98 protein-coding genes and 2 pseudogenes (1 of these 100 running past the window's edge) are annotated in these 114,149 nt (G+C 72.6%); 47 read left to right on the top strand and 53 right to left on the bottom strand.

All coding sequences use genetic code 11. The features are described from left to right. Nucleotides 1-1,741, top strand: partial view of a dihydroxy-acid dehydratase gene (ilvD, locus tag AWQ70_RS22035; protein WP_067179066.1) — the 3' portion only. Its footprint begins 98 nt before the window's first position; 1,741 of the gene's 1,839 nt are visible here — the last part of the coding sequence; its start codon lies beyond the left edge, outside the window; the stop codon is at nt 1,739-1,741. Nucleotides 1,742-1,897: 156 nt separating this feature from the next. Continuing rightward, a complete protein-coding gene (locus tag AWQ70_RS22030; RefSeq protein ID WP_067179064.1) occupies nt 1,898-2,374 on the top strand; it encodes a helix-turn-helix transcriptional regulator in 477 nt (158 codons plus the stop codon). 7 nt (nt 2,375-2,381) lie between these two features. Here AWQ70_RS22030 and AWQ70_RS37865 read toward each other — a convergent pair whose 3' ends face one another. The 3 genes from AWQ70_RS37865 to AWQ70_RS22020 all read right to left on the bottom strand — a co-directional run bounded on the left by AWQ70_RS37865 (nt 2,382) and on the right by AWQ70_RS22020 (nt 4,068). Next, entirely contained in the window at nt 2,382-2,591 is a 210-nt protein-coding gene (locus AWQ70_RS37865; RefSeq protein WP_084517610.1) for an FmdB family zinc ribbon protein, read from the bottom strand. Nucleotides 2,592-2,718: 127 nt separating this feature from the next. Beyond that, the gene (locus tag AWQ70_RS22025) at nt 2,719-3,546 is read right to left on the bottom strand and encodes a GNAT family N-acetyltransferase (RefSeq protein ID WP_157530227.1); all 828 of its coding nucleotides are present in this window, start codon (nt 3,544-3,546) and stop codon (nt 2,719-2,721) included. 12 nt (nt 3,547-3,558) lie between these two features. After that, nucleotides 3,559-4,068 (bottom strand): HNH endonuclease, encoded by a 510-nt coding sequence (locus AWQ70_RS22020; protein ID WP_067179062.1) that lies wholly within the window; start codon nt 4,066-4,068, stop codon nt 3,559-3,561. Between the two features lie 316 nt (nt 4,069-4,384). Here AWQ70_RS22020 and AWQ70_RS22015 point away from each other — a divergent pair, with 316 nt between their 5' ends. After that, the gene (locus AWQ70_RS22015) at nt 4,385-6,442 is read left to right on the top strand and encodes a prolyl oligopeptidase family serine peptidase (protein ID WP_067179060.1); all 2,058 of its coding nucleotides are present in this window, start codon (nt 4,385-4,387) and stop codon (nt 6,440-6,442) included. Nucleotides 6,443-6,481: 39 nt separating this feature from the next. Here the strand turns inward: AWQ70_RS22015 and purU are convergent, their stop codons facing one another. From purU to AWQ70_RS21995, 4 genes are all read right to left on the bottom strand, one after another. After that, nucleotides 6,482-7,330 carry a formyltetrahydrofolate deformylase gene (gene purU / locus AWQ70_RS22010; RefSeq protein ID WP_067179058.1) on the bottom strand — a complete coding sequence of 283 codons (849 nt, stop codon included), beginning with the start codon at nt 7,328-7,330 and terminating at the stop codon, nt 6,482-6,484. Between the two features lie 70 nt (nt 7,331-7,400). Beyond that, the gene (locus AWQ70_RS22005; RefSeq protein ID WP_245647090.1) at nt 7,401-9,302 is read right to left on the bottom strand and encodes a tetratricopeptide repeat protein; all 1,902 of its coding nucleotides are present in this window, start codon (nt 9,300-9,302) and stop codon (nt 7,401-7,403) included. A gap of 308 nt (nt 9,303-9,610) precedes the next feature. Next, nucleotides 9,611-10,117, bottom strand: coding sequence for a GNAT family N-acetyltransferase (locus AWQ70_RS22000; protein ID WP_067179056.1), 507 nt, complete (start codon nt 10,115-10,117; stop codon nt 9,611-9,613). Then, nucleotides 10,114-11,739 carry an NsdA family TPR-like regulatory protein gene (locus tag AWQ70_RS21995; RefSeq protein WP_245647089.1) on the bottom strand — a complete coding sequence of 542 codons (1,626 nt, stop codon included), beginning with the start codon at nt 11,737-11,739 and terminating at the stop codon, nt 10,114-10,116. Before AWQ70_RS21995 ends, AWQ70_RS22000 begins: the two co-directional genes overlap by 4 nt. Before the next feature lie 338 nt (nt 11,740-12,077). Between AWQ70_RS21995 and AWQ70_RS21990 the strand changes: the two genes are divergently transcribed. From AWQ70_RS21990 to AWQ70_RS21975, 4 genes are all read left to right on the top strand, one after another. After that, nucleotides 12,078-12,338, top strand: a complete 261-nt coding sequence (locus AWQ70_RS21990) for a hypothetical protein (protein ID WP_067179054.1) — start codon at nt 12,078-12,080, stop codon at nt 12,336-12,338. Between the two features lie 403 nt (nt 12,339-12,741). Then, the gene (locus AWQ70_RS21985; protein WP_084517586.1) at nt 12,742-13,752 is read left to right on the top strand and encodes a mechanosensitive ion channel family protein; all 1,011 of its coding nucleotides are present in this window, start codon (nt 12,742-12,744) and stop codon (nt 13,750-13,752) included. Nucleotides 13,753-13,786: 34 nt separating this feature from the next. Continuing rightward, nucleotides 13,787-14,155, top strand: a complete 369-nt coding sequence (locus AWQ70_RS21980; RefSeq protein WP_067179052.1) for a globin — start codon at nt 13,787-13,789, stop codon at nt 14,153-14,155. A gap of 29 nt (nt 14,156-14,184) precedes the next feature. After that, complete coding sequence (locus AWQ70_RS21975) at nt 14,185-15,726, top strand: glycoside hydrolase family 13 protein (protein ID WP_067179050.1); 1,542 nt, start codon at nt 14,185-14,187, stop codon at nt 15,724-15,726. Between the two features lie 20 nt (nt 15,727-15,746). On the opposite strand, the gene AWQ70_RS21970 is transcribed toward AWQ70_RS21975, so the two are convergent. From AWQ70_RS21970 to AWQ70_RS37860, 10 genes are all read right to left on the bottom strand, one after another. Continuing rightward, nucleotides 15,747-16,229 carry an acyl-CoA thioesterase gene (locus AWQ70_RS21970; protein ID WP_067179049.1) on the bottom strand — a complete coding sequence of 161 codons (483 nt, stop codon included), beginning with the start codon at nt 16,227-16,229 and terminating at the stop codon, nt 15,747-15,749. Between the two features lie 107 nt (nt 16,230-16,336). After that, nucleotides 16,337-18,001 carry an energy-dependent translational throttle protein EttA gene (gene ettA / locus AWQ70_RS21965; RefSeq protein ID WP_067179047.1) on the bottom strand — a complete coding sequence of 555 codons (1,665 nt, stop codon included), beginning with the start codon at nt 17,999-18,001 and terminating at the stop codon, nt 16,337-16,339. A 31-nt stretch (nt 18,002-18,032) separates the two neighbouring features. Then, the gene (locus AWQ70_RS21960) at nt 18,033-19,328 is read right to left on the bottom strand and encodes a GGDEF domain-containing protein (protein ID WP_067179045.1); all 1,296 of its coding nucleotides are present in this window, start codon (nt 19,326-19,328) and stop codon (nt 18,033-18,035) included. A 435-nt stretch (nt 19,329-19,763) separates the two neighbouring features. Next, nucleotides 19,764-20,672, bottom strand: coding sequence for a single-stranded DNA-binding protein (locus tag AWQ70_RS21955; protein ID WP_067179043.1), 909 nt, complete (start codon nt 20,670-20,672; stop codon nt 19,764-19,766). A 447-nt stretch (nt 20,673-21,119) separates the two neighbouring features. Further along, the gene (locus AWQ70_RS21950) at nt 21,120-22,751 is read right to left on the bottom strand and encodes a P-loop NTPase family protein (RefSeq protein ID WP_067179041.1); all 1,632 of its coding nucleotides are present in this window, start codon (nt 22,749-22,751) and stop codon (nt 21,120-21,122) included. After that, nucleotides 22,748-26,911 (bottom strand): GTPase, encoded by a 4,164-nt coding sequence (locus tag AWQ70_RS41410; protein WP_245647088.1) that lies wholly within the window; start codon nt 26,909-26,911, stop codon nt 22,748-22,750. The genes AWQ70_RS21950 and AWQ70_RS41410 overlap by 4 nt, the downstream gene beginning before the upstream one ends. Then, entirely contained in the window at nt 26,908-28,140 is a 1,233-nt protein-coding gene (gene cobA, locus AWQ70_RS21940; RefSeq protein ID WP_067179039.1) for a uroporphyrinogen-III C-methyltransferase, read from the bottom strand. The genes AWQ70_RS41410 and cobA overlap by 4 nt, the downstream gene beginning before the upstream one ends. A gap of 318 nt (nt 28,141-28,458) precedes the next feature. Next, nucleotides 28,459-29,547: a nicotinate-nucleotide--dimethylbenzimidazole phosphoribosyltransferase gene (gene cobT, locus AWQ70_RS21935; protein ID WP_084517584.1), complete on the bottom strand. Its 1,089-nt coding sequence runs from the start codon at nt 29,545-29,547 to the stop codon at nt 28,459-28,461. A 16-nt stretch (nt 29,548-29,563) separates the two neighbouring features. Continuing rightward, nucleotides 29,564-30,463 (bottom strand): sirohydrochlorin chelatase, encoded by a 900-nt coding sequence (locus AWQ70_RS21930; RefSeq protein WP_084517582.1) that lies wholly within the window; start codon nt 30,461-30,463, stop codon nt 29,564-29,566. 156 nt (nt 30,464-30,619) lie between these two features. After that, nucleotides 30,620-31,693: a GNAT family N-acetyltransferase gene (locus AWQ70_RS37860; protein WP_169808716.1), complete on the bottom strand. Its 1,074-nt coding sequence runs from the start codon at nt 31,691-31,693 to the stop codon at nt 30,620-30,622. A gap of 79 nt (nt 31,694-31,772) precedes the next feature. On the opposite strand from AWQ70_RS37860, the gene AWQ70_RS21920 reads away from it, so the two are divergent. Together AWQ70_RS21920 and AWQ70_RS21915 are read left to right on the top strand one after the other, a co-directional pair. Beyond that, nucleotides 31,773-32,189 carry a DUF2795 domain-containing protein gene (locus tag AWQ70_RS21920; protein WP_067179037.1) on the top strand — a complete coding sequence of 139 codons (417 nt, stop codon included), beginning with the start codon at nt 31,773-31,775 and terminating at the stop codon, nt 32,187-32,189. Nucleotides 32,190-32,200: 11 nt separating this feature from the next. Next, complete coding sequence (locus AWQ70_RS21915; protein ID WP_067179035.1) at nt 32,201-33,271, top strand: baeRF2 domain-containing protein; 1,071 nt, start codon at nt 32,201-32,203, stop codon at nt 33,269-33,271. A 35-nt stretch (nt 33,272-33,306) separates the two neighbouring features. Here AWQ70_RS21915 and AWQ70_RS21910 read toward each other — a convergent pair whose 3' ends face one another. The 3 genes and pseudogenes from AWQ70_RS21910 to AWQ70_RS21900 all read right to left on the bottom strand — a co-directional run. Continuing rightward, the gene (locus AWQ70_RS21910) at nt 33,307-34,020 is read right to left on the bottom strand and encodes a LutC/YkgG family protein (RefSeq protein WP_067179033.1); all 714 of its coding nucleotides are present in this window, start codon (nt 34,018-34,020) and stop codon (nt 33,307-33,309) included. Next, nucleotides 34,017-35,441, bottom strand: a complete 1,425-nt coding sequence (locus tag AWQ70_RS21905; RefSeq protein ID WP_067179031.1) for a lactate utilization protein B — start codon at nt 35,439-35,441, stop codon at nt 34,017-34,019. The genes AWQ70_RS21910 and AWQ70_RS21905 overlap by 4 nt, the downstream gene beginning before the upstream one ends. 155 nt (nt 35,442-35,596) lie before the next feature. Next, a pseudogene (locus AWQ70_RS21900) lies at nt 35,597-36,304 on the bottom strand ((Fe-S)-binding protein); the annotation flags it as partial. An 87-nt stretch (nt 36,305-36,391) separates the two neighbouring features. Here AWQ70_RS21900 and AWQ70_RS21895 point away from each other — a divergent pair. The 3 genes and pseudogenes from AWQ70_RS21895 to AWQ70_RS42065 form a co-directional block, all read left to right on the top strand. Next, a complete protein-coding gene (locus AWQ70_RS21895; protein WP_067179028.1) occupies nt 36,392-37,105 on the top strand; it encodes a FadR/GntR family transcriptional regulator in 714 nt (237 codons plus the stop codon). A gap of 51 nt (nt 37,106-37,156) precedes the next feature. After that, nucleotides 37,157-38,170, top strand: a complete 1,014-nt coding sequence (locus tag AWQ70_RS21890; RefSeq protein WP_067179027.1) for an LLM class F420-dependent oxidoreductase — start codon at nt 37,157-37,159, stop codon at nt 38,168-38,170. 240 nt (nt 38,171-38,410) lie between these two features. Beyond that, nucleotides 38,411-38,974 (top strand): annotated as a pseudogene (locus AWQ70_RS42065) (DUF4328 domain-containing protein); the annotation flags it as partial. A 59-nt stretch (nt 38,975-39,033) separates the two neighbouring features. On the opposite strand, the gene AWQ70_RS21875 reads toward AWQ70_RS42065, so the two are convergent. Continuing rightward, nucleotides 39,034-42,957 (bottom strand): DNA polymerase III subunit alpha, encoded by a 3,924-nt coding sequence (locus AWQ70_RS21875; RefSeq protein WP_157530235.1) that lies wholly within the window; start codon nt 42,955-42,957, stop codon nt 39,034-39,036. Then, on the bottom strand, nt 42,957-43,223 hold the full coding sequence (locus AWQ70_RS21870) for a DUF6504 family protein (RefSeq protein ID WP_084517576.1): 267 nt from the start codon (nt 43,221-43,223) through the stop codon (nt 42,957-42,959). The genes AWQ70_RS21875 and AWQ70_RS21870 overlap by 1 nt, the downstream gene beginning before the upstream one ends. A 260-nt stretch (nt 43,224-43,483) precedes the next feature. Between AWQ70_RS21870 and AWQ70_RS41400 the strand changes: the two genes are divergently transcribed. The 3 genes from AWQ70_RS41400 (at nt 43,484) to AWQ70_RS21860 (ending at nt 45,095) form a co-directional block, all read left to right on the top strand. Next, nucleotides 43,484-43,720, top strand: a complete 237-nt coding sequence (locus tag AWQ70_RS41400; RefSeq protein WP_245647087.1) for an ATP-binding cassette domain-containing protein — start codon at nt 43,484-43,486, stop codon at nt 43,718-43,720. 12 nt (nt 43,721-43,732) lie between these two features. Then, nucleotides 43,733-44,062 carry a TOBE domain-containing protein gene (locus AWQ70_RS41395; protein WP_245647086.1) on the top strand — a complete coding sequence of 110 codons (330 nt, stop codon included), beginning with the start codon at nt 43,733-43,735 and terminating at the stop codon, nt 44,060-44,062. Nucleotides 44,063-44,135: 73 nt separating this feature from the next. After that, nucleotides 44,136-45,095 (top strand): quinone oxidoreductase family protein, encoded by a 960-nt coding sequence (locus AWQ70_RS21860; protein WP_067179019.1) that lies wholly within the window; start codon nt 44,136-44,138, stop codon nt 45,093-45,095. 68 nt (nt 45,096-45,163) lie between these two features. Here AWQ70_RS21860 and AWQ70_RS21855 read toward each other — a convergent pair whose 3' ends face one another. Further along, nucleotides 45,164-46,138, bottom strand: coding sequence for a cobalamin biosynthesis protein (locus AWQ70_RS21855; RefSeq protein ID WP_281197088.1), 975 nt, complete (start codon nt 46,136-46,138; stop codon nt 45,164-45,166). Nucleotides 46,139-46,252: 114 nt separating this feature from the next. On the opposite strand from AWQ70_RS21855, the gene AWQ70_RS21850 reads away from it, so the two are divergent. From AWQ70_RS21850 to AWQ70_RS21825, 6 genes are all read left to right on the top strand, one after another. Further along, a complete protein-coding gene (locus AWQ70_RS21850) occupies nt 46,253-47,077 on the top strand; it encodes a Mut7-C RNAse domain-containing protein (protein ID WP_084517602.1) in 825 nt (274 codons plus the stop codon). 95 nt (nt 47,078-47,172) lie between these two features. Continuing rightward, on the top strand, nt 47,173-47,706 hold the full coding sequence (locus AWQ70_RS21845; protein ID WP_067179137.1) for a 2,4'-dihydroxyacetophenone dioxygenase family protein: 534 nt from the start codon (nt 47,173-47,175) through the stop codon (nt 47,704-47,706). Between the two features lie 28 nt (nt 47,707-47,734). Further along, nucleotides 47,735-49,015: an MFS transporter gene (locus tag AWQ70_RS21840; protein WP_067179017.1), complete on the top strand. Its 1,281-nt coding sequence runs from the start codon at nt 47,735-47,737 to the stop codon at nt 49,013-49,015. Then, a complete protein-coding gene (locus AWQ70_RS21835) occupies nt 49,012-50,085 on the top strand; it encodes a 2,3-butanediol dehydrogenase (protein ID WP_067179015.1) in 1,074 nt (357 codons plus the stop codon). Before AWQ70_RS21840 ends, AWQ70_RS21835 begins: the two co-directional genes overlap by 4 nt. Next, complete coding sequence (locus AWQ70_RS21830; RefSeq protein WP_067179013.1) at nt 50,082-50,822, top strand: SDR family NAD(P)-dependent oxidoreductase; 741 nt, start codon at nt 50,082-50,084, stop codon at nt 50,820-50,822. Before AWQ70_RS21835 ends, AWQ70_RS21830 begins: the two co-directional genes overlap by 4 nt. 48 nt (nt 50,823-50,870) lie before the next feature. Continuing rightward, a complete protein-coding gene (locus tag AWQ70_RS21825) occupies nt 50,871-51,860 on the top strand; it encodes a helix-turn-helix domain-containing protein (RefSeq protein WP_067179011.1) in 990 nt (329 codons plus the stop codon). Here AWQ70_RS21825 and AWQ70_RS21820 read toward each other — a convergent pair. The 10 genes from AWQ70_RS21820 to AWQ70_RS21775 all read right to left on the bottom strand — a co-directional run bounded on the left by AWQ70_RS21820 (nt 51,819) and on the right by AWQ70_RS21775 (nt 62,713). Next, nucleotides 51,819-52,808: a cytochrome d ubiquinol oxidase subunit II gene (locus AWQ70_RS21820; protein WP_067179009.1), complete on the bottom strand. Its 990-nt coding sequence runs from the start codon at nt 52,806-52,808 to the stop codon at nt 51,819-51,821. The two genes, AWQ70_RS21825 and AWQ70_RS21820, sit on opposite strands and share 42 nt — an antisense overlap. Continuing rightward, a complete protein-coding gene (locus AWQ70_RS21815) occupies nt 52,808-54,163 on the bottom strand; it encodes a cytochrome ubiquinol oxidase subunit I (protein ID WP_245647085.1) in 1,356 nt (451 codons plus the stop codon). The genes AWQ70_RS21820 and AWQ70_RS21815 overlap by 1 nt, the downstream gene beginning before the upstream one ends. Before the next feature lie 206 nt (nt 54,164-54,369). Then, nucleotides 54,370-55,326 (bottom strand): UDP-glucuronic acid decarboxylase family protein, encoded by a 957-nt coding sequence (locus AWQ70_RS21810; RefSeq protein WP_067179007.1) that lies wholly within the window; start codon nt 55,324-55,326, stop codon nt 54,370-54,372. Then, nucleotides 55,326-56,591, bottom strand: a complete 1,266-nt coding sequence (locus AWQ70_RS21805) for a glycosyltransferase family 9 protein (RefSeq protein WP_373282357.1) — start codon at nt 56,589-56,591, stop codon at nt 55,326-55,328. Before AWQ70_RS21805 ends, AWQ70_RS21810 begins: the two co-directional genes overlap by 1 nt. Further along, on the bottom strand, nt 56,582-57,259 hold the full coding sequence (locus AWQ70_RS21800) for an SDR family oxidoreductase (RefSeq protein ID WP_067179005.1): 678 nt from the start codon (nt 57,257-57,259) through the stop codon (nt 56,582-56,584). The genes AWQ70_RS21805 and AWQ70_RS21800 overlap by 10 nt, the downstream gene beginning before the upstream one ends. A gap of 103 nt (nt 57,260-57,362) precedes the next feature. Beyond that, a complete protein-coding gene (locus AWQ70_RS21795) occupies nt 57,363-57,914 on the bottom strand; it encodes a D-sedoheptulose-7-phosphate isomerase (protein ID WP_067179004.1) in 552 nt (183 codons plus the stop codon). Next, the gene (locus tag AWQ70_RS21790) at nt 57,890-59,068 is read right to left on the bottom strand and encodes a glycosyltransferase (protein ID WP_067179002.1); all 1,179 of its coding nucleotides are present in this window, start codon (nt 59,066-59,068) and stop codon (nt 57,890-57,892) included. The genes AWQ70_RS21795 and AWQ70_RS21790 overlap by 25 nt, the downstream gene beginning before the upstream one ends. After that, nucleotides 59,065-60,072, bottom strand: coding sequence for a glycosyltransferase family 9 protein (locus AWQ70_RS21785; protein ID WP_084517572.1), 1,008 nt, complete (start codon nt 60,070-60,072; stop codon nt 59,065-59,067). The genes AWQ70_RS21790 and AWQ70_RS21785 overlap by 4 nt, the downstream gene beginning before the upstream one ends. Continuing rightward, a complete protein-coding gene (locus AWQ70_RS21780) occupies nt 60,069-61,073 on the bottom strand; it encodes a glycosyltransferase family 2 protein (RefSeq protein ID WP_067179000.1) in 1,005 nt (334 codons plus the stop codon). Before AWQ70_RS21780 ends, AWQ70_RS21785 begins: the two co-directional genes overlap by 4 nt. Continuing rightward, nucleotides 61,070-62,713, bottom strand: coding sequence for a carbamoyltransferase family protein (locus AWQ70_RS21775; RefSeq protein ID WP_067178998.1), 1,644 nt, complete (start codon nt 62,711-62,713; stop codon nt 61,070-61,072). Before AWQ70_RS21775 ends, AWQ70_RS21780 begins: the two co-directional genes overlap by 4 nt. A gap of 145 nt (nt 62,714-62,858) precedes the next feature. Here AWQ70_RS21775 and AWQ70_RS21770 point away from each other — a divergent pair, with 145 nt between their 5' ends. Beyond that, the gene (locus AWQ70_RS21770; protein WP_067178996.1) at nt 62,859-63,419 is read left to right on the top strand and encodes a D-glycero-alpha-D-manno-heptose-1,7-bisphosphate 7-phosphatase; all 561 of its coding nucleotides are present in this window, start codon (nt 62,859-62,861) and stop codon (nt 63,417-63,419) included. Next, nucleotides 63,416-64,345, top strand: a complete 930-nt coding sequence (locus AWQ70_RS21765; protein WP_067178994.1) for a glycosyltransferase — start codon at nt 63,416-63,418, stop codon at nt 64,343-64,345. Before AWQ70_RS21770 ends, AWQ70_RS21765 begins: the two co-directional genes overlap by 4 nt. Before the next feature lie 42 nt (nt 64,346-64,387). Here the strand turns inward: AWQ70_RS21765 and egtD are convergent, their stop codons facing one another. From egtD to AWQ70_RS21740, 5 genes are all read right to left on the bottom strand, one after another. Further along, the gene (gene egtD / locus AWQ70_RS21760; protein WP_067178992.1) at nt 64,388-65,317 is read right to left on the bottom strand and encodes an L-histidine N(alpha)-methyltransferase; all 930 of its coding nucleotides are present in this window, start codon (nt 65,315-65,317) and stop codon (nt 64,388-64,390) included. A 51-nt stretch (nt 65,318-65,368) separates the two neighbouring features. Then, complete coding sequence (gene egtC / locus AWQ70_RS21755) at nt 65,369-66,085, bottom strand: ergothioneine biosynthesis protein EgtC (protein ID WP_067178990.1); 717 nt, start codon at nt 66,083-66,085, stop codon at nt 65,369-65,371. Nucleotides 66,086-66,092: 7 nt separating this feature from the next. Further along, nucleotides 66,093-67,403, bottom strand: a complete 1,311-nt coding sequence (gene egtB, locus AWQ70_RS21750) for an ergothioneine biosynthesis protein EgtB (protein ID WP_067178988.1) — start codon at nt 67,401-67,403, stop codon at nt 66,093-66,095. A gap of 95 nt (nt 67,404-67,498) precedes the next feature. Beyond that, on the bottom strand, nt 67,499-68,683 hold the full coding sequence (locus AWQ70_RS21745; RefSeq protein ID WP_067178986.1) for a glutamate-cysteine ligase family protein: 1,185 nt from the start codon (nt 68,681-68,683) through the stop codon (nt 67,499-67,501). Between the two features lie 90 nt (nt 68,684-68,773). Then, nucleotides 68,774-69,445, bottom strand: coding sequence for a hypothetical protein (locus AWQ70_RS21740; protein WP_067178985.1), 672 nt, complete (start codon nt 69,443-69,445; stop codon nt 68,774-68,776). A 95-nt stretch (nt 69,446-69,540) separates the two neighbouring features. On the opposite strand from AWQ70_RS21740, the gene AWQ70_RS21735 reads away from it, so the two are divergent. The 5 genes from AWQ70_RS21735 to AWQ70_RS39110 all read left to right on the top strand — a co-directional run bounded on the left by AWQ70_RS21735 (nt 69,541) and on the right by AWQ70_RS39110 (nt 73,408). After that, complete coding sequence (locus AWQ70_RS21735) at nt 69,541-70,701, top strand: sensor histidine kinase (RefSeq protein ID WP_067178983.1); 1,161 nt, start codon at nt 69,541-69,543, stop codon at nt 70,699-70,701. After that, nucleotides 70,698-71,369, top strand: coding sequence for a response regulator (locus AWQ70_RS21730; protein WP_281197085.1), 672 nt, complete (start codon nt 70,698-70,700; stop codon nt 71,367-71,369). The genes AWQ70_RS21735 and AWQ70_RS21730 overlap by 4 nt, the downstream gene beginning before the upstream one ends. Before the next feature lies 1 nt (nt 71,370). Next, nucleotides 71,371-72,336, top strand: coding sequence for a 2,3,4,5-tetrahydropyridine-2,6-dicarboxylate N-succinyltransferase (gene dapD / locus AWQ70_RS21725; protein ID WP_067178981.1), 966 nt, complete (start codon nt 71,371-71,373; stop codon nt 72,334-72,336). 131 nt (nt 72,337-72,467) lie between these two features. Continuing rightward, on the top strand, nt 72,468-73,157 hold the full coding sequence (locus AWQ70_RS21720) for a class I SAM-dependent methyltransferase (RefSeq protein ID WP_084517568.1): 690 nt from the start codon (nt 72,468-72,470) through the stop codon (nt 73,155-73,157). Between the two features lie 86 nt (nt 73,158-73,243). Next, nucleotides 73,244-73,408, top strand: coding sequence for a hypothetical protein (locus AWQ70_RS39110; protein WP_157530226.1), 165 nt, complete (start codon nt 73,244-73,246; stop codon nt 73,406-73,408). A gap of 119 nt (nt 73,409-73,527) precedes the next feature. Here the strand turns inward: AWQ70_RS39110 and AWQ70_RS21715 are convergent, their stop codons facing one another. The 6 genes from AWQ70_RS21715 to AWQ70_RS21690 all read right to left on the bottom strand — a co-directional run bounded on the left by AWQ70_RS21715 (nt 73,528) and on the right by AWQ70_RS21690 (nt 78,560). Next, a complete protein-coding gene (locus AWQ70_RS21715) occupies nt 73,528-73,800 on the bottom strand; it encodes a ribbon-helix-helix protein, CopG family (protein ID WP_084517566.1) in 273 nt (90 codons plus the stop codon). A gap of 11 nt (nt 73,801-73,811) precedes the next feature. Continuing rightward, a complete protein-coding gene (locus tag AWQ70_RS21710; RefSeq protein WP_218004612.1) occupies nt 73,812-74,012 on the bottom strand; it encodes a hypothetical protein in 201 nt (66 codons plus the stop codon). A 180-nt stretch (nt 74,013-74,192) separates the two neighbouring features. Further along, entirely contained in the window at nt 74,193-76,031 is a 1,839-nt protein-coding gene (locus AWQ70_RS21705) for a glycoside hydrolase family 6 protein (protein WP_067178978.1), read from the bottom strand. 245 nt (nt 76,032-76,276) lie between these two features. Beyond that, nucleotides 76,277-76,654 carry a hypothetical protein gene (locus AWQ70_RS21700; RefSeq protein WP_157530225.1) on the bottom strand — a complete coding sequence of 126 codons (378 nt, stop codon included), beginning with the start codon at nt 76,652-76,654 and terminating at the stop codon, nt 76,277-76,279. 38 nt (nt 76,655-76,692) lie between these two features. After that, nucleotides 76,693-77,328 carry a response regulator gene (locus AWQ70_RS21695; RefSeq protein ID WP_067178974.1) on the bottom strand — a complete coding sequence of 212 codons (636 nt, stop codon included), beginning with the start codon at nt 77,326-77,328 and terminating at the stop codon, nt 76,693-76,695. Next, complete coding sequence (locus AWQ70_RS21690) at nt 77,325-78,560, bottom strand: sensor histidine kinase (RefSeq protein ID WP_067179125.1); 1,236 nt, start codon at nt 78,558-78,560, stop codon at nt 77,325-77,327. Before AWQ70_RS21690 ends, AWQ70_RS21695 begins: the two co-directional genes overlap by 4 nt. A gap of 201 nt (nt 78,561-78,761) precedes the next feature. On the opposite strand from AWQ70_RS21690, the gene AWQ70_RS21685 reads away from it, so the two are divergent. Beyond that, nucleotides 78,762-79,739: a malate dehydrogenase gene (locus AWQ70_RS21685; protein ID WP_067179123.1), complete on the top strand. Its 978-nt coding sequence runs from the start codon at nt 78,762-78,764 to the stop codon at nt 79,737-79,739. Between the two features lie 380 nt (nt 79,740-80,119). Here AWQ70_RS21685 and AWQ70_RS21680 read toward each other — a convergent pair whose 3' ends face one another. The 3 genes from AWQ70_RS21680 to AWQ70_RS21670 form a co-directional block, all read right to left on the bottom strand. After that, nucleotides 80,120-80,791 (bottom strand): DUF998 domain-containing protein, encoded by a 672-nt coding sequence (locus AWQ70_RS21680; RefSeq protein ID WP_169808715.1) that lies wholly within the window; start codon nt 80,789-80,791, stop codon nt 80,120-80,122. 122 nt (nt 80,792-80,913) lie between these two features. After that, entirely contained in the window at nt 80,914-81,888 is a 975-nt protein-coding gene (locus tag AWQ70_RS21675) for a phosphotransferase enzyme family protein (RefSeq protein ID WP_245647084.1), read from the bottom strand. Continuing rightward, nucleotides 81,885-83,315 (bottom strand): helix-turn-helix domain-containing protein, encoded by a 1,431-nt coding sequence (locus AWQ70_RS21670; protein WP_067178968.1) that lies wholly within the window; start codon nt 83,313-83,315, stop codon nt 81,885-81,887. Before AWQ70_RS21670 ends, AWQ70_RS21675 begins: the two co-directional genes overlap by 4 nt. 245 nt (nt 83,316-83,560) lie before the next feature. Between AWQ70_RS21670 and AWQ70_RS21665 the strand changes: the two genes are divergently transcribed. Together AWQ70_RS21665 and cysS are read left to right on the top strand one after the other, a co-directional pair. After that, nucleotides 83,561-83,845 carry a hypothetical protein gene (locus AWQ70_RS21665; RefSeq protein ID WP_067178966.1) on the top strand — a complete coding sequence of 95 codons (285 nt, stop codon included), beginning with the start codon at nt 83,561-83,563 and terminating at the stop codon, nt 83,843-83,845. A 114-nt stretch (nt 83,846-83,959) separates the two neighbouring features. Then, entirely contained in the window at nt 83,960-85,306 is a 1,347-nt protein-coding gene (gene cysS / locus AWQ70_RS21660) for a cysteine--tRNA ligase (RefSeq protein ID WP_067178964.1), read from the top strand. A 119-nt stretch (nt 85,307-85,425) separates the two neighbouring features. Here cysS and AWQ70_RS21655 read toward each other — a convergent pair whose 3' ends face one another. Together AWQ70_RS21655 and AWQ70_RS21650 are read right to left on the bottom strand one after the other, a co-directional pair. Next, nucleotides 85,426-86,094, bottom strand: coding sequence for a response regulator (locus AWQ70_RS21655; protein ID WP_067178962.1), 669 nt, complete (start codon nt 86,092-86,094; stop codon nt 85,426-85,428). Further along, on the bottom strand, nt 86,091-87,272 hold the full coding sequence (locus AWQ70_RS21650; RefSeq protein WP_067178960.1) for a sensor histidine kinase: 1,182 nt from the start codon (nt 87,270-87,272) through the stop codon (nt 86,091-86,093). The genes AWQ70_RS21655 and AWQ70_RS21650 overlap by 4 nt, the downstream gene beginning before the upstream one ends. A 154-nt stretch (nt 87,273-87,426) precedes the next feature. Here AWQ70_RS21650 and AWQ70_RS21645 point away from each other — a divergent pair, with 154 nt between their 5' ends. Continuing rightward, nucleotides 87,427-87,849 (top strand): hypothetical protein, encoded by a 423-nt coding sequence (locus tag AWQ70_RS21645; protein ID WP_067179121.1) that lies wholly within the window; start codon nt 87,427-87,429, stop codon nt 87,847-87,849. Nucleotides 87,850-87,887: 38 nt separating this feature from the next. Beyond that, nucleotides 87,888-88,118, top strand: coding sequence for a hypothetical protein (locus tag AWQ70_RS21640; protein WP_157530224.1), 231 nt, complete (start codon nt 87,888-87,890; stop codon nt 88,116-88,118). A 401-nt stretch (nt 88,119-88,519) separates the two neighbouring features. Here AWQ70_RS21640 and AWQ70_RS21635 read toward each other — a convergent pair whose 3' ends face one another. Next, nucleotides 88,520-89,635 (bottom strand): glycosyltransferase family 4 protein, encoded by a 1,116-nt coding sequence (locus tag AWQ70_RS21635; protein WP_067178956.1) that lies wholly within the window; start codon nt 89,633-89,635, stop codon nt 88,520-88,522. A 68-nt stretch (nt 89,636-89,703) separates the two neighbouring features. Here AWQ70_RS21635 and AWQ70_RS21630 point away from each other — a divergent pair, with 68 nt between their 5' ends. The 5 genes from AWQ70_RS21630 (at nt 89,704) to AWQ70_RS21610 (ending at nt 96,527) form a co-directional block, all read left to right on the top strand. Further along, entirely contained in the window at nt 89,704-90,498 is a 795-nt protein-coding gene (locus tag AWQ70_RS21630; protein WP_067178954.1) for a PIG-L deacetylase family protein, read from the top strand. Nucleotides 90,499-90,599: 101 nt separating this feature from the next. Then, complete coding sequence (locus AWQ70_RS21625; protein WP_067178952.1) at nt 90,600-91,646, top strand: lysylphosphatidylglycerol synthase domain-containing protein; 1,047 nt, start codon at nt 90,600-90,602, stop codon at nt 91,644-91,646. A 133-nt stretch (nt 91,647-91,779) separates the two neighbouring features. Next, nucleotides 91,780-95,091, top strand: coding sequence for an ATP-binding protein (locus AWQ70_RS21620; RefSeq protein ID WP_373282356.1), 3,312 nt, complete (start codon nt 91,780-91,782; stop codon nt 95,089-95,091). A 41-nt stretch (nt 95,092-95,132) separates the two neighbouring features. Continuing rightward, nucleotides 95,133-95,627, top strand: a complete 495-nt coding sequence (locus tag AWQ70_RS21615; RefSeq protein WP_067178948.1) for a DedA family protein — start codon at nt 95,133-95,135, stop codon at nt 95,625-95,627. 18 nt (nt 95,628-95,645) lie between these two features. Further along, entirely contained in the window at nt 95,646-96,527 is an 882-nt protein-coding gene (locus tag AWQ70_RS21610) for a D-alanyl-D-alanine carboxypeptidase family protein (RefSeq protein WP_084517562.1), read from the top strand. A 9-nt stretch (nt 96,528-96,536) separates the two neighbouring features. Here AWQ70_RS21610 and AWQ70_RS21605 read toward each other — a convergent pair whose 3' ends face one another. Further along, nucleotides 96,537-97,343: a TrmH family RNA methyltransferase gene (locus tag AWQ70_RS21605; protein WP_067179117.1), complete on the bottom strand. Its 807-nt coding sequence runs from the start codon at nt 97,341-97,343 to the stop codon at nt 96,537-96,539. A 149-nt stretch (nt 97,344-97,492) separates the two neighbouring features. Here AWQ70_RS21605 and AWQ70_RS21600 point away from each other — a divergent pair, with 149 nt between their 5' ends. Further along, entirely contained in the window at nt 97,493-99,283 is a 1,791-nt protein-coding gene (locus AWQ70_RS21600) for a substrate-binding and VWA domain-containing protein (protein WP_084517560.1), read from the top strand. Nucleotides 99,284-99,367: 84 nt separating this feature from the next. Here the strand turns inward: AWQ70_RS21600 and AWQ70_RS21595 are convergent, their stop codons facing one another. Then, complete coding sequence (locus tag AWQ70_RS21595; RefSeq protein WP_174552408.1) at nt 99,368-102,193, bottom strand: glycosyl hydrolase family 95 catalytic domain-containing protein; 2,826 nt, start codon at nt 102,191-102,193, stop codon at nt 99,368-99,370. A gap of 41 nt (nt 102,194-102,234) precedes the next feature. Next, nucleotides 102,235-105,510 carry a glycosyl hydrolase family 95 catalytic domain-containing protein gene (locus AWQ70_RS37850; protein ID WP_084517558.1) on the bottom strand — a complete coding sequence of 1,092 codons (3,276 nt, stop codon included), beginning with the start codon at nt 105,508-105,510 and terminating at the stop codon, nt 102,235-102,237. Between the two features lie 396 nt (nt 105,511-105,906). Between AWQ70_RS37850 and AWQ70_RS21585 the strand changes: the two genes are divergently transcribed. From AWQ70_RS21585 to AWQ70_RS21550, 8 genes are all read left to right on the top strand, one after another. After that, nucleotides 105,907-106,704 (top strand): fumarylacetoacetate hydrolase family protein, encoded by a 798-nt coding sequence (locus AWQ70_RS21585; RefSeq protein WP_281197103.1) that lies wholly within the window; start codon nt 105,907-105,909, stop codon nt 106,702-106,704. Next, nucleotides 106,701-107,987, top strand: coding sequence for an L-fuconate dehydratase (locus AWQ70_RS21580; protein ID WP_067178945.1), 1,287 nt, complete (start codon nt 106,701-106,703; stop codon nt 107,985-107,987). Before AWQ70_RS21585 ends, AWQ70_RS21580 begins: the two co-directional genes overlap by 4 nt. Continuing rightward, a complete protein-coding gene (locus AWQ70_RS21575) occupies nt 107,984-108,718 on the top strand; it encodes an SDR family NAD(P)-dependent oxidoreductase (protein ID WP_067178943.1) in 735 nt (244 codons plus the stop codon). The genes AWQ70_RS21580 and AWQ70_RS21575 overlap by 4 nt, the downstream gene beginning before the upstream one ends. A 72-nt stretch (nt 108,719-108,790) precedes the next feature. After that, the gene (locus AWQ70_RS21570; protein WP_245647083.1) at nt 108,791-109,798 is read left to right on the top strand and encodes a sugar ABC transporter substrate-binding protein; all 1,008 of its coding nucleotides are present in this window, start codon (nt 108,791-108,793) and stop codon (nt 109,796-109,798) included. Beyond that, a complete protein-coding gene (locus tag AWQ70_RS21565; RefSeq protein WP_067178939.1) occupies nt 109,795-111,276 on the top strand; it encodes a sugar ABC transporter ATP-binding protein in 1,482 nt (493 codons plus the stop codon). The genes AWQ70_RS21570 and AWQ70_RS21565 overlap by 4 nt, the downstream gene beginning before the upstream one ends. Beyond that, a complete protein-coding gene (locus tag AWQ70_RS21560; RefSeq protein WP_067178937.1) occupies nt 111,273-112,295 on the top strand; it encodes an ABC transporter permease in 1,023 nt (340 codons plus the stop codon). Before AWQ70_RS21565 ends, AWQ70_RS21560 begins: the two co-directional genes overlap by 4 nt. Beyond that, a complete protein-coding gene (locus AWQ70_RS21555; RefSeq protein WP_067178935.1) occupies nt 112,295-113,275 on the top strand; it encodes an aldo/keto reductase in 981 nt (326 codons plus the stop codon). Before AWQ70_RS21560 ends, AWQ70_RS21555 begins: the two co-directional genes overlap by 1 nt. A 565-nt stretch (nt 113,276-113,840) precedes the next feature. Continuing rightward, nucleotides 113,841-114,149, top strand: a 309-nt coding sequence (locus AWQ70_RS21550; RefSeq protein WP_281197083.1) for an RNA polymerase sigma factor, incomplete at its 3' end; no start/stop codon positions are given.

The following is a 114,149-nucleotide window of genomic DNA, read 5'->3' as shown; positions in this document are numbered from 1 at the left end:
GAAGCCCATCGTGGCGGTGGCCAACAGCTTCACCCAGTTCGTCCCCGGTCACGTCCACCTCCGCGAGGTCGGCGACGTCGTCGCCGCCGCGGTGCGCGAGGCCGGGGCCATCCCCCGCGAGTTCAACACGATCGCGGTGGACGACGGCATCGCCATGGGTCACGGCGGCATGCTGTACTCGCTGCCGTCCCGCGAGCTCATCGCCGACGCGGTCGAGTACATGGTCAACGCCCACTGCGCGGACGCGCTGATCTGCGTCTCCAACTGCGACAAGATCACCCCGGGCATGCTGCTCGCCGCGTTCCGGCTGAACATCCCGACGGTGTTCGTCTCCGGCGGCCCCATGGAGGCGGGCAAGACCCCCGGCCGCAAGCTCGACCTGATCGACCCGATGATCGCGGCGGCCGACGAGAGCGTGAGCGACCAGGCCCTCCTCGAGATGGAGGAGAACGCCTGCCCGACCTGCGGCTCCTGCAGCGGCATGTTCACCGCCAACTCGATGAACTGCCTCACCGAGGCGATCGGCCTGGCCCTGCCCGGCAACGGCACCACCCTGGCCACCCACAAGGCGCGCAAGGCCCTGTTCGAGGAGGCCGGCCGCACGGTCGTCGAGATCGCCCGCCGTTACTACGAGCAGGACGACGAGTCGGTGCTGCCGAGGAGCATCGCCACCCGCGACGCGTTCGAGAACGCGATGGCGCTCGACGTCGCCATGGGCGGCTCCACGAACACGATCCTCCACCTGCTCGCCGCCGCCCGCGAGGCCGGCGTGGACTTCGGGCTCAAGGAGATCAACGAGCTGTCGCTGCGGGTGCCCTGCCTGTGCAAGGTCGCGCCGGCGACCGCGAAGTACCACGTCGAGGACGTGCACCGCGCCGGCGGCATCCCCGGCATCCTCGGCGAGCTCGACCGCGCCGGGCTGCTGCACCGGGACACGCACAGCATCCACGCGTCCTCGCTCGGCGACTACCTCTCCGCCTGGGATCCCAAGTCCCCGCAGGTGCGGGACGAGGCGGTCGAGCTCTGGCACGCGGCCCCCGGCAACGTCCGCACCGTCAAGGCGTACTCGCAGGACGCCCGGTGGGACTCGCTCGACCTCGACCGGTCCGAGGGCTGCATCCGCGACGCCGAGCACGCGTACACCAAGGACGGCGGCCTCGCCGTGCTGTACGGCAACATCGCCCCGGACGGGTGCATCGTCAAGACGGCGGGCGTGGACGAGTCGATCTGGAAGTTCTCGGGTCCGGCCGTCGTGTTCGAGTCGCAGGAGGAGGCGGTCGACGGCATCCTCGCCGGCAAGGTCGTGGCCGGCGACGTGGTCGTGATCCGCTACGAGGGCCCCAAGGGCGGCCCGGGCATGCAGGAGATGCTCTACCCCACGAGCTTCCTCAAGGGCAAGGGCCTCGGCAAGGCGTGCGCGCTGGTCACCGACGGCCGCTTCTCCGGCGGCACGTCCGGCCTGTCCATCGGCCACGCCTCCCCCGAGGCGGCCGAGGGCGGGATCATCGCCCTGGTCGAGAACGGCGACCTCGTCGAGATCGACATTCCGGGCCGCTCGATCGAGCTGAAGGTGGCCGAGAGCGAGCTGGCCGCCCGCCGGGAGAGGCTGCTCGCCGAGCTGGGCGGCTACCGTCCGCGGGACCGCCACCGCCCGGTCTCGGCGGCCCTCCAGGCGTACGCGGCGCTGACGACCTCCGCCTCGACCGGGGCGTCGCGCGACCTGTCGCAGCTCTCGCGCTAGCCGTCACCCACGTTCAGGAGGGGATCGGGGCCACCGCCCCGGTCCCCTCCGGCGTTTTCCGGAGGCTTCGCGTACGGCCTGCCCAGGAGGGCACAATCACCTCTCCGCCGACAACGCGTTCGAAAAAATGTCGGTGTCGCGATCTAAAATTATGGTATGGCCAACGTCATTAGGAACACCCTGACGACCGCTGAGCTCGCCGCACTGGCCCTGTCCCTGGCCCACCTCGGGGCCGGTCCGCAGTCCGTCACCGCCCGCCGCGGGCTGCGCCACGCCTTCCAGCACCTCGACCCGAACGATGACGTCATCGCCACCACGCTGACCACCCTGACCACGCCGCTCCCCACCGACGTCGCCCGGCGCGCCCGGGTGATCGCCAACGCGGTCACCGCCCGGCTGGTGCTCCGCGTCCAGTACCGCGACGCCGCCGGCCACCCGACGACGCGCGACATCGAGCCGGTCACCTGCCTGGTGCACCGCGATCACTGGTACCTCGTGGGCTGGTGCCGGATGCGGGGCGGGATCAGGGCCTTCCGGCTGGACCGCATCGTCGCGGTCGAGCCCACGGACCTGCCGGCCCGCCCCCACCTTCCCGAGCGTTACCTGCCGTTCCAGCGCCGCAGGGCGGCCTGACGCCAGGTCAGCCGCAACAACCGCCGCCGCAGCAACCGCCGCCGCCACCGCCGGAACGCGGGGCGGCGGCGCCGCCCGTGACGGCCACGGTCGAGAGCAGCTTCACCGTGTCGTCGTGTCCGGAGGGGCAGGTCGCCGGCGCGTTGGCCTCGGCCATGGATCTGTTCAGTTCGAAGGTCGATCCGCAGGAGCGGCAACGGTAGTCATAACGAGGCATGCCCGTAGCGTACGGCCTCGGTCGGGCGGTGGCGTCGAGCCGGGTCAGCACGTGGAGCGACGGTCGCGCCTCGCGTAGGGCCTCGTCACGGGTGGAGCCGAGGTCCGGCCGGTGTGCGCGCGAGCCCTCAACGGAAGCCGATCGAGACGTAGTCGGCGACGGGTTCGTACCCCAGGGCCTGATAGATGGAGTTCGAGCGCGGGTTGGCCAGGTCGGTGAACAGCAGCACCTCGCCTGCCCCCTCCTCCAGCGCCTTCCGGGTGACGGCGTACGTCACGGCCGAGCCGTACCCTCTGCCGCGGAACTCCGGCGGGGTGTAGACCGGTCCCACACGCGACATCCCGGCGATGGGCGCCGAGACGCCGGCGAGCGCGACGGGACGGCCGCCGTCCTCCCACCACATGAGCTCGTTCCTGTTGATCCGGGCGGAGACCACGGGAGTCGGGTCGGCGCTCGTCTCGACGGCCGCCTCCACCTCGAACTCGCGGATCCATCGGACGGCCCTCGGCACGTCTGCGGCGACGGCCGTACGGGCCGCACCCCGGACGGAGGGCCGGATGAGCGTCCCGAGCCGGTAGAGACGCTCGGAGCGGCGGCCCCGCTCCGGCTCCCACCAGGCGCGGGCGAACGCCTCCGCCTGCTCCGCGGGGCCTCTGACGCCGGACAGCGACCTGCCGAGGGCGATCAGCTCACTCACCAGGGACGGGATGGCCTCCAAGGGGACGACGGCGAGCAGCAGCGGATAGGGGGCGGTGTGGATCACCGCCCCCTCCACCGAGCCGCCCTCGGTGAGCCAGCCCATGAGCGGGTCCTCCGAGAACTGACCGCCTCGTACGCTCCGGAGCACGGTGAGCGCGGCCGTGTTGCGCACCGGGTCGCGCAGCAGCCAGCCCTCCGCCGCCGCGGCGAACGTCTCCGCGTCGGCGGTGAACGTCCACGTCAGCTCATCGGTCATCCGGATCCGTGCTCAGGCCGCCGACTCCGCCAGGTACGGCGCCCACTGGGGATCACCGTCGAGCTGCGCGCCGATGAGCCGCCAGTGGGCGCCTCGTGGCACCACCGGGGTGACGCGCAGCGTCCACCCCAGCTCCTCCAGCAGTCTGTCCGCCTTGCGATGGTTGCAGGGCATGCAGGAGGCGACGCAGTTCTCCCACGTGTGGGGACCGCCCTTGGAGCGCGGGATGACGTGGTCGATGGTCTCCGCCCGCTGCCCGCAGTACGCGCAGCGGAAGTCGTCCCGCCGCATGAGCGCGGCCCGGGTCAGCGGGATGCGGGACCGGTAGGGGATGCGGACATACCGCCGCAGCCGGATCACGGAGGGGACGTCGAGCGTGCGGGTGGCCGAGCGGAGCACGGCGCCCCGGCCGTCCTGGTGCACGACCTCCGCCTTGTCCCGCAGGACCAGGATGACCGCCCGGTGCAGGGACAACGTGGTCAGCGGCTCGTAGGTGGCGTTGAGAAGGAGTACTTGGCGCATCAGCCGACCTCCGTCGCCATCTCGGGAGCCGGGATGAGATGGCGCGGGAGCACGACTGTGCGCCCTGGTTGTGGTCCCGTCGGTTGGGACCCGGGTGCTTCCGTCACAGGGACCTCCGCCGGACGGTCCAGCGGATGGTCACCACGGTCCCGCCCTCCACCAAAGTGTGGCCTTTGCCGCGTCCCATCCGCCACCCCATAAACCGCGAGCGAGGTTCACGATTGGGACGCCTGTTGCCGTTTATCCCCTTTCGAGGCTCTTTTTACTCCTGTCGAGCGGCGCGCTCCTGTCGTCCACCTGCTTTAAAGTGCGAGGCATGACCCGACTGCCGTACCCACCCGCCCGCCGCGACGACATCGTCGACGACCTGCACGGAACGCCCGTCCCCGACCCCTACCGATGGCTGGAGGACGCGGACGACCCCGCAGCCAAGGAGTGGCTGGACGCGCAGGACGTCCTCTTCAAGGGCGCCGAGCTCTCCGGTCGCGAGCGCTTCCGGGAGCGCGTCGCCGCGCTGCTGCGGTCCGGCTCCGTCGGGCCGCCGGCGTGGCGGGGGGAGCGGCGGTTCTTCATGCGCCGCACACCCGACCAGGAGCACGCCGTCCTGTACGTCGCGGACGAGCGGGGCGAGCGGGCGCTGCTCGACCCGATGGCGCTCGACCCGTCCGGCCTGACCACGCTGGACACCTACCAGCCGGACAAGGAGGGCGCCCGGCTCGCCTGCCAGATCTCGGTCGGCGGCGACGAGGAGTCCCGGCTCCACGTGCTCGACGTCGAGACGGGAGAGGTCGTCGAGGGGCCGATCGACCGGTGCCGCTACTCCCCGATCGCCTGGCTGCCCGGCGGCGAGGCGTTCTACTACGTGCGCAAGCTGCCGCCGTCCGAGGTCCCCGAGGGCGAGGAGCAGTTCCACCGCCGCGTCTACCTGCACCGGGTGGGCACCTCGCCCGACGACGACGTGCTGATCTTCGGCGCGGGGCTGGAGAAGACGAACTACTACGGCGTCTCGGTCTCCCGCGACGGCCGCTGGCTGACCGTCTCCGCCTCCCAGGGCACGGCGCCGCGCAACGACCTGTGGGTGGCCGACCTGACCGCCTCGCCGCTCGACGCGCCGGCGCTGGTCACCGTTCAGGAGGGCGTCGACGCGCAGACGGGCCTGCACTTCGGCCGCGACGGCCGGCTGTACGTGTTCACCGACCGGGACGCGCCGCGGGCCCGGATCTGCGTCACCTCCCCGGAGACGCCGACGCACGAGCACTGGCGCGACCTCATCCCGGAGGACGCCGAGGCGGTCCTGTCCGACTTCGCGATCCTCGACGACCTGGACGAGCCGGTCATGCTCGTCGGCTGGACCCGGCACGCCGTCTCCGAGATCTCGATCCACTCGCTGGAGACGGGCGCCCGCGTCGGCGAGGTGCCGATCCCCGGCCTCGGCTCCATCGGCGGCATCACCGAGCGTCCCGAGGGCGGCCACGAGGCGTGGTTCTCCTACACGGACAACACCACGCCGCCGAGCGTCCACCGCTTCGACGCGCGCACGGGCGAGACCTCGCTCTGGGCCGCCTCGCCGGGCGCGGTCGAGGTGCCCTCGGTGAACACCGAGCAGGTGGTCTACCGCTCCAAGGACGGCACCGAGGTCCACATGCTGGTGATCTCCCGCGAGGGCTCCGGCCCCCGGCCGACCATCCTGTACGGTTACGGCGGCTTCGGCATCTCCATGACCCCGGGCTACTCGGGGTCGATCCTGGCCTGGGTGGAGGCGGGCGGGGTCTACGCCATCGCCCAGCTTCGCGGCGGCGGCGAGCAGGGCGAGCAGTGGCACCGCGACGGCATGCTGGGCAAGAAGCAGAACGTCTTCGACGACCTGCACTCGGCGGCCGAGCACCTGATCGCGACCGGCGTCACGACGCCTGACCGGCTCGGCATCTCCGGCGGTTCCAACGGCGGCCTGCTGGTCGGCGCGGCGCTCACCCAGCGGCCCGACCTGTACGCCGCCGTGGTCTGCTCGGCGCCGCTGCTGGACATGATCCGGTACGAGAAGTTCGGTCTCGGCGAGACCTGGAACGTCGAGTACGGCTCCGCGGACGTCCCGGAGGAGTTCGGCTGGCTCTGGAGCTACTCGCCGTACCATCACGTCCGCGAGGGCGTCTCCTATCCGGCGACGCTGTTCACCGTCTTCGCGTCCGACACCCGGGTCCATCCGCTGCACGCGTGGAAGATGGCCGCGGCTCTGCAGCACGCCCAGGCGTCCGACCGCCCGATCCTGCTGCGCAACGAGGCCGAGGTCGGGCACGGCGCGCGCGCCGTCAGCCGGACCGTGGACCTCGCGGCCGACCAGCTCGCCTTCCTGGCCCGGCACACCGGGCTCGCCTGACCGCCGGTACGGCCGGGCCCGCGCGGGCCCGGCCGCGCCCTATCGGGGGAAGACCACGGTCTTGTGGCCGTCGAGCAGCACCCGGCGCTCGGCGTGCCACCGTACTGCCCGGGCCAGGGCCTGCCGCTCGACGTCGCGGCCGATCGCGGCGAGGTCCTCGGGCGAGTGGGTGTGGTTGACCCGCGCGACCTCCTGCTCGATGATCGGCCCCTCGTCCAGGTCGTGGGTCACATAGTGGGCGGTCGCGCCGATCAGCTTGACCCCGCGCGCGTACGCCTGGTGGTACGGCTTGGCGCCCTTGAACGACGGCAGGAACGAGTGGTGGATGTTGATCACTCGGCCCGCCAGCTTGGCGCACAGGTCCTCGGAGAGCACCTGCATGTACCGGGCGAGCACCACCAGGTCGGCCTGGTAGTGCGCGACCAGCGCGAGGATCTCGGCCTCCTGCTGCGGCTTGGTCTCCGGCGTGATCGGCAGGTGGTGATAGTCGATGCCGTACGACTGGGTGAGCGGCCGCAGGTCGGGGTGGTTGGAGGCGACGGCGACGATCTCGATGTCCAGCAGCCCGGACCGCACCCGGTAGAGCAGGTCGTTGAGGCAGTGGTCGAACTTGCTGACCAGCACCAGCACCCGCGGCTTGACCGCCTGGTCGAAGAGCTGGACGTCCATGCCGTACTCGGGGGCCAGCGCGGCGAAGGCCGCGCGCAGATCGTCGAGCGGCAGACCGCCGGTGAACTGGACCCGCATGAAGAAGCGCTTGGCCACCGGGTCGCCGAACTGCTGGCTCTCGGTGATGTTGCAACCGTGTCCGGCCAGCAGTCCCGAGACGGCGGCGACGACGCCGGGACGATCCGGACAGGAGAGGGTCAGCACATAGTCAGCAGTCATGCCTTGATCCTTGGGTTCCTTGGCGCTCTCGCCTCGAACAGTGCATGATACCGCCCCCATCGGCCTGAGCTCAGTTCCCCGCGTCGACGCCGGGATCGAGTTCCCGCGCCCGGGCCAGATCGGCGGCCGCCTCGTCCACCCGGCCGAGGTCGCGCAACGCGACCGCGCGGTTCGCGTACAGCGCGGCGTCCTCGCCGAGTTCGATGGCCCGGGTCAGGTCCGCGACGGCGCCCTCGAGGTCGCCGGTCCGATGGCGCAGGATCGCCCGGTTCGCCCAGGCTCCGGCCAGGGCGGGATCCCGCGCCAGCGCCGTGTCGAACGCCGTCCGGGCCTCGGCGTACCGGCCGGCCGCGGTTTCGAGCTGCCCGAGCACCCCGTGCAGGTGCGGGTTGCCGGGATCGATCTCCAGCCCGGCCTCGACGTCGCGCCGGGCCGCCTCGTGCTCGTCGAGCATCTCCAGGACGCCCGCGCGGTTCACGTAGGCGTCGAGGAAGGCCGGGTCCAGTTCCAGAACGTGGTCCAGGTCGGCCAGGGCGCGTTCCAGGTCTCCCACCGACAGGCGCAGCTCGGCCCGGTTGTAGTACGCCTCGGGAAGGGGCGGGCCGAGACTGATCGCGGTCTCGTAGTCGGCGAGCGCGTCATCCGGCCGTCCCATGGCGAGGAGCAGGTTGCCCCGGTCCAGGTAGTGGTCCGGGAACGCGGGATCGATGGCGATGGCCCGGTCGAAGTCCGTCAGGGCCTCGGCGGGCCGGCCCGACCGGGCCAGGAGCTGCGCCCGGTTGGCGAACAGCACCATCCGGTGCAGGGGGTGGGCATCGGGGGCGAGGTCCCGCTCGGCCAGCTCGATCGCGGACTCGACCAGGCGCAGCGCCTCGTCGGTCCGCCCCTGCCGCAGCTCGATCAGCGCGCGCCCGTTGCGGTCGAAGCCGAGCTTGAAGGCCCGTTCCCGGCGGTCGGGCAGCAGAGTGGAGACGGCGATCGCCTCGTTGATCCACCCCATGGCACGGCCGAGGTCGCGCCTGGCCGGATCGGGGTCGCGCGCGTCGAGCATCGCCGTGCCGTACGCGGCGGCGGCGTGGACGGCCGGGTCGATGCTGGCGCGCCGGGCGCTCTCGTAGAGCTCGAACGCCTCCGCGCGGCGGCCGATCCCGGCCAGCGCGGTGGCCGTCCGGTGGATGAACCTCCACCAGAGGTCGGATCCGGGCGTGGCCAGGCGCAGCCCGCGCGGGCCCAGCTCGGTCACCGCGTGCAGGAACCCCTCGCCCACGCAGTGGTCCACCGCCGCCCACAGCGCGGACAGCGCGGCCTCCCGGTCGCCGCCCAGCTCCCGGTGGTACGGCACCGCACCGAGCAGGTGCTCGCCGGACAGCTCGCCGGCCCTCCGGTCGTGCGCGCGGGCCCGCTCGGCGGGCGGCAGCGCCAGATAGGCCGCGTACGCCCGGGGGTCGTCCGTGGTGCCGTCCGAGGCGACGTAGTCCTCGACCGGGCCCTCGGCGGGAGGCGCCGTGACCAGGACGACGTCCTCGCCGCTCCAGCTATCGGGCGGTGTGGGCGCCGCGGCGGCCACGGTCAGGCCGGGCACCCGGCGCATGAGGACGGCCAGGAGCTCGCGGTCGGTGGCGTCGGCCTCGTGGACGTTCTCGACCCGCAGCGCGCGCGGCCCGTCGAGGCGGTCCCGGACGAACTCGGCGATGCCGTTGGCGACGCGCAACGTCCGCCGGGGGGCCGGCACCAGGATGCGCTCGTCCTCGTGCAGGCCCGGGCCGAGGGGCTCCTCTCGGTGCGGCAGGAGCGGCCGGAGGTCGGGGGCGGCCGCCCGGATCGCGACGGCGTGCGCGGCGACCAGGTCGGGGGCGTGTTCCAACGCGGCCGGGACGAGCACGCGCAGCAGTGCGCCGCCGATGGTGTAGGGGCCGCGCAGCCGCCGATGCCCGTTGATCAGCGGCGCCGCGGGCGGAGGAAGCTCCAGCACGTGGAGCGCGGCCAGGCGATCACGGGAATGCCTTCCCTGGACCCAGACATGGCGTACGTTCCGCCGAGGGCTCCAGGTCACCCTTTGTGAATCACGCTCGACGTTCCGGTGAGCCGCACCGTGCCGGGCTTGCGGATAATGATCTTTTTCATCGTGCCTCTTTTCCGTGACACGGTCGCGCTCGGGTCCTCGTTCGCTTCACGGGAGGCTTTCCTCGCCTACCGCTCCGCTCACCGCGGCCCTCGCCGCTCATGACAAGGAATAAGTATTGGCACAAACCGGTAATCCGCAAGGCCCGGCAGGGTGGTTTATCTGATTAATTGCGGCGAAACAACGGGAGTAAGGTATTTCTCCCCGTACAGCACTACGCTTCCGCCGCGGGTCTCGCGCCGCACCTCGTGCCAGCCGTACCTGCGGTACAGCTCGATCGCGGCTCCCTGTTGCAGGGTGGTGTCCCCGCGCAGGACGTGGTAGCCGAGCTCGCGGGCGCGGTCCTCCAGCCGTTCGAGGACCATCCGGCCATAACCCCGGCGCTGGAACTCCGGGTGGACCCGGAGCCGGCACATCTCCGCGGTCTCGTCGTCGATCCTGCGCAGGCCGCCCATCGCGACGATCCGGCCGCCGCCCGGCTCCTCGCCGACCAGGAACTCGCCCCGGTCGGCGAGGTACACCGCCTGGATCCGCGGGAAGTCGTCGTCGTAGTAGACGCCGTCACCCGGCATGAGTCCGACCTGGGCGAGGCCGATCTGGTGCAACGCCAGGACCTCGTCCAGATCAGACCAGCGGTAGCGGCGGATCCGGATGTCTTCCGTCACGTCTGCTGCCTGTCCCGCTCGATGGCGGCGATCGCGGCCGCTGCCGCCGCGGCGGCGGCAGCGGCGCTCTCGGTGTCCACGGGTGCGGACTGCAGGCACTCGCGGTACGCGGTCAGCGCGGGCGTCTCGCCGTACTTCGCCTGGACCGCCTTGAGCAGGTTGTGCGCGGGGCGCATGAGCAGCTCGGTGCGGTATTCGGGTTCGATCAGCTCGATGGCCTTGCGGCCCATGTCGAGCGCCTCCTCGACCTCGCCCTCGATCAGGCGGCACTGGGCGCGGTCGAACCGGATCAGGGTCTGGTCGAGCAGGTCCTCGTTCGAGTACTTGCCGAGCGCCTGCTCGAGGATGACGTCCGCCTCCAGCGTCTGCCCCAGCTTGACCAGGACGTCGCCCTGGTAGAAGTAGAGCTGCCGCTCGGTGTATCCGAAGGCCGGGTCCTCCTGGTCACTGGTGCTCATCTGCGCGAAGGCCGCCCGAGCCCGGGACAGCGCCCGCTTGGCCTGGTCGACGACCTCCTTCTTGGCTCCGGCGTTGCCGGCCAGCATGGCGAGCGCCCTGGCCTCGACGACCGGCGCCATGGTCTTGGCCGCGCAGGGCGTGTGCCCCGCCATGTCACGGCTCTTCTTGGCCAGCGCGAGCGCCTCGCGCGGGTCGCCGTAGTAGAGCGGGACCAGCGCCTCGCGGGCGCTCACCCAGGCCCGCAGGGCGCGGTCGCCGGTCTCGTCGGCGGCGGTGCGCCCGGTGCGGAAGAACGACCGGGCCATCCGGTGGTCGCCCAGGTCGATCATGATCATGCCGCAGAGCCCGGAGAGCTGGGCCGTCATGCGGCAGAGCCGTTCCTGGATGTCGACCGGCTGGCGCCGCTCCATCGCCTTGCGCACCGTGGAGAATTCCAGCAGTACGTCGCAGAGCAGACGCAGCGGCGGGGCGTTCATGTACTGCCTGCCGAAGCCGGTGGTCGTCTCCTCCCACTGGTCCAGCATGGCGGGCGAGACGGTGGCCGAGGCCATCGTCTCGTCCATGTGGCGCCGTATGTTCTCCACCGCACCGAGCATCGGCCCGTCCAGCGCCACAGCGCCGGTTCCGACGGTGAGGATCTTCAGCAGCGTCCTCCGTAGCACGTTCTCGTCCTCCTCGCCCCCGTCCGCGGAAGGGCCGCCATCCGGCTGTATCCACAGCTCACGCACATTGGGGGAAGTGTCAGGTATTCCCTCTTCGAAATCGCAGCTGCGGACATTGCCGGGCATACCGTGGCCATGACCACAGATGCACGGCCCTTCGTAGCCGAGAGCGGCCGGTTCGACCCGGTAGACGGAACACAGGTAGTGGAGGTATTCGGGGCCGGGCTTCTTCAGCCCGGACTCGTAGGCGGACAGAAGCGTCTCGCCGATCCCGGGGACGGACTTGCCGTCCCGCTCGAATAGCGCCCGTACCTGCTCGATCACATCCGCGAGTGCGATGCCGTTCGACAGGCGGTGCGCTTTGATCTTCGTGGTGCCGAACTTCGGTCCACACGCAAGATGGATCTCGTCGGCGATCAGAGCGAGGCTTCGCCCCGCGGCCAGGCCACGTGCCCGGATCTGCCGCGCGATCTCCGTCTCTCTGTGTTGCCTGCCGGACATTCCGGCCCCTCTCTCGCGATCGGGTGATGGTGCCGACCGCGCATCTCGAAGGGTCCTCATCTGCTGACGCAGCGTAACGTCTCTGTCGCGCTGCGACTACACATGAATGATGGACCAGATTTTGCGCGGCCAGGGCGGGCGCTTGAACGTGCTGACTAAGGATCGTCCCTCAGCAGGTGGTTTTCTTCAACCTGCTTGGGGGTTTGCCTAACCGCTGAGCCGGCGGACCTCGTTGACCCGTTCATGCTTGGTGAGTCATCTTCAGCCCACCAGGACCGAATGCGCGGGGAAAAGGATCTCCGCGCGTCGGCTCAGTCGAAACCAAGGAGGACACCGAAGTGGAGGAGGACGATTTCCGGCGCCTGGAACTCCTGGTATCCGAACTCGACTCCCGCGGCCTTCTCGCGCGGGTCGTGCGCACCCAGTCCGGCCGCCCCTTCGTACGGGTGATCAATCCGAACGCCACGAGCCTCGCGGAGAACGTCGTGTGCAGAGCCGCGGACTACTGGTGGTCCTGGGGAGAGAGGATGCACCGGGCGGACGACCCGGCCGGTGCGGCGCGCAAGGTCGCCCGAGTGCTCGCCGCGGTGAGCGAGTAGCCCACCCCGGCTCCGGGGCCGGCGGAGCGCACGGTGCGGAGCGCCCCGGGACGTGGACGCGGAGACGCGGCCCACCCGGGACGCTGTGCGCCCCCGGCCCCCAACACGCTCGTGTACGGCGGAACGCCCGCCGGGCACGGTTGACCGCCGCCCGATCCGGCCGTGACAGGCCGGCCCGGACGGCCATCGAGGAGGATCCCCTCCCGGAGAACGACACGGCGCGCGCGTCCGGGTGCGCACGCCGGTCCTGCCGTTCGTCGCAGCGAGAGCCCCGTCCGTCGTCCCGACGGCGGCGGGGGCGATCCGCCTTCCCCGGCGATGTGACGACGGCCGGTTCAGTCTGCACAATGAGTTAGGTTTACCTGCCCGTTGCCGACCGAACCGATCCGGGGGGATCCGCCTCGTGTTCCCGTACGCTCCCACGCCGACACCGTCCCCTGAAGGGGACATCGCCGACACGGTGGGTGAGGCGGTCACCGCGGTGACTGAGACGTGCAAGAGCGGCAAGGGCCTGACCTGCGCGATCCTCAACGCGTCCTTCCCCGACGGCGTGTATCCCTGGGTCCCGCTCGTGGCCGGGATCGTCGACGCCCTGCTCACCCTGTGCATGATCCTCGCCATCGCTCTGGTGGTGCGGGGCATCGCGCACCGGCTCATCACCCGGGTGACGTTGCGGGCCAGCGAGGGCGTGCTGCCGGAGCGGCTCAGGAACAGGACGCCCAACCCGAGCGAGGCGACCACCGCGATCCTCACCGAGCGCCGCAGGCAGCGCGCCGAGACCATGGGATCGGTGCTGCGGAGCCTGTCCTCGGTCGTGATCCTCGGCACCGCCGCCCTGATGATCCTCTCCAATCTGGGCATCGAGCTCGCCCCCCTGCTCACCAGCGTCGGCATCATCGGCGTCGCGGTCGGCTTCGGCGCCCAGGAGCTGGTCAAGGACTTCATCGCCGGCATGTTCATGCTGCTCGAGGACCAGTACGGCGTCGGCGACGTGATCGACACCGGCGTCGCGATCGGCACGGTCGAGGCCGTCACCCTGCGGATCACGCGCATCCGCGACGCCGACGGCAAGGTGTGGTACGTCCGCAACGGCACGATCAGCCGGGTGGGCAACGAGTCCCAGGGCTGGTCGCGGGCGGTCGTCGACGTGCCCGCGCCGTACGACGCGGACATCCCCACGGTGCGCGAGCTGCTCGTGAGCGTCTCCGCCGCGATGTGGGAGCACCCGGAGTTCCGCGACGTCCTCCTGGTCGAGGAGCCGCAGGTGTTCGGCCTGGAGCAGATCTCCGGCACGGCGGTCGTCTTCCGGGTCAGCGCGAAGACCACCCCGGCCCAGCAGGCCGAGGTGGCCCGCGAGCTGCGGATCCGGATCAAGCACGCGTTCGACGAGAAGAGCCTGGCCTTCGCCGGCTGAACCTACTCGCCGGTAACTGGCCTAGGCTGAAGCGGTGACAACCTTCTATGAGGCCGTCGGAGGCGAGGAGACGTTCCGGCGGCTCGTCCACCGGTTCTACGAAGGCGTCGCCGAGGATCCGGTGCTGCGCCCGATGTACCCCGAAGACGACCTCACGGGGGCCGAGGACCGGCTGCGCATGTTCCTCATCCAATACTGGGGCGGCCCCAACACCTACAGCCAGGAGCGCGGCCACCCCCGGCTCCGCATGCGGCACGTGCCGTTCACGATCGGCGAGGTGGAGCGGGACGCCTGGCTGAAGCACATGGACGACGCCGTCCGCTCCCTGGAGCTCGCCCCCGAGCACGAGGAGCAACTGCTGCGCTACCTCGTCTACGCCGCGCACAGCATGATCAACGCATAAGACGCTCGGCCGCGGGGCAGCCATGGGGCATGCGTGAAACCCCCTGGTGGCATGACGCCGTCGTCTACGAGATCTACGTACGGAGCTTCGCCGACTCCACGGGCGACGGAGTCGGCGACCTCGCCGGCGTGCGGTCGCGCCTCCCCTACCTCGCGGAACTGGGCGTCGACGCGATCTGGCTGACGCCGTTCTACCGCTCCCCGATGGCCGACGGCGGCTACGACGTCGCGGACTACCGCGACGTCGATCCGCTCTTCGGCACCCTCGACGACTTCGACGACCTGGTGGCCGACGCGCACGATTACGGGCTGCGGCTGATAGTGGACATCGTCCCCAACCACAGCTCCGCCGCCCACCCGTGGTTCCAGAAGGCCCTGAACGCGCCTGAGGGGTCGCCTGAGCGCGACCGGTACATCTTCCGGTCCTCCCCACCCGGACGGCCCGACGCGGAGCCGAACAACTGGCTCTCGGTCTTCGGCGGGCCCGCGTGGACCCGGCTGCCGGACGGCCAGTGGTACCTCCACCTCTTCGCGCCCCAGCAGCCGGACTTCAACTGGAACAACTCCGAAGTCCGCGAGGACTTCCTCGCCACGCTGCGGTTCTGGCTCGATCGAGGCGTGGACGGTTTCCGCATCGACGTCGCGATGGGCCTGCACAAGGCCGAGGGGCTGCCCGACACCACCGTCGGCTTCGGTGCCCGGTCGCCGATCTGGAGCCGCCCCGAGGTCCACCAGGTCTACCGCGAGTGGCGGGCGGTGCTCGACTCCTATCCCGGCGATCGCGCCGCCGTGGGCGAGGTCTGGACGGATTCGGCCGATGACCTCGCCCTCTACGTACGCCCGGACGAGCTGCACCAGAGCTTCAACTTCGCCTGGCTGGAGGCGCCCTGGTCGGCTGCCGCGTTCCGGGAGGTCATCGGCGCCACGCTGGCCGCGATGCGCGCCCCCACGTGGGTGTTGTCCAACCATGACGTCGTACGGCACGCCACCCGATATGGCGTGGGGGCGGCCGACCCCGCCGCCGGTTCGGCCCGTGCCCGCGCCGCCCTGCTGGCGATGCTCGCCCTCCCCGGGTCGGCATATCTCTACCAAGGGGAGGAATTAGGGCTAACCGAGGTAGAGGACCTTCCACCGGAAGTCCGCCGAGATCCCGTCTATTTCCGGACAAAAGGGGCGAAGCCTGGCCGGGACGGCTGCCGGGTGCCGATCCCCTGGTCCGGGGCGGCTCCGCCGTTCGGCTTCGGTCCGGGCGGGTCGTGGCTGCCGCAACCGCCCGGATGGGCGGAGCTGACCGTGGAGCGGCAGATGGCGGACCCCGGCTCCACCCTGTCGTTCTATCGCCGTACGCTGGCCGCGCGCCGCTCGCTGCACGGTACGCTGCCGGACGCGGTCGCCTGGCCCGACTCCCCCGCCGACGCCCTGTTCCTGTCCCGGGGACCGCTGACGTGCGTGGTCAACTGCGGCACCGATCCTGTACGGCTGCCGCCCCACGACCGGGTCCTGATCTCCAGCGGCCCCCTCGACGGCGGCGCGTTGCCACCGGACACGGGCGCGTGGCTGCTGCGGGACTGATCTCCGTCCCCTCAGTCCCCTCAGTCCTCGATGGAGAAGCGCTTCAGGTAGGCCAGCTCGTCCTCGGTGAGCCTGCGCGGGCGGGCGCTCTCGACGTCGTAGGCCACCATCACGGAACGTGCCTCGACGAAGACCTGCTCGTCGTCCTTGATCTCGTACGCGAGGGTGAAGCGCACCGGCTTGATCTCGGTCACCCAGGTCTCGACGCGTACCGGGTCGGGGCGGAACATCAGCGGGCGGCGGTAGTCGATCTCGTGCCGGGCGACCACGAGGCCCTGGTGCGGACGGCCGCCCTCGCGGACCGGGTCCACGAACAACATGCCGAGGCGCGCGTCCTCGAGGAAGTCGAAGAACCGCACGTTGTTGACGTGGCCGAGGCTGTCGATGTCCGCGAAGCGGACCTGCCGGTGAAAGACGTGCCGCCGGTCGGCGGGGGCGGCGGCACTCGTGACACCGGGGTCGGCGGCACGGCCGGCGCCGTCGGGAAGAGGTTGTCCGGACACACCGGAAACCGTATTCCACCCGCGTTTTCCGCACACGGGCGGGGTCGCGACGAGCGCCGGCCGGGCCGAGGGCCCGTCCTCCCGGCGGACTCCGCCGGGAGGGGTGATCAGTCCCGGGTCAGCTTGCGGTACGTGACGCGGTGCGGACGGGCCGCCTCCGCGCCGAGCCGCTCGACCTTGTTCTTCTCGTAGTCGGCGAAGTTGCCCTCGAACCAGAACCAGTTCGAGCCGCCCTCCCACGCCAGGATGTGCGTGGCGATGCGGTCGAGGAACCACCGGTCGTGCGAGGTGATCACCGCGCAGCCCGGGAAGTCGAGCAGCGCGTTCTCCAGGCTGGAGAGGGTCTCGGTGTCGAGGTCGTTGGTGGGCTCGTCGAGCAGCAGCACGTTGCCGCCCTGCTTGAGGGTCAGGGCGAGGTTGAGCCGGTTGCGCTCGCCGCCGGACAGGATGCCCGAGGGCTTCTGCTGGTCGGGGCCCTTGAAGCCGAACGCCGCGACGTACGCCCGGGACGGCATCTCGACGTTGCCGACCTTGATGTGGTCGAGCCCGTCGGAGACGACCTCCCAGACGTTCTTCTTCGGGTCGATGCCCGCCCGGCTCTGGTCCGCGTACGAGATCTTGACGGTCTCGCCGACGACGATGGAGCCGTCGTCCGCCGTCTCACCACCGGTGATCATGCGGAACAGCGTGGTCTTGCCGACGCCGTTCGGGCCGATGACGCCGACGATGCCGTTGCGCGGCAGGTCGAAGGACAGGTTGTCGATGAGGACGCGGTCGTCGAAGCCCTTGGAGAGCTTCTCGGCCCGGATCACCGTCGTGCCTAGGCGCGGGCCCGGCGGGATCTGGATCTCCTCGAAGTCGAGCTTGCGGTACTTGTCCGCCTCGGCGGCCATCTCCTCGTAGCGCTGGAGACGGGCGCGGCTCTTGGTCTGGCGGGCCTTGGCGTTGGAGCGCACCCACTGGAGCTCCTCCTCCAGGCGCTTCTTGCGCTTGACGTCCTTCTGCCCCTCGACCTTCAGGCGGGCGGCCTTGGCCTCCAGGTAGGTGGAGTAGTTGCCCTCGTAGGCGTAGCACCGGCCGCGGTCGAGCTCCAGGATCCAGCCGGCCACGTTGTCGAGGAAGTAGCGGTCGTGGGTGACGGCCAGGACGGTGCCGGGGTACTTCTCCAGGTGCTGCTCCAGCCACTGCACGCTCTCGGCGTCCAGGTGGTTGGTGGGCTCGTCGAGCAGCAGCAGGTCGGGCTGCTCCAGCAGGAGCTTGCACAGCGCGACGCGGCGGCGCTCACCACCGGAGAGCTGGCTGACGTCGGCGTCGCCGGGCGGGCAACGCAGCGCGTCCATGGCCTGCTCGAGCTGGCTCTCCAGGTCCCAGGCGTTGCGATGGTCCAGCGCGTCCTGGAGCTTGCCCATCTCCTCCAGCAGCTCGTCGCTGTAGTCGGTGGCCATCTGCTCGGCGATCGCGTTGAACCGGTCGAGCATCGCCTTCGTCTCGGCGACGCCCTCCTCGACGTTGCCCAGGACGGTCTTGGTCTCGTTGAGCGGGGGTTCCTGCTGCAGCATGCCGACCGTGAAGCCGGGCATCAGGCGCGCGTCTCCGTTGGACGGCTGCTCCAACCCCGCCATCATCCTGAGCAGCGTCGACTTGCCCGTGCCGTTCGGGCCCAGGACGCCGATCTTGGCTCCGGGCAGGAAGGACAGCGTGACATCGTCGAGGATCACCTTGTCACCGTGCGCCTTGCGCACGCGCTGCATCGTGTAGATGTACTCCGGCATGTCTCCAAGGGTAGTGGCACCCACGGCAGCTTCAGCCGGTCATTTCCTCACCTGTGCGGGGTGGAGGAGCGGACGGACGGGCGGGGAGGCAGATGCGGTCGCGCCCGAGCTCCTTGGCGCGGTAGAGCGCGAGATCAGCGGCGGCGAGCAGCTCGATCAGGTCGTGGCCGTGCATGTTCATGATGGCCACCCCGGCCGAGATCGTCACCGTGACCATCGCGTGGTCGGCCGGGACCGCCATGCGCCCCACCCGAGAACGCAGCCGCTCGGCCACCCGCCGGGCCTCGGTGACGTCGGCGCGCGGCAGAAGGATCACGAACTCCTCGCCGCCGAACCGGCCGACGACGTCGTAGTCGCGAAGCTGGCTCCGCAGCGTGGCGGCCACTCCGATCAGCACCTGGTCGCCGACGAGATGGCCGTAGGTGTCGTTGACCCGCTTGAAGTGGTCGATGTCGACGATGAGCAGCGCGAGCGACTCGCCGGTGCGCCGGGCGCGGACGATCTCGGTGTCGGCCTCGCGTTGCCAGGCGGCGGCGTTGAGCAGCCCCGTCTTGGGGTCGGTGCGCGCGGCCGCCTGCAACTGCGCGTGGAGCAGGCTGCGTTGCAGCAGCACCACCGGCGGCAGCGCGAGCACCAGCAGGGCCAGGTTGAGCCCGCAGGCGATGGCGACCGTCACGCCGAGGCAGAGTTCCACGGCGTCGAGCAGCGCGCTCTCGCGGTTCCACAGGAACTCCCGCCACCGAGTGTCGGGGTCCGCGGTGCGCACGGCGATCGCGATGAGAGCGGTGTTGAGCACGGTGAACATGGCCGCGCAGGCCACCGCCGCGACGATGGGCGACGCGCGGCCGCTGGACAGCTCGGCCGGCACCGGTATCCACGCGTGGAACGCCACGGAGGCGGCGCAGGCGGCCACGCCGATCGCGGCCGCGCTGAAGACCCTCCGGTAGACGACCGTGGCCCGCACTCGCACCTGCAGGAGGATCTGCAGCGGGATGGGGGCGAGCAGGGCGTACAACGGCGGGAGCAGCAGCACGACCGGAAGCCACCAGGCCGACAGCAGGTCGCGGGACACCCCGGCAGGCATTCCGAGCCGGCGCGTGGCCTCGATGCACACCGCGCCGCACGCCGTCAGAGCGGCGAACGCGGCGACATGGGAGAGGCGGAAGTCCGTCGAGGTCAGCAGGTACGCGATCGCGGCCAGATCCAGCGCGACGATGCCGCAGAAGTAGACCACCAGAGGACGACGCTGGGCCAGCAGAGGCCACCGACCGCGCCGCGAGGGCGATCCGTCCCGCGGTGTGGCCGAGGTCTGGCTGGGTGCCGTCATCCAGTCTCCCCACGCGTCCGTGCGCTGCTTCCAGCGTCTCACGATGTGTAACACAATAATTGCGGAGTGTGCGTCGCGCGACGGGAACCGCTACCTTTGGCAGTCTGGCCATCCGGGCGACCGGGCGGCTGACGGTAATCGCTCCTTCACAGGGGGCCCGTGTGGGAAAGGAGCAGCCATGGTGCGGGGTGTGACCTGGACCTAGCAAGGGTGCTCTCGCAGCGACGTGGAAGTCGCCATCGGCCGATCCCCGGACGTTCCATCGTGGGGCACCGGCCGCGCACGGCCGATGCCCTCCCCTAGCTCACCTCTCCCACCCCCAGCAGCCTCCACGCTCCACCTCCCAAGTCCCCACCTCCCGGCGCTCCACCTCCCGAGTCCCCACCTCCCGAGTCCCCACCTCCCGACTCAGCGCCTTCGCACTCCGGCATCGCGTCAGGCCGCGAGCTTCTCCGGTACGGTCTCCACCGGCCATGGCGCGAGATCATCCCGGTCCTTCCCCTCGTCTCCCGACAACGGACGCTCGTCCCCTCGCCTGGGCGTCCGGGCTGCCCGCCTCACGGCCTCGCCCGCTTGCCCGGTCGCCTCGCCGTGCTCCATCGCCACGCCTTGCCCCGCGCCTTGCCCCATCGCCGCGCCTTGCCCCGCGCCTTGCCCTGTCGCCTCGCGTCGCCCGGTCGCCACGCCTTGCCTGGTCGCCTCGCCCGACGGCGGCGCCAGCTCGGCCCCCCGCTCCATGACCTTGTCCGACTGCCCCACTACCTCGGCAACCTCTTCCGCAGCCTGATCTGCTCGCCTCGCCACCTCAGCATCGCGCTCCACAGCCTCGCTCGGCCGCGTGCTCTCATCGCCCGAGGACGACGGCGCCTCCACCGGATGGGCGGGCCGCCCCTCCGCGTACGACACGGCCCGCAACTCCCACTCGCGAGTAGCGTCCTCCATGCCCCGTCGCTGGTCGGCACCAGGCGCTCCCGCGTAGGACCGGATGGGCTTCTCGAAACTGGCGATGCCCCATTTGAGGTCATGGCCGACCGAGCTGGCCTCGACCTCGGCCGAGAATCTCCGCTCGCCCTGCCGGTCTTCGAACTGCCTGATCCGGAGTCTGCCGTACACGACGAGTGGATGGCCCTTGCGGACCGACTGGGCGACGTTGTCGGCGAGCGCCCGGTAACACCGGACCAGGTAGTACGTCGTGTCCTCCGTGGTCCATGTCTGGGACTGCCGGTCGAGCACCCTCCGGTTGACCGCGAGACGCAGGCTCGTCGCGCGCGAGCCGTCGGGGAACTGGTACTGCCGGGGGTCGGCGGTGACGTTGCCGCTCAGCGTGACGTAGACGTCGCTCATGGAGTCCTCCCCAGGTCCGGGCCCTCGCCGGACTTCGGGCACAACTCTGGCCCTGCCCCGCCCGGCGCCACGGTGCCGAATTTGGTTCTGTGGACAACCGCGGGCCTGGGGACGGCTGGGCCGCCGACTTCGAGCCACGACGACTCCCGAGGCCCGCCTAATCGGCGCCCGCCATCGTCCGGATCAGGTCACTCTCCGACGCCGGCTGCTCCCGAAACGCCGCCGCCCCACCCAGCCACCTTTCGGGCCAGGTAGCTGCCGCATACCGACTGCTCACGAGACTTCGCCGCATCACGTACTCGGCTGGCTTTCGGGCCAGGCGGGTCTGTGCCCCTGCCCCTTCCTGAGCCGGCTGCTTTTCCGCGCCCGGAGACGCCGCCGCATCACGTACGCGGCTGCGTTCCGGCCCAGGCCGCTCCGTAAGACGCCGCCTGTTCCGGTATGCGGCTACTTCCGGGAAGCGGCGGCCACCGCTCCGAAGTAGTCGTTGTAGCGCCGCAGTTCGCTCTCGACCGGCGCGATCACCATCCGCTCCGCCACACCGGCCACTCGGCGCCGCATGTCCTTCTCCAGGCGCTCCCGCTCGTTCGCGGCGGCGAGGACGACGAAGTTCCGGCTCGCCATGCCCGACAGGGCGCCCAGCCCCAATACGCCGACGATCATCAACGCGAGCCACGGAAGCACTCCGACGTCGCCGAGGATCTCCACCGGCGCCTTGCCCAGCTCCAGCACGCCGTACGCGAGGATCGCTCCGGCCCAGGCGACTCCCACCACGAACAGCACGACGAGGAGGTACTGCCAGATCTTGAGCAGCCACCACCAGCCGGGGACCCGGTCCAGCGGTGGAGCGACCTGCGACAGTTCGTCGGAAAGGGTCGCGGGCAGCTCGGCGGAACTCGACCGCGCTGCGTCGCGCACGCCCGCCTGCCAGACCTCCGGCATTCCGGGGGTGATGCCGTCGGCCAGCGCCTGCACCGCGTTGTCCACCTCGGCGGGCTGCGCGCTGACGGCGCTGCCCACCAGGCTGCGGATCTCCTCCTTCACGTCGCCGAGCCGAAGGCTGCTCAGCGGGTCGGGTCGCAGCTTGGCCGCCCATCGCGCGTACGGCCAGCCGACCCAGTCGGCAGAGCGGACCCCGTACACGTTCTCCATGGCCTCGCCGACGGCGGAGACGCCGACCGCGTCGCAGAGGGCGTCGGCCAGCCCTTCGCGGCGTGCGCCGTCCACGACGGGCTCGACGCTCGGGACGTCGGTGATGTCCTTGGCGAGGGGGGTCATCAGCCGGTCGAGATCCGCCTCCAACCTCTGGAACGCGGCGCGACGCCGGACCACCGACTCGGCGAGCACCGCCTTGAGATCGTCGACGCCCTCGCCCGTGAGCGCGGAGGTCACGACCACCTGCGGGGTGTCCACCCCCTCGGTGGAGAGCAGCTCTCTCAGGTCGGCCACGCAGATCTCGCGGTCCTCCTGCGACAGCCGGTCGGCCTGGTTCAGGACGAAGACCGTCACGGCGTCGTGCCCCGCCAGTTCGGTGACGTACCGGCGATGTACGGAGGCGTCCGCGTACTTCTGGGGGTCGAGCACCCATACCACGAGGTCGGAGACCTTGATCAGCCGATCGGCCTCGGTGTCGGTGAGCGCCCGGATCGAGTCGTGGTCGGGCAGGTCGAGCAGGATGAGCCCGTGAAGCTGACTCTCCCCCTTGTCCAGGGCGCTGGCCCGGGCGAAGCGGTGCCGCCACTGGATCTGCAGCCAGTCGAGGAGCGGACCGGCTCCGTCCAGACCCCATACGCAGGCGTGGGTGCGGGCGGTGGTCGGCCTGCGCACCCCGGTCGGTGAGAGTTCGAGGCCGGACACGGAGTTGAACAGGGACGACTTGCCACTGCCCGTGCCTCCCGCCAGCGCGACCACCGTGTGATCCGGGGACAGCCTGAGCCGATCGCCGGCGCGTGCGAGCAACTGGGCGGCCTCGGCGAGCGCCGCCTGGTCGGCGCGCCCCTGGCCCAGCTCGACGAGCCGCGTGAGGGCGGCGAACCTGGCCCCGAGGCCGTACTGGACGTCGGTGGTGCTGGCAGTCATCGTGCGACCTCGAGGTTGTACGTCGCCTGGTACAGGCGGGTGGCTGCTGCCTCGTCCGGAATGCCGGCGCCGTCGAGCGTGTCGACGTAGCGCAGGGTCTCCTCGTCGAAGACCATGCCGATGCGGGCGCGCAGATCGCTGCGGGCCTTGGCGCTGATGTTGCGGAGGGACTCTGCGCCGAGGAGCGCGCGCAGCAGGCGTTGCGGCAGCGCGCCGGCGCCCGGCCCGGACGAGACGTCCGTGGCGCCGTAGCCGAGCAGGCCCACCGTGAAGATCAGCGCGAGCGACTCCACGTCGAACGAGACGAGCCGCGCCACCGACCGCTTGGTCACGCCCTCGGTCCTGATCAACTCGGTGACGTGGTCCTGCCAGGCGCCGATGGCCCGGGAGGTGCGCTGCACGGCCTCGTCGGAGGAACGGCCGAGGCCCGGGGTGGTGGCGAGCCGGTCGCCCGCGCCCGCGCGCTGCTTCCACCGGGCGACGACTTCCTCCGCCGCTCGCTGAGCCGCAGAGTTGATCATACTTTCGAGCGCGTTCCTGATCGCCGTCCTGAGCGCGCGGAGGCGCTGCGGCCCCCGCTGGCCGCCCTTGCCGCCGCGGCGGAGCTGAAGGGTGCGGATCAGGTCGCCGGACCCGGCGAAGTCCTGCCAGCGGGCCAGCACCTCGCCGCGCAGCAGCGAGCCGTTCCTGGTGGCCTCGTCGATGTCGGCCAGCGCACCCATGTAGGCGGCGTCCACGTCGGACCGCAGATCCGCGCGCAGCGCCACCTGTGTCTCCAGATGCCGGGCCAGCGCGGGAAGCCGGTGCCGGAAGCTGTCCAGGACGCCGTTCAGGGTCGTCCGGATGGCGGCGGCGCGACGCTCGTCGTCCACGGAGAGGTGGGCCAGCCACATCCGCAGGTCGGTGACCTCCTTGTCGGGAAGCCGTCCGTCGGCGACCGTCGTCTCCTTGATCACGAAGCGCTCGGCGTCGGCCAGGCCGTACTCGTCGAGCATGCGGCCGAAATGCTTGACGATGACGTCGCGCGACTTCTCCGGCACCCGCGACAACACGATGACCAGGCGCGCGCCGCGTTCCTTGGCCAGCCGCAGCAGGTTCCACGAGGGCGCGTCCGCGTACCGGGAGGCGGTGGTCACGAACACCCACAAATCGGCGGCGTCGAGCATCCGGTGCGCGATCTCGTGGTGCTCCTCCACCACCGAGTCGATGTCCGGGGTGTCGAGGAGCGCCACACCCGGGGGAAGTCGTTCGGTGGTGGAGAGCACGATGCTGTCCACACCCGCCCCCTTGGCCGGACGCTCCAGCCGGGTCAGCCCGCCGAGCAGGTCGCCCTCGGCGAACCACTCGTGGTCGTCGGGGTGGCAGACCAGCACCGGCGTCCCCGTGGTCGGCCGGCGCACCCCCGTCGCGCTCACGCGCTGGGCGGCCAGCGTGTTGACCAGTGTGGACTTCCCCGCACCGGTGGAGCCCGCGACGACGATCAACGCGGGGGCGGTGCTCATGTGCACACGCGGGATGACGTAGTCCTCAAGCTGCGCCAGCACCGAGGCCTGCGCCTTGCGCGCCTCCTCCGCTCCTGGCACGTCCAGGCCGAAGTGCAGGTCCTCGACGGCCAGCCGGAGCTGGGCGAGCGACTCGGTCAGCGCCGCGGAGACGGGATCCGGAATCGGGACCGCGCGCACCCGCGCCACCGGGTCCTCTTCGACCTCATCCGCCACGTCGCCATTCGAACCGCCGGTCGCATCGCTGGCATCGTCGGTCGCATCGCCGACGCCCGTCGCACGCCCGCCGTCGCCGTTCTCACCGTCGACGCCGGTCCCGGACACGCCATCGTCGGCCACATCATCGGCGTGAGGCTCATCCTCCGCGACCTCGGCTCCAGACCCTGTCGCGCCGGGCAGGCCATCGGCGCTCGTCACGGACTCGCCATCCCCGATCACATCATCGGAGTAGAGCCTGCTTTCCGCGCCCTCGGTTCCGTATTCGCCATCGCCGGTCACGCCATCGGCGCTCGTCACGGACTGAACGTCGCCGGCCACATCATCGGCGGCCTCCGCCGACGGCCCCTGTGCGGCGTCCGCGTCGTTCTCGGTCTCTCCGGCGTACGCGGACCGCTGCCCCCACTCTGTGAGCCCGCCGTCCTCGATCTCCCCGGCGTGCGGGGATTGCTCCGTGTGGGTTGTCCGACCGGTGCCGGGAAGGGGCCCCGGGATCGCGGCGGGCTCCTCGGCCGCTTCGGTCGCCTCAGGCGACTCCGTGTCCCGCGCTGCGATGCCGCTTTCCGCCTCCAGGCGGTCCTCGGTCAGCCAGGGATGCTCGTCGTCCTGGCCCCCGTCGATGCCACGGGATCCGTCAATCTCGTGCGGATCGGCGACATCTTCGGTGCCTTCGGGAGCCCGAGGGCTCGCGGACTCGCCGCTCAGCCCGCCGTCATCGAACGGCGCGTCGTCAGAGGCGCTCTCGTCGTGGCCGGTGTCAGCGGGGACGTCGAGAACGTCGTCCGGCCCGCGTTGCGCGCCTTCCGGCATCTCGCCAGGGGCCGGACCGGCCACCGTCTCGCCGTCGACCGACCAAGCCGCCGTCTCGTCATGAGCCGGCGCGGAGCCCCCCTCGTGGGCAAGTTCCGCCGCCTCATCCTGGACGAACGCACCACCGTGACCGGGCTCCACCACCTCACCATGGGCAGGCTCCGCCACCTCGCCATCAGCCGGCGCGAAACCCGTCTCGGAGGCAGGTCCCGCCGCCTCATCCTGGACGAACGCGCCACCGTGGCCAGGCTCCGCCGCCTCATCCTGGGCGAGCGCGCCATCGTGGCCGGGTTCCGCGGCGTCGTCGGGGGCAGGTGTGGTGGCGACCTCTGGGCGGGCGGGCGCGGCGTCGTCGGTGGTCTCTCCCGATGTCCGGGGCTCGTCCGAGTCGCCGGGCGCCTCGTCAGCACCGCGGTCGCCGGCCGTCCTGGGCGGCGTGGGCGCGCTGAAGGCGTCCCAGCCGGGGACGTCCTTGGCGACGGCGGCGAAGCCGGCGATCACCACATCAGCCGGATCCGGTGACGCGGCGGCTCCGGAAGTCCCGGCGCCGTCAGGTAAGGAACCGGACGTGGAGCGCGGCGTGAACGCATCCCATTGCGCCGGCTCCTCGGGTCGTTCCCGGAGTGAGGGAGCGTCCCAGACGGAAGCCTTCCGCTCCGGCGCCTCCCCTGCCGGGGCGGCCCGCTCGGGCCTCTCCCAGACGGAGGTCTCGGCTTCCTCGGCAGCACGCCCCAGGCCGTCACGAGCGGGGCCCTCAACACGCTGCGCGGAGCCCTTCGCCGGGACGTCCCACAGGGAGGTCTCTTCGGGCGCACTCTCGTCGCCGGAGCCGTCGTGAACCGGCCGATCCCAGAGGGACGTCCCCTCCGCCGGAGCCCGCCGCCCCGCGTCGGCGTGCTCGGACGCCTCCGAAGCGGGCGTGTCGCGGGCGATCGCGTCCCACAGGGACGGCTCCGCCCGCTCCCCCGGCTCTCCCCGGGTGTTCTCGCGCTCGGGCGCGTCGGCCGGCGTCCGCTCCGCCGGGAGCCTGCGGGCCGAGGCATCCCGTACGAAGGGATCCTGGGCGGGGGAATCGTGGGTGGGGACGCCGGGCCGCGGGGCGCGCGGCCGCTCCCCCGCACCCGATGCCGCGTCGCCGCCCAGCGGCGGCGTCCGCCTCGGCTGCCGGTTGGCGAAGGCGTCCCATTCCGGGGTCGCCCATGCCGTACGGTCGCCGATGCGCGGCCGTGACGCGCGATCGGACATGCGGTCGGGCATACGCTCGGGCGCGCCGCCTCCCGGCGTGTCGGACGCGTGTGCGTCCTTAGGGGCGAAGGCGTCCCAACGGTCGTCGTCGTCCCGCCCGGGAGAGACGGCCGAACCGGCGGGGGCGGAGGGGCGCACGGTGAAACCGTCCCAGGTGTCGCCGCTGTCCCAGCCGGCACGGGCGGGACCGCTCACGGCCGGCTGGTCGTCGCCCCCGGAACCGGTGCCGGAGAGATCGGCGTCCCGGATGGGCCGGAAGGCGACGGTCTGCTCCCCCGGGGTCTCCCTGTGCTCATCGGCGTGATCGATGGCCTGCTCCTCGTTCTCCGCGTGGCCGAACCGGTCGACGGGCCCGTCGTCGGGCGTCTTCCTGGCAGGCGGCTTCACGGGATCCGCTCCGCTCGCACCATCTCGATCTCCTGGCCGACTCTGACGACGTCGCCGACGATCACGATCGCCGGTGGCCGCACCCCGGTCGCGGTCACGCGCTCGGCCACCGTGGAGAGCGTGGCGGCGAGAGCTCGTTGGGTGGGAAGAGTACCGTCCTGCACCACCATCACGGGAGTTTCCGGCGAACGTCCGTCTCGGACGAGCGCGTCGGCGATCTCCTCGATCCGTTCGACGCCCATCAGCAGGATGAGGGTTCCCTTGGATCGTGCGAGCCCCTGCCAGTCGACGGTCGACTTCGGGTCACCCGGAGGCACGTGTACGGAGATCACATGGAACTCCTGGCTGACCCCTCGATGGGTGACGGGCACCCCTGCGGCGGCGGGCACGGCGACCGCGCTGGTCACGCCGGGAACGACCGTGACGGGGATGCCGGCGCGGGCGCAGGCGAGCATCTCCTCGCCGCCGCGGCCGAAGACGAACGGGTCGCCGCCCTTGAGCCGGACGACGAACTTGCCCTGCCGGGCGTGCTCGACCAGCAGCTCGTTGATGCGCTCCTGCGCCAGGTAGCGCCCGTACGGGATCTTGGCGGCGTCGATGAGCTCGACGTCGGGCGGCAGCTCGTCGAGGAGGCCGCGCGGGGCGAGCCGGTCGGCCACGACGACGTCCGCCTGCGCGAGGAGCTGCCGGCCCCGGACGGTGATCAGCCCGGGGTCTCCCGGCCCGCCGCCCACGAGCGCGACGCCGACGGGCTTGCCGCGATGCCGTCGCGCGTCCACGGTGCCGTCGCGGAGCGCGTTGACGACCTCGTCGCGGATGCCCGCGGCCCGGCGCGGGTCGCCCCCGGCCGTGACGGCGACGCCGATCTCCCCGACGCGGCCGCTCGCGGGCGTCCACGCGGCGGACGCCTCCTTGTCGTCCGCGCGTACGCACCAGATGCGCTTGGCCTCGGCCTCCGCGGCGACCGCCGCGTTCACCTCGCGCCGGTCGGTGCAGGCGTGCACGAGCCACGCCCCGTCGCAGTCGCCCACCTGGTACGGCCTGCGCTCCCACGTGACACGGCCGTCGGCGATCAGATCGTCGAGGGCGGGGGTGGCGCTGGGCGAGACGAGGACGACGGACGCCCCGGCGTCGAGCAGTGCGGGGATCCTCCGCTGGGCGACGCGGCCGCCGCCCACGACCAGGACCCGCCGCCCGTCGAGGCGAAGGCCGAGCAGGTAGGGCGCCATGACCCCAATCTCCCTAATGCGTCAAGCGTGCTGTGTTAGGAGGCAAATTTACCGGTTGGCCGGTGACCGGCGGCTCAGCGGATCAGGCTTCGGCGGACGGGCGTCCCCATGACGCCCGTCCTAGGTCGTGTCTGACGAATCATGCCCTGCTGCGCGCGGCCCAGATGGCGCCTCGCCGCGTTGTCGTCGTCGGCCGTAGCTGGCGCTACGGCCTCCTCCTCCGCCTTGCGATGCATCCATCGGGATCCGCGCCTGCGACGGACAACATTTGTCAGACACTCCCTCGTGGAGCCCGCGGTAGATCCTATGGCAGCGGGGTCAGCTCTCCTTGTCGGTCACACCGGCGGAGTCGAAGGTGGCGACCTCGTGCATCACGCGTACGGCGGCGCTGACGAGCGGGTGGGCGAGCAGGCCGCCGGTGCCCTCGCCGAGGCGGAGTTCGAGGTCCACGAGCGGCCGCAGGCCGAGGTGGTCGAGCGTGGCGGCGTGGCCGGGCTCGGCCGAGCGGTGCCCGGCGACGCAGTACGCGGCGGCGGCGGGGGCGAGGGCCACGGCGGCGAGCGCGGCGGACCCGGCGATCACGCCGTCGAGGATGACCGGCACGCGCGCCGCGGCCGCGGCGAGGATGAACCCGGCGATCGCGGCGTGCTCCAGCCCTCCGACGGCGGCGAGGGCGCGCAGCGCGTCGTCGCGGCGTTCCGGCGCGAAGCCGTCGGTCTCGCGCAGCCGGTTGACCTCCAGCGCCCGGCGCACGATCCCGATCTTGTGCTGGTGGGTGGCGTCGTCGATGCCGGTGCCGCGCCCGGTCACCTCCGCCGCGTCGCGCCCCGTGTACGCGCAGATCAGCGCGGCGGAGGCGGTGGTGTTGGCGATGCCCATGTCCCCGGTGATCAGGCAGCGGGCGCCGGCCTCGATCAGGTCGCGGGCCGTCTCGACGCCGGTATGGAGCGCAGCGGCGGCCTGGTCGGCGGTCATGGCGGGGCCGAGGGACAGGTCGGCCGTGCCGTACGCGACCTTGCGGGCGCGCAGGCCGGGCGCTCCGGGCAGGTCGGCGGCGACGCCCACGTCGACCACGGTCACGGAGGCGCCGGCGGAGGCGGCGAACGCGTTGGCCACGGCCCCTCCTGCCAGGAAGTTGGCCACCATCTGGGTGGTGACCTCCTGCGGCCAGGGGGAGACGCCCTGCGCGTGGACACCGTGGTCGGCGGCGAAGATCGCGAGCGCGGCGGGCACCGGCATCGGCGGCGGGCAGGCGCCCGCCGCCCCGGCGAGCCGTACGGCGACGTCCTCGAGCGCGCCGAGCGCGCCGCGCGGCTTGGTGAGCCGGTCCTGGTGCTCTCTGGCCCGTGCCATCGCGTCCTGGTCGGCCGGGCGGATCGCCGAGATCGTCTCATCAAGCGGTGTCAACGCGTGCTCTCCAATGTCAGACGGGGGTGGGGATCTCCGACTCGGGCTCGTCCCTGGCGATCCGCTCGACGGCCAGCGCCTCGGTGAAGCGGCGGCGGGCGGTCCACACGCCGGTGTCGGCCGCGCCGGAGAGCGCCTCCTCGTATCGGTCGATGACGACGTCGGCGAGGCCCTCGCAGTCGCCGATGACCTCGGCGCAGCGGATGTCCAGGCCCTCGTGGTTCGCCCCGTAGGCGAGGGCCTGGGCCCAGATGCGCTCGAGGACGCCGCCGGCGAACAGGATGTACGGCAGGACGATCACACGCTTGGCCCCGAGCCTGCGGCAGCGCTCCAGGCCGCCGGGGACGCCGGGCCGGTTGTGCGAGACGTACGCGGTCTCGACGGTGAGCATGTCGGAGGCGTGGGTCTCCCAGAACAGCCGGGAGACCCGGTGGACCTCGGCGTTGACGGCGGGGTCGGCGGCGCCGTGGCCGACGAGGACGACGGCGGTCTCGGCGGGGTCGACGTCCTCGGGCATCTCCTCGGTGACGAGGCGGGGCATGTCCGCCTGGGCGTCCGCGAGGCGCTCGGCGAGCAGTTCGAGGATGCGGGGGTCGGGGCCGAGCGGCCGGGCGAGGTCGAACTCCAGGGTCGGGTGGCGTTCCTGCTCCAGCGCCATGGTGCCGGGGATGTCGCCGAGGGCCTCCCGGTCGCCGGTGAGGCTGAGCGGCAGCGCGATGACGTGGTGGTGGCCGTGCGCGATCAGTGAGGAGACGGAGTCGCTGAGCTGCGGCCTCGCCTTGGTGATGAAGCCTCCGGTCACCTCGGCGACGCGCCGGTCGAGCCGGCAGCGGAGCCGATGGACGAACCTGCCGAACTCGGCGACGCCCGTCTCATCGTGGGTCCCGTGCCCGACGAGCAGCAGCGGCGGTTTCATCTGCCTGATCTCCCATGCCTTGACCTGCGGATTTGTAATCCGGCTCGCGAGGATAGCCGACCGTGCCGACGACGGGCACTGCTCGCGCCGTCGGCGAGGGTCAGGAGGGCGAGACGATCATCCGGCCGGTGGCCGCTCCACGCATAGGAAATTTCATTACATTTCCCCTCTGAGCACACTGAACATTACGGCATCGGAGCGCCCGCCGGGCACCGGAACCGCCTGCCTGAGTATGCCTTCCTGGACGAATCCGGCCCGCTTCGCCACCGCCCGGCTCGCGTGGTTTCCGGTGGCGATGACGAGCTGGACGCGGTCGAAGCCGAGGCCGAACAGGTGGGCGGTGACGATCCGCGTCGCCTCCGCCGCGTAGCCCCGCCTGCGGGCCCACGGCGAGATCCAGTAGCCCACCTCCACGTCGCGGCGCTCCCGGTCCGCCCGGTGCACGCCCACGGCTCCGGCCAGCCGTCCCCCTTCACGCGGCTCGATCGCGAAGTTGGCGCCGGAGAGGCCGGGCATGTGGGCGTGGCGGGTGCACCACTCGACCGCCCGCTCCAGGGTGTATCCGGCGGCCCACGGCATCCAGCGGGCGATCTCGGGGTCGTCCCGCACCGCGGCGAGCACGTCGAAGGCGTCCCGCCGGTCGAACGGCCGCAGCACGACGTGGTCGCCGCTCAGCCTGCGCTCGACGAGGGTGCGGCCGTCGCCGCGCAGCAGGCCGAAGACGACCAGGTCGTGCGGGCCGTCGTCCTCGAACCCGGCGCCGCGCAGCACGCCTTCCCGGACGAACCCGGCCTTCTCGGCGACCCGGATGGAGGCGGTGTTGTCCAGGTTCGCGCGCAGCTCGACCCGGCGCAGCGTCCCGCCGCCGAGCACCCGCTCGGTCAGCCCCCTGACGGCCTCGGGCGCGTACCCGCGGCCCCGGTGGGCGGGGCGGACGCCGTAGCCGACCTCGGTCGTGCCCGCCTCCCACTGCGTCTTGAAGAGGCTGATGGCCCCGACGATCACGCCTCCGGCGTCCATCGCGAGGTGGATGCCCTGTCCGGAGCGCCACAGGTCGTGTACGCCCTGGGAGAGCCAGGGGCCGATGCCGGCGGCGTGCCCGGGCGCGCCCGGAGGCAGGCCGGTCTCTCCTCCCTCCTTGAGGATCTCCCGTACCTGGGCGGAGTCACCGGGGCCGAAGGGCCGCAGGACGAGCCTCTCGGTGGCGATCGTGAGGCGCTCGTCGAACATGGATTCCCTCCGGGTGCGATGTTTGGGGGGGACGGGGCGGGTACGGGCCTCCACATGACCCGATTCGGGAGGTGAGGTCATGAGTATCCAACGCGGCAGCGACAAGCACAGCCCCCGGGTGGATGACGAGCAGAAGCACGAGACGGAGGGTCTCACACGGGGTGGAGGCACCTCGCACGCGGAGGAGTGGAAGGAGCCCGAGCCGACGCAGCGGGCGGAGGACGACCTGGCGCCGCCCCGCCGGCCGCCGGGGCACGAGCCGGGGACGCCCGCCGGCATCACCCCCGCCGACGTCGAGCGCCGCAGCAACCTGGCGAAGTGGCTGAGCGACGCCGAATATCCCGCCAACCGCGAGAACCTGCTGGCCCACGCCGAGGGCAAGAGCGCTCCCGACGCCGTGGTCGATGCCGTGCGCCAGCTTCCCGAGCTCATGTTCCACAACGTCGGTGAGGTGGCCGAGGCTCTCGGGCTCGGCGTGGAACGCCACCGCTGGTGAGGGGAGACCACGTGAGACTGGCCTCAGTCCGTCATCTGTACGAGCGCCGTGGACCTTTCGTCTCGGTCTATCTGGACACCGCCCGCGTGACCGAGGACGCCGCGACCGCGGTCGAGCTGCGCTGGCGGCGGATCGACGAGGAGCTGGCGGCGCGGGGCGCCCCGCCCGATGTCCGCGCGCCCATCGGAGAACTGGTCACCGAGCCCGCGCAGGCCGCCCCCGGGCGCGCGGTGTTCGCCGAGGGCGGGTCCGTCGTGCTGACCGAGCCTCTGGCCGCGCCGCCCCGGCGCGAGATCGCCCGCTGGTCGCCGCTGCCCCATGTGGTGCCCATGCTGGCCCAGCGCGGGGAGACGGTGCCGCACCTGGAGGTCCTGGCCGACCACGCGGGCGCGGAGGTGATCGTGTCCTGCGGCGGGCCGAAGCGCGAGCTGACAGTGGAGGCCGCCGCCGACTGGCCCATCCAGAAGACCGGCCAGGGAGGGTGGTCGCAGACCCGGTACGAGCGGGACGCCGAGGAGACCTGGCGGCGCAACGCCGTCGCGGCCGCCGAGGTGATCGACAAGGAGGCGCACGGCATCGGCGCCGAGCTCGTCGTGCTGGCGGGCGAGCCGCAGACCCGCCGCATGATCATGGATGCCCTCGGCAAGGAGACGGCCGGGCGTGTCGTGGTGGCCGAGCGCGGCAGCCGCGCTCCGGGGTCCGCCGACGAGCCGTTCCAGGCGGAGGTGGACCACGCCATCGAGGTCTGGCAGAGGAAACGCCACGCCGCGCTGCTCGACGCCTACCATTCCGGGCCGTACGCGACGGGGCTGGCGGAGACCGCGCGGGCGCTGCGCGACGGGCGGGTGGCGACGCTGCTCCTGCGCGACGACCCGTCCTCCGACGCCACGCTGTGGATCGGCCCGGAGGGCACCCAGCTCGCCGCCGAGCCCGGCGAGCTGAACGACCTGGGCGTGGAGCTGCCGGTCGAGGAGCGCGCCGACGCCGCCCTGGCCCGCGCCGTCGCCGTGACCGACGCCGAGCTCTGGTTCGTGCCGGACCTCGACGCTCCCGACGGGGTCGGCGCGGTGCTCAGATACTGATCGTCCGTCTGCCGATCACTCGCCGGAGCCGCGCCTCACGTGGCGATCACGACTTCGAGTGTGCGCGGGCCGTGCACGCCCTCGACCCGGTCGAGCTCGATGTCGCTGGTCGCCGACGGGCCGCTGATCCAGGTCAGCGGCCGTTCGGGAGACAGCCGCGCCACGGCGTCCGGCACGCCCGCCACGATCCGGTCGGCGGACACGACGCACAGGTGGTAGTCCGGCAGCAGCGTCAGCGCCCGCCGTCCCTGGCCGGGCCCGGCGTCCAGGACGATCGTCCCGGTCTCCGCGATCGCCACCGCGCATCCGGTGATCACGCCGTCCACGCGGTCGAGGTCTGCCGGGCTCAGCTCGGGGTCGTCCCCCACGGTCTCGTACGGCACGCCGGCCTTGCGGGGGTGGAGCCAGGAAGGCGGGAGACCGTCCGGGACGACGAGGCGGGCGGCCTTCCGGCGGGCGAGCGCCTCCTCGACGACGGAGGCGGCCTCGGCCTCGGCGACCACGTGGACGATCGCCCGGTAGTCGCGGAGCCGCTCGGCGAGCAGGTCGATCAGCCGCTCGCCGGCCGCCCGGCCGCCGTCCCCGGTGGCGACCCCGCCGGCCACCGCGCTCTCCGCCCCGGCGTTCCCGGGCACGGTGCTCCCCGCCACGGCACCGGTCGCGCCGCGGTAGGCGCGGGGCACCTCGGCGTCGGGCGCGCCCGCGACGGCGCGGCGGACGCGGGCGAGGATCAGGTCGCGCGAGTTCATCGGCCGCCTCCGTCGGTACGGTCCCACCAGTCGCGGAACGATTCACGGGGAATGTCAGGGATGTCGCGGGTGTCGGTCCAGGCGGACATCGGGCCGGGCAGCCGCTTCGGCACGAACCGGCGCAGCCGGCCGCCGGCCCGCTGCGCGCGCGCCAGCCGTTCCGGCCGGTTGAAGATCCAGCCCGCGGCCGCCATGCCGAGACGCTCCGCGCGCGGGTGCCTGGCCTTGGCCCGCAGATCCACCAGCACCTGCGGGATGTCGATGGCCACCGGGCACACCTCGTAGCAGGCCCCGCACAACGACGACGCGTACGGCAGCGAGCGGTCCAGCTCGGAGCCCATGCCCCGGAGCTGGGGAGTGAGGATCGCCCCGATCGGCCCGGGATAGACGGACCCGTACGCGTGGCCGCCGGCGCGCTCGTAGACCGGGCAGACGTTGAGGCAGGCGGAGCAGCGGATGCAGCGCAGCGCCTGGCGGCCGACCTCGTCGGCGAGGACGTCGGTGCGGCCGTTGTCGAGCAGGACGAGGTGGAACTCCTGCCCCTCGGTCGCGCCGGTCCAGGTGGAGGTGTAGGGGTTCATCCGCTCACCGGTCGAGCTTCTCGGCAGGAGTTGGAGGAAGACCTCCAGATCGCGCCAGGTCGGCAGGATCTTCTCGATGCCGACGACGCTGATCAGCGTGCGGGGCAGGGTGAGGCACATGCGGCCGTTGCCCTCGGACTCCAGCACGACCAGGGTTCCCGTCTCGGCGATCATGAAGTTCGCCCCGGAGATCGCGACCTTGGTGGAGAGGAAGCGCTCGCGCAGGTGCAGCCGGGCGGCCTCGGCGAGCGCGCGCGGGTCGTCGGTGAGGTCCTCCGGCGCGGGTCTGCCCCACTCGCCCATCCGCTCCTGGAAGATCTCGCGGATCTCGGCCCGGTTGCGGTGGATGGCCGGGACCAGGATGTGCGAGGGCCAGTCGTCTCCGAGCTGGACGATCAGCTCGGCCAGGTCGGTCTCGTACGCGGTGACGCCCTCGGCGGCGAGGGCCTCGTTCAGTCCGATCTCCTGGGTGGCCATCGACTTGACCTTGACCACCTCGGTCTCGCCGGTGGCCCTGACCAGGACGGCGACGATGCGGTTGGCCTCGTCCGCGTCCGCGGCCCAGTGGACGTGCCCGCCCGCGGCGGTGACCGCGGCTTCGAGCTGCTCCAGGTAGCGGTCGAGGTTGCGCAGCGTGTGATCCTTGATCGCCTTGCCGGCCTGGCGCAGCCCCTCCCAGTCGGGGAGCTCGGATACGACCGCCGCCCGCTTGCCGCGGATCGTACGGGTCGCCTTGCGCAGGTTGAACCGCAGTTGCGAGTCGCCTACGGCGATGGCCGCGTTGGAGGGGAAGCCGCGTTCGAGCGCGCGGGCCGGCATGCCGAGGAAGGTGCGGCTCACGGCTCGCCCCCCTCGGTCCCGCGGCCGGCCGTCCCGGTCGTCGGCCCGGTCGTCGGCCCCGTCGTCGGCCCGGTCGTCGCCTCGGTGTCCTGAGGCGTCCCGGTCGCCTCGATCACCTGGGTGGCCCTCGTCGGCGCGAACGCCCTCGCCGCTTCGGTGGCCTCGGTCGCGGTGAGGATCTCGGCCAGATGCATGATCTTGACTCCGGTCTTCTGGCGGGTGAGCGTTCCCCCGATGTGCATCAGGCAGGAGTTGTCGGCCGCGCACAGGACTTCCGCCCCCGTGGTCATGACATTTCCTACTTTGTCGGAACACATCGCGGCGGAGATGGCGGGATTCTTCACGGCGAAGGTGCCTCCGAAGCCGCAACATTCGTCGGCTCCGGGAAGGGGGACGAGCTCCAGCCCCCGGACGTCGCGCAGCAGCCGCAGCGGCCGGTCCCCGAGGTGGAGGCCGCGCAGCGAGTGGCAGGTGGGGTGGTAGGTCACCCGATGCGGGAAGTACGCCCCCACGTCGGTCACGCCGAGCACGTCGACCAGGAACTCGGAGAGCTCGTAGACCTTCGGCACCACGTCGTCCGTCACGCCGGGCGCCAGCCGCGGATATTGCTCGCGCACCATGGCCCCGCACGAGCCCGAGGGCACGACCACCGCGTCGTACCCGCCGAAGACGTCCGCGAAGTGGCGCGCCAGCCGTACGCCCTCCTCGGGGTAGCCCGTGTTGACGTGCATCTGCCCGCAGCAGGTCTGGGCGCGGGGGAAGTCGACGTCGACGCCGAGGCGGCGCAGCAGCGTCACGGTCGCCTTCCCCGTCCCGGGGAAGAGCGTGTCGTTGACGCAGGTGATGAACAAGGCGACCCGCACGTACGGCTCCCGCATGTATGGTCGGACCAAATATGGTCTGACCATACACCCGGCGTGGGGCCGGGACAGCGCGGAGGAGGACGGACGTTGAACGGCGGCGATGGTTCCCGGGAGCCGCGGCGCGCCCCGGCGGGCGCCCGTACGCGGGCCTTCGAGGAGGTCCTCGACCGGATCGAGGAGCGGATCGCCGCCGACGGGCTCACCGTCGGCGACCGGCTGCCCGGTGAGCGGCAGCTCGCCGAGCAGCTCCAGGTGAGCCGCTCGTCGGTCCGCGAGGCCCTGCGCGCGCTCGCGACCCTCGGCGTGGTGTCGTCGCAGGTCGGCCGGGGCCCGGACGCCGGAGCGGTGCTGACCTCGCGGCCGGACACCGCGCTCACCGACCTGCTCCGCCTCAACCTGGGCCTGTCCACGCTCTCCATGCGCGAGGTGGTCGACACCCGCCTGATGATCGAGCAGTGGGCGGCCGGCCGGGCGGCGCGCGACGGCGGCGCCGCGCTCGGCGAGATGGCCCGGGCCGTCGACGCCATGGACGCGGCGGCCACGCCCGAGGAGTTCGTCGCGCACGACATCGCGTTCCACATGGCGCTCGCCGCCGCGTCGGGCAACCGGCTCACCTCCGCGATCATGCGCGCGCTCCGCGACGCCGTACGGCGCTACGCCATCGACGCCGTGCTCCGCCTCGGCGACACCGCCGGTCTCCAGGCCGACCACCGGCGCATTCACGCCGCGGTGCGGGACGGTGACGCCGACGCCGCGATCGCCGCCGTCGCCGACCATCTGGCCCGTGCCTATCCGGGCTAGAACGTGTTCTAATCAGGTTCCACGCGCACGACGCGACCTGAGGAGGACCGGGTGGCCGAGGACCTGAGGCTGGGACTGAATCTGGGCTACTGGCAGCGGACCGCCGACGACGCGACCGCGCTCGTCCAAGCCGCCGAGCGCCTCGGATACGACTCGGTGTGGACGGCCGAGGCGTACGGAAGCGACGCGTTCACCCCGCTCGCCTGGTACGGCGCGCGGACCAGCAGGATCAAGCTCGGCACGAGTGTGGCGCAGCTCTCCGCGCGCACCCCGGCGGCAACCGCGATGACCGCGATGACGCTGGACCACCTCACCGGCGGCCGGCTGATTCTCGGCGTCGGCGCGTCCGGCCCGCAGGTCGTCGAGGGCTGGTACGGCCGGCCGTTCGCCCGGCCGCTGGCCAGGACCCGCGAGTACGTCGAGATCATGCGCAAGATCTGGCGCCGCGAGGAACCCGTGACGAACGACGGGCCGCACTATCCGCTGCCGCTTCCCGGCGGCCTCGGAAAACCGTTGAAGCTCATCACCCACCCGCTCCGCGACGACATCCCCGTCTATCTCGGCGCTGAGGGTCCGAAGAACGTCGCCCTCGCCGCCGAGATCGCCCAGGGCTGGCTGCCGCTGTTCACCTTCCCGGAGAAGATCGGCCCGATGTACGGCTCCTCGCTCGCCGGGGCGCGGCCGGGCTTCGACGTCGCGGCCATGGTCATGGTGCTGGTCACCGACGACGTCAGGGCCGCCCTGGACGGCGTCAAGATGATGCTCACGCTCTACATCGGGGGCATGGGCGCGAAGACGCGCAACTTCCACGCCGACATCATCGGCCGCATGGGGTACGCCGAGGCGGCGGAGCACATCCAGGCGCTCTACCTCTCCGGGCGCAAGGAGGAGGCGTTCGCCGCGATCCCGGACGAACTGGCCGACGGCATCTCCCTGGTCGGCCCGCCCGGCCGGATCCGCGAGCGGCTGGCGCCGTGGCGGGCGAGCCCGGTGACGAACCTCCTCGTCATGGGACCGCGCGACGAGGAGACGCTGCGCACGGTGCGCGACCTCGTCCTCGGCTAGGGAGCGTCCGGCACGCCCCAGGACGGCGCCTCGGTCCCCGCCCCCCGGTCGCGGGCCGTACGGGCGCCGGGTCTTTGACCGGCTCTTTCACCAGCGGGGATCGATCGACCGGCCAAGCGGGGGGAAGCGCGTGCCAAACCTTTCTATGGCCTGCGACGAGCACCGAATCGGCCCCGATTAGCCCAGGTACCAATGGGATACGAGAGGGGCAAGTGACACGGAGGCCGGGGGGAGAAACACATGCGGTCCGCCTCGTCGGAAGTGAGCCGGTCGGCCGTGGCTGTCTACGCGAGCCTCGGCGCGCAGGTCGCCTCGATGGCCGCGCTCGTCGTCTTCGAGCACGTGCGCGGGCGGCGGCTGATCCGGGAGATCGCCGCGTTCGGCGGCGATCCGCACGATCCGGCCGCGCGCGAGGTGGTCGGGGCCGTGACCGTGTTCGCGCTTCTGATGCTGCTGCTCGCCGCGGCCACCCTCACCTGCGCCGTGGCCTATCTGAGCTGGCTGCGGCGGGTGCGGCCCGCCTCCTCCGGCGTCTACGCGCTCGGCGCCTGGCTGGTGCCGGGCGTGAACCTCGTGGCGCCCCCGATCATCGCCGACCGGGCCTGGCGGGAGGCGGCGCACGGCCGGGGAGACCGGTCCCGCTGGCTGCCGCTGCTCATCGGTTGGTGGCTGAGCTGGCTGGCCCTGATCTGGCTCGTCCTGGTGCGGCTGCCGCGCACGCGCGGCCCGGCCGACCTGACCGGCGTGGGGCTGCTCGAAGTGGTGACGGCGGCGGTGGCGGCCGCGCTGTGCGCCGCCACCGTCCACCGGATCACCGGGTTCCGCCGCCTGCGGACGTCCGCGGGGCGGGCCGAGGCGGAGCGTCACCGCCTGCGGGCGCGGGTGGCCCCCGAGCTGCCGGAGCTCGCGTGCCAGAGCCGGCGCTGGGGCTCGCCGGGGTGGGCCAGGAAGGCGGCGGCGTCCCGCACCCCCGGCGTCGGCCCGATGTCGGAGTAGGGCGAGAGCCGGTAGCCGTTTCCGTACTCGATGCGGCGGCCGCCCACGCCGCCGCCGGGCTCCGGCTTCTCGTCCAGCAGGGCGCGTACGGCGTCGATGCCTCCGCGGGGCGCCGGGGCGCGCCACAGCTCGTCGAGGTCGACGAGGTCCCAGCAGTGCAGGGCGCGCAGCGAGACGGCCCGCGCGCCGGTCCGCCGGACCACCCCCTTCGCGACCAGCAGCCACGACCCGAACACGGTCGCCGCCGTGTGCGCCTGCACCGACTCGAAGAACGTCAGGTCGATCGGGCCGGTGGAGTCGTCGAGGGTCAGGAAGATGACCCGCTGGCCCGACCGCACCGCGGGCGTCTGGGTGGCCACCTTGACTCCGGCGACCAGGATCTCGGCTCCGTTGCGCTGCCTCAGCAGGTCTTTCGCCCGGACCACGCCGATCGCGTCGAGCAGCTCGTCGTGGAAGCCGATCACGTGCCGGCTGACGTCCATGCCGAGGACGGCGAGCTCCGCCTCGACCACCTCGGCCTCGGTCATCTCCGGCAGCTCGCCGGGGGCGACCCGCTCGGTGAACCCCATCGGGAGCTGCACCGCCACCGCGTCGCCCTTGGCAGCCACCCCGGCCGCCGACGAACGGTCGAGCGCTCCCACCTGGGCGATCAGGTCCCTTCTGGTCAGCCGGCCCGGCCGCCACCGGGGGCCGCCGGGGTGCAGGCCGTACATGGCGTCGAGGCCGCCGACCTCGACGATCCGCTCCGCGACCGGCCGGGACGGGCGGGCCCGCTCCCAGAAGTCGGCCACCGAGGTGTACGGCTGGCCGGCGACCATCCGGTCGATCTCGGCCTCGCTGGCCCCGCGCACCGCGGAGAACGGCACGCGCAGGCCGTAGCCCCGGCCGAACTCCCCGGTCTCCCTGATCTCCCCGGTCTCCCTGATCTCCTCGGTCTCCCCGGCGTCCCCGTCGAGACCGCCGTCCGTTCCGCCGTCCTTTTCGCCAGCCTTTCCGCCGTTCTCCCGGCGGGGACCCCGGCCGTCCTCGCCCGCGGGCTCCAGATCGCCGGGCCGGACGCGGAGGGTCAGCGGCTCTCCCGCCTTTCCGCCGTCTTCCCCGGCCGCCTCCCCCGCCGCCGGGCCGGCCTGCGATCCGGTCGCCTCCGGGCCCGCCCCGTCGCCCGCGCCGTCACCGGTCCTCTCGATCCGCCAGTCCCTGCCGGAGCGGTTGACGTCCAGGGCCAGGATCTCGACGCCGCAGCGGCGGGCCTCGTCGAGGATCACCCGGCCCGGGTACATGCCCGGCTCGTGGGTGAGCACGCCCGCGAAGAAGGCGGCCGCGTGGTGCCGCTTGAGCCACGCCGACTGGTAGGTCGGCAGCGCGAACGCCGCCGCGTGCGCCTTGCAGAACCCGAACGCGCCGAACGCGTCGAGGACCTTCCACGCCTTCTCCACCGTGCCGGGGTCGAACCCCCGCTCCCCGGCCAGCGGCACGAACCAGTCGTGGACCGCCTCCCTGCCCTCCGGCGTGTCGAGGGCGCGGCGGGCCTTCTCCGCCTCCGACAGCCCGCATCCGGTCATGACGTCGATGACCTTCAGCACCTGCTCGTGGAAGACGACCACGCCGTGGGTCTCCCGCAGCGGCCCGCGCAGCTCCTCGTGCGCGTACGACGGCCGCCGGAAGCCGTGCCTGGCCTCCAGGTACGGCGTGACCATGTCGGAGTTGACCGGGCCGGGCCGGAACAGCGAGATGTCCACGATCAGGTCGTGCATCGTGCGCGGCTCCAGCTTGGCGACCAGCTCCCGCTGACCGGGCGACTCGATCTGGAAGCAGCCGATCGTGCGGCCGGAGCAGATCATGTCGTAGGTGGCCGTGTCGTCGCGCGGGACGCCGCCGTCCAGATCGATCCGCAGGCCGTCGACCCGCTCGACCTCGTCCAGCGCGTGGGCCATCGCGGACTGCATGCGCACGCCGAGCACGTCCAGCTTGAGCAGGCCCGCCTCCTCGACGTCGTCCTTGTCGAACTGCGACATCGGGAAGTCGAGCATGCTGCGCTCCACGGGCGTGCGGTCGCGCAGCGCCGCGTTGCCGACCAGCACGCCGCACGGGTGCAGCGCGATGTGCCGGGGCAGCCCGTCGAGCTTCTCCGCGAGCCGGAACACGGTCTCGAGCGACCGGTCGTTCAGCCCGCTGTCGCGCAGCTCGGGCAGGTCGGTCAGGGCGGCCCGGATCTGCTTGGCGCGGATGTGCGGGAACGCCTTGGCGATCGCGTCGATCTCGTGCGGAGGGAGCCCCATGGCGGAGCCGACGTCCCTGATCGCGCTGCGCGCGCGGTAGGTCTCCATCATGGAGACGCAGGCCACCCGGGCCTCGCCGTACCGGTCGAGGATGGCGCGGTAGCAGTCGAGCCGGCGCGCGGACTCGACGTCCACGTCGATGTCCGGCAGGCCGTGGCGGCCCTCGGACAGGAAGCGTTCCATGAGCAGGCCGTGTTCGAGGGGGTTCACCTCGCCGATGCCGGCGAGGTAGTTGACCAGGCTGCCCGCGCCGGAGCCGCGGATCGCGCAGCGCACCCCCATGCCGCGGATCATGTCGGTGATGCCCGCCACCGCGACGAAGTAGCCGGACAGCCGCTTCCGCTCGATGATGTCCAGCTCGGCGGCGAGCCGTTCCCCGGCCTCTTTCGAACGTTCCAGGCCCCGGCGGCGCAGCCCTTCCTCGCAGCGGCTCCGCAGCATCGGGACCGGGTCGCCGCCGATCTCCGGCAGGTGCAGCGCGCCCGGCGGGTCGGACAGGAGCGGCACGATCTCGACCGGGTCGAGCGCGCACCGCTCCGCGACGCGGCGCGTCTCGGCCAGGAGCCGGGCCGTGCGGGCCCGGTCGCCGCCGCAGACCCGGTCCGCCACCCGGCCCATCTCCTCGCCGCTCTTGAAGTACGCCTGGGAGGACTGCTCCAGGTGGCGGGCGTGCAGCGGCGCGAGCCGGCGCGCGGCGTCCAGCACGTTGCCGACCTGGTGGTCGGCGGCGTCGAGGTGGCGCACCGCGTTGGTCAGCACGGCGGGGACGCCGGCCCAGTCGGCCAGGCCGAGCATCCGGGCGGCGACGTTCGCGTCGCGGTAGCCGTACTGGTCGGTCACCTCGACCACGACGTCGGGCACCGCCGCGCGCCAAGCGGCCAGCAGCGCCCGCGCCTCGTCGTCGCGGTGCCCGGCCGCGGCGCGGCCGACGTCGGACCTGGGCCCGAGCAGCACGACCAGCCGGGCGTCGCCCGAGTGCCCGCTCGCGTGCTCGGCGAGCATCTCGCGCGTCACGTACGGCGCGCCGCGCTCGCCCGCGTGGTGTGCGGCGGTGACGAGGCGGCACAGCGCGCCCCAGCCATCGGCGCGGGCCAGGACGACGACCCGCCGCTCGTCCTCCGGCCGCTCGGCGTCACGCCTGATCTCCTCGGCCCGGCGGCCCCAGACCTCCCCGGCACGGCCGTCCCAGATCTCCTCGGCCCCGGCGATCTCCCCGGCGCGGTGTCCCCGGGATCCCGCGGCCGTGCTCCGGCCGCTCCCGCGCCCGCCCCGGGCGGACCCCTCGTGCCCGCCATGGGCGCGGAGGACCAGGTCGACGCCGGCGACGGGAGCGACGCCCTCGGCGTGGCAGGCCCGGATGTGCTTGATCACGCCGTAGAGCCCGTCCCGGTCGGTCAGCGCGAGCGCGTCCATGCCGTGGGCCGCCGCGCGGGCGACCAGGGCGGGTGGGAAGGCCGTGCCGTACCGGAGGGAGTAGGCCGAGGCCACGTGGAGGTGGACGAAGGGGCCCATCAGTCCCACGCCCTCAGCAGCAGCCAGCCGCTGCTCGCGGTGTCGAAGCGCAGCTCGTACGTCCCGACGCCGGTGCTCGCGCCGGCCTCGACCCGCCAGAACCGCCGCTCACCGGGGTCGGTGTCGGAGGTCTTCCACCACTCGCGGGCCACCACCCAGTGGTCCTGGACCTGGCGGATCCCGTAGAGCCGGTCACGCCACACGAACTGCGCGGGCCGGCCGTCCCTGACCCACACCTCGATCGGGTCGCCGTAAAGTCTGCTCAAGACGGATCTTCCCCCCATGAATCGGCACCCGGGGGAAGGCGGGCGCTACGTGCTACTTCGAACATATGTTCTCAGAAGATCGACCGCAACTCGGCGGGGATCCGCGCCGGAATCCGTTCACAAAACGCCATCGTCCGAGGCCCTTCCGTTCATCAACGAGCAATCCGCGCAGGGCCAATCGGGTCTGCCTGTTGCATCGAGTCCGCCCAGGTTCGACCCACGTACGACAGCGGGAGACAAAAGCGTGTCTGCCGCCCCGGGTGCTGCTGCTCGACGAGCCGCTGTCCGCCCTGGACGCCAAGGTCCGGGTCGCGCTCCGCGAGGAGATCCGGCGGCTCCAGCTCTCCCTCGGCATCACGACGATCTTCGTGACGCACGACCAGGAGGAGGCGTTGTCGATCGCCGACCGGGTGGCCGTGCTCCGCGTCGGCCGCCTGGAGCAGGTCGCCGCCCCGGCCACGCTGTACGACCGGCCGGCCACGCCGTTCGTCGCGTAGTTCGTCGGCACGATGAACCACGTCCCGGGAGCCGCCTCCGGCGACCGGGTCGCCGTGCTCGGGCGGACCCTGCCGGTGGAGGGTCCGCGCCGCGAGGGAGCCGTCGAGGTGCTGGTCCGCCCGGAAGCGATGATCGTCACGCCTGATCCGGACGGCACGGCGACCGTGGTCGCCTCGTCCTTCCGCGGCTCGACCGCCCGCCCGCGCGTGCGGCTCGCCGACGGCACGGAGCTGCTCGCCGACGTCCCCGGCCACGAGTCCGTACGCCTCGCTTTCGGCGTCACCGTGACCGTCACCCTCGTCGACCGCCCCGTCCTGGTGTCGGCGGCCGGCCACGGGTAGCGGCCGGGCGGGAACAAGGCGTGGCGGGGCGGGGGTTGGGCACGAGCAAGGAAGTCTCGCAACGGGAGTTTTCATGCGTGCCATAGTCGTCTCCACCCCCGGTGACTCCTCCGTCCTGGAGTACGCCGAGCGGCCCGATCCGGTGCCCGGGCCGGGCGAGGTGCTCGTCCAGGTCGCGGCGAGCGGCGTCAACTTCATCGACGTCTACCACCGGCAGGGGCGCTACCCGCTGCCCCTGCCGTTCGTCCCCGGTTCCGAGGGTGCGGGCACGGTGATCGCGACCGGGGACGGCGTGACCGACCTGGTCGTCGGCGACGCCGTCGGCTGGGCGAGCAGCATCGGCTCCTACGCCACGCGGGCGGTGATCCCGGCGAACATGGCGGTGCCGCTCCCCCGTGGCCTCGCGCCCGATCTCGCGGCCGGGGTGCTGCTCCAGGGGCTGACCGCCCACTACCTGACCCACTCGGTGTACGCGGTGCGGCCCGGGGACGACGTGCTGGTCCACGCGGCGGCGGGCGGCGTGGGGCTGCTCCTCACCCAGATCGCCAAGCTGCTCGGCGCGCGGGTGATCGGCACCGTCTCCACGGAGGCGAAGGAGAAGCTCGCGCGGGAGGCGGGCGCCGACGAGGTGCTGCGCTACGAGAACTTCGGCGAGGCGGTCCGCGAGATCACCGGCGCGGGCGTCCACGTCGTCTACGACGGCGTCGGCGCGGCCACGTTCGACGGCTCGCTGGCGGCGCTGCGCCCGCGCGGCATGATGGCGCTGTACGGCGCGGCGAGCGGCCCGGTCCCGCCGTTCGACCCGCAGCGGCTGAACCAGGGCGGCTCGCTGTTCCTGACCCGGCCGTCGCTCGCCCACTACATCGCGACGCGCGAGGAACTGCTCGGGCGTGCGGGCGAACTGCTCGGCTGGGTCGCGTCGGGCGCGGTCAGGGTGCACATCACCGGGCGCTACCCGCTGGAGGAGGCCCGCCGGGCGCACGACGACCTGGAGGGCCGCCGCACGACCGGGAAGCTCCTGCTCATCCCCTGAGCCCGAACGGGTCGTCACGCCCGCACGGACACGGGCCGTGGGGTCCCGGACGGACTCGGGCCGCCGGGTCAGCGGGTTCGAGCCGCCTCTCGCCGGGCGCCGGCGGCCCAGCGGGCGGTGACCGCGAGCGCCGCCGCCGTCCAGGACACCGCCCGCGCGAGCCGTACGGCGCGGCGGATGTCCGGGACGGCGGGACGCGGCCCGTCCCCCAGCTCGGGCCGCGCCTCGAGCCGCCCGCCGTAGTCGTTCACGCCGCCGAGCCGTACGCCGAGGGCCCCGGCGAAGGCGGCCTCGCACCGGCCGGAGTTGGGGCTCGGATGCCGGTGCCCGTCTCTGCGCAGCGCGGCCAGCGCCCGGCGCGGCGATCCGCCCGCCACCGGCGCGAGGGCGGCGGCGAGCAGGCCGGTCAGCCGGGCGGGCACGAGGTTGGCCGCGTCGTCGAGCCGGGCGGACGCCCAGCCGAAGCGCTCGTGCCGCGGGGAGCGGTGCCCCACCATGGCGTCGAGCGTGTTGACCGCGCGGTAGGCGAGCAGGCCGGGCACCCCGGCCACGGCACCCCAGAAGAGCGGCGCCACGGCGGCGTCGGAGGTGTTCTCCGCGATCGACTCGACCGTGGCCCTGGCCAGCTCCGGCGCGTCCAGCCGGGAGGGGTCCCGCCCGCACAGGTGCGGCAGCCGTACGCGGGCGGTGGGAAGGTCGCCGGACTCCAGTGACGCGGCCATGTGCCCGCCCTCCCGGCCGAGGGTGGTCCCTCCGAGCACGGCCCAGGTGGCGGCGGCGGTGACGGCGGTACGCGCCAGCGGGCTGCGGCGGGTGAGCCGGTCCGCCGCGACCCCGATCCCGGTGACCGCGCCCACGCAGAGCGCGGTGAACAGCGCCCCGCGCGCCCGCGAGTCGGCATATATCCGGTTTTCCAGGGCGGCGACGCGGCCGCCGAAGACGGCGACCGGATGCCCCTTGCGAGGGTCGCCGACGAGGGCGTCGACGACGGTCCCGATCGCCATCCCGGCGGCGGTGTACCTGTACCTGTCCGTGCGTGTCACGGGGGAATTGTCTCGCGACGGCGGGAAATGTGATCGTCGGTCTTGATGATCTGTCAAGCCCGGCCGCCCGGCCCACGCCGGGCCGTACGAGCGGGGGCTGGCATGCTGGGAGACATGGCCGGACGGGAGCTGTCCGTCACCCTCGCGCCCGAGCTGCGGCTTTTCCTGTCACCTCGCCTGCGGCGTGCCGAACCGCGAGGCGGCACGGGGGGAGTGCGGGCCGGAGCGGGGGAACCGGGCGGCGGCAGGGTGGAGAAGCCGCCCTCGGGAACGGCGGAACCGGGCGGCGGGGCGGCGGAGACGGCGGTCCGGGTCCCCTACGACGGGACGTCGTCGCTCGGACACGTCGTCGAGTCGATCGGCGTGCCGCTCACGGAGGTCGGCGCGCTGACGGCGGACGGCCACACGGTGCCGCCGTCGTACCGGCCCGCGCCGGGCGAGGCCGTACGGGTGCTCGGGGTCGAGCGCCCGCAGCGGGTCCCCTCCGCCCGCTTCCTGCTCGACGTGCATCTGGGCACGCTGGCCCGGCGGCTGCGCGTGGTCGGCGTGGACGCCGCGTACCGGAACGACCTGGACGACGACGTGCTTGTCGAGCGGGCGAACGCCGAGCGGCGGGTGCTGCTGACGCAGGACCGCGGGCTGCTCAGACGCCGCGCTTTGTGGCTGGGGGCGTACGTCCGGGGGTCGCGGCCGGACGAGCAGCTCGCCGACGTGCTGGAGCGCTTCGCGCCGCCGCTGGCGCCGTGGACCCGGTGCACGGCGTGCAACGGGCCGCTGGTGGCGGCGGGCAAGGCCGAGGTGGAGCGGAGGCTGCCGCCGGGGACCCGCCGCACGTACGAGACGTTCGCCCGCTGCCGCGCCTGCCACCGGGTCTACTGGCGCGGCGCGCACGGCGGCCGGCTGGAGGAGATCATCGCCCAGGCACGCCAAATCGTGTGACATGTCCGGAATATGCAAACGGCGATGTCCGAGAGAGGAAAGACGACCGGACGGCTGACGGGGTTCACTCTCAGCACACGAAAGGAGTGCTCGACATGCCGGAAATCCCCACGTCAGAGTTCTGGAAGGACCTCAAGCCGATCAAGGACTCGCTGCGCCCCGACGCGCTGCCGGAAGTCTACATTCCGAAGATCGCGACGGACGACGACCGCTACTACGTGCCGTTCAGCGAGACGGTCGGCTCGCGGCCCCTGTGGATCAACGTCAAGGACAACACCTGGGCCGACGTGCTGCGTGCCAAGGAGGCCGGCCTGGTCAACCGGCACTACCACCCGCACGAGGTCTTCGCGTACACGATCTCCGGCAAGTGGGGCTACCTGGAGCGCGACTGGACGGCGACCGCCGGCGACTTCATCTACGAGTCCCCGGGCGAGGGCCACACCCTGGTCGCCTACGACAGCGGCGAGCCGATGAAGGCGTTCTTCATCGTCAAGGGCCCGCTGATCTGGCTGGACGAGAACGGCGAGCCCGAGGGCGTCTTCGACGTCCACGACTACATCAAGATGTGCCGCGAGCACTACGAGAAGGTCGGCATCGGGGCCGACTACGTCAACTCGCTGTTCCGCTGATCTCCCCGCCGCCCCCTGAGAGAGCGCCATGACTGACACCAAGACGTCCACACGGTCGCCCGGCGCCGTCGCGGACCGCGAAGCGAAGCGGTACGAGAACCGCCTGCTCCTCATCCTCTTCCTGGCCTTCGGCTTCGTCTTCTTCGACCGTCAGGCCCTGGCCTTCCTCGCGCCGTACATGGACAAGGACTTCGGCCTGTCCAACGGACAGCTCGGCACCCTCTCCGGTGTGCTGGCGCTCACCTGGGCGGTGGCGGGCATGTTCGCCGGACGCCTGTCGGACAAGCTGGGCCGCCGCAAGCCGATCCTGATCGGCGCCGTGGTGCTCTTCTCGGTCTTCTCCTCGGCGTCCGGCCTCATGGCGGGGTTCGGCGGCCTGCTCGCCGCGCGCGCCCTGATGGGCACGGCGGAGGGCGCGGTGCTCCCGATGGCCCAGTCCCTGATGGTCGAGGCGTCGCGGGAGAGCAGGCGCGGGCTCAACATGGGCCTGCTGCAGGGCTCGTCGGCCGGCCTCCTCGGCGGCATCGTCGCGCCGGTCGTCGTGGTCTGGTTCGCCGAGAACCACGGCTGGCAGACCGCGTTCTACGTGACGATCGTCCCCGGTCTGGTGATCGCCGCGCTGATCGCGAAGCTGGTCCGGGAGAAGCCGCCGGCCCCGGCGGCGGCGGCCGCCGCGCCCGCGCTTCCCAAGCCGGCCCTGAAGGACGTGCTGAAGCTGCGGAACGTGCTGGTCTGCATGCTGATCGCCTGCTTCTACCTGACGTGGTTCGTCACGCTGATCACGTTCACCCCCACCTACCTGACCGACGTCAAGGGCTTCGCGCCCGGCACGATGAGCGGCGTCATGACCTGCCTCGGCGTGGCCTGGGTGCTCTGGGGCTTCGCCACCCCGGCGATCTCCGACCGGATCGGCAGGAAGCCCGCGCTGATCGGCTTCACCACGCTCGCCGTGTTCTGCCCGCTCTCGGTCGTGTTCGTGTCGAGCCCGACGCTGCTCGGCGTGCTCATGGTCCTCACGTACACCGGGCTCGGCTGCTTCACCCTGTTCATGGCGACGATCCCGGCCGAGACCGTGCCGGCCGGCGCGCTGGCCACCGCCCTCGGCGTGATCATGGGCGTGGGCGAGCTGGCCGGCGGTTTCCTCGGCCCGATGATCTCCGGCTGGGCCTCGGACCTGTGGGGCCTGCAGACCGCGATGTTCATCGCGGCAGGCAGCGCGGCGATCGTCGTCGTGCTCTCGTTCTCCCTCCGGGAGACCGCTCCCGCCGTCCTGCGCCGCCGTGCCGCGGCCGTGCAGGGGGCGGCGTGAGCACCGCGAAGGCGGCCGTCTGGTACGGCGCGCGGGACGTCCGCGTGGTCGACGTGGACGTCCCGGAGCCGGGCCCCGGCGAGGCGACGGTCGCGGTGGCCTACTGCGGGATCTGCGGAAGCGACCTGCACGAGTACGCCGACGGCCCGCACGCCATCCCGGTGGACGCGCCGCACCCCGAGTCCGGCGCGACCGCCCCGCTCGTCCTCGGACACGAGTTCTGCGGCACGGTCACCGCCGTCGGCCCCGGCGTCACCGGGGTGGCGCCGGGCGACCGGGTCGCGGTGGAGCCGCACTACCGGTGCGGCTCCTGCCCCCGCTGCCGCGCGGGCGAGTACAACATCTGCCGCCACTTCGGATTCGCCGGGCTGATGGGTGACGGGGGGCTGGCCGAACGGGCCACCGTCCCCGCGTACATGCTGCACCGGCTGCCGGACTCGGTGCCCCTGGAGCAGGCGGCCGTGTTCGAGCCCGCCGCCGTCGCGCTGCACGCGCTGCGGCAGGCGGCGATCGGGGAGGGCGAGACCGTCGCGGTGCTCGGCCTCGGCCCGATCGGCCTGCTCATCGTGATGCTGGCCGCGCGGCGGGGCGTCACCCGGATCGTCGCCGCCGACCTGTCCCCCGCCCGGCTCGACCTGGCCGGACGGCTCGGCGCGACGCACCTGGTGGACGCCCGCGAGGGCGACGCCGTGCCGGACCTGATCCGGGAGGCGTCCGGCGGCGAGGGGGCGGACGTCGCGTTCGAGGCGGTCGGCTCGGAGCGGACCCTGCGCACCTGCCTGGCCGGGACCAGGAACGGCGGCCGGGTCGTGCTGGTCGGCCTGGCCGGGACGGTGAGCCTCGACGCGTTCGCCATGGTCAACAACGAGCAGTCCGTCATCGCCAGCGTCGGCTATCGCGACGTCTATCCCGAGCTGGTCCGGCTCGTCGAGGAGGGCCTCGACCTGACCGCGATCGTCACCTCGACCATCGCTCTCGACGACGTGGTGCGCGACGGCTTCGAGGCCCTGCTCGCGGGCGGCGACCAGATCAAGGTCCTGGTACGGCCGGGCGAAGGGAGTGCGCGATGACGACGGCCACGGGGTTTCGGGAGGACCTGTTCACCGGTCGCACGGTGTTCGTCACCGGCGGCACCTCGGGGATCGGCGCCGCGACGGCCACCGTGTTCGCCGAGCTGGGCGCGCGTGTGGTCGCCCTCGGCCTCGCGCCGGAGGTCGCCGCCGAGTCGCCCGCCCACCCGCGCGTACGCGTGGTCGAGCACGACGTCCTCGACCGGGACGGCCTGGCCCGGCACGTCCGCGCTGAGGAGCGGCTCGACGTACTGGTGAACTGCGCGGGCGTCAGCCACGACCGCGACGAGTACGACCTGGACCGGTGGCGGCGGGTGATCGACGTCAACCTGACCGCCACGATGGTGGCGTGCGAGGCCGCCCGGCCGGCGCTCGGAAAGGCGGCCGGCAGCATCGTCAACGTCTCTTCCATGTTCGCCTTCTTCGGCAGCGGGGACCGGCCGGCGTACAGCGCGAGCAAGGGAGGGGTCTCCCAGCTCACCCGGTCGCTCGCCGCCGAATACGCCGCCGAGGGTGTCCGGGTGAACGCGGTCGCCCCCGGTTTCGTGGAGACGCAGCTCGCCCGGGGCCTGCTCGACGACGAGCGGGCCGCCGCGGAGGTGCTGGCCCGCATCCCGATCGGGCGCTACGGCAGGCCGCGCGACGTCGCCACGGTCATCGCGTTCCTCTGCTCCCCCGCCGCGTCCTATGTCACCGGCACGATCCTGCCGGTAGACGGGGGTTATCTATCCGTATAAATCTGGACATACTGAGACGCTGAGCGCCTCACAAGGAGGAGACCCGTGATGCCCGCGAACGTCGTCTCCGTCATCTCCCGGGCCACGACCGAGAACGTCGCGCCCGCGGAACGCATCGGCTTCTGGGAGGAGTACAACCGCAGGGCGCTGGTCGGCCTCACCTGCCGGTCGTACTCCGACGAGGGCCTGCTGGCCACCCAGACGAACATCAGGCTCGGCGACGTGCGGCTCGCGGACATCTCGGGCAACGCGCACGTCATCGAGCGCACGCCGCAGATGGCCAGGTCCACCCCCAAGGACTCGGTGTTCGCCAGCCTGCTGCTCAAGGGCGACGCCGTCTTCTTCCACGAGAACGGCTGCCTGTCCGCGACCGCCGGCGACCTGGTGCTGTACGACACCCGCCGGCCGTACCTCTTCGGTTTCTCCTCCTCGATGCGGCAGATCCTCGTGGACGTCCCCCGCGACGTGTTCGCCGAGGCATGCCTGTCCGGAGGCGTGCCGGTGCCGATGGTGTTCGGCAGGGGGTCGGCCCGCGAGGGGTCGCTCATGTCGGCCCTGCGCGGCCTGCTCGGCGACCTCGCCGCGATGCGGGCGCGCGGGGACGCCCCCGAGGACACGCAGCGGGCCGTGCTCGGCCTGATCCGCCTGCTCGCGCTGGAGCGCGCCGGCGGGCCGCCGACCTCGCTGACCCAGCTCATCATCGCCGAGGACCACATCGAGCGGCGCCTGCACGACCCCCACCTGAACGCCGGCGAGGTCGCCCGCGCCATGGGCATCTCCGTGCGGCAGCTCGCCCGGATCTTCGAGGCGTCCGGGACCACCCCCGCGCGCTACATCCTCGACCGGCGGCTGCGCCGGGCCCGGGCCGACCTCCTCGCGCCCCGGGCGCGGGAGACGACCATCGCCGACGTCGCCTACCGGTGGGGGTTCTCCAGCCAGGCGCACTTCGCCCGGGTGTTCCGCGCCAGCTTCGGCCACACCCCGAGCGAGGCCAGGTCAGCCGGAGTCGTACGGCAGCCGCCGCTGGATGAGGAGTAGCCACCCGATCGACGGCAGGACCAGCAGCGCGCCCGCGCCGAGCACGATCAGCGTGATCAGGAGCACCTCGGGCCCCGCCGCCGCCTGCGCGTACGTGTAGGACGGCGGCAGCATCACCGGATACTGCGCGAGCGGCCACCCCCACATGACCGCCGTGACCGCGAGCACCGCCGTGACGCGCACCAGCAGGTAGCGGCGCGCCCAGAGCAGGCCGAGGGACGCGACGCCCATGACGGCGCTGGCCACGACCGCGGGCAGCGCGCGGTGGGTGAGCCCGGCGAAGAGCCCGGGGGCGTCCAGGCGCAGCACGCCGATGCCGGCGAGCGCGACCAGCCCCACCAAGAGCCCGGTGCTGATCGCCCTGCGGCGGAACCCCTCCGGGTCGAGCCCGGCCCGTACGGCGTCGTCGCACAGATAGACGGCGGCCAGGTAGGCGCACACGCCGACGGCGAGGACGCCGCCGTACATCGAGCTGGGGTTCACCCAGCTTCCGATCAGGTCCCCGGCGGCCAGGCCGGGCGGGACGCGGCCCGACCCGATCGCCCCGGCCACCGTCCCCAGGAAGAACGGGGTGAGGACCGAGGAGATCGCGAACGCCGCGCCGAACAGACGCCGCTGCCACCACTCCGTGCTCACCTTGCGGAAGACGAACGCCGAGCCGCGGAAGATGATCCCGAGCGCCGCGCCCGTCAGCGGGATGTAGAGCGTGGACATGACGGACGCGAACACCGGCGGGAACCCCGTCCACAGGACGACCAGCACGAAGATCAGCCAGACGTGGTTGGCCTCCCAGACCGGTCCGATCGCGTGCTCGATCAGCCGCCGGTTCGTGTGCTCGCGCCCGGCGAGCAGGTCCCAGACGCCGCCGCCGAAGTCCGCCCCGGCGAGCAGCGCGTAGAGGGTGACGCCCACCCACATCACGACCAGCAGGATCTGCGCGGCGTCCATCAGGCCCGTTCCTGCGGCGCGACCGGGCGGACCGGCACGGCCCGCGTCATCAGCCGCAGCACGTACAGGGTCGCCACGGTGAGGACGAGATAGACCAGCACCACGATGAGGAACCCCGCCCACAGGCCGGGCGCCGGGTTCACCGCCTCCACCGTGCGCATCCTGCCGTACGCGATCCAGGGCTGGCGGCCCACCTCGGTCACGATCCAGCCCGCCTCGACCGCGACGACCGCGGCCACCCCGGCCAGCGCGGCCAGCCAGAGGAACACCGGGGTGCTCGGCAGGTCGCGCCGCCGCCACCACGTGAACGCCAGCCAGGCGGACATCAGCAGCAGGAAGAACCCGATCGCCACCATCACGTCGAACCCCCAGTGGACCGGGTTGACCGGCGGCCGGTCCGCGGGCGGCACCCGGTCCAGCCCCTGGACCAGGGTCGCGGGGCTGAACCCGACGAGGATCGACAGTGCGCTCGGCACCTCGACCGCGTAGTGCAGGGTGTCGTCGCGCACGATGCCGCCGAGGCTGAGCGGCGCGTGCGTGCGGGTGTGGAAGAGGGCCTCGGCCGCCGCGAGCTTGGTCGGCTGGTACTCGGCGAGGAACTTCGCGGCGTAGTCGCCCACCACGATCTGGACCGGCGAGAGCACCGCGCCGAGCGTGAACGGGATCAGGAAGCCCAGCCGGTGGTAGCGGTCCCGCCGCCCGCGCAGCATCCCCACCGCGTAGACGGCGGCGGTGCCGAAGCCCGCCACCATGAACGCCGCCACGATCATGTGGATGGTCTGCGGCGGCGTGGCCGGGTTGAGCATGGCCGCGATCGGGTCCACCCGGGTCACCCGGCCGTTCTCCAGGTCGAACCCGCGCGGCTGGTTCATCCACGCGTTCGCGGCGACGACGAAGAACGCCGACGCCACGCCCGCGACCGCGATCGGTATCCCGCTCAGCAGGTGGGTGCGCGGCGGCAGCCGGTCCCAGGCGTACAGGTAGATGCCGAGGAAGATCGCCTCGATGAAGAACGCGATGCCCTCCATCGCGAACGGCACCCCGATGACCTGGCCGTACACGTCCATCAGGCCCGGCCACAGCAGGCCCATCTCGAAGCTGAGGATCGTGCCCGACACGGCGCCCACGGCGAAGAGCACGCCGATCGCCTTCGCCCACCGCCGGGCGAGCAGCATGTGTTCGGCGTCACCGGTGCGCACGGCCCGCCACTCCACGAAGAGCAGCAGGCCCGGCATCCCCACCCCGAGGCACGCGATGATGATGTGCCACCCGAGGGACAGTCCCATCTGCATCCGTGCCGCGAGCAGGTCGGCCGGGCTGGCCGGGCCCGCCGCGAGGGCGAGCGGGCTCAGCACGGGACCACCCGTTGGGATGACATGTCATGGCACGTCCCCCCAGCACATCACCCCCAAACGACCCAGCGCACACGAACGACCACGTTCTGTGCCCAACCCCCTGTTTCGACCATCGGCTCGCCCGCGTATTCACGGTGACAGCAGGTTGGATGACGCGTGTCCTCGGCCGCACGTGCCGGTCGCCCGGATCCGGCCGGTCCCGTCCGTCAGGCGACGGTCGGGTACGGCTCGCGGGCCAGCTCCCGCTCGAACCACTCGATCGTCCGGCGCAGCCCGGTCAGCGGGTCCACCGTCGGCCGCCAGCCCAGCCGCTCGGCGGCGAGCGAGGCGTCGGGGCGGCGTACGGCCGGGTCGTCCACCGGCCGGGGGACGAAGCGGATCGGCGACGACGACCCCGCCAGGCCGCGGATCGTCTCGGCCAGCTCCAGCATGGTCATCTCGGCCGGGTTCCCGATGTTGACCGGCCCGTCGAAGTCGCTTCCGGCCAGCGCGACGACGCCCTCCACCGTGTCGTCCACGTAGCAGATGGACCGCGTCTGGTGCCCGTCCCCGGTCACCGTGATCGGCTCGTCCATGACGGCCTGCCTGATGAACGTGGGAATGGCCCGGCCGTCGTGCGGCCGCATCCGCGGGCCGTACGTGTTGAAGATCCGCACGATCGCGGTGTCGGCCCCGCGCGAGTTCCGGTACGCGGTGGTGAGCGACTCGGCGAACCGCTTGGCCTCGTCGTACACGCTGCGCGGCCCGACCGGGTTGACGTTGCCCCAGTAGGTCTCCTTCTGGGGGTGTTCGAGGGGATCGCCGTACACCTCGCTGGTCGAGGCGAGGACGAACCGGGCGTTCTTCTCCTTGGCCAGGCCGAGGGCGTGCAGCGTGCCGAGGCTGCCCACCTTGAGCGTCTCGATCGGGTGGCGCAGGTAGTCGGCCGGCGACGCGGCGGAGGCGAAGTGCAGGACCAGGTCCACGTCCCCGGAAACATGGACGAACCCGGTCAGGTCGCATTCCAGCAGCCGGAACCCCGGCCGGCCGAAAAGGTGCTCGACGTTCCGTGGCGCGCCGGTGAGGAAGTTGTCCAGGCAGAGCACCTCCGCGCCCTGCCGCAGCAGGCGCTCGCACAGGTACGACCCCAGGAACCCGGCCCCTCCGGTCACGACGGCTCGCATCACACATTCACCTCCAGCAGCCCGAGGGCCGCGTCCAGGACGTCGGGGACGTCGATCTCCAGCAGGCCCGGGTCGGGCCGCGCGCCGTGCGGGTCGCCGCACCTCCCCTTCCACAGAACGACGTGCGGGCCGCCCGGGGGCGGCCCCCAGAACGCGGGCGGGACCGGCCCGAACAGCACGACCGAGGGCGTTCCGAGCGCGGTGGCCAGATGGGCGACGCCCGTGTCGCCGCAGATCACCAGCCGCGCCCGCGCGACCACGGCGGCCAGCTCGCGCAGCCCCGTGCGCAGCACCCGTTCCGCCGGGAGCCCGGCCAGCGCGGCGACGCGCAGCCCGAGGTCCCGCTCCACTCCCGTGATCACCACACCGGGGAGCGCCGCCGCGACCCGGGCGAACCGTTCCGGCGGCCAGCGCCGGGCGGGCGAGGCCGCACCCGGATGGACGACCACCTCACCGACCACCTCACCGACCACCTCACCGACCGCGCCTGACAGGCCCACCACGCCCGCGGTGGCGAAGTCGCCGGCCTCCGGCGCCGCGCCGGCTGTGCCGTCGGCGAGCGGCAGGGAGGGGCCGGTGTCCCGGGCGAGGGCTCGGGCGACGTCCCGGGCGGCGTCCGCGGGCGCGCGGATCGCCAGGTCCTCCGGGTCGGCCGGGACGCCGTACCACTCCAGGAAGGCGCACCAGCGGCGCACCTCGTGCAGGTCCTCGCGCCACGGCGGCCCGCCCGGCTCCGGCGCGTGGGCGAGGAGCCGCCCCGGCCGCGTACGGCGGAGCGCGCCGGTGCTCTGCGGTCCGCGCCCGTGCAGGTTGACGGCCACGTCGGGCGGACCGGAGAGGGCGAACCGCACCGGGACGGGGCCCGTGGGCGTGGGATGCGCAGCGGGAGGGCCGGAGGTGTCCGGGTCGCACGCAGCGGGAGGGCCGGGGGCGTCCGGGCCGCGCGCCGCGGGAGCCGCCGTGGGGACGGGGCCGGGGCCGCGCACGTCCACCAGCTCGTCCACCCCGCCGACCAGCGGGAGCAGCTCGGCCAGCGGAGCCGGAGCGGCCAGCACGAGCCGGTGCCCGGGGAAGGCCCGCCGCAGCGCCCGCAGCGCGGGCACGGCGGTGAGCAGGTCCCCGAGCCCGAGCCCGCGCAGCACGAGCAGCTCCGGCCGCTGTCGCGGAGACCGGTCCGGCGAACCGGCGCGCTCGCACGGCGATCCCGCCGGCTCCGGCGGCTCGCGCTGTTCCGGCCGGGCGGCGGGGCCCGGCTCTAAGGCCACGACGTCTCCGTGGACGGGCAGACGACGAGCTCCCTGATCTCGCATCCCGGCGGCTGGCTGAGCGCGAAGACGACGGTCGCGGCCACGTCCTCGGGCTGGTTCAGCCCCGCCTCCGGCCCCGGCTTGTACTTCTCGTCGCGGCCGTCGAAGAACGGCGTGCGCATGCCGCCGGGCACCAGCAGGGTCACGCCCACCCGTCCGGCCAGCTCGGCGGCGAGCGCCCGGGTGAACCCGACCACCCCGAACTTGGCCGAGCAGTACGCGGTCGCGTCGCTCAGCGGCCGCAGCCCGAGCGTCGAGGCGACGGTGACCACGCGCCCGCCTCCCTCCAGGTACGGCAGGGCGGCCCGGACGATCGACGCGGTGCCGAGCAGGTTGACCTTGACGACCTGCTCCCAGTCCGCGGCGGGCACGTCCTCCAGCCGGCCGCAGGCGTCGATCCCGGCCGCCGTCACGACGCCGTCCAGCCCGCCCGCCCGGTCGGCCAGCTCCCGTACGGCCCGCTCCGCCTGCTCCCGGTCGGCGAGGTCGGCCCGGACGAAGTCGACGTCTCCGTCGGGCGGTCGCACGTCGACGACCAGCGGGCGTCCGCCCGCTTTGGCGACCGCCTCGACGGTGGCGCGGCCGAGCCCGGAGGCGCCCCCGGTGATCAGAATGTTTCCCAGCATGCCATCACTCCTTTGGCTGTTTCGGACTTTTTCCGGCCAGGTGGAACCGAGGACCCGGCCCCCGTACGGCCGTCCCCGGCGGCTCAACCGCGTGAGAACGCGGTCACTCCTGGCACTCCTCGATCACGTCGCAGAGCATGTGGATCATCGCCAGGTGCACCTCCTGGACGGTGGCGCAGTCACCGGCGGGAACCGCGAAGGTCTCGTCGCACAACCCGGACAGCGGGTTGGGGGCGCGGCCGGTGAGCGCCCAGGTCGTGAGACCGCACTCACGCCCGGCGGCGGCCGCCGCCATGACGTTCCCGCTCGCGCCGCTCGTGGACAGGCACAGCAGCACGTCGCCCGGCCTCCCGTGTGCCCGCACCTGGCGCGCGTACACCTCCTCGGCGCCGAAGTCGTTGCCGATCGCGGTCACCGTCGAGGTGTCGGCGTGCAGCGGGATCGCCGCGTACGGGCACCGGTCGGAGCGGAACCGCCCGACCAGCTCGGCGGTCAGGTGCTGGGCCTCGGCCGCGGACCCGCCGTTGCCGCAGGCGAGCAGCCGCCCGCCCCCTGTCAGCACGGCGGCCAGTTTGAGCCCCCAGGCGTGGATCGTCGGCAGTTGCGCGTCGACCGCCGACAGCGTCTCGGTCAGCCGGAGCAGATGAGGGTGCACGGCTCGACCTCCCTCCGGTAGACGGACTCGGTCCTGGCCGCCACCTCCGGCCAGCCGTACCTGGTGCGAGCCCGCCGGGCCCCCGCCTCACCGAGCGCCGCGCGCAGGTCGGGACGGGCCAGCAGGTCGCGCAGCGCGGCGGCCAGGGCACGGGGCCGGCGCGGCGGCACGAGCACGCCGCACCCGGCGACCGTGTCGAGGTGGCCGCCGACGGACGAGGCGATCACCGGCACCCCGCAGGCGAGCGCCTCGAGCGGCACCATGCCGAACGGCTCGTACCAGGGCACGGTCACCAGCACGTCGGCGGATCTCATCAGGGCGGGCACGTCCCGGTGCGCGACCGCGCCGACCAGCCGGACCCGGTCCTCCAGGCCGCAGGACGCGGCGACCCGGCGGAGCCGCTCGACCTCCTCCGGCTCGTCGCCCGCGATCACCAGTTCGGCCCCGGGCACGTCGCGCAGCGCCCGGATGACCGTGTCGTAGCCCTTGCGCGGCACCATCCGGCCGACGCACAACACGCGCGGCCGACCGTCGCGGGGCGTGGCCGGGCCGTACGGGTTGAACAGCTCCAGGTCGACGCCGCACGGCACGACGGCGATGCGGTCCTCGGGGACGCCCATGGCGCGCAGCTCGCGCACCTCGTCGGTGCAGGTGGCGAGGACGGCGGTGGCCCGCCGGCCGACGTCGCGCTCGACCGCGATCCGGTCGGGCGGGCTCGTGTCGGCCGCGCCCTGCCACCTCCGCTTCACCGTGCCGAGCGCGTGGAAGGTCTGCACGACCGGGACGCCGAGCGGCTCGGCGGCGGTGAGCGCGGCCAGGCCGCTCATCCAGAAGTGGGCGTGCGCCACGTCCGGCGGGCGGGCCGACCACCGCCGCGCGAGATGCTCGGCGAACGCCGGCATGTACGGCGGCAGCTCGTCCTTGGGGATCGGCTCGGCCGGCCCGGCGGGCACGTGGTCGACGGTCACGCCCAGCCCCATCGGGACCTCCTGCGGCTGGTCCGGCGCGGTCCGCCTGGTGTGCACGGTCACCTCGTGCCCGCGCTCCGCCAGGGCCAGGGCCAGGGCGGCGACGTGGACGTTCTGCCCTCCGGAGTCGACGCCTCCGATCGCCGCGAGCGGGTTGGCGTGTTCCGATATCAAGGCGATCCTCATCGCAGACTCCTGACCGACCGGACCACCTGCTCGGTGGTCACCGACGTGAGACACGGGTGGCCGGGCACCGGGCAGGTCCGCGCCCTGGTGCCCCGGCACGGCGCCTCCTGGTCGCCGAGCACCACCGAGGGCACCCCGTACGGCGCCCAGCGCGCGGCCGGGACGACGGGGGAGAACAGGCTGACCACCGGGGTCCCGACGGCGGCGGCCAGGTGGGCGGGGCCGGTGTTGCCCGCGACCACGACGCTCGCACCGGCGAGCACGGCGGCCAGCTCGGCGAAGGTGGTGGCCCCGCCGAGGTCGGCGGCGTACGTGCCGGCCACCTCGGCGGTGAGGGCGGTCTCGTGGCCGGTGACGACCACGCGGAGGCCGGACTCGACCAGCTCCTTGACGGTGCGCGCGTGGTCGTCCGCGGGCCAGGCGCGGGCGGGGGCGGTGGTGCCGGGGTGCACCACCACATATCCGGGCGGGCCGGTCAGCCGGGACACGTCCGGCAGCGGCCCCCGGACCGCGAGCCGCCCGTCGTCGCCCGGCGGAAGCTCGAACCCGGCCGCCCGGGCGAGCCCGAGCATGCGCTCGGCCTCCGGGACGTCCACGCTCTCGTCGACGACGTGCCGCACGTCGAGCAGGGACCCGGGATAGTCCTCGCTGATCGCGGCGATCCGCCGCGTGCCGGCGAGCCGCAGCAGCAGCGCGAGCGGCAGGGCCGACTGGTGGAAGGAGGTGAGGATCAGCGCCGTGTCCGGCGCGTGCGCCCGCACCGCGTCGACCAGCCGCGCCGCGCGGTCCTCGGTCATGGGGACGTGGCCGGGGTCGATCCACGGGGTGCGCCACTCCAGGACGTCGTCCACGCCGGGCAGCAGCTCCGCCGCCGCCCTGCCGTACGGCCCGGCGAGGAGCACGACCCGCCGCGCACCGGCCGCGACGGCGCGCACCGCCGGCCCGGCCAGCAGGACGTCGCCCGCGTTGTCGGGGCGCGCGACCAGCACCGTCGGCCGGGTCACCGGCGCCTCCCGATCTCACCACGCAGGCGGTGGACGCAGGCCGCGGGCGGGATGACCAGACTGGTGACGACCATGCGCAGCACCTCGTCCCGGGTACGGGGACCGGGGGCGATCCGGGCCCAGGCGAACTCGGCGGTCAACGCGGCCCATCCGGCGGCGAGCACCGCCCCGGCCGTCCAGTGCGCGGCCCCCGGCGGGCGGGTCCGCCGACGGCGACCGGCCCTCCGGCCCGCCTTGGACAGGCCGGTCAGGAAGGCGGCGGCCGCCCCGGCGCCGAGCGCGGTGACCAGCAGGTGGCGGCGCAGGCGGCCGCGCGGCGCGCCCGCCTGCGCGCGCCAGCCGGGGCCGTGGACCCGCCGCATCAGCGCGTCGTCGGCGTTCCCCCGCTGCGCGCGGACGCTCGCCCAGAACCCGTCGTCGCGTACGGGATGGACGGTCGTGCGGTTCCCGCGCACCAGCGTGAACCCGGCGCGCAACAACCGCAGGGCGAGGTCGGCGTCCTCGCGGTAGGCGCGGGGGAACCGCTCGTCGAACCCGCCGACCCGCTCCAGCGCCGAACGGTTGTACGCCATGTCGGCCGTGATCCAGTGCGCGCCGGCCAGGCCGGCGGTGGTGCGCTCCGCGTCGGTGGGGCGGCGCCCCTCGGGCAGCGGGACCTCCAACCGTCCCTGGCTGCCCGCGACGTGCTCCGGCAGGCTCTCCAGGTCGGCGCGCAGCGCTTCGGCCCAGCCGGGTCCCGGCACGACGTCGTCGTCCAGGAAGGCCACCCACGGGGTGCGGGCGGCGCGCCAGCCCGCGTTCCGCGCCGCGGCGGGTCCCCGGCCCCCTGAGCGGATCACCTTCACCGGCGAGCCGCCGGGATCGGCGGGATCGGCGGGCAGGCCGCCGGGGAGGTCCTCCGGCCGGTCGTCGACCACGATCACGTCGAGACCCGGGTCGAGCGCGGCGAGGGTCGCCCGCAGCGTGGGGCGACCGATCGTCGGGATCACCACGGTGATCATGAGCCGACCACCGCCCTCCGGCGGACCAGGAACGGCCCGAGCACCAGCACGTCGACCGGCGCCGAGCCGAAGCACTCCAGCGCGTCCCTCGGGTCGTCCACCATCGGCCGCCCCGCCGTGTTCAGGCTGGTGTTGACCACCACGGGCAGTCCCGTGCGGACCTCGAACTCCTCCAGCATCCGGGCGAGCAGCGGGTCGCGGGAACGCTCCACGGTCTGGATCCGCGCCGTGCCGTCCACGTGGACCACCGCCGGGATCCGGTCGCGCCACTCCGGCCGCACGTCGTGGACGAACAGCATGTACGGGCTGGACATCGGCCCCCTGGCGAAGATCTCGGCCGCCCGCTCCGCCAGAACCATGGGCGCGATGGGGCGGAACTGCTCACGGCCCTTCACCGCGTTCAGCCGTTCGGTGTTGCCCGGCCGGCCGGGGTGGGCGAGCAGGGATCGGCGGCCGAGCGCCCGCGGGCCGTACTCGCTCCTGCCCTGGAACCAGGCCACGATCCGGTCGGCGGCCAGTTCGGCCGCCACCGCGCCCGCGAGGTCGTCGGGGCGGTCGTAGGCGACCCGCGCGACGTCCAGCCAGGCGGCCAGCTCCTCGTCCCGCCAGCCGCGGCCGAGGTCCGCGCCCGGCATCGGCGCGACCGGGTCGCCATACGCGTGGGCGAGGTGCAGCGCGCCCCCGAGCGCGGTCCCCGAGTCGCCCGCCGCCGGCTGCACCCAGATCTCCTCGAACGGCCCCTCGGCGAGCAGCCGCGTGTTGGCGACGCAGTTCAGCGCCACTCCCCCGGCCATCGTCAGGCGGCGGGCGCCGGTGCGGTCGTGCAACCAGCGGGCGAGGTCGAGCAGCACCTCCTCCAGCCGCGCCTGCACGCTCGCGGCCAGATCGGCGTGCTCGGGCGCCCAGGTCCCCTCGCCGCCGTCGCCGCGCTTGGCGTAGGCGGCCCAGTCGATCGGCTCGACGCGGAACCCGCCGTCGCCGGTCGCGTAGATCAGCTCCCGCAGCTCGGGCAGGTGGCGCGGCTCGCCGTACGCCGCGAGCGCCATCACCTTGTACTCGTCGCTCGACCGCAGGAAGCCCAGGTGCTCGGTCACCTCCTCGTACATCAGTCCGAGGGAGTGCGGCAGCTCCTGACTGGCCAGGACGGTCAGCTCGCCGTCGCGATAGTGCCCGGCCAGGTGGGAGGCCGCCTCCCCGCGCCCGTCGCAGACCAGCACCGCCGACTCCCGGTACGGCGCGGCGAGCCCGGCCGAGGCGGCGTGGGCGATGTGGTGCGGCACGTACCTGACCTGGTCCGGGTCCAGCCCGGGCACGGCCGTGGCGAGGAACGCGGGGGCCCTGCGGGCGTAGGTGGTGCGCAGGTCCTCCCAGCGCTCGTCCAGGCCCGCCTGCCCCGGCCGGACCAGCCCGGGGTCGTACGAGTAGGCGACGCCGTCAAGGTCCTCGGGCCTCAGGCCGGCCTGTCTCAGGCACCACGCGGCCGCCCGTTCCGGCAGTTCCCAGGCGGAGAACGGCACCGGGCGCTTGCCGTGTTTGCGCCTGCTGAACCGCTCCTCCTCCGCCGCCGCGACGATCTCGCCATCGATGACCAGGGCCGCCGCCGGATCATGGAATATGGCGTTGATCCCCAAGAACCGCATCTGCGTACCTCCGCTCGGAGCGTTTCGATGCTGTTACCGAGAGAAGCGCTTCTGAAACACGGCTTTGCGTGACTGTCGGAGGAGATAGAAGCGCTTCTTGACGAATGTCACGCTAAGTAGTCATTTCCGGGGGTAGAGGCCGGACATGCGCCGACCCGCCGCCGTGCTCTTCGATCGTGACGGAACACTGATCCACGACGTCCCGTACAACGCCGATCCCGATCGTGTGACCCCGTTCGCCGGGGCGGGGGCCGCGCTCGACCGGCTGCGCCGCGCGGGGGTGCCGATCGGCGTGGTGAGCAACCAGTCGGGGGTGGCGCGGGGGCTGATCAGCCCCTCCGCGCTGGACGCGGTGAACGCCCGGGTCGAGGAGCTCCTCGGCCCGTTCCATGTCTGGGCGGTCTGCCCCCACGACGAGACCGACCGGTGCGCCTGCCGCAAGCCGGCCCCCGGCCTCGTGCTGCGGGCCGCCGAGATCCTCGGGGTCAGCCCGCGCGACTGCGTGGTGGTCGGGGACATCGGGCGGGACGTGGAGGCGGCGCGGGCGGCGGGGGCGCGCGGCATCCTCGTGCCCACGCCCCGGACGCTCCCCGTGGAGGTGGCGGCGGCCCGGGAGGTCGCCACCGACCTCGGCGCGGCGGTGGACCTGGCACTGTCGCGGCCCCGGCGCCTCCGACGCTTCCTGGAGAAGGGACGACCGTTGTGAAGATCCTGCTCTGGCATGTGCACGGCTCGTGGACGACCTCCTTCGTGCAGGGCCGGCACGAGTACGTGGTGCCGCTGGTTCCGGACCGCGGCCCCGACGGCCGGGGCCGGGCCGCGACCTATCCCTGGCCCGAGTCCGTACGGGAGGTCCCCTGGGACCGGCTGGCCTCCGAGGACGTGGACGTCGTGGTGTTCCAGCGCCCGCACGAGATCGAGCTGGCCCGCGACTGGCTGGGCCGCGAGGCGCCCGCCGTCTACGTCGAGCACAACACACCGGCCGGCGACGTGCCGAGGACCCGCCACCACCTCGCGGACCGGGACGACATCCCCCTCGTCCACGTCACGAACTTCAACGACCTGTTCTGGGACTCCGGCCGCGCCCCGACCCGGGTGATCGAGCACGGCGTGGTCGACCCCGGCTACCGCTACACCGGCGAGCTGCCCCGCGCCGGCGTGGTGGTCAACGAGCCGGTACGGCGCACCCGCGTGGCGGGCACCGACCTGCTGCCCGCGTTCGACGTGCCCCTCGACGTCTTCGGCATGCGGGTGACCGGCCTGCCGTACGGCACCTTCGAGGACCTGCCGCAGGACACGATGCACGACGAGCTGGCGCGGCGGCGGGTCTACCTGCACCCCTACCGGTGGACCTCGCTCGGCCTCTCCCTCATCGAGGCCATGATGCTCGGCCTGCCGGTCGTGGCTCTGGCCACGACCGAGGCCGTGGAGGCCGTGCCCCCGGAGGCCGGAGTGATCTCCACGCGCCTGGAGACGCTGACCTCGGCCGTGTCGGCGTTCACGGCCGACCCGGAGCGGGCCCGCCAGGCCGGGAAGGCGGCCAGGGCCGCGGCCCTGGCACGCTACGGCCTTCCCCGGTTCCTCGCCGACTGGGACCGCCTCCTCGCCGACCGGCTCGACGGAGCCGTCTGATCCGGCGGCGTGCGATCCGGTTCGGGGGCTTCGCCTCCCGGTTCAGCGGGCCACGCTGAGCGCGAGGGCGAAGTCCCCGTCCGGGTCGGAGTACCAGCGGTCCAGGTCGAACCCCGCCCGCGCCAGCTCCGCCACCAGGCCCTCCCTGCGGAACTTGGCGCTGATCTCGGTCCGCATCTCCTCCCCGCGGACGAAATGGACGCAGAGGTCGAGGTCGCGGATGCGCACCCGCATCGGGCGGGTCGCGCGCAGCCGCATCTCCACCCATTCGTGCTCCTCGTCGTACCGGGCCACGTGCGCGAAGTCGTCCGGGACGAAGTCGGCGCCCAGCTCGCGGTTGATGACGTGCAGGACGTTGCGGTTGAAGGCGGCCGTCACCCCCCGCTCGTCGTCGTACGCGCGGATCAGCCGGTCCCGGTCCTTCACCAGGTCGGCGCCGAGCAGGAAGGCGTCGCCGGGTTTGCGGGTGGAGCGCAGCTCCTTCAGGAAGACCTCGCGCGCCTCGGGGTCGAGGTTGCCGATGGTGCCGCCCAGGAAGGCGACCATGCCCGGCGGCAGCAGCGACAGGTGCCGCTCGAAGTCCGCGCACACCGGCCGTACGGCGAGGCCGGGGAAGCGCGACGACAACCGCCGCGCGCTCGCCCGGAGCGTGACGGCGTCCACGTCCACCGGCATGTAGACGCGCATGCCGGGAAGCAGCAGCCGGGTCTTCTCGCTGGTGCCGGAGCCCAGCTCGATCAGGGTGTCGGAGCCGCTCCTGCGCACGATGTCGGCGGCGTGGGACCGGAGGATGGCCAGCTCGCGCCGGGTCGGGTAGTACTCCTCCAGCCGGGTGATCTCGGAGAACAGCTCGCTGCCCGCCGCGTCGTAGAACCACTTGGGCGGCAGCCACTTCGGTTCTGAGGTGAGACCGGCCCGGACGTCGCGTTCCAGTGCCTGGCGCAGATAACCGCCGTCGAGATGGTTGATCACTTCCGCTCCTCGGATTAGGTGTCGGACGTGCTCGCCAGATGCCTGACGGGTTCAGATACGGGTCACGCTCACGCCGTCGGGGGAGGCGACGACCAGGGTCCGGTCGTCCACGGCACGCCAGCCCGGCCTGCCGTCCAGGGGCTCGCTCGCCAGGAGCACGCCCTCGTGGATGTGGCTGAAGAGGGTGTCGCCCCACGCGGTGGCGACGATCTCGGATCCGCCGCAGACGAGCAGGTTGAGCCGGGCCTCCGGGTCCGCCCGCGCCGTCTCGGTGACCACCCGCGCCACCGCCTCGGCCACCGGGGTCCCGGCGCGCAGCCGGGCGAACACGGCGGCCGCGAGCCACGCGGAGTCGCACGGGCTCCCGGGCGCGGGGCCCGGGCCGGCGGGCAGGGAGAGGAGCGCGTCGCGCTCCACCCTGCCGTTGTGGCTGAGCAGCCACCGGCCGTCGGTGAAGGGCGCGGTCGCGCTCTCCTCGATCGGCATGCCGACGGTCGCCGACCGCACCGCGGCCAGCAGGCAGCCCGACCGCGCCACCTCGGCGAGTCCGGGCAGGTTCGCGTCGGCCCAGATGGGGACCGACCGGCGGTAGCGGACCGGCTCGGCCCGCCCGTCGGCGTACCAGCCCATGCCGAACCCGTCGGCGTTCACGGTCCCGTACCGCTGCAGCCGGGGCGCGTACGCCTGGTGGAGCAGGCCGTGCTCCGGATCACCGATCAGCGACGACAGCGGGCGGGGCGGCCCCAGCCAGGCCGCGTGCCGGCACACCGGGCCCTCACCCGGCCCCGCGGGCGCACCGGAACCCGGCGAAGATCTGCCGCCGGATCGGATAGTCCCAGTTCCGGAAGGTCGTGCGGACCGCCGTCGGGTGGGTGGCCCACGACCCGCCGCGCAGCACGCGGTACGTCTCGCCGAAGAACACCTCGCTGTACTCCGGGTACGGGAAGCTGCGGAACCCCGGATAGGGCTGGAACCACGACCCGGTCCACTCCCACACGTCCCCGACGAGCTGCTCCACGCCGTACGGGCTCGCCCCGGCGGGGTAGGCGCCCACGGGGGCGGGCCGCGCCGCCCGGTGGCCGAGGTTGGCCAGGTCCGGCGTGGGGTCGGCGTCGCCCCACGGGTACCTCCGGCCGCCGCACGCCTTCTCCCACTCCGCCTCGGTCGGCAGCCGCCTGCCGGCCCAGCGGGCGTAGGCGTCGGCCTCGTACCAGGAGACGTGCTGCACCGGCTCGCCGGATGGCACCGGCTCCATCCGGCCGAAGCGTCGGCGCCACCACCCGCCGCCCGTGTCCCCGGCGACGTCCCGGGTCCAGAAGAGCGGGGCGCCGATCCCCTTCCGCCGGACCCACTCCCAGCCCTCCGGCCGCCACCAGCGCGGATCGTCGTACCCGCCGTCCGCGATGAAGGCGACGTAGTCGCCGTTGCTCACCGGCCGGCGGTCGATCCAGTAGCCCGGCAGGTCCACCGGATGGGCGGGCCGCTCGTTGTCGTACGCCCAGGGCAGGGTGTCCGTCCCCATGACGAAGGGTCCGGGAGGGACGAACACCTCGTCGGGACCGCCGCGGGCGCCGGGCGGCAGCTCGCCGTCCCGGATCAGCCCCGGCTCCCCGGAGAGCTGCACCGTGGCGAGCATGGTCTCGTCGTGCTGGTGCTCGTGCTGCACGACCAGCCCGAACACGAAGCCCCCCGCGCGCAGCGGGTGCGGGTCGTCCAGGTCGACGGAGTCGAGCACGTCCAGCACCCGGCCCCGGACGCCCGAGATGTACCGCCGCGCCTCCGCCGGCCCCAGGAGGGGCAACGAGGGCCGGTCCCTGCGCGGATGCTTGAACGCGTCGTAGATGTCGTCGATCTCGGGCCGCAGCGGCGTGATCCCGCCGGCCTCGCGCAGCACCCACAGCTCCTCGTAGTTGCCGACGTGCGCCAGGTCCCACACGAGCGGGGACATCAGCGGCGAGTGCTGGCGCACCAGCAGGTCGTCCTCCATGTCCGTGTACGCGAGCGACCGGTCGCGCGCGGCGGCCAGCTCCGCGGCGATCAGCTCCTTCTCCGGGGGCGCGGGCGGCGGGGCGTGCGGTTCTCTCATCCGATCTCCTTCGGGTGCCTGGGGAGGAAGCACGGCACGGCGTCGCGGGTCAGTCGCGGGTGATGGGGTGCGGATGCCTCGTGGCCTCCCGGCGGTCAGACGCACATCTCCAGGTCGAGCGCCGGGGAGCGGCCGGGCTCGATGTACCGTGCGGCGAAGCGGCCGACCCGGTCGACCAGCCAGCGCTCGGCTCCGAGCCGGGGCAGCGCCTCGGCGGCCGCGCGGAAGCAGACCTCGGCCGCCTTCCGCATCCGCGGTTCGGCCAGGCCGAACCGGGCGGCCCGGGCCCACGCCCCGCGCACCGGCCGTGCCGCGTCGAGCGCGGTGTCCGCCGCCCGGTCGTCCGTGACGAGCGCGTGCAGCACGGCGACGCAGACCGTCCAGTCGTCCGGTCCCTGGGCGTCGAGGTAGCGGGTCTCCATCCAGCCGCGCGGCCGGACCGGGGGGAACAGCGTCGTCGCGTGGTAGGCGAGGTCGTCGGGGGTCGGCGGCCGCCCCGCCACGCGGGCGAAGTCCCGGTACGGCGAGCCGTCCAGGACGACGCGGCACGGGACCGCGCCGTCGCCGGCTCCAAGCTCCGGGCGGGCCCGCCCGTCCCCGTCCTCGCCCGCTCCGTCCGGGGGGTCGCGGACCAGCATCAGCCGGGCGTCGAGGAGGTACTCGGCCCACTCCTCGGCGGGGTCGCCCCCCATCGCCACGGGGGCCGTCCTGGTGCGGTCGAGGTGGTACCAGACGGCCTGGCGGCCGGACATCCAGCCGTCCCTCGGCGAGTTGGCGAAGGCCGCCACGAGCACCGGGCCGAGCAGGTGCGCCCGGTTCCAGCGGGCGTGGGGGTCGCTCCCGAAGTCGAGGTTGACCTGCACCGAGGCCGTCGAGCACATCATCAGCGGCCCGTACGGCCCGCCGAGGAACTCGGCCATGGCGTCGTACCTCGGGAGGCGGAGCTGCCGCCTGGGCGGCCGGATCAGGTCGAGGGCGCGGCCGCCGAGCACCAGGCCGGCCCCGGAGAGCGCGAGCCGTACGGCCTCGAGGTCCGAGACGAGCCCCGCCACGGCCGCCGGCAGCGGGAGCGGGGGCGTGGCCAGTTCGAGCTGGCCGCCGGGCTCGAACGTGACCCGGCTGCCGCCGGGCAGCGGCGGAAGGGCGTCGGCGACCCGCGCGATGGGCACCTGGCGCGACGGCCTCTCCGCGTCGAAGACCAGGAACTCCAGCTCTATGCCGACCCGGTCCGTTTCGGTGCGCTGGAAGCACCGGCGTGCGAAAGCGTGAACATCGGTCATCGCCCCTCCAGCCACGGGACCAATGTCATCCCCGCTTTGACTGGCTTGTAACGCCTGTAGTTAAAAGTGGGCTTTGACGTGCATTGGGATTCACGCGGCGGAGGAGGACCACTCCCGGTCGTCCATGCGGAGGATCGCGACGCCGACCGCTCCGAAGGCCAGGAGCAGGATGACGGGGCCGGCGAGCCCGAGCACCAGGTTCCAGGCGCTCGCCCCGAAGAGCCAGACGAGCATCCCGACGAGCACGCCGGCGGGGAACCACCAGCCCGCACGCCCCGACCGGGCGTAGGCGACCGCGACCAGGATCAGCCCGAGGAACGAGCCGATCATGCCGGGCATCTGCCAGGCGATGGTCATCGCGGGCTGCGCGGCGGCCTGCATGATCTCCTCGGCCTGGGCGACGGGGAGCCGCTGGAACATGACGATGTCGAAGAAGTCGGAGATCATCAGCGAGGAGAAGTTGATCAGGCCGAGCACGGTGACCGCGCCGGCCACGTTGGCGAGCACGACGCCCTTGCGCCGTACGAGGTGGACCAACCCGATGACGCCGGGCACCCACATGATCCAGGCGTAGTGCAGGAGGGTGGCGCTGACGCCGGTGGCCGCCGGGTTGTTGGCGTACGCGAGGACGTCGTCGGTCCCGGACTCCGTCGGGTCGACGGCCATGCCGAGGAGCAGGCAGAGCGGGGCGAGGATGAGGCTGACTCCCGCCGCGGTGCGGCGGAACGTGTCCGCACTGGTGAAGAACCTTTTAACCATCATGCGGTGAACCGTAGAAATCAGGACCCGTCCGGTCGTCAACACACTCTTTGAACCCCTGATCCCCCGCAAGGATGATTTATCGATATAAAGCCGTCATGCGTTCCCCGATCGACTGGCTCGTAGCGGTCGTCGTCGGCCTGTTCGCGGTGGCCGAGGAACTCAGCGGCAGGTCCTCCCTCCCCGGTGGACGGCCCTCGATCTGGTGGGTCCTGGCCGGCGTCGCCGCGGCCGCCCTCGTGCTCCACCGGCGCCGCGCCCCGTTCACCGTCATGTGCGTCTACACCGCCGGCAACGTCGCCGCCTTCGCCCTGGTACGCGAGATGGCCGCGGCCTGGCAGTTCTACACCCAGCTCGTGCTGCTGTTCACCCTCCTGGCCGAGGTGCGGCCGGCGAGCTGGAAGGCCGCGGCCGGCCTCGCCGCCACCGGCGCGTTCATCGCCTCGATGGTGACCGCCTCGCCCACGACGACCTGGGGCGACGTCGCCGTGGCGCTGGTCATGGCCGCGCTCGCCGGAGGGGCCGGGATCGCCGTGCGCCGCCACCGGACGCTCGCCCTCCAGGCCCAGGAGCGGGGCGAGCTGCTCGCCCAGGCCGCCGTGGCGGAGGAACGCGCGCGGATCGCCCGCGAGCTGCACGACATCGTCGCGCACAGCGTCAGCGTCATGACCATGCAGGCCGGCGGCGTACGGCTCATGCTCCGCGAGGGGCAGGAACGCGAGCGCGAGGTACTCACGACGATCGAGGAGACCGGCCGTGAGGCCGTCGAGGAGCTGCGGCTGATGCTCGGCCTGCTGCGCGGGCCGGGCGCCGACGACCTCGCGCCGCAGGCCGGCCTCGACCGCGTCGGCGACCTCGTCGACCAGTCCAGGGCGGCGGGCCTGGACGTCACCGTCGAGGTCGTCGGCGACCCGGTCCCCCTCCCCCCCGGACTCGGCCTGTCCGCCTACCGGATCCTCCAGGAGGCGCTGACGAACACGCTCAAGCACGCGGGCCCCACCCGGGCCGCGGTGACCATCGCGTACGCGCCGGGCGAGCTGCGCCTGGAGGTCACCGACGAGGGGCCGCGCGACGGCCGCCCGGCCGCGGCGGCCGGGGGCGGCGGCCACGGCCTGATCGGCATGCGGGAACGGGTCGCGCTCTTCCGCGGCAGGCTCACCGCCGGACCGCTCCCCACCCCGCCCACGGCCACAGCGGCACGGACCGGCGGCCACTCGGGCTCGTCCGGCTACGGCGTGCGGGCGGTGATCCCGCTGTGAGCGAGACGATCGGCATCCTCATCGCCGACGACCAGGCGATGATCCGCGCCGGGCTCCGGCTGGTGATCGGCACCCAGCCCGACCTCGCGGTGGCCGGCGAGGCCGCGGACGGGCACACCGCCGTCGAGCTGGCCCGGCGCCTCCGCCCGGACGTGATCCTGCTCGACATCGCGATGCCCGGACTGGACGGCCTCGCCGCCGCCCGCCTGATCCTCGCCGAGCCCGCCCCGCCCAGCGTGATCATGCTGACCACGTACGACACCGACGAGAACCTCGACCGCGCGCTGCGGGCGGGGGTGCGCGGGTTCCTGCTCAAGGTGTCGCCCCCCGAGCAGCTGTTCGCGGCCATCCGCACCGCCGCCAGGGGCGACGCGCTACTCGACCCCGCCGTCACCCGGCGCGTCATCGAAGGCTACGGGCGGCTGCCCGAGGAGACCGCCGGCCCCGGGACGGACCTCACGCCGCGTGAGCACGAGGTGCTCGTCCTCATCGCCCGGGGGCTCTCCAACGCCGAGATCGCCGCCACACTGGTGATCTCCGAGGCCACGGTCAGCAGCCACATCAACCGGCTCCTCGCCAAGCTCGGCCTGCGCGACCGCGCCCAGGCCGTCCGGTACGCGTACGAGTCGGGCGCGGTCCGCCCAGGTGAAACCGGTAGCGTTGGGTGATATGACAGCTCTGGATCCCGGCACCATGGGTGCGCACGGCATTGGCGTTGCGACGATCGCCTCGGACGGCACCGTCCTCGACACCTGGTTCCCCGCCCCCACCCTGGGCGACCCCTCGTTCGTGGGGACGCGGCGGCTCGACGCCTCGCAGGCGGGCGAGCTGGCCCCGCTCCTGGGGCGAGACGACGTGCGCGACGTCGAGGTGGTCGCGGTCGAGACCGGCATCGGCAAGCTGTCCGAGGCGCCGGTCGACACGCATGACCTCTACCTGCGGCTGCACCTGCTGTCCGCCCGGCTGGTCCGCCCGCACGGGCTCAGCCTGGACGGCATCTTCGGGCTGCTCTCCAACGTCGTGTGGACCAGCCACGGGCCGTGCGCAGTCGAGGGCTTCGAGAGCGTGCGGACGCGGCTGCGCGCACGCGGCCCGGTGACCGTCTACGGCGTGGACAAGTTCCCGCGCATGGTGGACTACGTCCTTCCGTCCGGCGTCAGGATCGCCGACGCCGACCGCGTACGGCTCGGCGCGCACCTGGCCCCCGGCACCACCGTCATGCACGAGGGCTTCGTCAACTACAACGCCGGCACGCTCGGCGCCTCGATGGTGGAGGGGCGCATCTCCGCCGGGGTCGTCGTCGGCGACGGTTCGGACGTCGGCGGCGGCGCGTCCATCATGGGCACGCTCTCCGGCGGCGGCAAGGAGGTCATCTCCCTCGGGGAGCGCTGCCTGCTCGGCGCGAACTCCGGCATCGGCATCTCCCTCGGGGACGACTGCGTGGTCGAGGCCGGGCTGTACGTCACGGCCGGCACCAAGGTCACCCTCCCCGACGGCAGCACGGTCAAGGCCAAGGAGCTGTCCGGCCGGTCCAGCATGTTGCTGCGCCGCAACTCGACGACCGGCACCGTCGAGGTCGTTCCGCGCGCGGGCACCGGCATCGAGCTCAACGCCGCCCTGCACGCCAACGACTGAGCCGCGCTCCCGAACGACCCCGTGCCCCGGCACGACGCCGGGGCACGTCCACACGCCCCGCCGGCGCCGGAACGGCGCCGGCGGCCGAGGGACTCGCGCTGATCGGGGATCCGTCGTTCAGGATGGTGACCATGAGTTCCCGAAGGCTGAACCACGGAACCGGACCCGGGACGATCACCCCGGACGGCTGCGCCGTGGACTACTACGCGATGCTCACTCCGAACGGCGAGCCCGAGCTCGTCCACGCGGCGATCCCCGAGGGCGCCTCGATCCTCGAACTCGGCGCGGGTGTCGGCCGGATCACCCACCGCCTCCTGGCCCTCGGACACGAGGTGGTCGCCGTGGACGAGTCCCCCGAGATGCTCGCCCACATCGAGGGGGCGCGGACCGTCCGCTCCTCCATCCAGTCGTTGTCGCTTCCCCGGACGTTCGACGTCGTCCTGCTCATGTCCTTCGTGATCGAGACGGCCGACGACGAGCTGCGCCGGGCGTTCCTCCGTACGTGTCGGGAGCACGTGGCCGACACCGGGTGCGTGATCCTGCAGCGCAAGCCGCCCGAGTGGTACGACACGGTCGAGCCCTTCGAGCGGGTCGCCGGGGACGGCCACGTCGTGCGGATGACGGCGGTCGACCGGCCGGAACCCGACCTTGTCGACGCGACCATGGAATACACGGTCGGCGACCGGCGCTGGACCCACTCGTTCCTGAGCAGGCGCCTCGACGACGGTTTCCTCGCGGCCGAGCTCGACGCGGCGGGGCTGACGATGTCGGGGTTCCTGCAGGGAGACCGCGGGTGGGTCCGGGCGCTGCCCCGGCCCTGAGAGGACCCCCGGGCGGCCCCTGAGTTGTCCCTGAAGTTCCCTTTCAGCGGGCGAATTCCGAGCCGGTACGGCATAGCGTTCGGAGCATGGGACGCATTCTTCTGATCGCCGCGCTCGTCGTGGTCGGCCTCTTCCTCCTCGGCTCCATCATCGGCCTGGTCTTCAGCGCCCTGAAGTGGATCCTGATCATCGGTGCGATCGTGCTCGGCGTGATGCTCATCGTGAAGAACACCGGCTCACGCCGCCACTGAGCCCCGCCCCAGGGATTCTGCGGGCGGCCCGGGAACCCGGGCCGCCCGGCCCCGCCGCAGACGATCATCTGCCTCGCGTCCGGACGCGATCTCGACCCGATCCGTCGTGCCGCCGGATGTCACGCCACGTCCAGCCATGAGCGCAACGCCTGTCGGATGACCTCGCTGGCAGTGGTGTGATCCGCCTGGGCGCGATGGATGAGCGCGGCCTTCAGCTCAGGGTCGAGGCGGACAGGAACGACCTCCGCCGGAGCAGTCCCGAGTGGGCGTCGCCCCCCTCTACGGCGAAGTTCCGAGACGTCGTACCCCTCCTCCACCTCGGCCGCGAGCCGCTCGATGCGCTCCTCACTGATGGGAACGCCTTTGGATGTGAACTGCACCGGTTCCTCCACCTGTCCTCCCTTCACGGCAGCAGCCTCCGGTACTTGGCCCTCATCCGCATGGCATGGATGACCAACTCGGCCTCGTCCAGCAGCAACACCACCGTCTCCAGCAGGTTGCCCGCACGATCGGGACCCAGCCGAAGTTCCCGATCCGGCCCTTCGCCCCCGTCATCGGCGAGCGAGTAGGCGACCAGGAAGCGGCAGGAAGCGGGTCGCGGCATGAACCGCGTCATCGGCATCGACACCGTGCTTCAAAGCGGATTTGTGCACCTCCACGCTAGCAAACGTATTACGAAACAAGAAGTGGCGGGGGGTGAATGGGGCGGGCCCCACCGGAGAACCGGCGGGGCCCGCGGACGAGACGCGACTCAGGCGAGGCTCGGGTGAGCCTCGGTCGCGGCTCAGGAGAGGGGCGGGTAGGCGTTCCTGAGGAGCTCCTGGAACTGGGCGGAGAACCAGTGGCCCGAGACGGGGGCGTCGGCCAGGGCGCCGGTCGGGTTGTTGCCGTTGCGCTCGTTGCCGGTGTAGGTCGGGTCGCACATCCGGTCGAAGCCCTTGCCCTCGTCGTTCGGGATCGCCGAGCTGGAGCCGTCGGACTCACCCGGCGGCTTGATCCAGACGTAGGCGTCGAGACCCGGGGCCGGGTTGGCCCTCGGCCGCTCGCCGAGGCCGGCGCCGCTCTGGTTGCACCAGTTGCCCGCGTGGATGCGGCGGTCGATCCGGGACTCGTTGACGAAGGTGTTGACGTCGGTGGAGGTGCTCGCCTTGCTCGGACGCGCGGTGCCGCCCCAGCCGTTGCGCGAGGTGTCGATGAGCATTCCGAGGGTGGACGGGAAGCCCTTCGAGATCAGCAGGTTGCGGAACGCCTGGGCGTAGGACAGCTCGTCCACGTACTGGTTCCAGTCCACCCAGCGCGACTGGCGGACGGTGGTGCCGTTCACGGTCGTGCCGATGGTGAAGTACGGCTCGGTCAGCGCGGAGTAGTTCGCGGTGTTGGTGATGAAGCCGTCCACGCTGGCGAAGCCGGCGGTGGTGCCGCGCGCGGTCGAGGCGAACAGGTCGGCGGACGGGCCGAGGTTGGTGTCCCAGCCGAGCCAGCCGTGGTGGCCGGCGTCCACGTAGTTGTAGACGTTCGAGATCGCGTGCAGCTTGTTCAGGGCGTACTGCACGCCCTCGACGTACGCGCCGCTCGACTTGGCCTCGGCGCACTTGGCGACGTTGAGGTTGGTGATCAGGTTGGGCAGCGAGTCGATCTCGATGATCGACACGATGCGCAGGTCCTTGTACTTGGGATCGGCCATGATCGCGGCGATCGGGTCGATGTACTCGGCCTTGTACCTGGCCAGGCCGTTCTGGGCGATCAGCAGCTCACCGTTGGAGGCGAGCGCCGAGCAGTCGCGGTTCGGCAGGTTGTAGATGACGACCTGGATCGTCAGCGGCTTGCTGCCGTTGGCGGCGTCCTGCCGTACCGCCTCGTCGAGGTGGTCGCGCAGGCCCATGTGGTTGTCACCGGCCGAGCCCGAGGTGATCGCGGCGATCCGGTCGAGCCAGATGGCGGTCGAGGTCTTGTAGACCTTGGAGCCGCCGGGCTCGGAGGCGGCCTTCGCCGACCAGTCGGGGTTCACGTACCCGTCCGCCCCGTCGTACGGGTTGTCCACGTGGGTGCCGGGCTGCGGCGAGGTGCTGGGCGACGGCGACGCGGAGGGAGAGGGGGAGGCCGACGGCGACGCGGACGGGGACGCCGAGGGCGAGGCGGACGGCGACACGCTCGGGCTGGGCGACGAGGTGCCGTTGCAGGTCACGCCGTTGAGCGAGAACGACGCGGGGGTGGGGTTGCTCCCCGACCAGGTGCCGTTGAAGCCGATGCTGGTCGAAGCGCCGGAGGCCAGGCTCTTGTTCCAGTCCAGGTTCGTGGCCGTCACGTTCGACCCGCTCTGCGACCAGTTGGCGCTCCAGCCGGGCACGGTCACCTTCTGCCCGGAGTTCGGGAACGTGAAGGCGAGGGTCCAGCCGTCGACCGCGTCGCCCACGTTCTTGATCGTGACGCTGGCCGTGAAGCCGCCGTTGCCGGGGCTCGACGTCCATTCGTTGGTCGTGTACGTGACGCTGCACGCGACGGCGGCGCTCGCCGACGTGGCGGCGGCCACGGCCATCGTGGAGCCGAGCGCGAGCACGGACACGGCGACGAGGCCGCGCCGTACCAGGGAGCGCGCGGCTCCGGATCGGGGAGTGAATCTCATGCGGGGGTCCTCCTGGCGACATGATCACTGCGCTTGGGAGCGCTCCCACCGACCATAGGCACGGCCCTCCCGGCCGTACAGGGACCCGCCCGCGGGACACCGCCGGACCGCCGCGCCGGGGACACCCGCCATGCCCGCGAGCAGCGCGTCCGTCCCCCGCCCGGCCCGGGAACGGGCCCGCGGGAGCCTGAAAGTTTCAATCGGACGCCCGGTCGGCCCGGCGCGGACGGGACGTCACATGGGGGTCATCGTGCCCCGGGGCGCGGAGCCGCGGTGAGCAGCCACCTCCAGCGGGGCGCCTCGGTGACGAGCGCGGCCGCCACCAGCACGGTGACCGCCGCGCCCGCCGCCGGATGCCAGGCCGCCCACGCCGACACGAGCGCGGCCGCGAACTGCAGCAGCACGAGCGCGACGGTCGCCCACCCCGGCACCGGGACGACGACCTGGGCCTTGTCCCCGGGCGTCGAGAACACCGTGGGAAGACCGATCAGCACCACGACCGACAGGATCGCGAGCACCGGCGAGTGACTCCACAGGGCCCACGGCGTGGCCACCCAGGCGACCAGTTCGGTGGCGAAGCGGAGCGGAGGGCCGAGCCGAGGTTCCGGGGGACGTGCGTTCACCGGCCATATCCTGCCATTACGGCTGATATGGGGGTCCGTCAGGAGGGCCGGATCAGCCCGCGGCGGGTGGCGACCGCGACGGCCGCGGTGCGCGAGTCGACGCCGAGCTTGGTGTAGATGTGCACGAGGTGGGTCTTGACGGTCGTCTCGCTGAGGAACATCCGCTTGCTGATCTGCCGGTTGGACAGCCCCTCCGCCACGTGGCCGAGCACCTCCAGCTCTCGCGGGCTGAGCACGCCCGCCGGTTCCCGTACGCGGCCGAGCAGCCGGGACGCGACGCTCGGCGCGAGCGCGCTGGCGCCGGTCGCGGCGGACCTGATCGCCGCGTGGAGTTCCTCCGACGGCGCGTCCTTGAGCAGATAGCCGGTGGCGCCCGCCTCGATGGCGGCGAGGATGTCGGCGTCGGTGTCGAACGTGGTCAGCACCAGCACCCGGGGCGCGCCCTCCCCCGCGATGATCCGGCGAGTGGCCTCGCTGCCGTGGATGCCGGGGCCGAGCCGCAGGTCCATCAGCACGACGTCCGGCCGCAGCCGCGCCGCCTCGGCGACGCCGTCCTCGCCGTCGGCGGCCTCGCCCACCAGCTCGAAGTCCGGCTGGCCGAGCAGCATCGCGCGGATGCCCGAACGGACGACCGGGTGGTCGTCCACCAGCAGGATCCGGATCGGCCCGCTCATCGGCCCTCCTCCCGGCCCGGAAGCGGCAGCGTCACCGCCACGGCGGTGCCCTCTCCGGGAGTGGACTCCACGGTGAGGGTGCCGCCGAGCGCGGCGGCCCGGTCGCGCATGACGCGCAGGCCGTACCCGGTGCCGGGGCCGTCGACGGGGGTGCGCGCGGGATCGAACCCGCGGCCGTCGTCGAAGACGTCGAGCACGACCGCGCCGTCCAGGTAGGTGAGGGTGACCCCCGCGTTGCCGGCGCCCGAGTGGCGGCTGACGTTGCCCAGCGCGCCCTGGGCGACCCGCAGCAGGGTCAGGTCGTGGGCCGGGGGCAGCTCGACGGGGTCGCCGGACACCTCGAACCGGACCCGCGTCGCCGTACGCGCCGCGGCCGAGCCGCTGATCCGGCGCAGTGCGGCGACCAGGGAGGAGTGCTGCAGAGCGGGCGGCGCCAGCGCCCGGACGAAGTTGCGCGCCTCCTCCAGATTCTCCGCCGCCGCCCTTTCCGCCTCCAGCATCCGCTCCTCCGCCATCTCCGGCCGGGCGCCGAGGTCGCGGCGGGCGGCCCTGAGCAGCAGGACGATGCTGGACATCCCCTGGGCGAGCGTGTCGTGGATCTCGCGCGCCAGGCGCTCGCGCTCGGCCAGCCGGGCGGCGTCTCCCTCGGCGCGCACCAGCTTCTCGCGGGTGCGGACCAGGTCGTCGATGAGCAGCCGCCGCTGCTCGCTCTCGTGGTAGAGCGCCTTGTAGACCAGCGCCATGAGCGTCGCCACGGCGGCGCCGATCACGGGTCCGATGACCTGCGCCGGGGTGAGCCCGCCCGCGTGCCAGCTCGCCGCCGCGACCGCCGCCGCCGTCAGCGCGACGACCCCGGGCACCGCCGCGGGCAGGCTCAGCAGGTGCAGGTACGCGAAGAACAGCGGGAAGGCCAGCCAGACGAAGCTCGGGGCGGCCAGGGCGAGCGCCACCCACCCCAGGGTGACCGCCAGCAGCCAGACCCGGCCGAGGACCAGATGCGTCCGCCCCCCGAAGTCGGGCAGCCGCGACTCCACGAACACCCCCACGCCGTAGAACGCGCCCAGCAGGAGCCCGCCGGCCACCACCGCCGTACGGGCCTCACCGGCGACGCCTCCGGCGGCCACGGCCGTACGGGCCTGCTGGAGGATCGCGAAGGTGAGCAGCACGGCGAAGGTGCCGTGGATGGCCCATCTGAGCAGCCGCAACGCCGGGGGGAACGGAAAGTCAATCATGACGCACTCAGCGTAGGTCACCCCGCGACTCGTCCCGTATCGTCCGAAAGGTGTATTTCGCCGTGCCATCAGGCGGGGCGGGAACGGCACACGGAACGGGATTCCGGCGAGAACGGCGACGAACGTGGACCTGCTCGCGGCCCCCGCCAGGGCGGGCGAGTAGCATCCGGGAGGTCAAACCTAACGCGAATGGGGATCGTCATGACCGTCAAAGTGACCGTCACCGGCGCGGCCGGCCAGATCGGTTACGCGCTGCTCTTCCGCATCGCCTCGGGCCAGCTCCTGGGCGCGGACACCCCGGTGAAGCTGAGCCTGCTGGAGATCACTCCGGCGCTGAAGGCCGCCGAGGGCACCGCGATGGAGCTGGACGACTGCGCGTTCCCGCTGCTGCGCGGCATCGAGATCTCCGATGACCCCAACAAGGCCTTCGACGGCGCCAACGTGGCGCTGCTGGTGGGCGCCCGCCCCCGGACCGCGGGCATGGAGCGCGGCGACCTCCTCCAGGCCAACGGCGGCATCTTCGGCCCGCAGGGCCGCGCCATCAACGACCACGCCGCGGACGACATCCGGGTGCTCGTCGTGGGCAACCCGGCCAACACCAACGCGCTCATCGCGCGCTCGGCCGCGCCCGACGTCCCGGCCGACCGCTTCACCGCGATGACCCGCCTGGACCACAACCGCGCGCTCTCGCAGCTCGGCGCGAAGCTGAACGTCCCGATCACCGAGATCCGGAAGATGACGATCTGGGGCAACCACTCGGCCACCCAGTACCCGGACCTCTACCACGCGGAGGTCGCCGGCAAGGTGGCGGCCGAGCAGGTCGAGGAGGCGTGGCTGCGCGACACGTTCATCCCGACCGTGGCCAAGCGCGGCGCCGCGATCATCGAGGCCCGGGGCGCGTCCTCGGCCGCCTCCGCCGCCAACGCCGCGATCGACCACGTCCACGACTGGGTCAACGGCACCCCCGAGGGTGACTGGACCTCGGCCGCGGTCTACTCCGACGGCTCGTACGGCGTGCCCGAGGGGCTCGTCTCCTCCTTCCCGGTCGTCTCGAAGGACGGCAAGTGGGAGATCGTCCAGGGCCTGGAGATCGACGCGTTCTCGCGCGAGCGCATCGACGCCTCGGTCCGCGAGCTGGTGGAAGAGCGCGACGCCGTCAAGGAGCTCGGTCTCATCTAGGTCGTGTTTCGCGGATCTTCTTGGCCTACTGCGGTCGCCCAGATGGCCCCTCGCGGCGTTGTCGTCGTCGGCCGTAGGCTCCGCTACGGCCTCCTCCTCCGCCTTGCGAGGCATCCATCTGGCCGATCCTCGCTACAGCAAAGATCCACGAAACACTCCCTAGGCCCTCCCGGCGAGCTTCGCCGGACACCGGGCCCTTCCGCACGGGATCGACCCCCGCCGCCGTGTCACCACGCGCGGCGGGGGTCGTCCCGTCCGGCCGCCGAACCCGGCGCCTCAGAACCTCCGCACGTCGAACCTGACGCCTCAGGATCCTCGCCTGTCAGCTCGGCCCCTCAGACCTCGGCGTGTCAGGACCCCCGCTCGTCAGACCTGGAGCGTCAGACCCCCGCCAGCGCGCGGTCCGGGCCCGGCTCCGCTCCGGCGAGGGCGCCCGCGCGGCGGCCGCCGCCGTCGGGGACGACCGGCGACGCCGACGGCGCCGAGGCGCCCGACGCGCCCGCCAGGAACGCCATCGCGAGCAGGGCGCCCACCTGGGCGACGACCGTCATGCGCTGGGTGAGGCCCCCGGGCACGATGTGGGGATCCAGCCCCACCATCCCCATGCCGTACGGCACCAGCACGAGCAGGAGCGACCCGATCGCGATCAGGCTGAGGACGCGGACCGCCCGCGAGCCCGTGCGCCGGGCGACGAGCAGCCCCGCCAGCGGCATGCAGACGAACGCCACGAACGCGGCGTAACGGTGGATCTCACCGGACATCGACAGGGACAACCCCGGCCGGTCGGTGGGGAACCCCGCGACCAGCAGCATGCATCCGGCCCATCCGCCGACCAGCATCGCGCCCCTCCGCTCCAGGCGCGCGAGCCGCAGGGCGTGTACGGCGGCCCCGGTCGCGAGCAGCGACAGCGACGCGGGCAGCAGCCAACCGTGCGGGGTGAAGACGTAGTCGCTGATCATGTCCCGGAGAGGGTTGAGCTCCGAAATCAGGTGCAGAAGCACCATTCCCGCCGCACCGGCGCCGATCGCCGCATATCCCAACACGATGCCCATGACCATGACTTTGGCGGGAAGATCGACTCGGTCCCATCGGAGATCGGCCGGACACTCCCCCGACCTTTCCCCGAGGATCCCTTAGGGATCTCGGGGGCGATCCTCCGGGTTCGGGGCGGGCGTCAGGTGGTGGCCGCCATGTACCAGCGGGCGTGGCCGTCGCCCCGGGTGAGCGAGTCGAGCCTGCGCGGCAGCTCCTGCCTGGAGAAGGGGTCGCCGGAGGCGTTGAGGATGTGCACGCCGACGGCGTACATGTCCCTGACCTCCATCAGGGTGCTGTATCCGGGCCAGCTCCGCAGATCCGACCCGTACGCGTGGGCGAAGGCGTCCACATCGGCGGCGGTCAGGCCGAACCGGCGCTGCCCGTGGTACGTGTGCACCAGGTCCCACTCGCGCGGCCCCACCGCGACGCCGTCCCAGTCGCACAGGACGACGTGGCCGTCCTGGCAGCGCAGCAGGTTGTCGATCCACGCGTCGCCGTGCAGCAGCACCGGCGGCCCGGTCTCCAGGGCCTGCCAGCCGCCGGTGAGGTGCTCGATCCGGTCGGTCAGCCAGGCGCGCTGGGCCGGGGTCAGCACCTCGGCCCGGTGCTCGACCGCGTGCCGCACCTCGGCCAGCGGGTCGGTGAGGGGGCGCAGCGCCATCGGCGGCACCGGCTCTCGGTGCAGATTGCGCAGAACCCGGCCCAGCTCGCGCGTCGTCGGCCGCCCCCGCGACCTGACATAGCGCCAGAAGGTGACCGCCCGGCCCGCGTGCACGATCGGCTGGCCCGGGATCTCATCCACCGGCCGGACCGTCGGGAACCCCCGGTCGGCCAGCCAGCGGGCGACGGCGAGCACCACGGGGAGGCGGGTCAGCGCGTCCGGGGCGGTGGCGATCCGCACGACCATGTCCCCGCGCAGCTTGAACACCGCGTTGCTGCGCAGCCGCATGAGCCGCGCCCCCTCGGCGTCCACGCCGATCCGCAGGCACACGTCCCGCAGAACGGCGAACGCCTCCTCGGCGAGGCTCTGCGCGCCGCCCGGCGCCGGGCACCGCGACGCCTCGGGTGAAAGGCCGTCTGTCATGTCGGGTGACAGGTCCGGGGACAGGCTCATAGGGCGAGCCGCGCCGACGACTCGGCCAGCACCCGGTTCAGGCGGCGTACGGCCGGTCTGCGCGGGTCGGCGTCGGCGAGCAGCGCCCTCGCCCGGGTGACCACGATGGAGGTGCGGTGCTCGGCCGGGACCTGGCTCAGCGCCTCGGCGGCGATCCGGCACGCCTCCTCCTGATCGCCGTTCCTCGCCAGGTGGGACGCCTGGTCCAGCAGGATCAGCGCGGGGTCGATCGTCTGGAAGCCGGGCGGGAACGCGTCGATCGCCTCGATCGGCTGCGCGTCGCCCAGCTCGATCAGCGTGCCGGTGCGGTAGAACACCATGCGCTTCTCGGTGAATACGAAGGCCAGGTCGTCCTGTCTCAGCCCCCTCATCCTGGCGAAGATCTGCTCGGCCTCGGCGAGGGCGATCCTGGCGGCCTTCCCGTTGCCCATACGGGCCAGGGCGCGCGCCTCGGCCGCCGCCGCGAGCGCCGCCGGGGAGCTCGGGGCCGACCCGGCCAGCATCCGCGCCTCGCGCGCCAGCCGCACGGTCTCGTTGAGGTCCCCGTAGTAATAGAGCAGCATCGTCTGCTGCGCCCGGACCAGAGCCCGCAGCCGCAGGTCGCCGACGTCGTCGGACGCCGCGCGCGCCGTGCCGTACCAGGCGTGGGCCTGCCGCGTGTCGCCCAGCTTCATCAGCGCGTCGGCCGAGAGCAGCGCGAGCATCGTCGTCGCGGTCAGCAGGCGGCGCTGGGCCGAGGCCGGCTGCCGTGTCACGGTCAGCCTGCGCACGTCGGCGATCTCCAGCATGACCCGGCAGAGCATCGGCATCGGCGGGGTCGTCATGTACTCCCTGCGGTGGCGCAGCACCTGCTCGTCAAGCCGGTCGAGCTGGTCCTCGGTGACGGTGCCGGTGGCCAGCGCGCGGTCGAGGTCGTGCCTGGTGCCCTCGACCTCGGCGAAGAACCGGCCGTCGGGCCTGCCCATCAGCATCGCGTGGTGGAAGAGCGCCCGCCGCCCGGTGTCGTCGGCCGTCTCGTCGGTCCGCACCGCCTCGTCCGGCCCGCCCTGCGCCATGACGACGACCTTCGTGCCGCCGGCGTCCTCGCAGTAGTCCGCCGCCAGGCCGAGCCGTACGGCGTTGGCCCGGTACAGGCGGGCCAGCAGGTCGATGGTCTGCGGGCGCGGCCTGGCCCGGTTGTTCTCCCAGGCGTTCAGCAGGTCGATGCTCGCCCTCGGCAGGCCCAGCGCGTGCTGCTCGCAGAGGCGCTCCAGCTCCTCGATCGCCTGCCTGGCCGACCACCCCCGCGCCAGCCGGTGCGCCTTGAGCATGCTCACGCCGCAACATCCGTGGATCGCCTGCACCGTCTGCCACAGCGTCCACCGCCGGGCCTCGGCCTGCTCGCGCCAGCGACGAGCGCACGCGGGGGAATGCTCTCCTCGGGCCATGGAACCGCCCTTCGCTGCGTGGAGGGTGCCGCCTGGTCACCGGATAATTTCCCTCAGGTTAACCGGGGGGCACACAACCCCCCGTACCGTTATGGGTTCGTGCCCCGGGACCCGTTGGTGTTCCACGGAATGCCGGCCGGTTCCCCGGTTCTTGCGCGGTTTCGCGGATCGGGGCGGATTGCCGCCCGATCCCTGGGCAGTCACTCTTTCCGGAGAAAGGTCCCGACGTCCCCGGAGAGACCCCCATGAAGGCAGAACGCAGCGAGGCGGTGGACCACCTTCAGCGGCTGGCCGCCCAGCTCGAAGCGCACTCCTACCAGGTGCGGCTGACCGCGTCGGCCGGGCTCTATCCACGACTGCGCGTGGTCAACCCCATGGAGCCCACCATGTCCGAGGACGTGCTGGCCTCGGACGCCAACGACGGCGAGTGGTGGTACTGGCTGTCGTGGGCGGGGCGCATCGGGCACGCCTCCGACGTCGTCACCGCCGCCGAACGCATCGCGAGCGTACTGCAGGTGATCCGCCGATAACGCGGCGCTATTCCCCCCTTCGCCCGGCCGCACAATCCGCATTTCAGGATGTGCGGAGCGCGGATTTTGCCGTGCTGTCGACAGCGGGTGGATCAGACGCTTACCCTGGGGTAGGTGGGTCTTCGCCTTTACGATACACGCGGCCGCGCGGTCCGCGATTTCACCTCGCGAATTCCGGGAATGGCATCCATTTATCTCTGCGGTCCCACCGTGGTCGTGCCGCCGCACATCGGCCAGATCAGGTCGCAGGTTAATTTCGACGTCCTGCACCGCTGGCTGCGGCACAGCGGATATCGGGTGCTCTTCTGCCGGAACGTGACCGACATCGAGGACAAGATAATCGGCAGATCCCTTTCCGAGGGGATCCAGTGGTGGCGCGTCGCCGATCCCGTGTACCGGTCTTTCGACCGCGCCTATGCCGCGCTCGGCTGCCTTCCGCCCAGCGTGGAGCCCCGGGCGACCGGTCACATCCCCGAGATGATCGAGCTCGTGGAGCAGCTCCTCGCGGCCGGCCACGCGTACGAGTCCGACGGGAGCGTCTATTTCGACGTCGCATCCTTCCCCGACTACGGCGCGCTTTCCCGCCGGCGTGCGGACAACATACGGACGACGGAGGAGAACGAGCGGGGAAAGCGCGATCCGCGCGATTTCGCGTTGTGGAAGCGGGCGAAGCCGGGCGAGCCGGTCTGGCACGCGCCGTGGGGCGACGGCCGCCCCGGCTGGCATCTGGAATGCTCCGCAATGGCGCGGAAATATCTCGGTCACGAATTCGACATCCACGGCGGCGGCGCCAACCTGGTTTTCCCGCACCATGAGAACGAGTTGGCCCAGTCACGCGCGGCGGGAGATTCGTTCGCGCGTTTCTGGGTGCACAACGGGCCGGTCACCCACCGGGGTGAGAAGATAAGAAAACGCGCGCGCAATCCGCTCGCCGTGCACACGCTCCTCGACCGGGTACGCCCGATGGAACTCCGCTATTACCTCTGCGCCGCCCACTACCGGTCGCCGATGGAATTCTCACCCGAGGCGGTGGATGAGGCGGCGACCGCCTACCGCCGGATGGAGAGGTTCGTGCTCCGGGTCGGCGCGGGGGTCGCCGCGGAGCTCCCGGCCCAGTTCAGCGACGCGATGGACGCCGACCTCAACCTCCCCCGGGCGCTGTCGGTCGTGCACGCGACGGTCGCCGAGGGCCACGCGGCGCTCAATTCCGGCGAGCAGGAAACCGCCGCGCGGAAATGCCGTTCGGTGCGCGCGATGCTGAATGTCCTCGGGCTCGACCCGCTCGCCGACGACCGGCCGCGGGAAACGCGCCTGCAGGAGGTGGCCAGGGCCGTACTGCGGATCGCGCGGAATCTCGCCGCCTCCGAAGGCGACCGGGAAAGATCATTGATCATGCATCGGCAGATCGACAGCGCGCTCAACAATCACCGCGAATCCGACTTACAAGTCCTAACAAAATGATCTCCGCCCACGTCCCAGGGGCTGCTGATCATTGATCCGCTCATGAGGAAGGGGGAACGGCCACCGTGGATCGTGCCGGTAGCCCACCATCGACGGGAAGTGCGGCACCGTGGTGTTCGCTACTCCGCCGGGCCACCGGGGGTGACGAGTCCGGACTCGTAGCTGAGGACGACGAGTTGGGCGCGGTCACGGGCCCCGAGTTTGGCCAGGAGTCTGCTGACGTAGGTGCGGGCGGTGGCGGGGCTGATGTGCAGTCTCGCGCCGATCTCGTCGTTCGACTCGCCTCGGCCGATCCTGGCCAGCACGTCGCGCTCTCTTTCGGTGAGCGCGTCCAGCAGCTCGGGGCGTACCCGCGTGCCGAGGCGGGCACCGAGGTGCCCCATGACCTTGGTGGTGATCGCCGGCGAAAGCAGCGACCCGCCCGCGGCGACGACGCGGATCGCCGCGCGCAGGTCGCCGGGGGCCACGTCCTTGAGCAGATACCCCGCCGCTCCCGCGCGGACGGCGGCCAGCACGTTCTCGTCCTCGTCGAAGGTCGTCAGCACGACGACACGCACGCCGCCGAGGCCGGGATCCGCCGCGATCCGCTCGGTGGCGGCGATGCCGTCGAGGCGAGGCATACGGATGTCCATGAGCACGACATCCGGGCGGTGCCGACGGATGACATCGAGACCCGCCTGCCCGTCCGCGGCTTCGGCGACGACCTCGATGTCGCCGTCGTACTCGGCCAGCGACCGCAGTCCCGTGCGTACGAGCTCCTGGTCGTCGACCAGCACGATGCGGATCACGATGCCAGTCTCGCGGGGATCGTGGCCTCGATGGTGAACCCGGCACCCGGTGCGCCGCGGGTGGAGAGGGAGCCGCCGAGCAGACGCACGCGCTCGGTCATGCCGGCGATGCCGTACCCACCCGTTCGGCTGCCTCCGGTCGTACCACGGCCGTCGTCGGCAACGGTGATGCGCAGCAGGCCGGCCTCCACGACGGCGCTCACCCGCGCCGTCGTCGCGTGAGCATGCCGGAGGACGTTGGTGAGCGACTCCTGGACGACCCGGTAGGCGGCGGCGTCAACGGCAGCGGGCAGGTCGTCGACGGCGACGTCGATGTCGGCGGTGACGTCGACTCCCGCGGCCTTCGCCTCATCGATGATCGCCTGCACGTCGGCGAGCGAGCGGACGCGGCGTGTCCCGTCGTCGTCGGCACCGGCCCGCAGGAGGCGAAGCATCGACCGGAGCTCCCGCAACGAGGCGGTGCTCTGCTCCCGCACTCGGTCGAGAGCGGCCACGACGGCCCCGTCGTCCCGGCCGACGGCCTCGCTGCCGACACTCGCGTGCAGTGCGATGACCGAGAGCGCGTGCCCCAGCGTGTCGTGCAACTCGCGGGAGATGCTCTCCCGCTCACTCTGCACCCGCAGTTCCGCCTCCCGTGCCGACTGCTCCCGGGTGAGCCGGTCGATCTGCTTCTGCTGCGCGGCGCGCAGGCGGCGTGCCCGGATGCCGTAGCCGAGGGCGATCGCCACCGCCATGAGCGCGACGTTGGACACCGAGTCGGTCCCGAGCACGTACCCGACGGGTTGCGGGTCGTCGCGGATCCGGAAGTACAGCGACACGACGAACACGACCGCCGCCGCTCCGGCCGCCCATCGGGTCTCCCCGAGTTCGGCGGCCGAGTACAGTGCCGCCACGACCGGAAGAGCGACGCCGATCGGCGGATATCCCAGCGTGTAGTACGCGAACGTCCCCAGCACACTGAGCACGACCACCGGGACCGGCATCTGACGTCGCAGGAGAAGGACCGCACCGAACCCCAGGGCGAACACGTAGGCCATCACGTTCGCGGACGCGTCGCCGCCGGCCCGGGACACGGCGATGATCGCCGACAGCACGACCGCGACCACCGCGGCAAGCAGCACGTCAAGGACCCGGGGCGCGACCCGCCCCGCACCGTCGTCTCCGTGCCACCCCGTCACACGTCCAGGGTAGGAGCCGGGCCCGAATCCGGGCATGCGCCGCCAGGGCCATCCCGATGTCGCTTTCTGACGTACTCGTGCCACGTCGAGAAGCGATCCGGGCCGAGCGTCAGGGCCGATGACCGGCGCCGCACGCATTCGTAGCGTCGTCGTCATGACCAACACCCGCGCCCTGAACTGGCGTCTGATCATCGGGCTCGGCGCCCTCGCACTGATCCGCCCGCTCATTCGCATCGCCGAATCCGGGCTCGGCATCGAGAACCGGCCCGCGGTCCCGATCATCCTCACCGTCGTCATCTCGATCGTCTGGATCGCGGTCGTCGGGCTGAGCGCGAACCCCGCACCCGTACCGACTCTCCTGTTCACCGGGCTGGCTTACGGCGTGCTCTCCATCGTCCTCAGCGGCATCCTGTCCCCGATCATCGACGGACACCTCGACGGCCCGCTGGCGAATCCGATCGCCATCGTGCCCGCCCTGATGATCAACGCCATCTGGGGCGTGGCCGCGGGAGGACTCGCACTCGCGCTCCAGCGTGCGCGCGGCATCCGGCCGCCCACCACTCCCGGAGGCGAATGACGACCGGCACGAGCGCGAAAACCGAGAGGGAAACCGCCATGCGCACCGCCGGGATCGGCGTCCTCGGGCTGATCGGAGGGCTGCTCTTCGCGATCGTGCTCCAGGACATCCTCGCCCGCGCCCTCACCGACGCCGACGGCACACCGTCCGTGCTCGGCATGATCCTCGGCTCGCTTCTGCCCGCCTTCGCTCTCCTGGGCGCCGTACTCGCCGTCTGGCTCGACCGTCGTCACCGCCGAACCCGCTCGAAGGACACCACCGATGACTGAGCGGCATCGCCGAGGGCGAGGCTCATGCCCCGTCGACGGAGCCGGCGGGCGGCGGCCCCGTCCACCGGCCCGCCGCGGTCGCCCTGACGCGGGGGCCTGACATCCGCGTCCCGAATGCGATACCTACTAGTGACCATGAGCGGGTGATCCTGACGAGTTCTTGGGAATCATGAAACCAAAAGGAGGGCCGTAATGAAGAGAGTCCTGATCAGCACGCGGCCTCGGCCGCCCAGGCGACCCCAGCCCATCGACCTGCGCACCCCCTCCGGGCGCGTCCTTCCCTTCTGACTTCGGGCTTCCACCACCCGGGAGCCCTCCGGCGCCCGCTCCCCATGCTCCCCGGGCTCACCGCCCGCCGGCCGAGGATGGGGAGCGCGGCGGGAGGCCGCGCGGCGGACCGGTCACGGGCGTGAGGCGCGGACCAGCTCGTAGCAGCGCTCGAACCCGTCGAGCACGGCGGGCCACGAACACGCGACCGGCTCCACCTCGCGGTTGTGCATCGCGATCGAGGTCCGCAGCCGCTCGTCGCCCGCCAGCCGCGCCACCGACGCGGCCAGCTCGTCGAAGGTCCGGCCGAGCAGGCCCTCCTTGCCCGGCCGTACGAAGTCGGCGACCCCGCTCTGGGATCGCGCGACCACCGGCACACCGGCCGCCCTGGCCTCCAGGGCGGCCAGCCCGAACGACTCGCGCGGAGCGGGCGCGACGAACACGTCGGCCGTGCCGAGCAGCTCCTTGATCCGCTCCCGGCTGAACCGGCCGGGCAACGACACCCAGTCCATCTGCCGCGTGCGCAGGTAGCGCTCCATCGACCCGCGGGCGGGCCCCTCCCCCACGATCGTCGCGCGCATCGCGATCGACGCGGGCACCTGCGCCCGGGCCGCCCTGAGCAGCTTGAGCAGCCGCACCGGCTGCTTGCGCGGCGCGAGCCGCCCCACCGCCACCACATGCACGCCCTCGTCCGCCCGGCCTCCCTCGGGAGCGGCGACCCCGGGAGCGGGACGCCACGCGGAGACGTCCAGGCCGTTGGACACGACGTGGACCGGCACGCCGGCGCCGGCGACGACGCGGATGGGCCGGGCGGCCGCCTCGCTGACCGCCGTCACGGCGATGCCCCAGCGCCGCCACTCGAACGCGGCCTGCAGCCCCAGGTAGACGCCGGAGGTGACCGGATCCCACATGCTGTGCACCGTCACCACGACCGGCAGCCCGGCCCGTACGGCGGCGTTCACCCCCTGCCAGGCGAACGGCGAGACGGCGCCCGCGTGGACGTGGACGACGTCGGGCCGCCAGCCGGTCATCAGCCGGATCAGGTGGACGGTGCCCCGGGGATGAACGGGCAGGTCGAAGGGAAGCCCGGCCACGAGGCGGCGCACGCCCGGGAGGGGCTCTCCCGGGGTCGCGGTCGCCACCTCGACGGTGTGACCCGCCTCTCGCTGCTTCGCGACCAGGTCGGCGACCTGCACCTCGATGCCGCCCAGCCTGGGGAGGTAGCAGTCACTGATGTGAAGGATCCTCACCGACCCAGACTGGCAGAGGCCCGGACCACCATCAAACCGTCGGTCCGGCGGCGTGGAATCATTGCGCTGTGTCGAGAACCGCGGTCTTCTTTCACGCTCATCCTGACGACGAGGCGCTGCTGACTGCCGGGACGATGGCGATGCTGGCCGCCGAGGGCCACCGGGTGGTGCTGGTCGTGGCGACCGCCGGGGAGCGCGGCCTCGCCGACCTCCCCCACGGTGACGAGCTGGGCCGGGCCCGCATGGAGGAGCTGCACCGGTCGGCCGAGGCGCTGGGCTGCGCCCGCGTCGTCCTGCTCGGGTACGGCGACTCGGGGCTGGCCATCGACGGCGGCGTGGCGGACGACCGCCCGGACAACGCGTTCATCGACGCCGACACGGAGGAGGCGGCGCAGCGGCTGGCCACCGTCCTCAAGGAGGAGAGCGCCGAGCTGCTGACGATCTACGACCCGGCCGGAGGGTACGGCCACCCCGACCACGTCCAGGTGTACCGGGTGGGCACGCGGGCGGCCGAGATCGCCGGGACGCCGATCGTGCTGGAGGCGACGGTGAACCGGGACCCGCTGCTGAAGGGCGTGCGGCTGGCGGCCCGCCTCTACCCCAAGATCGACGTCAGGAGCTTCGAGAGCGCCTACTCGCCGAGCCACGTGATCACCCATCGGGTGAACGTCCGCAGGTACGCCCGGGCGAAACGGGCCTCGATGGCGGCGCACGCCAGCCAGACCACCGGCGGCGACGGCGACCGCACCCTCGGAGCCATGCTGAAGATCCCCTTCTGGGCGTACCGGCTGATCTTCGGCACGGAGTGGTACGTCCGGCGGGACGTCCCGCAGGGGACCCGACTGCGGCACCCCTTCCACTGACCGACTCCCACGGGGACGCTCCTCCCAAAGAAGGAGAGCCACCACCCGGCGTTGCCACCAGACTGGAACGCGGTCGCCGACGTGTTGGGGGAGCTGGAAGCATGAGCAAGTGGTTGCGGGTCGTGATGTCGGTCGTCTCGCTCGGACTCGCGACGGCGCTGATCGTCTTCCTCCCGCAGATCGTCGGCACGATGACCGGGGCGAAGGTCTCCTGGTCGCAGATCGGCGGCCTGTTCGGCGCGATGAGCTGGCAGATGGTCGTCCTGATGGCGGCGGTCTGGCTGGCCAGCCTGCTGGCGTACACGTTCGTGCTCACCGGCTCGTTGCCCGGCCTGACGCACGGCCAGGCGCTCACGCTGAACGCGGCGGGCAGCGCCGTCAGCAACCTGCTGCCCTTCGGGGGCGCGGCGGGGGTGGCGCTGACCTTCGCCATGACCCGGGGGTGGGGGTTCACCACCCGCTCGGTCGTCGTGCTCACCCTGGTCAGCGGCATCTGGAACACGCTGTTCCGGTTCATCCTGCCCGCCGCCGGCATCCTCGCGCTGCTGATGTCGGGGCGGGCGCTCAGCCCGGCCGTCGCGAACGCCGGGTGGGCGGGGGCGCTCTCGATCCTCGTGCTGGTCGCCGTGGTCGCGTCCGCGCTCTACTGGGAGCGCGCCGCGCGGATGCTCGGCCGCGCCCTCGACGCCCTCGTACGGCTCGCGCCGCGCAGGATCCGCCCGGCGGAGCACTGGGCCTCCGACGCCCTCACCCGGCTGCGCAAGGACACGGCCGACGTCGTGCACACCCGGTGGGCGACGCTGTCCGTCGGGATGGTGGCGTTCCTCGGCCTCCAGTGGTTCATCCTCGTGCTCTGCCTGCACGCCACCGGCTCCTACACGGGCCTGGCCGAGTCGATCGCGGTCTTCGCGCTCTCCCGCGTGCTGACCAGCGCCGTGGCCACCCCGAGCGGGGCCGGTTTCATGGAGGCCGGCACCGCGCTCGCCCTGGTGGCGTTCGGCGCGCCGGAGGCGGGGGCGACCGCCGCGGCCATCCTGTTCGGCTTCTGGACGTACACGATCGAGATCCCGTGGGGCGGGCTCGCGCTCGGCGGCTGGGCGCTGTTCCGCCGCCGTTCCGACGACCGCGGACCCGCCGGGGTGGAGTGAGGCGTAACCTCGGGGACCGCGTTTCCCCGGTCTGAACGCGATACTTTGTCCGCGGAGGATGACCGGGCTCGGCAGGCGCGAAACGAGCCGTTGCCAGCGAGCGACCCCCCGGGCGCAGGCGACCATGACCACAGTGGCATTCCGGGTTCTCGGCCCGGTCGAAGCGTACGACGGCGGTCGGGAGCTCGATCTCGGCGGGCTGCGCCAGCGGGCGGTCCTCGCCCGGCTGCTGGTCGCCCGCGGCCAGGTCGTGCCGGTCGACACACTGCTGTTCGACCTCTGGGACGACGCGCGCGGCGCGCAGTCCGGACTCCAGGTCTACATCTCGCGGCTGCGCCGGGTGATCGAGCCCGACCGGCCGCGCGGCGGCCCGACCCGGTTGCTGGTCACGGTCGCGTCCGGCTACGCCCTGCGCGCCGCCCCCGAGCAGGTGGACGCGCTGCGCTTCGAGGCGACCGTACGCGCGGCCGGCGAGCGGCTGGAGGAGAACCCGCCGTCCGCGCGGGCGCGGCTGGAGACGGCGCTCGGGTTGTGGCGGGGCACGCCGTACGCCGACTTCGCCGACCAGCCGTGGGCGGAGGCCGAGGTCGCCCGGCTGAACGAGCTTCGGCTGGTGGCGCGTGAGCGGTACGCCGACTCGGGGCTGCGGATGGGCCTGCACGCGGAGACCGTCCCCGACCTGGAGGCGCTGACGTCGGAGCACCCGCTGCGCGAGGAGGGCTGGCGGCTGCTCGCGCTCGCGCTGTACCGCTGCGGCAGGCAGGGGGACGCGCTGGCCGCGCTGCGCCGGGCCAGGGCGGTGCTCGCCGACGAGCTGGGCATCGACCCGGGTCCCGCGCTGCGGAAGACGGAGGCCGACATCCTCGCCCAGGACCCCGGCCTCGACCTGCCTCCGCAGGCGCAGCGCCGGGTCCACGAGGCGGCCTCGTCCTGGCCGCCCCGCCCGGTGGAGGCGGGCCCGGTGCCGCCGCTCGAACCCGAGCCGTTCGTGGGACGCGACGGAGAGCTGGCCACGCTGCTGGCCGCCGCGCCCCGCGCGCAGGCGGGCCGGTTCACGGTCGCGCTCATCGGCGGCGACGCGGGGGCGGGCAAGAGCACGCTGGTCCGCCGGCTCGCCGCGCGGCTGGACGGCTGGGTGGGCGCCGCGGGCGGCTGCCCCGACAGCAGCACGACACCGCCGGGGTGGGCCTGGGTCCAGGTGCTCCGGGCGCTGGTCGAGAGGCGGGGCGCGGGCGAGTACGCCGCGCTCCTGGCGCCGCTGCTCGACGACGCCGCGCCCGACACCGCCGACGACGAGGCGTCCGGCGGGTTCCGGCTGCACCGGGCGGTCGGCGGGTACCTTTCCGCGGTCGCCCGCGAGGCGCCGCTGCTCATCGTGCTGGAGGACCTGCACTGGGCCGACGAGCAGACGCTCGCGCTGCTGCGCGCCCTGCCCAGCCTGCTCGCCGCGAGCCGGGTGCTCCTCGTGGTCACCTGCCGCGAGGGCGAGCTGAACGACCGGCAGCAGGACGTGCTGGCCGCGCTCGCCCGGCTGGCCCCCGTACGCGTCGGGCTGGACGGGCTGGACGACGCGTCGGTCGCCGAGCTGGTCCGCGCGACGTGCGTGCGGGACGTGGACGAGGAGGTCGTGAGCGCGATCGTCGCGCGCACCGGCGGCAACCCGTTCTTCGTGAAGGAGACGGTGCGCCTGTTCGAGGCGGAGGCCGACCTCTCGCAGGTGCCCTCGGGCGTGCGCGACGTGCTGCGGCGGCGGGTGGCGCGGCTGCCCGAGCGGGCGCAGCAGGTCCTGCTGCAGGCCGCGGTGATCGGGCGGGACGTGGACGTGGACGTGCTCGTGGACGTGTCCGGCGACGAGGACGCCGTGGTGGACGCGGTCGAGGCGGGCCTGCTCGCGGGCCTGGTGACCGAGCCGGGTCCCGGGCTGCTGCGGTTCGACCACGACCTGGTGCGCGACACCATCTACTCCGACGCCTCGCGGCTGCGCAGGTCGCGCCTGCACGCGGCGGTCGCCTCGGTGATCGAGCGGCGCAACCCCGGCGACGTGGCCGCGCTCGCCCACCACTACGAGGCGGCGGGCAGCGTGGAGACGGCGGCGAAGGCCGAGCGGTACGCGGGCCTGGCGGCCGAGCAGGCCGAGCGGCGCTTCGCGCACCGTGAGGCGGCCTCGCTGTGGCAGCGGGCCATCGCCGCCTTCGACCGCGCCCGCTCCGGCGGCGAACGGGAACGCCTGGAGCTGCAGCTCCGGATGATCAGGGCGCTGGCGCTGTGCGGGGACATGACCGCCGCGCGGGCGCACCGCCGGGAGGCGATGGACGTCGCGCTGCCGCTCGGCGACCTGGAGCTGACCGCGCGGGTCGCGGCCGCGCTGGCCGTGCCGCACAAGGGCATCGCCCGCGACCTCACCCGCACCGCCTGGGAGATCGTGGACGTCACCGAGAAGGCGCTGGTCGAGCTGCCGGCGGGCGAGCAGTCGCTGCGCGCCAGCCTGCTGGCCACGCTGGCGCTCGAACTGGAGGGGTCGGCGACGCAGCGCGGCTACCAGGCGTCGCTCGAGGCCGAGGAACTGGCGCGTTCCAGCGGCGACCCGTCGCTGCTCGCGATGGCCCTGAGCGGCCGGCTGCGCCAGTCGTACACGATGACGCAGGTGGACGAGCGGGAGACGATCGGCCGCGAGCTGCTGCGGGTCGGCGCGGAGTCCGGGCAGATCGCGGTGCGGACGCTGGCGCACCTGGTCCTGCTGGAGTGCGCGGCGGCGCGCGGCGACTTCGCCGAGGCCGACGCGCATCTCGCCCAGGCCGAGCGGCTGGGCCGCCGGTACGACCTGCCCGCGCCGGCCGCGGTCGGCGCCTGGTACGCGGGGCAGCGGCTGATGATCAGCGGCGACTACGCCGGGGCGGAGCGCGCGTATCGGAACGCGGCCCGGCTGACCGCGCGGGCGGGGATGCTGGAGGGCCGCCAGGACCTGCCGCTGATCGCGTCGTTCTGCCTGCATCTGGTCCAGGGTCAGGCGGACGGGATGGTCGATCCGCTCGGGGAGGCGCACCAGCGGGGCGCCAAGTGGACCCTCGACGCGTACGCGCTGGCCCTGGCCTCGGCCGGGCACATGAAGGACGCCCGGGCCGTCGCGACGTCGCGGGAGCCGGTCCGGACCGACTACCTGTACGAGCTGGCCCTGATCTGGCGGGCGCTGGCCGGCATGCTCCTGTCGGACACGGACCGGATGCGCGAGGCGTACGACCGGCTCGTCCCCTTCCGGGACCGGATCGCGGGGGCGGGCACCGGCGTGGTCGCGCTCTGGCCGGTGGCCAGGACCCTCGGCGACCTCGCCGTACGGCTCGGCCTGCCGGCGCGGGAGCACTACGAGAACGCGCTCGCGGTGGCGGAGCGGGTGGGCGTGGAGCGCTGGGTGACCGACGCGCGGGCGGCACTCGCGGGCGCACTGTAAGGTAAGCCTGACCTAAGCGAGATGTCCTAGGAGAGGTGGAAATGCCCGACCCGATGTCCGCCTCGTTCCTGGGAATGCCGCTCTGGGTCGTCGTCGCCGTGGGGGCCGTGGCGCTGTTCGGCGCGTTCCAGGCCTACTACTGGATCGGCCACACGGTCGGCAAGGCCCTCTACAGCTCCCGCCTGGGCAGGAAGATCGGCCAGAAGCGCATCCTCAAGGTCGAGAACGTGGTGCGCCGGTGGGGCGCGCTCGCCGTCTACGGCTGCTTCTGGGTGCCCGGGCTGCGGCACTCCCTGCCCTGGGTGGCCGGGGTGCTGCGCATCGACTACCGGTGGTACGTCGTCGCGAGCGCCCTGGGCTGCCTGACCTGGGCGCCGATCACCGCGTTCGGCCTCTACACGGTGTTGTGGGGGTGGCTGAGGATCGCCGCCGACTCCCCGCTGGTCGCGGCCGGCGTCGCCGCGGTCGTGCTGGGCGCGGTCGCCGGCTTCGTCGTGTGGCGTCGTCGGCGGCATCAGCCGGAGCCGGACGCCTGATCGTGCCATCATGACCGGATGCGCATCCGGCTGATCACGGCGTTGTCGGTCGCCTTCCTGGCGTTCGGGCCGGTCGGGACGACCACCGCCGCCGCTTCCACCTCCCTTCCGACCTTTCCGGCGGGCGCGGCGGCGGCCGGGCGGGACGCGCCGTCGGTGACCGCCCGTTCGGCGTACCTCGTGGACACGACGTCGGACACGGTCGCGTTCGCCAAGCGGGACACCCGCCGTGTCCCGGTCGCCAGCCTGACCAAGGTCATGACGGCCTACGTCGTGCGGCAGGAGGCGTCGCTCGACGACGTGGTCACCATCACCGCCGCCGACGTCAGGCACGCCGTCACCGGCGGGGCGACCAGCGGCGGCCTGCGGGCGGGCGAGCGGCTCACCGTGCGCGAACTGCTCTACGCGCTCATGCTGCCCTCGGGCGCGGACGCCTCGCACGCGCTGGCCGAGCGGTACGGCCCCGGCACCCGCCGGTTCGTCGCCAAGATGAACGCCGCCGCCGGGAAGCTCGGCCTGGCCGACACCCGGTACGCCAACCCGGACGGCCTGCCCGCGAAGGGCGGCTACTCCACGGCCAGGGACCAGGTGGCCCTCGCCCGGATCGTGCTGGACGACCCGGTGATCGCGGTGATCGCCAAGAAGCGCAAGCACACGGTGGCCGCCTCGAAGGTCCACCGCGCGCACGTCTGGCGCAACACCAACACGCTCCTGTCGTACGGCGCGAGCGGCCTCAAGACGGGATACACCGCCGCCGCGGGGTTCTGCCTCAGCTTCGCCGCGGTGCGCGACGAGCACACGTTCGTCGGCGTGATCCTCGGCGAGAGCAGCGAGGCCCGCCGGGTCGCCACGGCGCGCAAACTGCTCGACTGGGCGGCCGGGGACGCCGCGGGCGGCTGACCCGCCGGGTCACCCCCGGGCGGGCGCGGTGAGGAGATAGCAGGCGATCGCGGCCGCGGCGGCGACGTTGAGCGAGTCGACCTCCCGGCTCATCGGGATGCGCACCGCCCGGTCGGCCTCGGACAGCCAGCGCGACGACAGCCCGTCGCCCTCCGAGCCGAGCAGCAGCGCGGTCCGCCCGCCGGTCAGCGCCTCCTCGATCGGCACCGCGCTCTCGGCGGGGGTGAGCGCGAGCAGCCGGAAGCCCTGGTCGCGCAGCTCGGCCAGACCGTCGTGCCAGTCCTTCAGCCGCGCGTACGGCACGGAGAAGACGGCGCCCATCGACACCTTGACCGACCGCCGGTAGAGCGGGTCGGCGCACCGCGGCGAGAGCACGATGGCGTCCACCCCGAGCGCGGCCGCGCAGCGGAAGATCGCGCCGACGTTGGTGTGATCCACCAGATCCTCCAGCACGACGACGTGCCGGGCGCCGCGCAGCACCTCCGAGACCGAGGGCAGCTCGCGCCGCTCCATCGAGGCGAGCGCGCCCCGGTGGACCTGGAAGCCGATGATGCCCTCCATGACCTCGTCGGAGACCAGGTAGACCGTGACGTCCCCCTCGTCCCCCGCGAGGTCGGCGAACCTGTCCAGCCACTTGGCCGTCATCAGCATGGACCGGACCCGGTGCCCTGCCGCGACCGCGCGGCGGATGACCTTCTCGCCCTCGGCGAGGAACAGGCCCCGGCCGCCTTCGAGGCTCTTGCGCAGGTCCACGTCGCGCAGCCGTACGTAGTCGGCGATGCGGGGGTCCGTGCTGTCTTCGACGGGAATGACCACCCGCCAAGGGTACGGCGTGCGCCGGGGATTCCGGCCGTTGTCGATCACATACCGTGATCAACTGGGCAAAATGAGTGTTTTGCCGCTTACCTACTTCCCAGTAGTGTGCCGTAAGCATTACCCAGGATCTTCCGTGAAAAGAGGACACCGTGGGCGGACGCCACCGGACAGAGGAGATCGACGGCGGGGACGACCCGTACGCCCCGCGCCGCCGCCGGCCCGCGAGCCGCGGCAAGGTGCTCGCACCCCTGGCCGGAGCGGTCGCGCTCGCCGTCCTGTGCGGCGTGGCCGCGTACGTCGTGGTGAACCGGGACCGGGGCTGCGACGGCGACCGGATCCCGCTCTCGGTGGTGGCCTCGCCGGACATCGAGCCGGCCATCTCGGAGGTGGCCGAGAAGTTCGGCAAGTCCGGCCGTACGGCGAGCGGCAGGTGCGTCGCCGTCGCGGTGAAGGCGGCGCAGTCGGCCGGGGTCGCCAACGCGATGACCGGCAGCGGCCCGACCTCCGGGAAGGTCGACCCCGACCTGTGGGTGCCCGACTCCAGCCTGTGGCTGACCCGGGCGGGGCTGGCCGAGGCCGGTCTGAAGGCGTCGGGGAGCGCGGCGCGCTCGCCGGTCGTGCTCACCGCGTCCAAGGCGGGCGCGCAGAAGCTCCAGTCGGCGTTCAGCCCGGCGAGCTGGACCGGCCTGCTGAACGCGGCCAACGCCGCCGATCCGGACGGCCTGGCCAGGAAGGTGCGGGTGCTCGCGCTCGACCCGGCGCAGAACGCCGCGGGTCTCGGCGCGCTGCTCGCCGGGTCGTCCGTGCTGAAGTCGGAGGGCGGCAACGACGAGCTGCTCGTGGGCGTGCTCCGGCAACTCTCGGAGTCGACCGTGTCCTCGCCGGACAGCCTGTTCGCCACGCTGACCAAGGCGGCCGCGCGCGTCCCCGTCGGCGTCGCCTCCGAGCAGGCGGTGTGGGCGTTCAACACCGCGTCCCGCCCGTCGAACCCGGCGGTCGCGCTCTATCCGAAAGAGGGAACGGTCAGCCTCGACTACCCGATCGTGATCACGTCGAAGGACGCGGCGGTGCGCGAGGCGGCCGAGGCGTTCGGCGCCGAGCTGACCTCGGCGGCCGGCCGCGCCGTCGTGCAGGGCCACGGCTTCCGCACCCCGCAGGGCAAGGGCGGCGACGCGCTCGTCCCGGAGAACGGCGTCAAGGCCGACAAGCCGGCCGAGCTGGCGCTCCCCGACGGCGCGGCGGTCACCAAGCTGACCCAGGCGTGGCACCAGATCAAGCTCGGCACCCGGCTTCTCGCGCTGATCGACATCTCCGGGACCATGGCCGAGCCCGCCGACAGCACGGGCGTGAGCCGGATGCGCGCCATCGGCAACGTGGCCGTCGAGGGGCTGAGGCTGTTCCCGGACAAGACCGAGGTCGGCACCTGGGTCTTCTCCGACAACCTCCGGGGTCACGGGGTGGACTGGAAGGAGGTCGTGCCGATCGGCCCGCTGGCGCAGCAGATCGACGGCGTGACCCGGCGCGACCGGATCGCCCAGGAGATGCGGAGCGTCCAGGCCATCCGCACCGGCAACACCGGGCTCAACGACACCCTCTGGGCCGCCTACCAGAAGATGACCAAGGAGTACGAGGCGGACAAGGTCAACACGATCATCCTCTTCACCGACGGCGTCGGGAACGACGACCCGAACGGCGGCATCGCGAACGACCAGATCCTCACGAAGCTGAAGGGCGCCTACGACCCCAAGCGGCCGGTCAGCATCCTGATCATCTCGTTCAACACCGAGAAGGGGGTGGACCGGGCGCAGATGAGCTCGATCGCCAAGGCCACGGGCGGCGCGGCCTACTTCCCGCAGACCGTGCTGGAGATCCGGGACATCTTCCTGAAGGGCATCGCGCGGCGGCTCTGCGCCCCCCGTTGCGGCGCCGCGCAGCGGTAGCCCGCGCCGGCCGTCGCCGTATCCGGCCCGAGGGCCGCGTCCCCCGCTGCGGGGGACGCGGCCGCCGGGGGACGCGGCCGGGTGTCAGCCGAGCGGCCGCTCCACGCTGACCCCGAACAGGTGCATCCGGGAGCTCGCCCCGAACCGCACCGCCACGAGGTCCCGCGCGGGGTCCGCCGCCACCCACTGATGGAAGATCCGCACCACCAGCGCGTGGTCGCCGGTCACGTAATGGCGGTGCGTGGTCGCGATGGCGACGTCCTCCCCGTTCTCCGGCAGGCGCCCCCAGTCCGACAACTTCAGGGAGGTCGTCGCGCTCGTCCCGTCCGCGTACTCGAGCGTCACGGTGGACGTGGACGCTCCGCTCACCGACAGGCCGAGCACGTTGAGGTTGACCGCCCTGCCCGGCGGCACCTGCACGCGCTGCCCGGCCGGGACGAGATTGTTCTTGCGCCCGTTCTCGTACGACGGGAACACCCAGTCGACGCCGCCGCTGCGCCACGGGCCGGGCGGCGGCATCTCCTCGGCGGGCAGGGAGTACCCCTGCCCGAGGTCGCCGTCGCGCAGCGCGTCCTGCCAGGTGATGCCGTCGTGGTCCAGCAGCCCGTCCAGCGGCACGGGCACGCTCGGGCCCCGCTTCACGCCGGGCCGGCCCCAGGCGTACGAACCGCCGACCGGGGCCAGCTCGGTGTCGGGCCGGGTCCCGGCCGGATGGATCATCACCTCCTCGCCCCTGCCCAGGTCGATCTCCAGCACGCCGTCGACCGTCTTGTGGGCGATCTCCTTCGGGCCGTGCAGGCGCTGGACCTCCCACGGGCCGGGCAGGCCGCCGGGGATCACCCGGCAGGGCTCGCCCGCCAGGCTCTTCACCCGTACGAAGGCCGTGGCGCCGCCGCGGCGCACGGCGCTCACCTCGAAGGCGCCCTCCGCCCGCAGGTTGTGGAAGGCCACGTCGTCCCATGCCGACGGGACCGCCGGGAAGACCCGGACCACCCCGCCCCGGCTCGAGATCAGCATGTCGTGCAGCGACTGGGCGCCGGCCAGCGGCGTCTCGATGACCGGGCCCGTCTCCGCGTACATGGTGTTGGGCCGGACGTAGCGGTCGAGCAGCGTGTTGAGGTACGTCAGGGCGCGGTCGCCGTCGCCGAGCAGCGAGCTCATCGACGAGGCCCCCGTGAACGTGTAGCCCTGCAGCGCCCCGGTGAAACCGACCCAGTGCTTGAGCGACCGCTCCAGCAGGTCGCGGTTGGCCGGGTCCTCCACGTCGAGCAGATGGAGCGGATAGAACCACAGCAGGTGGGAGAAGTGCCGGTGCGACGAGGTCAGCCGCCGGTCGCCGCCGATCCACAGGCCGTCGGCCCCCTGCGGCGGCGCGACCAGCCGGTCGAGCACCTCCCGCCAGCGCGGCGCCAGCTCGTCGTCGACGCCCAGCCGTCCGACCGTCCACAGCAGCGTCCGGCAGCCCCAGGTGAGGAGTGCCAGGTCGTAGTTGCAGTCGCTCGTGAAGTCGTACTCGGGAGAGTAGGTACGGGGAAGGTGCAACCTGCCGTCCGCGCCTTCGGTGAGGAAGTGCAGGTAGTAGTTGATCGAACGGCGCAGCAGCGGATAGAGGACGTCCCGCAGCACCGTGTCGTCCATGGTGTGCCGGTAGCCGAGCCAGACGTTGTGCAGCGCCCAGGTGAGGTTGCCGAGTTCGAGCTTCGGTGCCGCCGCGTCCGCTCCGGCCTCCGCGAGCGTGTCCGTGCGCAGGTCCTCCTGGCTGCTGCGGCTGAGCCCGGCGGAGTCGTGGCGGTACGGCTCGGGCACGTTGAGCACGAGGTTGTCGCGGTGTTCGTCGAGCGAGGCGGTCAGCGAGTCGAGCTCGCGGTGCCCGGTCGCGTTGATCAGCCAGTATTCGAGCTGCGCGTTGAGGTTCCACCAGGTGCCGGGCCACGGGGTCGGCTCCAGCCACTGCGCGCAGGTGCCGACGGGCGGCAGACCGCGCCTGGTCGCGCTGGCGATCTTGTAGAGCTGGACCCAGTAGAAGCTCTGCAGCCGGGCGTCGGGCACCGACACGAAGCTCTTGGTGTAGAAGGCGTTCCACCACGCGCGGTGCTCGGCGGTGAGCGCGGCCGGGTCGCCCGCCCGGTCGAGCACGGCGCGGGCCCGGTCGGTCGCGTCCCGGTCGGGGAAGGTGTGCGCGACCGTGGCGAGCAGCGTCCCGCCGGTGACCTTCCAGGCCGTCGTGGTGCGGCCGCCGGCGGTCAGGTCCTGCTCGCACAGTCCCGGGCTCACCGCGGGGGCCGGGTTGTCCTTCAGCCCCTCGGGGCGCGGGTTGAAGCCGAGCCGCGGGCTCTCGGCCTTGTACGGCGTGAACTCCCATGCCGCCGTCTCGCCGTCGGACGGTTCCGCGGTGACGACGAGCAGGTCCCTGGTCGCGTGGACGAAGGCGCGGAGGGAGACGGCTCCGGCCGACGTGGTGATCGTGCCGCTCAGCTCGGCGTCGAAGAGCGACAGCCGCAGGTCCACGTCGACGATCTCGCCCCTGGTCACCAGGTCCAGGCGGCCGATGCGCAGGCGGGCGTCGCCGAACAGCGAGCCGCCGGTCCCCTGGTGGTCGCGCACCCGGCTGTCGCCGAGCGTGAAGGCGAGCCGTCCCTTCGGCTCGGTGTAGACGGCGGCGCCCAACCCGCCGTTGCCCAGGTAGGGCCCCTCGTAGAACGTGCGCGGGACACGTCCCCAGCGCAGGTCCTGATCGCCGAGGAACGCGGCCCAGCTCTCGGGGGTGTCCATCCGGTACTTCAGCGGGAAGCGCGGCGCCGCGGCGTGGGCCGGCACGGCTCCGGCCATGGCGGGCAGCGCGCCGAGGGCGAGGGCCCCGAGCGCGCCGCCGAGCACGGCCCTGCGTGTCGGGAGGAAGGAGTCGGTCATCGAGATGCCTTTCGATCTCAAGGTTCTGGCGGCCCGGCGATTCAGGCGGCGCGGAAGGCCAGGCTCTGCCAGGCGGCGGCCTCGGCCGGGGTCAGCGCGCGGGCGAAGACCGCCATCCGGTCCACGGCTCCGGACAGCCGCTGGCCGCCGCCCTGGTCGGCCGCGAACCGCAGCGGCCGGGTGGCGCAGCTGGCGATGCCGTCGGCCGGGACCGAGGCGCCGCCGGCCCGCGTGCCGTCCACGTAGACGGTGACGGCCCCGTCGCGGCCCATCGTGACGACCAGGTCGAGATAGCGTCCGGACGGTACGGCGGCGTCCGTGGTGACGTTGAGCCCGGCGCCGATGAAACGCACCCGGTTGTCCGGCGTCAGGTCGACGAGCACGCCGTCGGTGCCGGGGTTTCCGGACGGCTGCGAGTCGAACAGCCGCCGGTAGCCGGACGGCGCGGCCACCTTGACCCGGGCCGCGAACGTCGCCTCGCGCAGGAAGCCCAGCGTCGTCGGGGCCGTCGTCAGGTACGTGGACCCGCCGAGCACGAGCCCGCCGTCCGCGTCGTAGGCGGCCGGGCCGGTGACGGTCGCGTCCCTGCCGTTGCCGGACACGTCGGCGACGGTCGTGCCCGAGGACGGGTCCCAGGCGACGAGCGGCACGCCGGCCGGCGGGACCGCGCACGGCGCGAGCCCGAGGGACGCCGTCCCGCTCACCGACCAGCCGGAGCCGCCGGTGAGCGTCGCGCCGATCCGCGCGGTCCGCGAGCCGTCGGCCGGCCCGGCCGTGACCGTGAAGGTCTCCGTGCGCGTACGGCCCGGCGGCACGGCGGGCAGGTGGCGCGAGGCGGGCTCGGCCGTCCAGCCCTCCGGCGTACGCAGGGTGAGGTCGCCGGCGGGCACGGCGCGCCTGCCGGTCGCCGCGACGGTGACCTCGACGGGGAACGAGGAGCCCGGCCCGGTCTCGGCGGGCGCCTTGACGGTGACCCGCACGTCGTTCGTCACCCGGTAGACGCCGCCGGCCGCCGCGGTGAAGGTGACCTCGGCTCCGTCACGGGTGTGCGTGACCGCGCGTCCCTGTCCGTCGACCAGGCGGTAGGGGCCGCGGAAGAGGGCGTTGCGCACGGTCAGCGGCCCGGCCGAGCCGGCCCGCAGGACGATCTCCGAGACGGCGCCGTCCCGCCACGAGGCGTCGACGGTGACGTTCCCGCGGGCCCGCAGGCCGGAGTACGAGCCGGTCGGCCAGGCGGCCGGCAGCGCGGGCAGCACGTCGACGGCGGAGTGCTGGCTCTGCAGCAACATCTCGGCGATGCCGGAGGTGGCGCCGAAGTTGCCGTCGATCTGGAAGGGCGGGTGGGTGTCCCACAGGTTCTCCAGCGTGGACGTCCTGAGCTGCTCGCGCAGCATCTTGTGGGCGTGGTCGCCGTCGAGCAGCCGGGCCCAGAAGTTGACCTTCCATGCCTTGGACCAGCCGGTGCCGCCGTCGCCGCGCGCGGTGAGCGAGACCTCGGCCGCCGCCGCCTCCGGGGTGCCCGCGGCGACCTGCCGGCCCGGGTGCAGCGCGAACAGGTGCGAGACGTGCCGGTGGTCGTCCGTCGTGGAATCCCAGTCGGTCTTCCACTCCTGGAGCTGGCCCCAGGAGCCGACGCGCAGGCCGGGGTCGAGCCGGTCGAGGGCCTGCCGTACCTCGGGCTCGTCGGTGCCGAGCGCGCGTGCCGCCTCCAGCACGTTCGTGAACAGGTCGTGGACGATCTGCTGGGACATCGACGCGCCCGCGGAGAAGTCGCCGTGCTCCGGCGAGTAGCTCGGCGAGACGACGAGCTTCCCGTCGCGCGGGTCGGTGTGCAGGTTGTCCACCCAGAACTCGGCGGCGGCCTTCATCACCGGGTAGGCGGTCTCGCGCAGGTAGGTCAGGTCGCGGCTGAACCGGTAGTGGTCGTACATCTGCTGGGTGACCCACGCGGCCGCCTCGGGGAACCAGAACGCGGTGGACCAGTCGTGGACGCCGGTGAAGCCGAAGGGGTTGGTCTCGTTGTGCACGACCCAGCCACGCGAGCCGAACATCTCCTTCGCGGTCCTGGTGCCGGGCGCCACCATGGCGGTGATGTAGTCGTCGTACGGGCGGGTGGTCTCGGCGAGGTTGGTCTGCTCCGCCGGCCAGTAGTTCATCTGCAGGTTGATGTTGGTGTGGTAGTCGGCCGACCAGGGCGGGCTGGTGGAGTTGTTCCAGACGCCCTGGAGGTTCGCCGGGAGGAACCCCTCGCGGGACGACGCGATCAGCAGGTAGCGGCCGTAGGCGAAGAACAGCGCCTCCAGCGCCCGGTCGGCGGCCGAGGCGCCCCCCGTGTACGCCTTGAGGAGCCGGTCGGTGGGGACGGTGGGCGGCTGCTGCCCGATGTCGAGCCGCACCCGGTCGAACAGGGCGCGGTGGTCGGCGACGTGGGCGCGCTTCAGCGTGTCGTAGTCCTGAGCGGCGGCCTCGTCCACGGCGGCGGTCACCGCGGCGTGCGGGTCGGCTCCGCGATAGGCCGGATAGGTGTCGGCGTAGTCCGTGCCGGCCGAGAGCACGAAGGCGGCGCTGTCGGCTCCGGTGACCGTGATCCGGTCGGCGGCGTCGGTGCGGGTGCCGCCCTGGGCGACCACCTGGATCTGGGCCTCGAACGTCATGCCGTTGTCGGCCAGGGCGCCTCTGATCGTGAGGCGGCCGTTCTCGACGCTCACCCGCCGGTCGTTCCTCGGCGAGGTGGTGCGCAGGGTGAACGAGACCTTGCCCGGCCGGTCGGCGGAGATCCGGCCGGCGATGACGCGGCCGGGGTGGCTGGCGAAGTATTCGCGCCGGTAGGTGACGCCGCCGGCGGTGTAGCCGACCCCGGCGACGGCGTCGCGCAGGCTCAGCTCCCTGCGGTAGCCGGTGGCGTCCGGCTGGGCTCCCATGTCGAGCCAGACGTCGCCGAAGGTCTGGTAGGCGCCGTACCCGCTCTTGGGCTGGCCCAGTTTGGCGGCGACGGCTCCGGGCGACATCTTCCCGTCGCGGTCGATCTGCTTCTGGACCTCGGCGATCGCGCCGGGGCGGGGTGTGGTCCAGTTCCCGAAGTCGTAGCCGCTCTTGGAGCCGGGGCCGCCGGTCCAGAGCGACTTCTCGTTGAACTGGAGCTGCTCGGTGGCGACGCCGCCGAAGACCATCGCGCCGAGCGCGCCGTTGCCGATCGGGAGGGCCTGGGTCTCCCAGTTGGCGGCGGGCTTGTCGTACCAAAGGGTGAGTTCATCGGGTGTCTGTGCGGCGGGGGTGGGCGCCGGGTCGGCGTGCGCCGGGCCGGTCGCGTGGATCATCCCGGCGACCAGGGCGAACGCGGACAGGATGGCGGGGGCTAAGCGTCGTTTACGACGGACGTGCACGGAAACCTCCGACGATCGGTCGATCTGGCCCCGTTCTTACACCGGAAAGGGAGAGGCAACAAGGTGCGCCATCCGATGTTTTCCACCTCGTGACCGGAGGGCTGTGCGGGCAGTTATCGGATGTACGGACCGCATTTCCGGTATCTCCATCGGACATTTCGCCATATATCCAGGTCACAGATCGGACTACCTGGCGTCGAAGTATTGACACGAGCCGACGGCAGACATGAGCATCTCGACCAAGACATCCGATGTATGACTGTGTATACCGAGGGATGCGGTGTGAAGCTGCTGCGAGTAGGACCTGTCGGACAGGAGAGGCCGGTGGTGATGGACGCCGCCGGAAACCTGCGCGACATCGGAGAGCCCGAGATCGACGGGGCTTTCCTCGCTTCCGGGGGAGTGGCGCGCGTCCGCGACGCGCTGGAGCGCGGCGACCTGCCGCTCGTGGACGCAGAGGGTCTGCGGATCGGCCCGCCCGTCGCCCGCCCCGGCAAGATCGTGTGCATCGGCCTGAACTACAGTGACCACGCCGCCGAGACGGGGGCCGAGCCGCCGCTCGAACCCGTGGTCTTCATGAAGGCGCCGAACACCGTGGTCGGCCCGTACGACGAGGTGCTCGTCCCGCGCGGCAGCGTGAAGACCGACTGGGAGGTCGAGCTGGCCGTCGTGATCGGCGGGACCTGCCGCTACCTGGAGTCGCGCGAGGAGGCGCTGAGCAGGATCGCCGGGTACGCGGTGGCCAACGACGTGTCGGAGCGCGAGTTCCAGATCGAGCGCGGCGGCCAGTGGGACAAGGGCAAGTCCTGCGAGACGTTCAACCCGCTCGGCCCGTGGCTGGTGACCGCCGACGAGGTCGGCGACCCGCAGGACCTCGGCATGCGCCTCTGGGTGAACGGCGAGCTGCGCCAGGACGGCGACAGCAAGAACATGATCTTCGATGTGGCCGAGATCGTCCGCTATCTCAGCCACTTCATGGTGCTGGAGCCGGGCGACGTCATCAACACCGGCACCCCCGCCGGCGTCGCCATGGGCCTCCCCGGGCAGCCGTACCTGCGGGCCGGCGACGTCGTCGAGCTGGAGATCGACGGGCTCGGGCGGCAGCGGCAGACGGTGGGTCAGGCGTGAGCTCCCGGATCGTGTCCCTGGAGACGCACGACATCCGGTTCCCCACGTCGCGGGAGCTGGACGGCTCCGACGCGATGAACCCCGACCCCGACTATTCGGCGGCGTACGTGGTGCTGCGGACCGGCGACGGCGTCGAGGGGCACGGGTTCGCGTTCACCATCGGCCGGGGCAACGACGTGCAGACCGCCGCCATCCGGGCGCTCGAACAGTACGTCGTCGGGCGGGACACCGAGGACGTCGGCGCGCTGTACAAGGAGATGGTCTACGACTCCCAGCTCCGCTGGCTCGGCCCGGAGAAGGGCGTCATGCACATGGCGATCTCCGCCGTGGTCAACGCCCTGTGGGACCTGAAGGCCCGGCTCGAGGGCAAGCCGTTGTGGCTGCTGCTCGGCGAGATGCCGCCGGAGCGGATCGTCGACCTCGTCGACTTCCGCTACCTGAGCGACGCCCTCACCCCCGAGGACGCCCTGGAGATCCTGCACCGGGCCGAGCCGGGCAGGAAGGAGCGGATCGCCCACCTGCGTGAGCACGGCTACCCCGCCTACACCACCTCCCCCGGCTGGCTCGGGTACGACGACGACAAGCTCAGGCGGCTGTGCCGGGAGGCGCTCGGCCAGGGCTTCGGGCAGATCAAGCTCAAGGTCGGCGCCAACCTGGACGACGACGTCCGCAGGTTCCGGGTCGCCCGCGAGGTCTGCGGCGACGACTTCCCGATCGCGGTCGACGCCAACCAGCGCTGGGACGTCGACACGGCGGTTGCGTGGGTCGACGCGCTCAAGGAGTTCCGCCCCCACTGGGTGGAGGAGCCGACCAGCCCGGACGACGTGCTCGGCCACGCCGCCATCGCGCGCGGCATCGCGCCGATCCCCGTCGCCACCGGCGAGCACGTGCAGAACCGCATCGTCTTCAAGCAGTTCCTCCAGGCGGGGGCGATCTCGTACCTGCAGCTCGACTCGGCCAGGGTCGGCGGCGTGAACGAGAACATCGCGATCCTGCTGCTCGCCGCCAAGTTCGGCGTGCCGGTCTGCCCGCACGCGGGCGGCGTCGGGCTGTGCGAGCTGGTCCAGCACCTGTCGATGTTCGACTACGTCGCCGTGAGCGGCTCGATGGAGAACCGCGTCATCGAGTACGTCGACCACCTGCACGAGCACTTCGCCGACCCGGTCGTGATCGAGAACGGCCGCTACACCGCCCCCGAGACGCCCGGGTTCAGCGCGCGGATGCGGCCGGAGTCGATCGCCGCGCACAGCTTCCCCGGCGGCGCGGTCTGGAGGGAGTCATGACGCTCAGGGCACTCGTCACCGGAGGCGGTTCCGGCATCGGGCTGGCCACCGCCCACACGTTCGCCGCGCGCGGCTGGCGGGTGGCCTGCCTCGACGTCGCGCCGCCCGGCGACCCGTTCATCGGCGTCACCGCCGACGTCACCGACGACGCGGCGGTCCGTACGGCCGTCGCCGAGGCGGCGGAACGGCTCGGCGGCCTGGACGTCCTGGTCAACAACGCCGGCATCGGCGCGCAGGGCACGGTCGAGGACAACCCGGACGGCGAATGGGCCCGCGTCCTCGACGTCAACGTGGTCGGGATGGTGCGGGTGACCCGGGCGGCCCTGCCGTACCTGCGCGAGTCCGGGCACGCGTCGATCGTCAACACCTGCTCGATCGCCGCGACCGCCGGCCTGCCGCAGCGCGCCCTCTACAGCGCGAGCAAGGGAGCGGTGATGTCGCTCACGCTCGCCATGGCGGCCGACCACGTGCGCGAGGGCATCCGCGTCAACTGCGTCAACCCGGGCACCGCCGACACCCCGTGGATCGGCCGGCTGCTCTCGGCGGCGGCCGACCCCGAGGCCGAACGCCGCGCGCTGGCCGCCCGCCAGCCGATGGGCCGCCTGGTCACCGCCGACGAGGTGGCCGCGGCGATCGCCTACCTGGCCGGTCCCGACGCCCGCTCCACCACCGGAACCGTCCTCGCCGTCGACGGCGGCATGCACGGCCTCCGGCTCCGGCCAGGCAACTGAAACACCCCCACCCCCTGAGGAAGCAGAGGCGAAACGATGAGGTTCGGCCCCGTGGTCGCAGGAGCGGCCCTCTTGACGATCATCACCGCGTGCGGCTCCACCGGCGACGACGCCGCCGCGACGGGCGGCGGCAGCGGCACGGCCTCGGGAGGGAAGGTCGGCATCGACTTCCCCCGGGCGGACTCCGACTTCTGGAACTCCTACAGCAAGTACGTCCCGCAGATGGCGGGCGAGCTCAAGGTCGAGCTGATGAACCCGACCAACTCGCAGAACGACGTGGCCAAGCTGGTCGCCAACACGCAGGCGCTGGTCAGCCAGGGCGCCAAGGTGATCGTCATGGCTCCGCAGGACACCGGGGCCATCGCCTCCACCCTCCAGCAACTGGAGAACAAGAAGATCCCGGTCGTCTCCGTGGACACCCGCCCCGACAAGGGCAAGGTCTACATGGTCGTACGCGCCGACAACAAGGCGTACGGCACCAAGGCGTGCGAGTTCCTCGGCGAGAAGCTCGGCGGCAAGGGCAAGGTCGTCCAGCTCATGGGCGCGCTCAGCTCGATCAACGGCCGCGACCGGGCCGAGGCGTTCCGCGAGTGCATGAAGACGAAGTTCCCCGGCATCACCGTCTTCGACGAGCCGACCGAGTGGGAGGGCAGCAAGGCCGCGTCCATGCTGCAGACCCGCCTGGAGCAGAACCCCGACATCAAGGGCGTGTACATGCACGCGGGCGGCGTCCACCTGGCCCCGACGCTGCAGGTGCTCAAGGCCAAGGGCCTGCTCGTCCAGCCGGACGACCCCAAGCACGTGTTCGTCGTGTCCAACGACGGCATCCCGCAGGAGTTCGACGCGATCCGCAAGGGCGAGATCGACGCGACGGTCTCCCAGCCCGCCGACCTGTACGCGAAGTACGCGCTCTTCTACGCCAAGGCCGCCGCCGAGGGCACGACGTTCCAGCCCGGCCCGACCGACCACGACAGCACGATCATCTCGCTGCCGAACGGCCTGGAGGACCAGCTCCCCGCTCCCCTGGTCACCAAGGACAACGTGGACGACCAGAACCTCTGGGGCAACCAGGTCAAATGAGCGTTCACGTCGAAGCCAGGAACGTCGTCAAGCGGTTCGGGCCCACCGTCGCGCTGAACGGCGCGGGCATCTCCATCGCCGAGGGCGAGACGCACGCGCTCCTCGGCAGGAACGGCGCGGGCAAGTCCACACTGGTGTCGATCCTGACCGGACTGCAGGCTCCGGACGAGGGCGAGGTGCTGTTCTCGGGAGAGGCGGCGCCCGCCCTCGCGGACCGGGACGCGTGGCGGCGGCGGGTCGCCTGCGTCTACCAGAAGTCGACGATCATCCCCACGCTGACCGTCGCGGAGAACCTCTTCCTCAACCGGCAGCGCACGTCCGGCGGGCTCATCCGCTGGGGCGCCGTGCGCCGCGAGGCCCGCGAGGTCCTCGAACGGTACGGCGTGGACGTCGACGCGGGCGCGCTCGCCGGCGACCTCGGGGTCGAGCAGCGGCAGCTCGTCGAGATCGCCCGCGCATTGTCGTTCGGCGCGCGGTTCATCATCCTCGACGAGCCGACGGCCCAGCTCGACGGCCCGGCCATCGAGCGGCTCTTCGAGCGCATGCGCGCGCTGCGCGAGCAGGGCGTCACGATGATGTACATCTCCCACCACCTGGACGAGGTGTACGAGATCTGCCAGAGCGTCACGGTCTTCCGCGACGCCCGGCACGTCCTCACCCGGCCGGTGGCGGAACTGCCGCACGAAGAGCTGGTCGCCGCGATGACCGGCGAGGCCACCGCCGCGTACCAGCCCAGATCCCGTACGGCGGGCGACTCGGTCGCGATCTCCGCGACCGGGCTGTCCCTGCGGGACCGCTACCAGGACGTGGCGCTCGAAGTGCGGGCGGGCGAGCTGGTCGGCCTCGCCGGGTCCGGCAGCAGCGGCAAGGTCGGGCTGGCCGAGACGCTGGTCGGGCTCCGCCGCGCCGACAGCGGCACGATCAGGATCAACGGCGCCGCCGTCAGGCCGGGGGACGTGCCGTCCGCGCTGCGGGCGGGCCTCGGGTTCGTCCCCCAGGACCGGCACCGCGAGGGGTTCGTGCCGCTGTTGTCGGTCGCCGAGAACGCCACCCTGCCGATCGCGCACAAGCTCGGCGGGTTCGGCACCGTGTCCCCGTCCCGGCGGCGGGCCCGCGCCGTACAGATGATCGAGGACCTGGACATCAAGACGGAGGGGCCGGACCAGCCCGTCGGCGACCTGTCCGGCGGCAACGCGCAGAAGGTCGTGCTCGCCAGGGCGCTGTCCGACTCCCCCGCCGCGCTGGTGGTGATCAACCCGACCGCCGGGGTGGACGTGAAGGCGAAGCAGTCCCTGCTCGGCGCGGTCGAGGACGCGGTCGGGCGGGGCGCCGGCGCCCTGCTGGTCTCCGACGAGCTCGACGACCTGCGGATCTGCGACCGGGTGCTGGTGATGTTCCACGGCAGGGTGGTCAGGGACGTGCCGCGCGGCTGGTCCGACCAGCAGCTCGTGGCCGTGATGGAAGGCATGGAAGAGTGAGTACAGCGACCCCCTCGGCAACACCGTCCCCGCCGCCGTCGGCGGCCCCGGCGGGACGTCTCCGCGCGGGCGCGGGGCTGCGGCTCGGCCGCTTCCGCGACCTGACGCTGGTGCCGGTCATCGTCGTCCTGCTGGTCGTGGGCGCGTTCGTGGACCCGGTGTTCCTCACCGTGGGCAACCTCACGAACGTGCTCCAGCAGCAGTCCGCGCTGGCCCTGGTCGTGCTGGCCGAGGCGATGATCCTCATCGCGGGCAAGTTCGACCTGTCCCTGGAGTCGACCGTCGGCATGGCTCCCGCCATCACCGTGCTGGTGATCCCGGCGACGGCGGGGGGCTCGGGGCTGCTCGCGATCCCGCTGTGCCTGCTCATCGGGGCGGCGATCGGCGCGTTCAACGGCTTCCTGATCCTCAAGTTCCAGCTCTCGGCGTTCGTCGTCACGCTCGCCATGATGATCGTGGTCCACGGGCTGCACCTCGGCCTGACCGGCGGCAAGAGCCTGTTCGAGCTGCCGGAGTCGATCATGTACCTGGGCGGCGCGACCTGGCTCGGCGTGCCCGCGTCGATCTGGATCGCCGCCGTGCTGTTCGCCGCCGGGATCGTGGGCCTGCGCTACTTCAGGGCGGGGCGCGCGCTGTACGCGATCGGCGGGAACCCGGACGCGGCGCGGGCGGCGGGCATCCGCGTGGACCGGGTGTTGTGGACGGTGTTCGTCATCGGCGGCGCGCTCGCCGCGCTCGCGGGTGTCCTGGAGACCGGCCGTCTCGGCGGCATCAGCGCCAACCAGGGCGTCGGCTGGATCTTCATGGTGTTCGCGGCGTCCGTGATCGGCGGCGTCAGTATGGACGGCGGCAAGGGCACGGTCCTCGGGGCGCTCACCGGCGTCCTGGTCATCGGCCTGGTCGAGAACGTCCTCACGCTCAAGGGCGTGCCGGGCGAGTGGAAGCAGCTCGTCTACGGCGGCATCATCCTCGTCGCCCTCATGATCAGCCGGGTGGCCGGCGGGAAGGCACAGGACTGATGCCGGCCCCGGGGCCCGCCTCGGACCGGGGGCCGGGCGCGGGCGGTCTCGCGCTGCCCCGGCTGGGCTTGGGCGGGGCGCCGATCGGCAACCTGTTCACCGCCGTCACCGACGAGGACGCGCGGGCGGCCGTCGAGGCCGCCTGGCGGGCGGGCGTCCGGCTGTACGACACCGCGCCCCACTACGGCCTCGGCCTGTCCGAGCGCCGTCTGGGCGCGGCGCTCGCCGGGCGCTCGGGGCACGTCCTGTCGACCAAGGTCGGCCGCCTGCTCGTGCCCTCGGACGCGGGCGGCGGCACACGGGGGAAGGACGACGAGGGCTTCGACGTGCCGGCCGGCCACCGCCGCGTGTGGGACTTCTCCCGCGACGGCGTGCTCAGGTCCCTGGAGGAGTCGCTGGAACGGCTCGGCGTCCCGTCCGTGGACATCGTGCTCATCCACGACCCGGACGGGCACCCGCGCGAGGCGCTGGAGGAGGCGTACCCGGCGCTGGCCGCCCTGCGCGACCAGGGGGCGGTGCGGGCGATCGGGGTCGGCATGAACCAGTGGGAGCTCCCGGCCCGGTTCGTGCGCGAGACCGACATCGACGTGGTCATGCTGGCCGGGCGCTACACCCTGCTCGACCAGTCGGGCCTCCCGCTGCTGGACGCGTGCGCCGAGCGCGGCGTGCGGGTGCTGGCGGCCGGCGTCTTCAACAGCGGGCTGCTCGCCACCGACCGGCCGTCGGGCACGTTCGACTACCGGCCCGCTCCGGCGGAGCTGGTGGCCCGCGCCCGGGGCGTCGCGGCGGTGTGCGAGCGGCACGGCGTCACCCTGCCCCGGGCCGCGGCGGCCTTCCCGCTGCGCCACCCGGCGGTGTCCACGGTCGTCCTCGGGGCCAGGTCCGCGGCCGAGGCAGGGCGCAACGCGGCGCTTCTGGACCGGCCCGTGCCCGAGGACCTGTGGGCGGAGCTGGTCGCCGAGGGCCTGCTGGCGGCCTGACCCCGCGCGTTGCCGTACGGCGGAGGCCGGGTGTCCCGGCCGGCCTCCGCCGTACCCGCGTGTCAGCGTGACCCGGCGACGTCGAGACACCAGCCGCCGTGCCACATCCCCGGGATGAGAACGAACGTCGTCACAACATGCTCCTTGTCGTGGGTCGTGGGTCGCGGTGATCGAACCGGTCGGTACGTTCTGGGAGGCCAGCAGTAGATCGAACCGATCAGTACTATCTGTGCGGCCACGCCGGCCCGACAGGTTCTCCGCCCTCCGGGCGGCCCGATCGAGGGGGCGACCACCCCCACCGCGCACCACGATCCGGCAAGCCGCGCCACCGGCCCTTCGGCCGCTTCGGCATCCATGGCCGAAGATCGAAAATAGCGACGGAACCGCCGTACAAGATCGATGAATCTCGCTGTCGATAACCGAAATTCCATGGAATTGCCCGATTTTCGGAGTTAATACCTGTTGAGTATGACTTTTCAGGTAGTAAACGGCGGCCGCTGAGGCGGCGTCCTCCTCGTGTGGGGCCCGACAGGTTCTGGTTCCGTCATCGGGGGAGGAATGTCCGTTGCCCGCATGGCCCAACGTCAGCCGCGCCGACGAACGCCGGCTGCTGGACGCGCTGCGACGAGGTGACGCGGAGGCGCTCGCCGGGCTCTACGACGCGTACGCCGACCGTCTGGCCGACTACACCCATTCCCTGCTCGACGACCAGGACCGGGCCGCGGACGCGGTGCGCCGGACGTTCGTCGCGGCGCGGGCGGGCGTGCGGCGGCCGAAGGACCCGGCGCGCCTTCGCGCCTGGCTGTACGCGCTCGCCCGGTCGCGGTGCCCGGCCCGCGAGCGGGGCAGGGCGGCCGCCGTCGCGGTGCTCGAC

The organism is Microtetraspora niveoalba (genome assembly GCF_001570405.1).
Taxonomy (GTDB): Bacteria; Actinomycetota; Actinomycetes; order Streptosporangiales; family Streptosporangiaceae; genus Microtetraspora; species Microtetraspora niveoalba.
Note: the sequence above shows the minus strand (reverse complement) of the source record. Positions and strands in the feature narration are given on the sequence as shown.

Bases quoted from the DNA above. Each gene is read 5' to 3' on its own strand.
- AWQ70_RS21955 (WP_067179043.1), bottom strand. From the start codon at position 20,672: ATGAGCGACGTCTACGTCACGCTGAGCGGCAACGTCACCGCCGACCCC.
- AWQ70_RS21625 (WP_067178952.1), top strand. From the start codon at position 90,600: ATGAGCAAGTGGTTGCGGGTCGTGATGTCGGTCGTCTCGCTCGGACTC.
- AWQ70_RS21875 (WP_157530235.1), bottom strand. From the start codon at position 42,957: ATGGGCCCCTTCGTCCACCTCCACGTGGCCTCGGCCTACTCCCTCCGG.
- AWQ70_RS21775 (WP_067178998.1), bottom strand. From the start codon at position 62,713: ATGCGGTTCTTGGGGATCAACGCCATATTCCATGATCCGGCGGCGGCC.
- AWQ70_RS22020 (WP_067179062.1), bottom strand. From the start codon at position 4,068: ATGCGCCAAGTACTCCTTCTCAACGCCACCTACGAGCCGCTGACCACG.
- AWQ70_RS21910 (WP_067179033.1), bottom strand. From the start codon at position 34,020: ATGAACTCGCGCGACCTGATCCTCGCCCGCGTCCGCCGCGCCGTCGCG.
- AWQ70_RS21610 (WP_084517562.1), top strand. From the start codon at position 95,646: ATGCGCATCCGGCTGATCACGGCGTTGTCGGTCGCCTTCCTGGCGTTC.
- AWQ70_RS21820 (WP_067179009.1), bottom strand. From the start codon at position 52,808: ATGGACGCCGCGCAGATCCTGCTGGTCGTGATGTGGGTGGGCGTCACC.
- AWQ70_RS21575 (WP_067178943.1), top strand. From the start codon at position 107,984: ATGACGCTCAGGGCACTCGTCACCGGAGGCGGTTCCGGCATCGGGCTG.
- AWQ70_RS21565 (WP_067178939.1), top strand. From the start codon at position 109,795: ATGAGCGTTCACGTCGAAGCCAGGAACGTCGTCAAGCGGTTCGGGCCC.
- AWQ70_RS21800 (WP_067179005.1), bottom strand. From the start codon at position 57,259: ATGCTGGGAAACATTCTGATCACCGGGGGCGCCTCCGGGCTCGGCCGC.
- AWQ70_RS21950 (WP_067179041.1), bottom strand. From the start codon at position 22,751: ATGACTGCCAGCACCACCGACGTCCAGTACGGCCTCGGGGCCAGGTTC.
- AWQ70_RS21615 (WP_067178948.1), top strand. From the start codon at position 95,133: ATGCCCGACCCGATGTCCGCCTCGTTCCTGGGAATGCCGCTCTGGGTC.
- AWQ70_RS22025 (WP_157530227.1), bottom strand. From the start codon at position 3,546: ATGACCGATGAGCTGACGTGGACGTTCACCGCCGACGCGGAGACGTTC.
- AWQ70_RS21930 (WP_084517582.1), bottom strand. From the start codon at position 30,463: ATGAAACCGCCGCTGCTGCTCGTCGGGCACGGGACCCACGATGAGACG.
- AWQ70_RS21665 (WP_067178966.1), top strand. From the start codon at position 83,561: ATGAAGGCAGAACGCAGCGAGGCGGTGGACCACCTTCAGCGGCTGGCC.
- AWQ70_RS21825 (WP_067179011.1), top strand. From the start codon at position 50,871: ATGCCCGCGAACGTCGTCTCCGTCATCTCCCGGGCCACGACCGAGAAC.
- dapD (WP_067178981.1), top strand. From the start codon at position 71,371: ATGACAGCTCTGGATCCCGGCACCATGGGTGCGCACGGCATTGGCGTT.
- AWQ70_RS21685 (WP_067179123.1), top strand. From the start codon at position 78,762: ATGACCGTCAAAGTGACCGTCACCGGCGCGGCCGGCCAGATCGGTTAC.
- AWQ70_RS21860 (WP_067179019.1), top strand. From the start codon at position 44,136: ATGCGTGCCATAGTCGTCTCCACCCCCGGTGACTCCTCCGTCCTGGAG.
- AWQ70_RS21845 (WP_067179137.1), top strand. From the start codon at position 47,173: ATGCCGGAAATCCCCACGTCAGAGTTCTGGAAGGACCTCAAGCCGATC.
- AWQ70_RS21780 (WP_067179000.1), bottom strand. From the start codon at position 61,073: ATGATCACCGTGGTGATCCCGACGATCGGTCGCCCCACGCTGCGGGCG.
- AWQ70_RS21735 (WP_067178983.1), top strand. From the start codon at position 69,541: ATGCGTTCCCCGATCGACTGGCTCGTAGCGGTCGTCGTCGGCCTGTTC.
- AWQ70_RS39110 (WP_157530226.1), top strand. From the start codon at position 73,244: ATGGGACGCATTCTTCTGATCGCCGCGCTCGTCGTGGTCGGCCTCTTC.
- AWQ70_RS37865 (WP_084517610.1), bottom strand. From the start codon at position 2,591: ATGCCTCGTTATGACTACCGTTGCCGCTCCTGCGGATCGACCTTCGAA.
- AWQ70_RS21645 (WP_067179121.1), top strand. From the start codon at position 87,427: ATGACCAACACCCGCGCCCTGAACTGGCGTCTGATCATCGGGCTCGGC.
- AWQ70_RS21680 (WP_169808715.1), bottom strand. From the start codon at position 80,791: ATGGGCATCGTGTTGGGATATGCGGCGATCGGCGCCGGTGCGGCGGGA.
- AWQ70_RS21595 (WP_174552408.1), bottom strand. From the start codon at position 102,193: ATGACCGACTCCTTCCTCCCGACACGCAGGGCCGTGCTCGGCGGCGCG.
- AWQ70_RS37850 (WP_084517558.1), bottom strand. From the start codon at position 105,510: ATGATCCACGCGACCGGCCCGGCGCACGCCGACCCGGCGCCCACCCCC.
- AWQ70_RS21705 (WP_067178978.1), bottom strand. From the start codon at position 76,031: ATGAGATTCACTCCCCGATCCGGAGCCGCGCGCTCCCTGGTACGGCGC.
- AWQ70_RS21675 (WP_245647084.1), bottom strand. From the start codon at position 81,888: ATGAGCCTGTCCCCGGACCTGTCACCCGACATGACAGACGGCCTTTCA.
- ettA (WP_067179047.1), bottom strand. From the start codon at position 18,001: ATGCCGGAGTACATCTACACGATGCAGCGCGTGCGCAAGGCGCACGGT.
- AWQ70_RS21670 (WP_067178968.1), bottom strand. From the start codon at position 83,315: ATGGCCCGAGGAGAGCATTCCCCCGCGTGCGCTCGTCGCTGGCGCGAG.
- AWQ70_RS21840 (WP_067179017.1), top strand. From the start codon at position 47,735: ATGACTGACACCAAGACGTCCACACGGTCGCCCGGCGCCGTCGCGGAC.
- AWQ70_RS21740 (WP_067178985.1), bottom strand. From the start codon at position 69,445: ATGATGGTTAAAAGGTTCTTCACCAGTGCGGACACGTTCCGCCGCACC.
- AWQ70_RS21960 (WP_067179045.1), bottom strand. From the start codon at position 19,328: ATGACGGCACCCAGCCAGACCTCGGCCACACCGCGGGACGGATCGCCC.
- AWQ70_RS21555 (WP_067178935.1), top strand. From the start codon at position 112,295: ATGCCGGCCCCGGGGCCCGCCTCGGACCGGGGGCCGGGCGCGGGCGGT.
- AWQ70_RS37860 (WP_169808716.1), bottom strand. From the start codon at position 31,693: ATGTTCGACGAGCGCCTCACGATCGCCACCGAGAGGCTCGTCCTGCGG.
- egtB (WP_067178988.1), bottom strand. From the start codon at position 67,403: ATGAGAGAACCGCACGCCCCGCCGCCCGCGCCCCCGGAGAAGGAGCTG.
- AWQ70_RS21745 (WP_067178986.1), bottom strand. From the start codon at position 68,683: ATGACCGATGTTCACGCTTTCGCACGCCGGTGCTTCCAGCGCACCGAA.
- AWQ70_RS21810 (WP_067179007.1), bottom strand. From the start codon at position 55,326: ATGCGAGCCGTCGTGACCGGAGGGGCCGGGTTCCTGGGGTCGTACCTG.
- AWQ70_RS21695 (WP_067178974.1), bottom strand. From the start codon at position 77,328: ATGAGCGGGCCGATCCGGATCCTGCTGGTGGACGACCACCCGGTCGTC.
- AWQ70_RS21975 (WP_067179050.1), top strand. From the start codon at position 14,185: ATGCGTGAAACCCCCTGGTGGCATGACGCCGTCGTCTACGAGATCTAC.
- AWQ70_RS21640 (WP_157530224.1), top strand. From the start codon at position 87,888: ATGCGCACCGCCGGGATCGGCGTCCTCGGGCTGATCGGAGGGCTGCTC.
- AWQ70_RS21690 (WP_067179125.1), bottom strand. From the start codon at position 78,560: ATGATTGACTTTCCGTTCCCCCCGGCGTTGCGGCTGCTCAGATGGGCC.
- AWQ70_RS21995 (WP_245647089.1), bottom strand. From the start codon at position 11,739: ATGTCCGGCAGGCAACACAGAGAGACGGAGATCGCGCGGCAGATCCGG.
- AWQ70_RS21920 (WP_067179037.1), top strand. From the start codon at position 31,773: ATGAGTATCCAACGCGGCAGCGACAAGCACAGCCCCCGGGTGGATGAC.
- AWQ70_RS41395 (WP_245647086.1), top strand. From the start codon at position 43,733: ATGAACCACGTCCCGGGAGCCGCCTCCGGCGACCGGGTCGCCGTGCTC.
- AWQ70_RS21585 (WP_281197103.1), top strand. From the start codon at position 105,907: ATGGACGCCGCCGGAAACCTGCGCGACATCGGAGAGCCCGAGATCGAC.
- AWQ70_RS21830 (WP_067179013.1), top strand. From the start codon at position 50,082: ATGACGACGGCCACGGGGTTTCGGGAGGACCTGTTCACCGGTCGCACG.
- AWQ70_RS21850 (WP_084517602.1), top strand. From the start codon at position 46,253: ATGGCCGGACGGGAGCTGTCCGTCACCCTCGCGCCCGAGCTGCGGCTT.
- cobA (WP_067179039.1), bottom strand. From the start codon at position 28,140: ATGGCGCCCTACCTGCTCGGCCTTCGCCTCGACGGGCGGCGGGTCCTG.
- AWQ70_RS21790 (WP_067179002.1), bottom strand. From the start codon at position 59,068: ATGAGGATCGCCTTGATATCGGAACACGCCAACCCGCTCGCGGCGATC.
- AWQ70_RS22030 (WP_067179064.1), top strand. From the start codon at position 1,898: ATGGCCAACGTCATTAGGAACACCCTGACGACCGCTGAGCTCGCCGCA.
- purU (WP_067179058.1), bottom strand. From the start codon at position 7,330: ATGACTGCTGACTATGTGCTGACCCTCTCCTGTCCGGATCGTCCCGGC.
- AWQ70_RS21710 (WP_218004612.1), bottom strand. From the start codon at position 74,012: ATGCCGCGACCCGCTTCCTGCCGCTTCCTGGTCGCCTACTCGCTCGCC.
- AWQ70_RS21770 (WP_067178996.1), top strand. From the start codon at position 62,859: ATGCGCCGACCCGCCGCCGTGCTCTTCGATCGTGACGGAACACTGATC.
- AWQ70_RS21720 (WP_084517568.1), top strand. From the start codon at position 72,468: ATGAGTTCCCGAAGGCTGAACCACGGAACCGGACCCGGGACGATCACC.
- AWQ70_RS22015 (WP_067179060.1), top strand. From the start codon at position 4,385: ATGACCCGACTGCCGTACCCACCCGCCCGCCGCGACGACATCGTCGAC.